Annotated in this window: 123 protein-coding genes, 1 pseudogene and 1 riboswitch; of the genes and pseudogenes, 86 read left to right on the top strand and 38 right to left on the bottom strand. The window is 43.0% G+C overall.

The genetic code is table 11. The features are described from left to right. The first annotated feature begins 179 nt into the window (after positions 1-179). From ACPW7N_RS00620 to ACPW7N_RS00590, 7 genes are all read left to right on the top strand, one after another. Entirely contained in the window at positions 180-1,184 is a 1,005-nt protein-coding gene (locus ACPW7N_RS00620) for a 2-oxoacid:acceptor oxidoreductase family protein (protein WP_425649049.1), read from the top strand. 18 nt (positions 1,185-1,202) lie between these two features. Further along, positions 1,203-3,509: a thiamine pyrophosphate-dependent enzyme gene (locus ACPW7N_RS00615; protein WP_425649048.1), complete on the top strand. Its 2,307-nt coding sequence runs from the start codon at positions 1,203-1,205 to the stop codon at positions 3,507-3,509. Between the two features lie 179 nt (positions 3,510-3,688). Further along, complete coding sequence (locus ACPW7N_RS00610; RefSeq protein WP_425649266.1) at positions 3,689-3,958, top strand: NAD/NADP transhydrogenase alpha subunit; 270 nt, start codon at positions 3,689-3,691, stop codon at positions 3,956-3,958. 75 nt (positions 3,959-4,033) lie between these two features. Next, complete coding sequence (locus ACPW7N_RS00605; RefSeq protein ID WP_425649047.1) at positions 4,034-5,803, top strand: M3 family oligoendopeptidase; 1,770 nt, start codon at positions 4,034-4,036, stop codon at positions 5,801-5,803. A gap of 70 nt (positions 5,804-5,873) precedes the next feature. Further along, entirely contained in the window at positions 5,874-6,659 is a 786-nt protein-coding gene (locus ACPW7N_RS00600) for a GNAT family N-acetyltransferase (RefSeq protein WP_425649046.1), read from the top strand. 42 nt (positions 6,660-6,701) lie between these two features. Next, positions 6,702-9,326: a winged helix-turn-helix domain-containing protein gene (locus ACPW7N_RS00595; RefSeq protein WP_425649045.1), complete on the top strand. Its 2,625-nt coding sequence runs from the start codon at positions 6,702-6,704 to the stop codon at positions 9,324-9,326. A gap of 119 nt (positions 9,327-9,445) precedes the next feature. Beyond that, entirely contained in the window at positions 9,446-9,796 is a 351-nt protein-coding gene (locus tag ACPW7N_RS00590) for a DUF805 domain-containing protein (protein ID WP_425649044.1), read from the top strand. A gap of 72 nt (positions 9,797-9,868) precedes the next feature. Here ACPW7N_RS00590 and ACPW7N_RS00585 read toward each other — a convergent pair whose 3' ends face one another. Both ACPW7N_RS00585 and ACPW7N_RS00580 read right to left on the bottom strand, forming a co-directional pair. After that, positions 9,869-10,273: a VOC family protein gene (locus ACPW7N_RS00585; RefSeq protein ID WP_425649043.1), complete on the bottom strand. Its 405-nt coding sequence runs from the start codon at positions 10,271-10,273 to the stop codon at positions 9,869-9,871. A gap of 166 nt (positions 10,274-10,439) precedes the next feature. Next, on the bottom strand, positions 10,440-10,787 hold the full coding sequence (locus tag ACPW7N_RS00580; protein ID WP_425649042.1) for a VOC family protein: 348 nt from the start codon (positions 10,785-10,787) through the stop codon (positions 10,440-10,442). 189 nt (positions 10,788-10,976) lie between these two features. On the opposite strand from ACPW7N_RS00580, the gene ACPW7N_RS00575 reads away from it, so the two are divergent. Beyond that, positions 10,977-11,246, top strand: coding sequence for a hypothetical protein (locus ACPW7N_RS00575; protein WP_425649041.1), 270 nt, complete (start codon positions 10,977-10,979; stop codon positions 11,244-11,246). A 10-nt stretch (positions 11,247-11,256) separates the two neighbouring features. On the opposite strand, the gene ACPW7N_RS00570 is transcribed toward ACPW7N_RS00575, so the two are convergent. Both ACPW7N_RS00570 and ACPW7N_RS00565 read right to left on the bottom strand, forming a co-directional pair. Beyond that, complete coding sequence (locus ACPW7N_RS00570; protein ID WP_425649040.1) at positions 11,257-11,766, bottom strand: PepSY domain-containing protein; 510 nt, start codon at positions 11,764-11,766, stop codon at positions 11,257-11,259. A 147-nt stretch (positions 11,767-11,913) separates the two neighbouring features. Next, the gene (locus ACPW7N_RS00565) at positions 11,914-13,338 is read right to left on the bottom strand and encodes an amino acid permease (protein ID WP_425649039.1); all 1,425 of its coding nucleotides are present in this window, start codon (positions 13,336-13,338) and stop codon (positions 11,914-11,916) included. Positions 13,339-13,449: 111 nt separating this feature from the next. Beyond that, a riboswitch (Lysine riboswitch) is annotated at positions 13,450-13,636 on the bottom strand. A gap of 169 nt (positions 13,637-13,805) precedes the next feature. Here ACPW7N_RS00565 and ACPW7N_RS00560 point away from each other — a divergent pair. Next, a complete protein-coding gene (locus tag ACPW7N_RS00560) occupies positions 13,806-14,000 on the top strand; it encodes a hypothetical protein (RefSeq protein ID WP_425649038.1) in 195 nt (64 codons plus the stop codon). Between the two features lie 20 nt (positions 14,001-14,020). On the opposite strand, the gene ACPW7N_RS00555 is transcribed toward ACPW7N_RS00560, so the two are convergent. Further along, positions 14,021-14,743, bottom strand: a complete 723-nt coding sequence (locus ACPW7N_RS00555; RefSeq protein WP_425649037.1) for an alpha/beta hydrolase — start codon at positions 14,741-14,743, stop codon at positions 14,021-14,023. A gap of 223 nt (positions 14,744-14,966) precedes the next feature. Here ACPW7N_RS00555 and pdhA point away from each other — a divergent pair, with 223 nt between their 5' ends. The 5 genes from pdhA to ACPW7N_RS00530 all read left to right on the top strand — a co-directional run bounded on the left by pdhA (position 14,967) and on the right by ACPW7N_RS00530 (position 20,392). After that, positions 14,967-16,049 (top strand): pyruvate dehydrogenase (acetyl-transferring) E1 component subunit alpha, encoded by a 1,083-nt coding sequence (gene pdhA / locus ACPW7N_RS00550; RefSeq protein ID WP_425649036.1) that lies wholly within the window; start codon positions 14,967-14,969, stop codon positions 16,047-16,049. Between the two features lie 3 nt (positions 16,050-16,052). Next, complete coding sequence (locus ACPW7N_RS00545; RefSeq protein WP_425649035.1) at positions 16,053-17,030, top strand: alpha-ketoacid dehydrogenase subunit beta; 978 nt, start codon at positions 16,053-16,055, stop codon at positions 17,028-17,030. Between the two features lie 188 nt (positions 17,031-17,218). Next, a complete protein-coding gene (locus tag ACPW7N_RS00540; RefSeq protein WP_425649034.1) occupies positions 17,219-18,661 on the top strand; it encodes a dihydrolipoamide acetyltransferase family protein in 1,443 nt (480 codons plus the stop codon). A gap of 4 nt (positions 18,662-18,665) precedes the next feature. Continuing rightward, positions 18,666-20,075 (top strand): dihydrolipoyl dehydrogenase, encoded by a 1,410-nt coding sequence (gene lpdA / locus ACPW7N_RS00535; protein ID WP_425649033.1) that lies wholly within the window; start codon positions 18,666-18,668, stop codon positions 20,073-20,075. Between the two features lie 161 nt (positions 20,076-20,236). Continuing rightward, positions 20,237-20,392 carry an aspartyl-phosphate phosphatase Spo0E family protein gene (locus tag ACPW7N_RS00530; protein WP_425649032.1) on the top strand — a complete coding sequence of 52 codons (156 nt, stop codon included), beginning with the start codon at positions 20,237-20,239 and terminating at the stop codon, positions 20,390-20,392. Between the two features lie 38 nt (positions 20,393-20,430). On the opposite strand, the gene ACPW7N_RS00525 is transcribed toward ACPW7N_RS00530, so the two are convergent. Beyond that, positions 20,431-21,186, bottom strand: a complete 756-nt coding sequence (locus ACPW7N_RS00525) for a DUF5937 family protein (protein ID WP_425649031.1) — start codon at positions 21,184-21,186, stop codon at positions 20,431-20,433. A 162-nt stretch (positions 21,187-21,348) separates the two neighbouring features. Here ACPW7N_RS00525 and ACPW7N_RS00520 point away from each other — a divergent pair, with 162 nt between their 5' ends. Beyond that, positions 21,349-22,080 (top strand): glycosyltransferase, encoded by a 732-nt coding sequence (locus ACPW7N_RS00520; protein WP_425649030.1) that lies wholly within the window; start codon positions 21,349-21,351, stop codon positions 22,078-22,080. Positions 22,081-22,100: 20 nt separating this feature from the next. On the opposite strand, the gene ACPW7N_RS00515 is transcribed toward ACPW7N_RS00520, so the two are convergent. Further along, positions 22,101-22,253 carry a small acid-soluble spore protein P gene (locus ACPW7N_RS00515; RefSeq protein WP_425649029.1) on the bottom strand — a complete coding sequence of 51 codons (153 nt, stop codon included), beginning with the start codon at positions 22,251-22,253 and terminating at the stop codon, positions 22,101-22,103. Between the two features lie 125 nt (positions 22,254-22,378). Here ACPW7N_RS00515 and ACPW7N_RS00510 point away from each other — a divergent pair, with 125 nt between their 5' ends. The 3 genes from ACPW7N_RS00510 to ACPW7N_RS00500 all read left to right on the top strand — a co-directional run bounded on the left by ACPW7N_RS00510 (position 22,379) and on the right by ACPW7N_RS00500 (position 25,696). Then, entirely contained in the window at positions 22,379-23,158 is a 780-nt protein-coding gene (locus ACPW7N_RS00510; protein ID WP_425649028.1) for a hypothetical protein, read from the top strand. Positions 23,159-23,173: 15 nt separating this feature from the next. Beyond that, on the top strand, positions 23,174-24,037 hold the full coding sequence (locus tag ACPW7N_RS00505) for a hypothetical protein (protein WP_425649027.1): 864 nt from the start codon (positions 23,174-23,176) through the stop codon (positions 24,035-24,037). An 87-nt stretch (positions 24,038-24,124) separates the two neighbouring features. After that, complete coding sequence (locus ACPW7N_RS00500) at positions 24,125-25,696, top strand: ABC-F family ATP-binding cassette domain-containing protein (RefSeq protein WP_425649026.1); 1,572 nt, start codon at positions 24,125-24,127, stop codon at positions 25,694-25,696. Between the two features lie 74 nt (positions 25,697-25,770). On the opposite strand, the gene ACPW7N_RS00495 is transcribed toward ACPW7N_RS00500, so the two are convergent. The 3 genes from ACPW7N_RS00495 to ACPW7N_RS00485 form a co-directional block, all read right to left on the bottom strand. Then, on the bottom strand, positions 25,771-26,346 hold the full coding sequence (locus ACPW7N_RS00495; RefSeq protein ID WP_425649025.1) for a hypothetical protein: 576 nt from the start codon (positions 26,344-26,346) through the stop codon (positions 25,771-25,773). A 65-nt stretch (positions 26,347-26,411) separates the two neighbouring features. Then, a complete protein-coding gene (locus ACPW7N_RS00490) occupies positions 26,412-26,672 on the bottom strand; it encodes a response regulator transcription factor (protein WP_425649024.1) in 261 nt (86 codons plus the stop codon). Beyond that, the gene (locus tag ACPW7N_RS00485) at positions 26,662-27,342 is read right to left on the bottom strand and encodes a hemerythrin domain-containing protein (RefSeq protein ID WP_425649023.1); all 681 of its coding nucleotides are present in this window, start codon (positions 27,340-27,342) and stop codon (positions 26,662-26,664) included. Before ACPW7N_RS00485 ends, ACPW7N_RS00490 begins: the two co-directional genes overlap by 11 nt. A 301-nt stretch (positions 27,343-27,643) precedes the next feature. Here ACPW7N_RS00485 and ACPW7N_RS00480 point away from each other — a divergent pair, with 301 nt between their 5' ends. From ACPW7N_RS00480 to ACPW7N_RS00420, 13 genes are all read left to right on the top strand, one after another. Further along, positions 27,644-28,210, top strand: a complete 567-nt coding sequence (locus ACPW7N_RS00480) for a TetR/AcrR family transcriptional regulator (protein ID WP_425649022.1) — start codon at positions 27,644-27,646, stop codon at positions 28,208-28,210. A gap of 201 nt (positions 28,211-28,411) precedes the next feature. Then, positions 28,412-29,386 (top strand): quinone oxidoreductase family protein, encoded by a 975-nt coding sequence (locus ACPW7N_RS00475; RefSeq protein WP_425649021.1) that lies wholly within the window; start codon positions 28,412-28,414, stop codon positions 29,384-29,386. A 79-nt stretch (positions 29,387-29,465) separates the two neighbouring features. After that, positions 29,466-31,109: an AMP-binding protein gene (locus ACPW7N_RS00470; protein ID WP_425649020.1), complete on the top strand. Its 1,644-nt coding sequence runs from the start codon at positions 29,466-29,468 to the stop codon at positions 31,107-31,109. A 31-nt stretch (positions 31,110-31,140) separates the two neighbouring features. Continuing rightward, positions 31,141-32,346, top strand: a complete 1,206-nt coding sequence (locus ACPW7N_RS00465; protein ID WP_425649019.1) for an acyl-CoA dehydrogenase family protein — start codon at positions 31,141-31,143, stop codon at positions 32,344-32,346. 27 nt (positions 32,347-32,373) lie between these two features. After that, complete coding sequence (locus tag ACPW7N_RS00460) at positions 32,374-33,243, top strand: 3-hydroxyacyl-CoA dehydrogenase family protein (protein ID WP_425649018.1); 870 nt, start codon at positions 32,374-32,376, stop codon at positions 33,241-33,243. Positions 33,244-33,294: 51 nt separating this feature from the next. Beyond that, positions 33,295-34,074 (top strand): enoyl-CoA hydratase/isomerase family protein, encoded by a 780-nt coding sequence (locus ACPW7N_RS00455; protein WP_425649017.1) that lies wholly within the window; start codon positions 33,295-33,297, stop codon positions 34,072-34,074. A 10-nt stretch (positions 34,075-34,084) separates the two neighbouring features. Continuing rightward, a complete protein-coding gene (locus ACPW7N_RS00450) occupies positions 34,085-35,149 on the top strand; it encodes a phosphotransferase family protein (protein ID WP_425649016.1) in 1,065 nt (354 codons plus the stop codon). A gap of 24 nt (positions 35,150-35,173) precedes the next feature. After that, the gene (locus ACPW7N_RS00445; protein ID WP_425649015.1) at positions 35,174-35,935 is read left to right on the top strand and encodes a 2-phosphosulfolactate phosphatase; all 762 of its coding nucleotides are present in this window, start codon (positions 35,174-35,176) and stop codon (positions 35,933-35,935) included. Further along, positions 35,922-36,677 carry an SDR family NAD(P)-dependent oxidoreductase gene (locus tag ACPW7N_RS00440; RefSeq protein WP_425649014.1) on the top strand — a complete coding sequence of 252 codons (756 nt, stop codon included), beginning with the start codon at positions 35,922-35,924 and terminating at the stop codon, positions 36,675-36,677. Before ACPW7N_RS00445 ends, ACPW7N_RS00440 begins: the two co-directional genes overlap by 14 nt. Positions 36,678-36,754: 77 nt before the next feature. Beyond that, complete coding sequence (locus ACPW7N_RS00435; protein ID WP_425649013.1) at positions 36,755-37,216, top strand: divergent PAP2 family protein; 462 nt, start codon at positions 36,755-36,757, stop codon at positions 37,214-37,216. A 65-nt stretch (positions 37,217-37,281) separates the two neighbouring features. Beyond that, complete coding sequence (locus ACPW7N_RS00430) at positions 37,282-37,458, top strand: hypothetical protein (protein ID WP_425649012.1); 177 nt, start codon at positions 37,282-37,284, stop codon at positions 37,456-37,458. A gap of 173 nt (positions 37,459-37,631) precedes the next feature. Beyond that, positions 37,632-38,036, top strand: a complete 405-nt coding sequence (locus ACPW7N_RS00425) for a VOC family protein (RefSeq protein ID WP_425649011.1) — start codon at positions 37,632-37,634, stop codon at positions 38,034-38,036. A 15-nt stretch (positions 38,037-38,051) separates the two neighbouring features. Beyond that, on the top strand, positions 38,052-38,399 hold the full coding sequence (locus ACPW7N_RS00420; RefSeq protein ID WP_425649010.1) for a hypothetical protein: 348 nt from the start codon (positions 38,052-38,054) through the stop codon (positions 38,397-38,399). Here the strand turns inward: ACPW7N_RS00420 and ACPW7N_RS00415 are convergent. Both ACPW7N_RS00415 and ACPW7N_RS00410 read right to left on the bottom strand, forming a co-directional pair. Then, positions 38,396-38,872 carry an alpha/beta hydrolase gene (locus ACPW7N_RS00415; RefSeq protein ID WP_425649265.1) on the bottom strand — a complete coding sequence of 159 codons (477 nt, stop codon included), beginning with the start codon at positions 38,870-38,872 and terminating at the stop codon, positions 38,396-38,398. The genes ACPW7N_RS00420 and ACPW7N_RS00415 overlap by 4 nt on opposite strands. A 2-nt stretch (positions 38,873-38,874) precedes the next feature. After that, positions 38,875-39,213 carry a hypothetical protein gene (locus ACPW7N_RS00410; protein ID WP_425649009.1) on the bottom strand — a complete coding sequence of 113 codons (339 nt, stop codon included), beginning with the start codon at positions 39,211-39,213 and terminating at the stop codon, positions 38,875-38,877. Between the two features lie 275 nt (positions 39,214-39,488). On the opposite strand from ACPW7N_RS00410, the gene ACPW7N_RS00405 reads away from it, so the two are divergent. From ACPW7N_RS00405 to ACPW7N_RS00390, 4 genes are all read left to right on the top strand, one after another. Further along, a complete protein-coding gene (locus ACPW7N_RS00405; protein WP_425649008.1) occupies positions 39,489-39,938 on the top strand; it encodes a hypothetical protein in 450 nt (149 codons plus the stop codon). 269 nt (positions 39,939-40,207) lie between these two features. Next, positions 40,208-41,113 (top strand): PhzF family isomerase, encoded by a 906-nt coding sequence (locus ACPW7N_RS00400; protein WP_425649007.1) that lies wholly within the window; start codon positions 40,208-40,210, stop codon positions 41,111-41,113. A 27-nt stretch (positions 41,114-41,140) separates the two neighbouring features. Further along, a complete protein-coding gene (locus ACPW7N_RS00395; RefSeq protein ID WP_425649006.1) occupies positions 41,141-41,530 on the top strand; it encodes a RidA family protein in 390 nt (129 codons plus the stop codon). Between the two features lie 51 nt (positions 41,531-41,581). Next, the gene (locus tag ACPW7N_RS00390; protein WP_425649005.1) at positions 41,582-42,061 is read left to right on the top strand and encodes a hypothetical protein; all 480 of its coding nucleotides are present in this window, start codon (positions 41,582-41,584) and stop codon (positions 42,059-42,061) included. A gap of 74 nt (positions 42,062-42,135) precedes the next feature. Here ACPW7N_RS00390 and ACPW7N_RS00385 read toward each other — a convergent pair whose 3' ends face one another. Beyond that, positions 42,136-43,179 carry a phosphodiester glycosidase family protein gene (locus tag ACPW7N_RS00385; RefSeq protein ID WP_425649004.1) on the bottom strand — a complete coding sequence of 348 codons (1,044 nt, stop codon included), beginning with the start codon at positions 43,177-43,179 and terminating at the stop codon, positions 42,136-42,138. Positions 43,180-43,389: 210 nt separating this feature from the next. Between ACPW7N_RS00385 and ACPW7N_RS00380 the strand changes: the two genes are divergently transcribed. The 3 genes from ACPW7N_RS00380 to ACPW7N_RS00370 all read left to right on the top strand — a co-directional run bounded on the left by ACPW7N_RS00380 (position 43,390) and on the right by ACPW7N_RS00370 (position 45,360). Next, positions 43,390-43,530: a hypothetical protein gene (locus tag ACPW7N_RS00380; protein ID WP_425649003.1), complete on the top strand. Its 141-nt coding sequence runs from the start codon at positions 43,390-43,392 to the stop codon at positions 43,528-43,530. Positions 43,531-43,698: 168 nt separating this feature from the next. Further along, positions 43,699-44,895, top strand: coding sequence for a DEAD/DEAH box helicase (locus ACPW7N_RS00375; RefSeq protein ID WP_425649002.1), 1,197 nt, complete (start codon positions 43,699-43,701; stop codon positions 44,893-44,895). 309 nt (positions 44,896-45,204) lie between these two features. Continuing rightward, positions 45,205-45,360 carry a hypothetical protein gene (locus ACPW7N_RS00370; protein WP_425649001.1) on the top strand — a complete coding sequence of 52 codons (156 nt, stop codon included), beginning with the start codon at positions 45,205-45,207 and terminating at the stop codon, positions 45,358-45,360. Positions 45,361-45,395: 35 nt separating this feature from the next. Here the strand turns inward: ACPW7N_RS00370 and ACPW7N_RS00365 are convergent, their stop codons facing one another. After that, positions 45,396-46,223, bottom strand: a complete 828-nt coding sequence (locus tag ACPW7N_RS00365) for a serine/threonine protein kinase (protein WP_425649000.1) — start codon at positions 46,221-46,223, stop codon at positions 45,396-45,398. A 138-nt stretch (positions 46,224-46,361) separates the two neighbouring features. Between ACPW7N_RS00365 and ACPW7N_RS00360 the strand changes: the two genes are divergently transcribed. From ACPW7N_RS00360 to ACPW7N_RS00345, 4 genes are read left to right on the top strand one after another with little or no spacing between them, the layout of a single operon-like run. Continuing rightward, entirely contained in the window at positions 46,362-47,465 is a 1,104-nt protein-coding gene (locus tag ACPW7N_RS00360) for a DUF3900 domain-containing protein (protein ID WP_425648999.1), read from the top strand. 33 nt (positions 47,466-47,498) lie between these two features. Beyond that, positions 47,499-48,335, top strand: a complete 837-nt coding sequence (locus tag ACPW7N_RS00355) for a DUF1444 family protein (protein WP_425648998.1) — start codon at positions 47,499-47,501, stop codon at positions 48,333-48,335. A 7-nt stretch (positions 48,336-48,342) separates the two neighbouring features. Next, a complete protein-coding gene (locus ACPW7N_RS00350) occupies positions 48,343-48,657 on the top strand; it encodes a hypothetical protein (RefSeq protein ID WP_425648997.1) in 315 nt (104 codons plus the stop codon). Positions 48,658-48,669: 12 nt separating this feature from the next. Next, entirely contained in the window at positions 48,670-49,260 is a 591-nt protein-coding gene (locus ACPW7N_RS00345) for an HD domain-containing protein (RefSeq protein ID WP_425648996.1), read from the top strand. Here ACPW7N_RS00345 and ACPW7N_RS00340 read toward each other — a convergent pair. The 4 genes from ACPW7N_RS00340 to ACPW7N_RS00325 form a co-directional block, all read right to left on the bottom strand. After that, complete coding sequence (locus tag ACPW7N_RS00340; protein ID WP_425648995.1) at positions 49,249-50,187, bottom strand: hypothetical protein; 939 nt, start codon at positions 50,185-50,187, stop codon at positions 49,249-49,251. The two genes, ACPW7N_RS00345 and ACPW7N_RS00340, sit on opposite strands and share 12 nt — an antisense overlap. A 62-nt stretch (positions 50,188-50,249) precedes the next feature. Then, positions 50,250-50,390: a hypothetical protein gene (locus tag ACPW7N_RS00335; protein WP_425648994.1), complete on the bottom strand. Its 141-nt coding sequence runs from the start codon at positions 50,388-50,390 to the stop codon at positions 50,250-50,252. Between the two features lie 111 nt (positions 50,391-50,501). Then, a complete protein-coding gene (locus ACPW7N_RS00330) occupies positions 50,502-50,951 on the bottom strand; it encodes a DUF441 domain-containing protein (protein WP_425648993.1) in 450 nt (149 codons plus the stop codon). A 44-nt stretch (positions 50,952-50,995) separates the two neighbouring features. Further along, a complete protein-coding gene (locus tag ACPW7N_RS00325) occupies positions 50,996-51,295 on the bottom strand; it encodes a DUF1811 family protein (protein WP_425648992.1) in 300 nt (99 codons plus the stop codon). 211 nt (positions 51,296-51,506) lie between these two features. Here ACPW7N_RS00325 and ACPW7N_RS00320 point away from each other — a divergent pair, with 211 nt between their 5' ends. The 3 genes from ACPW7N_RS00320 to ACPW7N_RS00310 all read left to right on the top strand — a co-directional run bounded on the left by ACPW7N_RS00320 (position 51,507) and on the right by ACPW7N_RS00310 (position 53,664). After that, on the top strand, positions 51,507-52,277 hold the full coding sequence (locus ACPW7N_RS00320) for an SDR family NAD(P)-dependent oxidoreductase (protein WP_425648991.1): 771 nt from the start codon (positions 51,507-51,509) through the stop codon (positions 52,275-52,277). Positions 52,278-52,373: 96 nt separating this feature from the next. Next, entirely contained in the window at positions 52,374-52,919 is a 546-nt protein-coding gene (locus tag ACPW7N_RS00315) for a hypothetical protein (RefSeq protein WP_425648990.1), read from the top strand. Between the two features lie 55 nt (positions 52,920-52,974). Continuing rightward, positions 52,975-53,664 (top strand): hypothetical protein, encoded by a 690-nt coding sequence (locus tag ACPW7N_RS00310; RefSeq protein ID WP_425648989.1) that lies wholly within the window; start codon positions 52,975-52,977, stop codon positions 53,662-53,664. 522 nt (positions 53,665-54,186) lie between these two features. Here ACPW7N_RS00310 and ACPW7N_RS00305 read toward each other — a convergent pair. The 3 genes from ACPW7N_RS00305 to ACPW7N_RS00295 all read right to left on the bottom strand — a co-directional run bounded on the left by ACPW7N_RS00305 (position 54,187) and on the right by ACPW7N_RS00295 (position 56,453). After that, a complete protein-coding gene (locus ACPW7N_RS00305; protein WP_425649264.1) occupies positions 54,187-54,261 on the bottom strand; it encodes an LPXTG cell wall anchor domain-containing protein in 75 nt (24 codons plus the stop codon). A gap of 488 nt (positions 54,262-54,749) precedes the next feature. Continuing rightward, on the bottom strand, positions 54,750-55,964 hold the full coding sequence (locus ACPW7N_RS00300) for a copper amine oxidase N-terminal domain-containing protein (RefSeq protein WP_425648987.1): 1,215 nt from the start codon (positions 55,962-55,964) through the stop codon (positions 54,750-54,752). A gap of 342 nt (positions 55,965-56,306) precedes the next feature. Continuing rightward, positions 56,307-56,453: a hypothetical protein gene (locus tag ACPW7N_RS00295; RefSeq protein WP_425648986.1), complete on the bottom strand. Its 147-nt coding sequence runs from the start codon at positions 56,451-56,453 to the stop codon at positions 56,307-56,309. Between the two features lie 600 nt (positions 56,454-57,053). Here ACPW7N_RS00295 and ACPW7N_RS00290 point away from each other — a divergent pair. From ACPW7N_RS00290 to ACPW7N_RS00280, 3 genes are all read left to right on the top strand, one after another. Further along, positions 57,054-57,731 (top strand): hypothetical protein, encoded by a 678-nt coding sequence (locus ACPW7N_RS00290; protein ID WP_425648985.1) that lies wholly within the window; start codon positions 57,054-57,056, stop codon positions 57,729-57,731. Positions 57,732-57,900: 169 nt separating this feature from the next. Then, a complete protein-coding gene (locus ACPW7N_RS00285) occupies positions 57,901-58,494 on the top strand; it encodes a YdeI/OmpD-associated family protein (protein WP_425648984.1) in 594 nt (197 codons plus the stop codon). 186 nt (positions 58,495-58,680) lie between these two features. Then, complete coding sequence (locus ACPW7N_RS00280; RefSeq protein ID WP_425648983.1) at positions 58,681-59,094, top strand: hypothetical protein; 414 nt, start codon at positions 58,681-58,683, stop codon at positions 59,092-59,094. Positions 59,095-59,119: 25 nt separating this feature from the next. On the opposite strand, the gene ACPW7N_RS00275 is transcribed toward ACPW7N_RS00280, so the two are convergent. Both ACPW7N_RS00275 and ACPW7N_RS00270 read right to left on the bottom strand, forming a co-directional pair. Beyond that, positions 59,120-59,785, bottom strand: coding sequence for a CPBP family intramembrane glutamic endopeptidase (locus ACPW7N_RS00275; RefSeq protein WP_425648982.1), 666 nt, complete (start codon positions 59,783-59,785; stop codon positions 59,120-59,122). A gap of 308 nt (positions 59,786-60,093) precedes the next feature. After that, on the bottom strand, positions 60,094-60,516 hold the full coding sequence (locus ACPW7N_RS00270) for a DUF1259 domain-containing protein (protein ID WP_425648981.1): 423 nt from the start codon (positions 60,514-60,516) through the stop codon (positions 60,094-60,096). A 376-nt stretch (positions 60,517-60,892) separates the two neighbouring features. On the opposite strand from ACPW7N_RS00270, the gene ACPW7N_RS00265 reads away from it, so the two are divergent. The 8 genes from ACPW7N_RS00265 to ACPW7N_RS00230 all read left to right on the top strand — a co-directional run bounded on the left by ACPW7N_RS00265 (position 60,893) and on the right by ACPW7N_RS00230 (position 65,948). Then, positions 60,893-62,386, top strand: a complete 1,494-nt coding sequence (locus ACPW7N_RS00265; protein WP_425648980.1) for an XAC2610-related protein — start codon at positions 60,893-60,895, stop codon at positions 62,384-62,386. A 132-nt stretch (positions 62,387-62,518) separates the two neighbouring features. Further along, positions 62,519-62,956 carry a hypothetical protein gene (locus ACPW7N_RS00260; RefSeq protein WP_425648979.1) on the top strand — a complete coding sequence of 146 codons (438 nt, stop codon included), beginning with the start codon at positions 62,519-62,521 and terminating at the stop codon, positions 62,954-62,956. A gap of 343 nt (positions 62,957-63,299) precedes the next feature. Continuing rightward, positions 63,300-63,680, top strand: a complete 381-nt coding sequence (locus tag ACPW7N_RS00255) for a hypothetical protein (RefSeq protein WP_425648978.1) — start codon at positions 63,300-63,302, stop codon at positions 63,678-63,680. Between the two features lie 66 nt (positions 63,681-63,746). Further along, entirely contained in the window at positions 63,747-64,355 is a 609-nt protein-coding gene (locus tag ACPW7N_RS00250; protein WP_425648977.1) for a HEAT repeat domain-containing protein, read from the top strand. Between the two features lie 82 nt (positions 64,356-64,437). Then, complete coding sequence (locus ACPW7N_RS00245) at positions 64,438-64,728, top strand: hypothetical protein (protein WP_425648976.1); 291 nt, start codon at positions 64,438-64,440, stop codon at positions 64,726-64,728. A 47-nt stretch (positions 64,729-64,775) separates the two neighbouring features. Next, positions 64,776-65,348, top strand: coding sequence for a histidine phosphatase family protein (locus ACPW7N_RS00240; protein ID WP_425649263.1), 573 nt, complete (start codon positions 64,776-64,778; stop codon positions 65,346-65,348). A 28-nt stretch (positions 65,349-65,376) separates the two neighbouring features. Beyond that, positions 65,377-65,688, top strand: coding sequence for a hypothetical protein (locus ACPW7N_RS00235; RefSeq protein ID WP_425648975.1), 312 nt, complete (start codon positions 65,377-65,379; stop codon positions 65,686-65,688). A 47-nt stretch (positions 65,689-65,735) separates the two neighbouring features. Further along, the gene (locus ACPW7N_RS00230) at positions 65,736-65,948 is read left to right on the top strand and encodes a hypothetical protein (protein WP_425648974.1); all 213 of its coding nucleotides are present in this window, start codon (positions 65,736-65,738) and stop codon (positions 65,946-65,948) included. Here ACPW7N_RS00230 and ACPW7N_RS00225 read toward each other — a convergent pair. Together ACPW7N_RS00225 and ACPW7N_RS00220 are read right to left on the bottom strand one after the other, a co-directional pair. Continuing rightward, positions 65,931-66,578: a pentapeptide repeat-containing protein gene (locus ACPW7N_RS00225; RefSeq protein WP_425648973.1), complete on the bottom strand. Its 648-nt coding sequence runs from the start codon at positions 66,576-66,578 to the stop codon at positions 65,931-65,933. The two genes, ACPW7N_RS00230 and ACPW7N_RS00225, sit on opposite strands and share 18 nt — an antisense overlap. Positions 66,579-67,300: 722 nt before the next feature. Continuing rightward, complete coding sequence (locus ACPW7N_RS00220; RefSeq protein WP_425648972.1) at positions 67,301-67,822, bottom strand: cell wall hydrolase; 522 nt, start codon at positions 67,820-67,822, stop codon at positions 67,301-67,303. A gap of 197 nt (positions 67,823-68,019) precedes the next feature. Between ACPW7N_RS00220 and ACPW7N_RS00215 the strand changes: the two genes are divergently transcribed. After that, the gene (locus ACPW7N_RS00215; protein WP_425648971.1) at positions 68,020-69,657 is read left to right on the top strand and encodes a peptide ABC transporter substrate-binding protein; all 1,638 of its coding nucleotides are present in this window, start codon (positions 68,020-68,022) and stop codon (positions 69,655-69,657) included. Between the two features lie 97 nt (positions 69,658-69,754). Here the strand turns inward: ACPW7N_RS00215 and ACPW7N_RS00210 are convergent, their stop codons facing one another. Then, positions 69,755-70,408 (bottom strand): peptidylprolyl isomerase, encoded by a 654-nt coding sequence (locus tag ACPW7N_RS00210; RefSeq protein WP_425648970.1) that lies wholly within the window; start codon positions 70,406-70,408, stop codon positions 69,755-69,757. A gap of 146 nt (positions 70,409-70,554) precedes the next feature. Between ACPW7N_RS00210 and ACPW7N_RS00205 the strand changes: the two genes are divergently transcribed. From ACPW7N_RS00205 to ACPW7N_RS00170, 8 genes are all read left to right on the top strand, one after another. Continuing rightward, a complete protein-coding gene (locus ACPW7N_RS00205) occupies positions 70,555-71,703 on the top strand; it encodes a trans-sulfuration enzyme family protein (RefSeq protein WP_425648969.1) in 1,149 nt (382 codons plus the stop codon). A 253-nt stretch (positions 71,704-71,956) separates the two neighbouring features. Further along, positions 71,957-72,538 (top strand): RNA polymerase sigma factor, encoded by a 582-nt coding sequence (locus tag ACPW7N_RS00200; protein WP_425649262.1) that lies wholly within the window; start codon positions 71,957-71,959, stop codon positions 72,536-72,538. After that, positions 72,525-73,589 carry a TolB family protein gene (locus ACPW7N_RS00195; RefSeq protein WP_425648968.1) on the top strand — a complete coding sequence of 355 codons (1,065 nt, stop codon included), beginning with the start codon at positions 72,525-72,527 and terminating at the stop codon, positions 73,587-73,589. The genes ACPW7N_RS00200 and ACPW7N_RS00195 overlap by 14 nt, the downstream gene beginning before the upstream one ends. A gap of 13 nt (positions 73,590-73,602) precedes the next feature. Continuing rightward, complete coding sequence (locus ACPW7N_RS00190; protein ID WP_425648967.1) at positions 73,603-75,864, top strand: hypothetical protein; 2,262 nt, start codon at positions 73,603-73,605, stop codon at positions 75,862-75,864. A gap of 1 nt (position 75,865) precedes the next feature. Continuing rightward, positions 75,866-76,792, top strand: a complete 927-nt coding sequence (locus tag ACPW7N_RS00185) for an ABC transporter ATP-binding protein (RefSeq protein WP_425648966.1) — start codon at positions 75,866-75,868, stop codon at positions 76,790-76,792. Next, positions 76,792-77,622: an ABC transporter permease gene (locus tag ACPW7N_RS00180; RefSeq protein WP_425648965.1), complete on the top strand. Its 831-nt coding sequence runs from the start codon at positions 76,792-76,794 to the stop codon at positions 77,620-77,622. The genes ACPW7N_RS00185 and ACPW7N_RS00180 overlap by 1 nt, the downstream gene beginning before the upstream one ends. 67 nt (positions 77,623-77,689) lie before the next feature. Beyond that, a complete protein-coding gene (locus ACPW7N_RS00175) occupies positions 77,690-77,869 on the top strand; it encodes a hypothetical protein (RefSeq protein WP_425648964.1) in 180 nt (59 codons plus the stop codon). A 139-nt stretch (positions 77,870-78,008) separates the two neighbouring features. Further along, complete coding sequence (locus ACPW7N_RS00170) at positions 78,009-78,338, top strand: DUF1292 domain-containing protein (RefSeq protein ID WP_425648963.1); 330 nt, start codon at positions 78,009-78,011, stop codon at positions 78,336-78,338. A 91-nt stretch (positions 78,339-78,429) separates the two neighbouring features. Here the strand turns inward: ACPW7N_RS00170 and ACPW7N_RS00165 are convergent, their stop codons facing one another. Continuing rightward, a complete protein-coding gene (locus tag ACPW7N_RS00165; protein WP_425648962.1) occupies positions 78,430-78,804 on the bottom strand; it encodes a YflT domain-containing protein in 375 nt (124 codons plus the stop codon). Between the two features lie 302 nt (positions 78,805-79,106). Here ACPW7N_RS00165 and ACPW7N_RS00160 point away from each other — a divergent pair, with 302 nt between their 5' ends. The 6 genes from ACPW7N_RS00160 (at position 79,107) to ACPW7N_RS00135 (ending at position 89,232) form a co-directional block, all read left to right on the top strand. Continuing rightward, positions 79,107-81,065, top strand: a complete 1,959-nt coding sequence (locus ACPW7N_RS00160) for a DNA gyrase/topoisomerase IV subunit B (protein ID WP_425648961.1) — start codon at positions 79,107-79,109, stop codon at positions 81,063-81,065. Between the two features lie 2 nt (positions 81,066-81,067). Then, complete coding sequence (parC, locus tag ACPW7N_RS00155) at positions 81,068-83,629, top strand: DNA topoisomerase IV subunit A (RefSeq protein WP_425648960.1); 2,562 nt, start codon at positions 81,068-81,070, stop codon at positions 83,627-83,629. Position 83,630: 1 nt separating this feature from the next. Further along, positions 83,631-83,957 (top strand): hypothetical protein, encoded by a 327-nt coding sequence (locus tag ACPW7N_RS00150; protein ID WP_425648958.1) that lies wholly within the window; start codon positions 83,631-83,633, stop codon positions 83,955-83,957. Positions 83,958-84,083: 126 nt separating this feature from the next. Then, on the top strand, positions 84,084-84,287 hold the full coding sequence (locus ACPW7N_RS00145; protein ID WP_425648957.1) for a hypothetical protein: 204 nt from the start codon (positions 84,084-84,086) through the stop codon (positions 84,285-84,287). A gap of 192 nt (positions 84,288-84,479) precedes the next feature. Then, complete coding sequence (locus tag ACPW7N_RS00140) at positions 84,480-86,753, top strand: S8 family serine peptidase (protein ID WP_425648956.1); 2,274 nt, start codon at positions 84,480-84,482, stop codon at positions 86,751-86,753. 205 nt (positions 86,754-86,958) lie between these two features. After that, positions 86,959-89,232 (top strand): S8 family serine peptidase, encoded by a 2,274-nt coding sequence (locus ACPW7N_RS00135; RefSeq protein WP_425648955.1) that lies wholly within the window; start codon positions 86,959-86,961, stop codon positions 89,230-89,232. 84 nt (positions 89,233-89,316) lie between these two features. Here ACPW7N_RS00135 and ACPW7N_RS00130 read toward each other — a convergent pair whose 3' ends face one another. Then, entirely contained in the window at positions 89,317-90,966 is a 1,650-nt protein-coding gene (locus ACPW7N_RS00130) for a PucR family transcriptional regulator (protein WP_425648954.1), read from the bottom strand. Between the two features lie 135 nt (positions 90,967-91,101). On the opposite strand from ACPW7N_RS00130, the gene ACPW7N_RS00125 reads away from it, so the two are divergent. The 4 genes from ACPW7N_RS00125 to ACPW7N_RS00110 all read left to right on the top strand — a co-directional run bounded on the left by ACPW7N_RS00125 (position 91,102) and on the right by ACPW7N_RS00110 (position 96,378). Continuing rightward, complete coding sequence (locus tag ACPW7N_RS00125; protein WP_425648953.1) at positions 91,102-92,604, top strand: CoA-acylating methylmalonate-semialdehyde dehydrogenase; 1,503 nt, start codon at positions 91,102-91,104, stop codon at positions 92,602-92,604. 44 nt (positions 92,605-92,648) lie between these two features. Continuing rightward, positions 92,649-93,989, top strand: a complete 1,341-nt coding sequence (locus ACPW7N_RS00120; RefSeq protein WP_425648952.1) for an aspartate aminotransferase family protein — start codon at positions 92,649-92,651, stop codon at positions 93,987-93,989. Positions 93,990-94,125: 136 nt separating this feature from the next. Further along, a complete protein-coding gene (locus ACPW7N_RS00115; protein ID WP_425649261.1) occupies positions 94,126-95,769 on the top strand; it encodes a long-chain-fatty-acid--CoA ligase in 1,644 nt (547 codons plus the stop codon). 138 nt (positions 95,770-95,907) lie between these two features. Beyond that, positions 95,908-96,378: an SRPBCC family protein gene (locus tag ACPW7N_RS00110; RefSeq protein ID WP_425648951.1), complete on the top strand. Its 471-nt coding sequence runs from the start codon at positions 95,908-95,910 to the stop codon at positions 96,376-96,378. 56 nt (positions 96,379-96,434) lie between these two features. Here ACPW7N_RS00110 and ACPW7N_RS00105 read toward each other — a convergent pair whose 3' ends face one another. After that, entirely contained in the window at positions 96,435-96,719 is a 285-nt protein-coding gene (locus ACPW7N_RS00105; protein WP_425648950.1) for a hypothetical protein, read from the bottom strand. Positions 96,720-96,813: 94 nt separating this feature from the next. Here ACPW7N_RS00105 and ACPW7N_RS00100 point away from each other — a divergent pair, with 94 nt between their 5' ends. The 4 genes from ACPW7N_RS00100 (at position 96,814) to ACPW7N_RS00085 (ending at position 99,336) form a co-directional block, all read left to right on the top strand. Continuing rightward, positions 96,814-97,365 (top strand): GNAT family N-acetyltransferase, encoded by a 552-nt coding sequence (locus ACPW7N_RS00100; RefSeq protein ID WP_425648949.1) that lies wholly within the window; start codon positions 96,814-96,816, stop codon positions 97,363-97,365. A 67-nt stretch (positions 97,366-97,432) separates the two neighbouring features. After that, positions 97,433-97,792, top strand: coding sequence for a Lin0512 family protein (locus ACPW7N_RS00095; protein ID WP_425648948.1), 360 nt, complete (start codon positions 97,433-97,435; stop codon positions 97,790-97,792). A 54-nt stretch (positions 97,793-97,846) separates the two neighbouring features. After that, positions 97,847-98,497: a futalosine hydrolase gene (locus ACPW7N_RS00090; protein WP_425648947.1), complete on the top strand. Its 651-nt coding sequence runs from the start codon at positions 97,847-97,849 to the stop codon at positions 98,495-98,497. After that, positions 98,494-99,336: a 1,4-dihydroxy-6-naphtoate synthase gene (locus tag ACPW7N_RS00085; protein ID WP_425648946.1), complete on the top strand. Its 843-nt coding sequence runs from the start codon at positions 98,494-98,496 to the stop codon at positions 99,334-99,336. Before ACPW7N_RS00090 ends, ACPW7N_RS00085 begins: the two co-directional genes overlap by 4 nt. A gap of 316 nt (positions 99,337-99,652) precedes the next feature. Here ACPW7N_RS00085 and ACPW7N_RS00080 read toward each other — a convergent pair whose 3' ends face one another. Together ACPW7N_RS00080 and ACPW7N_RS00075 are read right to left on the bottom strand one after the other, a co-directional pair. After that, entirely contained in the window at positions 99,653-100,051 is a 399-nt protein-coding gene (locus ACPW7N_RS00080) for a hypothetical protein (RefSeq protein WP_425648945.1), read from the bottom strand. Next, the gene (locus tag ACPW7N_RS00075; RefSeq protein WP_425648944.1) at positions 100,048-100,575 is read right to left on the bottom strand and encodes a hypothetical protein; all 528 of its coding nucleotides are present in this window, start codon (positions 100,573-100,575) and stop codon (positions 100,048-100,050) included. Before ACPW7N_RS00075 ends, ACPW7N_RS00080 begins: the two co-directional genes overlap by 4 nt. 190 nt (positions 100,576-100,765) lie before the next feature. Here ACPW7N_RS00075 and ACPW7N_RS00070 point away from each other — a divergent pair, with 190 nt between their 5' ends. From ACPW7N_RS00070 to ACPW7N_RS00045, 6 genes are all read left to right on the top strand, one after another. Next, complete coding sequence (locus ACPW7N_RS00070; protein ID WP_425648943.1) at positions 100,766-102,121, top strand: NAD(P)-dependent oxidoreductase; 1,356 nt, start codon at positions 100,766-100,768, stop codon at positions 102,119-102,121. Positions 102,122-102,159: 38 nt separating this feature from the next. Beyond that, a complete protein-coding gene (preA, locus tag ACPW7N_RS00065) occupies positions 102,160-103,449 on the top strand; it encodes an NAD-dependent dihydropyrimidine dehydrogenase subunit PreA (RefSeq protein ID WP_425648942.1) in 1,290 nt (429 codons plus the stop codon). A 70-nt stretch (positions 103,450-103,519) separates the two neighbouring features. Then, positions 103,520-104,905 (top strand): dihydropyrimidinase, encoded by a 1,386-nt coding sequence (gene hydA / locus ACPW7N_RS00060; RefSeq protein WP_425648941.1) that lies wholly within the window; start codon positions 103,520-103,522, stop codon positions 104,903-104,905. Positions 104,906-104,942: 37 nt separating this feature from the next. After that, positions 104,943-105,839: a nitrilase-related carbon-nitrogen hydrolase gene (locus ACPW7N_RS00055; protein ID WP_425648940.1), complete on the top strand. Its 897-nt coding sequence runs from the start codon at positions 104,943-104,945 to the stop codon at positions 105,837-105,839. 112 nt (positions 105,840-105,951) lie between these two features. Beyond that, a complete protein-coding gene (locus tag ACPW7N_RS00050; protein ID WP_425648939.1) occupies positions 105,952-106,473 on the top strand; it encodes a hypothetical protein in 522 nt (173 codons plus the stop codon). A 97-nt stretch (positions 106,474-106,570) separates the two neighbouring features. Continuing rightward, a complete protein-coding gene (locus ACPW7N_RS00045; protein ID WP_425648938.1) occupies positions 106,571-108,427 on the top strand; it encodes a sensor histidine kinase in 1,857 nt (618 codons plus the stop codon). Positions 108,428-108,493: 66 nt separating this feature from the next. Here the strand turns inward: ACPW7N_RS00045 and ACPW7N_RS00040 are convergent, their stop codons facing one another. Next, the gene (locus ACPW7N_RS00040; protein ID WP_425648937.1) at positions 108,494-108,835 is read right to left on the bottom strand and encodes a hypothetical protein; all 342 of its coding nucleotides are present in this window, start codon (positions 108,833-108,835) and stop codon (positions 108,494-108,496) included. A gap of 113 nt (positions 108,836-108,948) precedes the next feature. Beyond that, positions 108,949-109,431 carry a GNAT family N-acetyltransferase gene (locus ACPW7N_RS00035; RefSeq protein ID WP_425648936.1) on the bottom strand — a complete coding sequence of 161 codons (483 nt, stop codon included), beginning with the start codon at positions 109,429-109,431 and terminating at the stop codon, positions 108,949-108,951. Between the two features lie 501 nt (positions 109,432-109,932). On the opposite strand from ACPW7N_RS00035, the pseudogene ACPW7N_RS00030 reads away from it, so the two are divergent. Next, positions 109,933-110,120, top strand: a pseudogene (locus ACPW7N_RS00030) (EamA family transporter); the annotation flags it as partial. Positions 110,121-110,192: 72 nt separating this feature from the next. Here the strand turns inward: ACPW7N_RS00030 and ACPW7N_RS00025 are convergent. The 5 genes from ACPW7N_RS00025 to ACPW7N_RS00005 all read right to left on the bottom strand — a co-directional run bounded on the left by ACPW7N_RS00025 (position 110,193) and on the right by ACPW7N_RS00005 (position 114,497). Beyond that, positions 110,193-110,549 (bottom strand): ATPase, encoded by a 357-nt coding sequence (locus tag ACPW7N_RS00025; protein ID WP_425648935.1) that lies wholly within the window; start codon positions 110,547-110,549, stop codon positions 110,193-110,195. Between the two features lie 611 nt (positions 110,550-111,160). Continuing rightward, positions 111,161-111,679, bottom strand: a complete 519-nt coding sequence (locus ACPW7N_RS00020) for a DUF3231 family protein (RefSeq protein ID WP_425649260.1) — start codon at positions 111,677-111,679, stop codon at positions 111,161-111,163. Positions 111,680-112,045: 366 nt separating this feature from the next. Then, positions 112,046-112,399, bottom strand: a complete 354-nt coding sequence (locus tag ACPW7N_RS00015; RefSeq protein ID WP_425649259.1) for a GNAT family N-acetyltransferase — start codon at positions 112,397-112,399, stop codon at positions 112,046-112,048. Positions 112,400-113,016: 617 nt separating this feature from the next. Further along, positions 113,017-113,808, bottom strand: coding sequence for a DUF2935 domain-containing protein (locus ACPW7N_RS00010; RefSeq protein WP_425648934.1), 792 nt, complete (start codon positions 113,806-113,808; stop codon positions 113,017-113,019). Between the two features lie 362 nt (positions 113,809-114,170). Next, positions 114,171-114,497, bottom strand: coding sequence for a GlpM family protein (locus ACPW7N_RS00005; protein WP_425648933.1), 327 nt, complete (start codon positions 114,495-114,497; stop codon positions 114,171-114,173). Between the last annotated feature and the right edge of the window lie 20 nt (positions 114,498-114,517).

Here is a 114,517-nt window from a genome sequence, read left to right as displayed (position 1 = left end):
AGTACGGTAAGTCGAAAAAACTAATACAGAAAAAGCTTTTTATACCAATGGTGTGAAGTAAATCACTTCATCCTGTTATTTTTTCTGATAACCTTGTGTATGAGTGAAGGACGCAATGGAATGAAACAAGAAAAAATGTTCCAGAGCAAGAATTATTACAAGCTAGAGGAGAGGTTCACATGTCCAAATTACCGAAGAAGAACGAACTTGGCTTCTTTGAGATCCGTCTAGAGTCCATCGGTGGATTAGGGGCTAACTTGGCAGGAAAAATGCTTGCTGAAGCAGGTGTACTTGGTCTTGGATTGAACGGCTCCAACTTTTCATCATATGGTTCCGAGAAAAAAGGCTCGCCAGTAAAAGCGTTTGTACGCTTCTGTGATGAAGATACGGAGATTCGCGCACACAGTCCAATCGAAATTCCGCATGTAGTTGGTGTTTTCCACGAAGCACTTTATAAAACGGTTGATGTTGTAAGCGGTCTTGAGCCAGATGGTATCGTGTTGGTTAATACAACTCGCGATTCTGACGCAGTTCGTAAAGACCTCAAACTTGACTATGGCACGTTAGCAACCATTGACGCAATGGGAATTGCTGTAGAAGAAAAAACAAAAGTAAACACTGCGATGCTCGGAGCATTGTTCCGTATCTGTCAATTCCTTGATGCAGATCAAATGCGTGCGATCATCCGTAAAACTTTCGAGAAAAAATATCCACACATGGTTGAACCAAACATTCGCACCTTCGACCGTGGTTACAATGAAGTACAATTCAACACCATCGAAGCCTCTGCTGATGCACAAGCAAAAGAATTCGTTCGTCCACAACCTGCATTCGGTTATATGACGCAACCAATCGGTGGGATGATCCTTAACCCTGGTAACAGCATTTTGAAAGACTTGAGCGGTTCTCGCCAAGGTTTCGTACCAGATTTCAATGCTGAAAAATGTATCCACTGCGCAGCCTGTGATACCGTCTGTCCGGATTACTGCTTCGTTTGGGAAGAGAAAGAAGACAAGCGTGGCCGCCTGCAAATGATGCTTCAAGGTATCGATTATCAATATTGCAAAGGTTGCCAAAAGTGCGTAGTTGCATGTCCGACACAAGCTCTTACGACATTGCGTGAAGAGATTGGCTATGCAGAAGAGAAACGTGTAAAACAAAACTTCGTATTGGCATCCAACTGAGACAGGAGGTAAGTTAACATGGCGATTAATTACGAAAAAGAAGCAGAAAAGAAAGTGAACACCGATCGTCCGGAACAAAAACTTACTTTTGAATCCGGTAACGAAATGGCAGCTATGGCTGCAGCACAAATTAACTATCATATCATGGGTTACTTCCCAATTACACCTTCTACCGAGGTTGCTCAATACCTCGATCAAATGAAAACTCGTGGCGAGCACGACGTAGTTCTTATTCCTGCTGACGGTGAGCACGGTTCTGCTGGTATCTGTTACGGTGCGGCTGCTGCTGGCGCTCGTGTAGTGAATGCTACAAGTGCAAACGGATTCTTGTACATGATCGAGCAGTTGCCAGTACAATCCGGTACTCGATTCCCGATGGTTTTGAACCTGGTAACTCGTGCAATCTCTGGTCCACTTGATATCCGTGGTGATCACTCTGACTTGTACTATGGTTTGAACCTTGGCTGGCCGATCTTGATGGCTCGTACGCCACAAGCCGTTTATGACATGAACATCATGGCGTTGAAATTGGCTGAGCATGCTGACGTTCGTCTGCCAGTTATGGTTGCTTATGACGGATTCTTCACATCTCACCAAAAACGCCGTGTAGAATACTTCGCAGATCGCAATGTGGTACAAGAGTTCGTAGGTCCAAAACCAACAAACTACCCACATCCGCTTGATCCGAAAAACCCAGTAACTATCGGGCCATACATGAATGACCCAGACTTGATCAACAACAACTTCCAACAATCCGAAGCAATGTACCGTGCAGGCGAAGTATTCCAACAAATCGCTGCAGCGTACAAAGAAATCTCCGGTCGTGAATATCCAGTATTGGATCTTTACAAAATGGAAGATGCTGAAGTGGCGCTCTTCTTACTCAACTCCGCAGCTGAAACTGCGAAAGACGTAGTAGACAAACTTCGTGCACAAGGAATCAAAGCTGGTGTTATCAGCCCGAACGTAATCCGTCCATTCCCTGTAAAAGAAATCCAAGCAGCACTCAAAAACGTAAAAGCTCTTCTCGTTGGTGAGCGCGCAGATTCTTACGGCGGAAACGGTGCGAACATGACGCATGAAGTGAAATCTGCACTTCAAAGCGACAGAGATAACAAAACAATCGTACTTTCCCGTATTTTCGGTGTAGGTGGTAAAGACTTCTTCGCTGATGATGCAGAAGAGTTCTTCCGTCTTACTACTGAAGCTGTAGAAAAAGGCTATGCGGAAAAAGAATTCGACTACTATGGTCATACACCTGGTAATGCTGACATCGAGATGAAACGTGTTCTTGAACCGCTTCACACTGACGCATTCAAAACAGGCTTGATCACTGTAACTCCAGATGAAGAAACTGGCAAGCTGAACGTGAAGATCCCACCACTTCGTCAATTGACGAAAAAACCGAAGCGTATTGCTTCCGGTCACGGGGCATGTCCTGGTTGCGGTATCTTCCCGGGATTGGAACTGTTCTTCAAAGGTATCGAGGGCGATGTAGTAACACTCTTCCACACTGGCTGTGCGATGGTTACGACTACAGGCTATCCATATAGCTCTCACAAACAATCCTACATCCACAACTTGTTCCAAAACGGTGCGCCTACGTTGTCCGGTGTAGTAGAAGCATTCTTTGAAATGAAACGTCGTGGCGAAATTGAAGTAGCTGACGACTTCACATTCGTAATGATCACGGGTGATGGTGGTATGGACATCGGTATGGGTCCTTCGATCGGTACCGCTCTTCGCAACCACAAAATGATCATCCTTGAGTACGATAATGAAGGTTACATGAACACAGGTAGCCAAATGTCTTACTCTACACCACTTGGACACATGACATCTACTTCTGGTGTAGGTAAAGCACAACAAGGTAAGAAGTTCCACCATAAAGACACTCCACAAATTATGGCGGCAACCAACATTCCTTACGTGTTCACAGGTACTGAAGCGTATCCGCAAGACCTCTTGAAAAAAGCGGCGAAAGCACAATGGTACGCGCAAAACGAAGGTATGGTTTACGGTAAAATCCTGATCACCTGCCCACTCAACTGGAAAACTCCAGACGAGCAAGGGGAAGTCATCGTAGGTGCAGCAGTAAACAGTAACTTCTTCCCGCTCTACGAGGTAGAGAACGGTGTTACTACCATCACGTACGATCCAGAAGAAAAAGGCAAAAAGGTTCCAGTTAGCGAATGGCTCAAAATGCTCGGTAAATCCAAGCACATGCTCAAGCCTGAAAATGCGGAAATGCTCGAAGCATTCCAAGGTGAAGTTGATCGTCGATGGAACAAACTCAAAGCAAAACACGAGAACCCATACTTGTAAAAAATGGATTGAGGGAAGATACTTTCTTCCCTCTTTCTCTGTTTTTGTTGAACATCGTCTATAAAAGTTTTTTGTTGTTAGGGGAATATTTTGCTTGTTTAGGGAATGATAGTTCCTATACAATGACTAAAGAAATTACTATTAAAATATTTTTTATGTAGGAGACAAACAACATGACAATGAACTGCATTACCGTATATACCGACAACTATGAATCATTTTCAGATATCTACGAAGAAGTGCTGGCGACGCAGTTTGGCGAGGATGAGGAAAAAGAAATTGATGGGATTACTGTGAGCAACTCAGGTGAAGTGCCGGAAGATTACATTGATAAAATGAAGAGCAAACCTGGAGTAGCCGTAATGAAAAACCGTCGCAAAGGGATTACCATCATTCAGCGAAAAGAATGTTTCGAAGTGTTGATTCCTGCACCTGTTGCTGTTTCATAAGCAAATAAATGGTCATGACCGTTTATTTGCGACGTACATAAATAGAAGATGTGCCATATGTAGAGGAGGAATCACATGGACCAGAGATGGAGCTTACAAGAGCTGTATTCTTCATTTGAATCTGCTGAATTCAAGAGGGATATGGAAGCGGTGGATAAAGCGATTCTTGATCTGAAAGAGTGGGGAGCAGCAAACCTGCAGAATCCAGAAAACGCTGTGGAAAAAATGGAGACGTTCCTACGAAAGCTAATCGACTTTTCACAATACTTTACTAGATTGATCAGCTTTAGCGAACTGACTCTCAGTGTGGAAGCTACGAATGAAAAGGCGCTCTCCATGGTTGAGCAATTGGAAAATAAGTATACGGAATTAACCGAGCCGACTGTTTTATTCCAAAAATGGCTTGGCTCTTTGGCAAACCTTGATGATCTGATTTCTCAGTCATCCTTCCTTAAAGAACATCGTTACTACATAACAGAGAATGCAAAGAAAACAAAATACCTGTTGAGTGAACAAGAAGAGATTCTCATCGCAAAAATGAAAAATACAGGTTCATCCGCATGGAGCAAGCTGCAAGAAATGCTGAGTGCTACTCTGTTGGTGGACATTACGCTTAATGGCGAAGAGAAGCAATTGCCGCTCTCAGTCGTACGTAACCTGGCTGATGATGCTGACCCTGAAGTTCGCAAAACAGCCTATGAAGCCGAGTTGAAAGCTTACAAGAAGATTGAACAATCTTCTGCTGCCGCTTTGAACGGGATCAAAGGCGAAGTTATCACACTTGCAAAAAGAAGAGGGTATTCTTCACCGTTAGAAAAAACGCTTTTCGATTCTCGGATGGACGAAGCGACACTGGAAGCCATGCTTACGGCAATGAAAGAGAGCCTGCCTGCTTTCCATAAGTTTTATCGCAAAAAAGCAGAGCTTCTGGGACATTCAAACGGTCTTCCTTTCTACGATTTGTTTGCACCAATGGGCGAAGTAACCATGCGATATACCTATGAAGAAGCCCGTCGTTTCATCGTGGAGCAGTTCCGCACATTTAGCGACAAGTTAGCTGATTATGCAGACTATGCGTTCGAACATAAATGGATTGATGCCGAACCACGGGAAGGCAAACGCGGTGGAGCTTTCTGTCACAACCTGCATGTGATCAAGGAAAGCCGAATCATGTCTAACTTCACAGGCAGCTTTGGTGATGTATCGACGTTGGCACATGAATTGGGTCACGGTTATCACGGAGCTTGCTTGAATGAAGAGTCATTCCTGAACTCAGATTATCCAATGCCGATCGCTGAGACGGCATCCATCTTCTGCGAGACAATCATCACTAATGCGGCGTTAAAGAATGCAAATAGTGAAGAAGCATTTGCGATACTGGAAAATGAATTGACTGGTTCTGGTCAGGTCATCGTAGATATTTACAGCCGTTTCCTGTTTGAAAGCGAAGTATTCCGTCGCAGGGAAGAGAGCTCTATTTCTGTTAACGAGTTGAAAGAAATCATGCTGCAAAGCCAAAAGGCTGCTTATGGTGACGGTTTGGACCACAATGTGCTGCATCCGTATATGTGGACTTGTAAACCGCACTACTACTATGCCGATTACAACTTCTACAACTTCCCGTACGCATTCGGATTACTGTTTGCCAAAGGGTTGTATGCTGAGTACCTGAAACAAGGTGACTCATTCGTGGAAGCGTACGATCGTCTTCTCTCCATCACAGGAAAGAACGACATTGCTGAAGTAGCCGCTACCATGGGTGTGGATGTGCGTTCTGTTGATTTCTGGCGTGGGTCGCTACAATTGATTGCGGCAGACATCGAGAAATTTATCGCATTAAAATAAGGTATAGAAGCAGAAGGACCGGGAGACCGGGAATTCTGCTTTTTTTATACCAGGTTGGAGGTTGAGTACATTGGATATGTTGTTAAAAATAATAGAGTTGGATTTTGCTTATTTGGATACGTTCTCCAAGCGTGTTGATACAGAGTGGGGTAGCTTGTTTTGCAACGAAAAGAACCCGTTGTATTACGATGCAAATCATGCCCATGTTCACCGATTGATTCAAGACCCTGTACAGGTGGTAGATGAGGTCATCACGTTTTATCAATCGAGAGGAATTTTCCCAAGATTCTATATTTACGATATTGATCAGCATCAAGCATTGCTTGCTGAATTAAGGGCACGCCAATTTGGAATCGAAGAGCTGGTTGCACCGGTACAACTGTGGCAGGGCAAAGTGATTTCGTTAGAAAGAAACCCAGCAGTCACGATTGAAAAGGTAACGGAGGCAAACTTCGACGAAGCAGTGGCCATTGAGTGCAGTATCAAGGAGCTGGGCGGAAAAATCCGTGAACAGGCGCTTCGTGAGGAATTCAACCACTCTGGCTACACTCACTTCCTTTTGCGTTACGAGGGTGTTGCCTGTTCTACCGCTTGTATCTTTCAACATGGCTCCCAAGCACGCATGGAGAGTGTAGCGACACTGGAAAGCTATCGAGGAAAGGGTCTGATCGGAGAACTGATTGCTCATGTACAAGAAGAGGCAATTAAGAAAGGGTATGAGAATTTATGGGTTTTTCCGATCAATGAAAGAGTGGAGAAAGTTTATCAGAAATACGGTTTTGAAACAGTTGATAGTGTTCGAGTTGCTCATGCTTTCTTGGGTGGAAAAAGTATTGCTGAAGTCAGAGAGGGATAGTTATAGTAAGTAGTAATTGACTGATAAAAACGGAGGCTTTCTATGGTTCAGGTCGATACAATTTTGAAGACCAAATTGTTTATCCCCCGGTTGCCACATATGATGATTTCCAGAGATCGTTTATTACAGAAAATGAATCAATTTTGTACAACTCGGTTACTCATCGTTTCGGCACCCTCTGGCTTTGGGAAAACAACTTTGTTAAGTGACTGGATTCAACAATTGGGGCATCCGGCAGCATGGGTATCCTTGGACAAGGAAGAGGACGATCTTGCAAGGTTTTGGGCTTATGTTATTTCCGCCTTCCAAAAAAACCACCAAAGCTTGGGTAACCAGGTTCTTGCCTTATTGCAATCAACCATTCAGCCATCTTCTCAGGATATTGTCACTCTACTTATAAACGAGCTACTTGCGATTGAAACAGATGTTGTTCTTGTTCTTGATGATTTTCATGTGATAAAAAATGAGTCCATTCATGAGTCGTTATCCTATCTTGTGGAACGGATACCCGAACATGTTCATATTTGCATCAGTAGTAGAGAAAAAGTGCCGCTTGCAATAGGAAACCTGCGAATGAAGGGATTCATTTGTGAAATTGAATCTGCTGAAATGAAATTTACCAAGGATGAGATTGCTGCCTACTGGGAAAAACAGCAAGGAGAAGCCTTGTCTGAGAACGATTTGACTGTTTTGGAAGATCGTACGGAGGGGTGGATAGCGGCTCTGCAACTTGCAGTGATGCTTTGTAAAAATGAATCCTCACTTTCGCCTGTTTTATCGAAATTTTCCGGAAAAAATCGATATGTAACGGAATACTTGCTAGAAGAGGTATTTAGTCATTTGCCGCGTAATGTTCAGGTGTTTCTCATGATGACTTCGCTGTTGGAGCGGTTTAACAGAGAGTTGTGCAGTCAGTTCTGTGAAGTAGTAACACTGGAAGAAACATTTCAAGTTAATCAACAGGCAAGCCTGCTGCTTGTCCCTCTGGATGAGGAAGGGTATTGGTATAGGTACCATCGACTATTCGCAGATTTTTTGCGTGCTCAATTACAAAGACAATTACCTGAACAGATTGCGGTCGTTCATCGGAAAGCAAGCGAGTGGTTTGTATCCCATCAGCTCATTGGGGAAGCCATTGATCATTCACTGGCTGCAGGCGATCAGGAGAGAGTGGGACATTTAATTGGGGTGTACGGCAAGGAATTCTTGAAAAGCGGGGAAACGACGAGACTGGCTGGTTGGCTGAGGCAGCTTCCAACATCCGTAACAGATGATCCGGTTCTATTAATTATTTCCTGCTGGGTGAATATGCTAATAGGGAATTCGGATGCTGCTCTACTTGCAATGAACCGGCTACAGGCTGTCATACAAGAAAAATCAAACCATTTATCAGATGAATTACGAGATCGTTTTAGTGAAGAAGCAGCCGTTATCAAGATGTTTAGTCCCGTGTTTCAAGGGAATTACCTGCTTGCTTATCAAATGTTGGCTGAGTTACACGATAGAGACGACTGGAAAGAAGTTCATCGTAATTATAAGGGCCGACTTGTACTTGATTTTGGTATTGAATTGAACCGAGGGTATGCTTCTGTTACCGTATTCGGCAAAGTCAAACAAGCAGAAAGCTATCACAGTCTCTTTGCTGCCTTTGTTGAAAAGAATCCCTTTATGAAGGAGTTCCACTTTATCGCAAACCACTACTCGGTTCTTGGTGGGATCCGATACGAACAGAATGAATTGGAGCAAGCGATGCATTTTGTCGACAGGGCAATCGATGTGTGTTTGCAAAAGGTAAATTGGGGGGCGTATATACCTGCTGTATTAACGAAAGCACGCATATTATGGACGAAGGGACAGTATGAAGAATCAATGGACGTCGTGAATGAGGCGATTTCCATGACGAAACGTTCAGACAATAATCAGCAACACTGGTTACATATCCTCGAAGCGTTCTCGGTAAGGTACTATCTGCTTCACAGCAACATGGAGGCAGTAAACGAATGGGTGAAAACCAATCATCTCTCCATAGAAAGACAAATTAGCAAATATCAAGAGTACGAAAATATAACATACATTCGTGTTTTAATCGCCCAGCTAAAGTATACGGAAGCGCTCCAATTTTCTCAGTCTCTGGAAAAAGCGGTTCAACGAGAAAATCGACTGGGAAGCCTGCTTGAAACCTACCTTTTGCAAGCTGTAATGCTATATCGTCTCGGAGAAGCGGAAAAGGCAATCAAGACACTGCATAAGGCACTTGTGATCGCAGATGAGGATGGATACTTCAGGACACTTCTGGACGATGGAGATATGCTTTCAGATGTTTTCGAGCATTATCTCGGAGTGAGAAAGAACCGTTACCTAGGTGACCTGAATACGGGTGTGCTCCTGCTTTTTGTTGAGAAAATATATAGCTGTATTCTTGAAGAAGATACCACCAGCAGAAACAAAATGACAGATCCAGCAAAAAAACTTGCTCTTCTTACAAATAGGGAAAGGGAAGTGGTAAGTTTGTTGGCTGTGGGGTATACAAACAAACAAATCGCCGAAGAATTATGTATTTCGAGTGGAACAGTTAAAATCCATCTGAACCGAGTTTTTGAAAAAATGGATGCTACAAACCGGATCCAAGCGATTCAAAAAGCCAAACTGCTCGGTATTATTCACTAACTGCGAGGAAAAAATAACAAAACTTGTCGAATTAAGGGATTTATGGTTATAATCTGAATATGGTTTTTTTGTTTTATTTTCCGTTTATATCCATTTTATTATTTAAAGGAGTGTAGGTTATGGAATGGTATCTGAAAGTTTTACAGAATTATGTCGGTTTTTCTGGACGTGCAAGAAGAAAAGAGTATTGGATGTTTGCTCTCTTTAGCTTCCTTGTTTCCATTGTTCTAACGATTTTGGAGAATCTCGTCGGTCTTACTTCCGTTCTGAGTGGTATTTATTCATTGGCTGTATTATTGCCATCGTTGGCTGTAGGCGTACGGAGATTGCATGATATTGGCAGAAGCGGTTGGTGGCTCCTCATTGGGCTAATCCCATTAATTGGTGCCATTGTTTTAATCGTATTCTTTTGCCAAGACAGTCAAGAGGATAATCAATACGGCGCAAACCCGAAATATTCTTCTTACTAAGCAAAAAAACCGTAAGCCTCTCCTGATAAACAGGGGAGGCATTTTTATGCACTCCCCCACTGAGTCACCCGATTATTCTGGTATATTCATATAAACGAATTCCCATAGATGACCATCGATGTCTTGAAAACTCCATGTGTACATAAAACCATGATCAATTGGGTCGTTGTAAGCCGTTCCACCAGCAGCAAGTGCCCTGTTAACTATCTCATCTACTTGCTCACGGCTTTCCGCTGAGAGTGCCATGATGACTTCCGTACTTTTGGATGAATCAGCAATTTCCTTTTTGATAAACGTCTGGAAAAACTCTTCCACCAACAACATGACAAAAGTGTGATCATTGATAATCATGCAAGTTGCTTTTTCGTCGGTAAATTGGGGGTTGAATTCGAATCCTAATTTTGTAAAGAACTCAATAGTCTTGTGCAAATCTTTGACAGGCAAGTTGACAAACGTTTTGTCAGCGGTAAGTGCCAATCGTATCACCCCTAGAATGGTAGTATGTGTGCAGTAAAACTGCCTCATTCTATTTCTTGTCCAAGGAATTGATTTCCTTCTTTTCCCAACAGTTTCGCAAGTAAGACAAGTTTCATTGATACAATAAAAAAAGAAGAAAGCAAACTGTTTGCTTTCTTCTTACTCATTAACTGCGTGAGATTGGTTGAAGGTATTCAAAAACGTTGCCATCAGGGTGACGGGCTATCATCATATTGCCAGATGGTACAGTGGCAGGACCTACTAGTACTTCTCCGCCAGATTGAGTAACAAAGTTTTTTGCTTCTTCAAGGGAGTCTACTACAATTGAAGCAGTGACACGAATGCTGTTTGTGTCTGCCCCAGCAATCATCACGATCTGATCGAAGCGGGCTATTTCCATTGTTTTTACTTGCATGATTCCTTTTGGTTCAGCTTTCAGCAGCTCTTTGTAAAAATCAAGATTCGAATTCACATCGGATACGTAGACCCGTGGAACAACGGCTAACACTTTCATGAAATCACCTTTTTACATGTAGTAGTGTTGTGGTGCATTCACTTAGGTGTAACTTTCATCACAACAGTTTCATGATAGTCTAATTTGCTTGGCAAAACCATAGCAAACCTGTGACAAGTAGGCGAAAATGCTGTAATTATGCTACATTTATAAGAAAGAAAAACTATCTATAAAGTGGGAGACGGATAAATGGGACGTTTTGAAACATTGATCGCCTATATGGATCGATTGATTGACTTGAAAAAACTGAATGTAGATGTCGATCGTGATATAAAAGATTGTAATGAAGCAATCAAACAGGAGATTGGGATCATGATGGGAAGAAAAGAGGGCCATTCTTCATCGACAGGCTCCCCTTTTGGCAATAAACAAGATGAAACTGGCTTTAATCCATTTATTAAACGGAAACAACAGGATGCCTTTGCAGGGAAGAAGTTTAATCCGTTTTTTGAAGAATAGGGCTAGTTCCTTATGAATCGGAAGCTACATTCAGTTTCCGTTTTTTTCTTTTGGGCAAGAAGTACACCCAACCGGTTACTGTTAAAATTACAACCAGGATTGAAATAACTTCTAATAAAGTTACATAGTTGATATCTTCCCATTCACCAACGTGCAGTCCGTAAAATAAGTCTAGAATCGGGTCTTGTTTTAGTGCTGTTATCTGTCCGTTTTTATCAACCGTAATACGCAAGATGGGGTCCCGTTTGACATAAACTTTAAAGTTTTCTCCTGACTTTGTAATGGAGCGAATTTCTTCCCATTTATATTCTCCTGTTTTGATAAGTGCATCACCAACATAAGAGATCGTGTAGTCTGAGGAGGTAGCTGGAAGAGCGATGGATGTGGTTTTCAAATCATTGGCTTTTTCTTGATACCAAGGTACGTTGAAAAGCAAAAATCCTGTAATCACCCACATCATTAAAAACAGGCTGACAATCAAGCCGATATAGCGGTGTAAATTTCTGTTTAGTTTATTCATTACTGCACCTCTTTGCTGTTCTATCATTATCTTGAAAACAGATTCTACTATAACGTGATAGGCTCACAAATGATATAGCCCGTGAGAGCCATATAAAAAATGCCACCGAAAGATAACCTTCGATGGCATTTGTTTATATGGCTTCCATTATTCAATGACAACATTAGCTGGTTGTTCGATCTTCTTTGTCGACCCGCTCATCAGTGGATACAGAATAAATCCGAGTAAGAACAGTCCGATTCCCAAACCAAATGTTTTGAGGTCTGCCGTTCCGCTCTTGATTACCCATGCAGAGTAGGCAACAGCAAGGAAAGCGATGATACCATCCTTTACACGGGAGCCTGGCTCTTGATTGTAGGTTTGTCCCGTAATGACCAGCTTCAATTGATAGATAGCTGATACGAGGTAAGGAATGAGATAGGCAAGTGTCGCTACCACTGTCACGAATGCGAATGCTTCGGCAATTGTACCAGAAATCGTAGAGAAGACAAATAGCTGAGAAAATACATTGGTTACAATAAGGGAAGCGGAAGGGCTTCCGTGCTTATTTGATTTCATAAACAAACGTGGAAAAATCCCGGATTGTGCCGCTTGATACGGAATCTCTGCACTTAAAAGAATCCAGCCTACAGAGGTTCCCAATAGAGATGCCACTGCAAGTAACGCCATCAACGTACCGCCAGAGCTTCCGATTACAGCAGTTAATGCATCAACGAGCGGTTTGTCAGAGGCTTTCAGTGCTTCTTGTGGCAAAACGCCCATAGTAAGCAACGTAATTCCAATATAGATGGCCAAAGCGATCCCAAGGCCTGTGACGGTTGCCCGTTTTACATCACGTTGTGAACGAGCACGCCCGGAGAAAATAACCGCCGATTCGATCCCGACGAACGCCCAGAGAGTAGCGAGCGCAGCCAAGTTGATTTGACTGCCCAGTCCATGGACAACTCCATCTTCATCGGTTACAGGCAGATAGAATTCGCTCAGGTTGGCTGCATTAAACGCGTAAAGCGATGCAACGATGAATAATCCAAAGCCGAGTACCTTTGTCGCAGTAGCGAAGAAGTTTAATTTACCTGCACCATTTAAACCACGGAGTAAAATCGCATTAATTCCCCAAAGCAGGGCACTGCATACAAGGAACGAAGTTAGTTTTCCCATTTCAACAGCAAAAGAGCCAATGGTGAAAAGCACACGCTCATCTTTCATAATAGGAAAGAACGTAGAGAGATACCCTGCGAAAGTCGTGATAATCGCTACGTTACCGGAAGCGTTGGCAATCCAACACCCCCAAGCCATACTGAAACCTGCCATATTGCCTGCTCGGCGTGATGTGAACAAGGCACGTGCATAGCTTTGTGGTCCGGCTGTCAGCTCAGGGCGACGTACAGACAAGTTACCAAATACAAGTGCAATCATGAGAACACCTAAGCCGGTTAGCAACCAGGCAAGCGTAACACCCAGTGGACTTGCAGTATTGGCAAGTGAGCTTGGCAGCATGAAAATACCTGAGCCCACCATATTTCCAACAACGAATGCAGTCAGGAGCCAGAAACCCCATTTTTTTGTAGCCATAATACTTCCTCCTGATAAAGTGATAAAGAGAAAAAGGAAATAAAAAAGTGCCGGGAATCGAGAATCGAGTCCACAGCACTTTTGCTATGCAAACCCGCATCCGTTCTCAACGTAAAAGATAGTACTCCACAAGGACGTATTCCTTGTGACAGTCCCACGTCTGTTCGACGTGGTCCCAGCAGGCTGTGTGAAATGGGCAACAGCAAGCTTCGGCGACTTTCCCTTTCAACAGATCTTCATCGGCTCCATCCAAGCCTCCGATCAGCTACTAATAATTGTCGCAACCTCTACCTCATCGTGAGAACACAGATGAGGATTTTTTTATATATAAACTTTTTATACCGTTGCTCAGTATAGCAAGTCCATGAAACAATCGTCAAATGGAATTTTTGTTACACAGAGTAATTCTTTGAATGGATTGGGATACTATGCTTACCAATCATTATGCAAAGAGAGGTATTTACTCCATGATTTCAGCGAAACAAAGGGAATTGTTAAACAAACAAATGAAGCTGGAAGAAAGCAAGATTGTCAACATTGTGTTAAAGGATGACACACAAGTTGCAGGCGAAATTGATCAAACGACCAGTCAGGGTATCCATTTGACTGATGGCAGGAAGTATAGCTATGAAGATATACAAGAAATTAATGGTTTATTATAAAACTTCTTTACCTTCTCTTGTCAGGCAAAAAAATAGCGAATGGCATCAGGTAACTGATTTTGCCACAATCCCCATACGTGTCGTCCCGGTTGTTCGGAATAGTGCAAGTGCGCCTGTTTTTCTTCTAGAAGAAGCTTGGCCCGACGATTCCAATCGACGAAATCGAAGGTACCGATATTGGTTTCGACTTCGGTTTCTTCCGTCCCAACAACCATCCATAACTTGAGCCAGGAAAGGTTATCTGTCTCTTGGATGCGATCCAGTGTCGGTTGAAAGAAAGCGCCAGAAAGGGAAATCATTCGCTGGAATACCTCGGGATGATCCAAAGCAAGATGTAAGGATACAGTCCCGCCAAGAGAATCTCCTGCGATGACTCGGGATGAGATATCTTTGCGTACTGGGTAGCGGTCCTCTATGTAGGGTAGCAATTCTTCGACAAAAAAGCGCTTGTACATATCATTGCGTGAACCGGTAGGGGAGTATTCGCTGGTTCTTTTACTTCGCTCAACGGAGACTCCCACGATGATCATGGGTTCGATGTCATCCTCGAGAATCAGTTGATTGGCAATCGTGGCAATTCGGCCCATCGTGAAAAATTCGTTGCCATCCTGACAATAAATCACTGGATAAGAGAGAAGCTCATTATACCCGGGAGGCAAATATACCTTGCAGGAGCGGGTAATTCCCAATCGTTCACTATTGACTTCTTCTTTGACAATGGTGCGGTTTACATAGCTTGTCATTCATTATTCCTCCTATGTTTAACACTATAAACAATATAAAAAATAAAAAAAGAGTAAAAAAGTTATTGAAATTTATTGATACAGATTTTATCATGAATAGTAACAGGAACGAAATAAGCTTGAATAAAGCTGATTTAATACAGATACACAGATGGTTTGTGCAACTATAACAGTTCGTTTCTAGGTACACAATTCTTGTTAATCCTACGAAGAGGTGATTTCATTGAGTATTTCTACTGCTGAGAAGCTTCGTGATTCTGCTCCACTCCAAATACTTGCACCAGACGGCACTGTAGTCAATCCAGGAATGATGCCGAAAATTACTGATGAAGAACTGAAAGAATTGATGCGTAAAATGGTTTTCACCCGTGTGTGGGACCAACGTGCGATTAGCTTGAACCGTCAAGGACGTCTCGGTTTCTACGCTCCCGTAGCAGGTCAGGAAGCAGCGATGATCGGTTCCCAGTCTGCTCTTGCCAAAGAAGACTTTATTCTTCCTAGCTATCGTGACATTCCACAAATCGTTTGGCATGGATTGCCACTTTATCAAGCTTTTCTCTACTCCCGTGGACATATTCATGGCGGACAAATTCCGGATGATGTGAACGTATTAATGCCGCAAATCATCATCGCAGCGCAATGTACACAAGCGACAGGTGTTGCGATGGGTTACAAGCTTCGTGGCGAAAAGAAAGTAGCAATCAACTACTTCGGTGATGGTGCTACATCTCAAGGTGATTTCTACGAAGGCATGAACTACGCTGGGGTATACAAACTCCCTGTAATCTTCTTCTCTCAAAATAACGGATATGCGATCTCTGTTCCTTTTGAAAAGCAAACTGCTGCACAAAACATCGCCATTAAAGCAGTAGCTGCTGGTATCGAAGGTGTACGTGTAGACGGTATGGATGTTCTCGCTGTTTACAAAGCAGTCCAAGATGCAAAAGAACGGGGTACTTCTGGCGAAGGTGCTACATTGATCGAAGCACTTACTTACCGTTATGGTCCACATACCATGGCAGGTGACGACCCAACTCGTTATCGTACAACTGAAGAACAAGGCGAATGGGAGCAAAAAGATCCACTCATTCGCTTCCGTAAATACGTGACAGGCAAAGGCCTCTGGTCTGAAAAAGACGAAGAAGCTGTTATCGAAGAAGCAAAACAAGCGGTTGCTGATGCGATCAAAAAAGCGGATGAATATCCGAAGATGAAAGTGACCGATTTAATTGAAGTGATGTATGAAACACTGCCTCCAGAGCTTCAGAAGCAGATGGCAGAATATCAGGCGAAGGAGACGAAGTAAACTATGGCACAAATGACGATGGTTCAAGCCATTACAGACGCGATGCGCGTCGAATTGGCTCGTGATGAGAATGTTCTGGTCTTCGGGGAAGACGTTGGAAATAATGGCGGTGTATTCCGTGCAACAGACGGATTGCAAAAAGAGTTCGGCGAAAACCGTGTATTTGACACACCACTTGCAGAATCAGGAATTGGTGGTTTGGCAGTAGGTTTGGGCATCAATGGTTTTCGACCAGTAGCTGAAATTCAATTCTTTGGTTTCGTATTTGAGACAATCGATGCGATTGCTTCACAGGCTGCACGTATGCGTTTCCGTTCTGGTGGTAAATACACTAGTCCAATCACATTCCGTTCACCATTTGGTGGTGGGGTAAAAACTCCTGAGTTACACGCAGATTCACTCGAAGGATTGTTCTTGCAAACGCCTGGTGTCAAAGTCGTTATCCCTTCCAACCCGTATGATGCGAAAGGATTGTTGATCTCGGCGATTCGTGACAATGATCCGGTTATCTTCCTGGAACATATGAAATTGTACCGTTCCTTCCGTGGCGAAGTGCCAGAAGGCGACTACACTGTTCCAATCGGAAAAGCAAACGTAGTCAAAGAAGGCAGTGACGTGACACTGGTTACATACGGTGCCATGGTTCACACAAGCCTCAAAGCAGCAGAAGAGATGGAAAAACGCGGCGTAAAAGTAGAAGTGATCGACTTGCGCACCATTAATCCACTTGATATGGACACAATCCTTGAATCAGTGAAGAAAACCAACCGTGCGATCGTGGTTCAAGAAGCACAGCGTCAAGCAGGTGTTGCGGCAGAAATTATGGCTCAAATCAATGAGCATGCCATCCTTCATCTGGAAGCACCTGTATTACGTGTAACGGCTCCAGATACCGTATACCCGTTTGCGCAAGCAGAAGACATCTGGCTCCCGGATGTAAAACGCATCACCGAGACAATTGATAAAGTAATCAACTTCTAAGAACCGCCGGATACATGGTTTGATAATGTTTATAAGTTGGGGCCCCGCCCGACGAAGCTCAGGACGTGCAAGTGTCGACGATGCAACACGGATGTTGCGTTTAGTCGACCGCCAGCGATAGCTAGAGTCGGGTGGGTTCTTACCCGGTGGATTTATAGGACCGGAACAGTTCATAAGGAGGGACTCCTGTGAGTCGATTTGAATTTAAGCTCCCGGATATCGGTGAAGGTATACACGAAGGCGAAATCGTAAAATGGCATGTAAAGCCAGGCGATTCCGTTGAAGAAGATCAAGTGATTTTAGAAGTGCAAAATGATAAAGCAGTTGTAGAAATTCCATCTCCAGTGAAAGGTAAAATCCTTGAACTGGCAGTAACAGAAGGAACAGTTGCTGTAGTAGGAGACACGTTGGTTGTTTTCGATGCAGAAGGAGAAATCCCGAATCTGCCTACACATGGTCATGATGCCCCAGCAGCGGCACCAGCGCCAACTCCGGCTCCTGTGCCAGCTGCACAAGCAGAGGGGATTGATCCAGGCTGTGATATTGGTGCCCAAATCAATCAAAATGCTTCCCAACCACTCGATACGCCAGCAGCAGCCACAGCGGTAGCTGCACCACCTGCACAAGCAGCAGCGCCAATTGATCGCAAACACGTTTTGGCTACTCCATCTGTACGCAAATACGCTCGTGAGAAAGGCATTAATCTGGCGACTGTTCCTGGATCTGGTACATTAGGCCGAATCACACGTGCAGATGTAGACCGCGTGGCAGCAGGTGGAGCAACAGTTGCAGCACCAGTTGCAGCACCAGCAGCCCAAGCTGTATCGGCGGCACAGCCAGCAGCGCAAGCAGCGGCTACACCACAAGCAGCGCCAGTTACTGCGCCAGCAGCAGGGGCACCAACTGTTCACTACACACCACAAACAGGTGAGCTGGAAGAACGTGTTCCGTTGAAAGGAATTCGCAAAGCGATTGCCAAAGCAATGGTGAAATCGGCTTACACAGCACCTCATGTTACGATTTTTGATGAGGTAGATGTGACAGAGCTGGTTGCCCTACGCAAGCAAGGAAAACCACTTGCTGAACAAAAAGGTATCAAACTTACTTATTTGCCATTCGTTGTGAAAGCAGTCGTGGCTGGTCTCAAGAAATATCCAGAATTGAATGCTTCCATCGATGATGAAAAACAAGAAATTATTTATAAAAAGTATTACAACATCGGTATTGCTACTTCCACCGATGAAGGCTTGATGGTCCCTGTGGTGAAGTCGGCAGATCGCAAATCGATGTTTGATATCGCTGCGGAAATTACCGAGTTGGCTACGAAAGCTCGTGATCGCAAAGCATCGGCTGATGAATTGAAAGGCTCAACATTCAGCATTACAAACATCGGATCTGCAGGCGGAATGTTCTTCACGCCAGTAATTAACCATCCTGAGGTTGCCATCCTCGGTGTTGGCCGAATCAGTGAAAAACCAGTTGTGAAAAACGGCGAAATTGTTGTAGCACCTGTTCTGTCCCTTTCCTTGAGCTTTGACCATCGATTGATTGACGGTGAACCGGCTCAACGTTTCGTCAACTACCTCAAGCAGTTGCTGGAAAATCCTACACTGCTCATGATGGAGGGATAATCAAATGGTTGTTGGTGAGTTTACTACAGAAGTAGATGTATTAGTGATTGGTGCAGGCCCAGGTGGTTATGTTGCAGCGATTCGTGCAGCACAAATGGGTAAAACGGTTACTGTCATTGAAAGAGGTGCCGTTGGTGGTGTCTGCCTCAATGTCGGATGCATTCCATCCAAGGCGCTTATCCATGCTTCACATACGTATGCACATTCCCAATCAGCATCTTCTATGGGGATTTCCGTGGAAAATGTGAAAGTTGACTTCCAGAAGACACAGGAATGGAAAGCGGGCATCGTAAAACAGTTGACTGGCGGAGTGAGCCAACTGTTCAAGGGCAACAAGATTCAAACGATCGAAGGGGAAGCATTGTTTGTTAGCGAGAATGAAGTACGTGTTTTCCACGGTTATGATGTGAATCGCTACAAGTTTAATCATTGCATTATTGCAACAGGTTCCCGTCCGATTGAGCTTCCTGCCTTTCCATTTGGCAAGCGAGTATTGTCTTCTACTGAAGCACTCAACCTGACTGAGATTCCAAAGAGCATGGTCGTTATTGGTGGCGGATATATCGGAATTGAGCTTGGCTCCGTATACGCTCGTTTCGGTACCAAGGTGACGGTTTTGGAAGGATCTGACCAGATCTTGCCTGGATTTGAAGCAGAAATGACTCGTCTCGTTGAGCGCAAATTGAAGAAAAACGATGTTGAGATTCACACAAAAGCATTGGCTCAAGGGATGGAAGAAAAAGCAGACGGAGTCGTTGTAACAGCAGAAGTAAAAGGAGAAGTTAAATCCTTTGAAGCTGAATACGTGTTGGTAACCGTCGGACGTCGTCCAAACACAGATGAACTCGGACTTCGAGATATCGGCATGGAGCTGACTGACCGTGGTTATGTCATTGTTGATAAACAAGGCCGCACCAATATCCCGAATGTGTATGCGATCGGTGATATTGTAGCAGGACCAGCTCTCGCACATAAAGCTTCCTATGAAGGGAAAGTAGCTGCGGAAGTGATCGCAGGGCATCCGGCAGAGGTGGATTACAAAGCGATCCCTGCAGTCGTATTCTCCGATCCTGAGATTGCAAGTGTAGGAATCAGCGAACGGGAAGCGAAAGAACAAGGTTTGAATTATGTTGCTGGCAGGTTCCCTTTTGCTGCAAACGGTCGGGCACTGTCTGTAAATGAAGGAGAAGGCTTTGTCAAACTGATTGCTGAGAAAGATACAGGAATCGTACTCGGCGCTCAAATTGTAGGGCCAGACGCTTCCAATATTATTGCAGAAATTGCCTTGGCGATTGAAATGGGTGCGACGCTTGAAGATATCGAGCTCACCATTCATGCTCATCCAACGTTGGCAGAAGTGACGATGGAAGCAGCGGAGCTCGCTCTTGGCAGACCAATTCATGTCATGAAATAACAAGAGAAGGGAGATAACTCCCTTCTCTTACTTTTCATTATCGAATATTTCCGATACAGATTCATTTATTTTTTTATAAGGAAAATTTTGTAATTCCTGTAATCGTTTGATAGCAACTTGACTACAATAGAAGAAACCAACATCTAGGAGGTTCGTCAACTATGAGCCAAAGTACGATCGAGGAAGTTCGTTCACAACTAGAGGAAATGGTTTTGCTGAAAGGCTATAATTTTCTTGATCCATCCATTCTTGAGATGAGTCAGTTATTAGATAAACTTATTGTAGAACATATGGTTAATGGACCGAAACGACTGTAACTAGTCGTTTTTTTATTTTTGGCAACGCTTTGGTCTTGTCATGGTAACGATGCGATGGGATAGGTCATATATAATCTGTCATGGATTACTTCAAAATAAGTCTCTGAGACAAACCAGCTAGGTGAGAGGAAGACAGTTGTGATCGTGTTGTCTTTTGGCAAGAAAGAATAAGGAAAATAGGAAGGATCAAAAGAAACAGACCTTAGTTTCGGATCATATTGATGAAGGGGAAACATCTGCAAAATGATCGAGATCAGATCCTGATCGGAATGGCATGCCATTGCTTTCTTTTCAATATCCTTCACTAATTTTGGGGCAATCTGTTCCCATTTTGACTCAAAGACGAATTGAAGATAGGTACACAGGAAAAGTGTAAATCGTGCTTTAACGGCTTTTGGCTTCTCTTGAATGTCTTTTTCAACTTGAGACAGCGGGGCATTGGTTCGAATGTTTTCGATCGCAAATACGTTTTGCAGGGCTTGTACGAACTTTTCATTGGATAAGTCAACGAGAAAATCATATTGCTCATCTACACCATTGGCCTGATGGGAAGAACGCGGCGCAAAAAAAGTTGGAATGGCTTTTTGGAAAATGGGAGATAAATACTTCCACTCTTCCAGTAAATCCTCGGAAGCAAAATAATTGAGCGTATCGGAAATCCAGCCTTGATGGACAGCTAAAGCATTGGGATGAGCTAAAGCGTGTAAACTGGCAGCCATTTCGAATAATGGAGAAACATTGTACTTAAGAGACTTTTGTACTTCTTCATGAATGGATAATTGTAATTTTATCATAGAATTCCCCTCTCTTTCCTGCTTCTTCCATAATAAGCAAGAAAATGGGACAAATTCAATTTCAAATATTCAAGATTAGGTGAATTCATTACTACATTTTTTCGCGAACCGTAATAATTTATAGGGTGTTTGTGTCTTATCATCAGCGAGGAGTGATTCCAGATGCCCAAGGACAAGAACAAGAAAATTATCATAAGTATATCCTTTAACACCAAGAAACTGCCTCATTATGAACAGAGTCTTACCTCTGAGTGGATTCATAACCGAATCGAAATCTTTCAAAAATACACAAGAAACAGCCTCGAGAATCAATCCAATCAAGATTTTATTACGTTAATCGAGTATGAGGACAAAACGGAGAAAGACATAAAAAAAGTGTTAAGCAAATATAAAAAACTCCCATCTAATATTACATTTATTCCGAAAAGTGGCTTTGAGCAAAAAATGAAAGAACAACTTGCAGGGTTTAAATATTTGTATCTCGTAAGGCTGGATTCTGATGATTTATATCGCAAAGACTATATTGAACAACTTCATAACCATCAAATCAGAAAACGGGTGCAAGCCATTATTAACCAGAACGGATACATGTACGATACAAGAAAAAATCGCATTGTACCAATGAATGCAACTTCACCAGCATTTTATACGTTAATTTATAAGGTGAAGGATTACTTGAATGGAACTCGTTATCGATTAAAAGGTGGACATCCGGCAGTGATTCGTTTGCGGCATGATAAACTGAATAAAAAAAACTATGTCCATATTATTCACAAAGGGAATACAATGAGTAAATTTCGCTCAAAAGCAGGGAAACGCATTGACAAACAACGCATGATCAAGAATCCTTCTCGTGTGAAGCGAATATTGAGCCAATATATGACAAGTGCATGAAAAAAGGCCAAGGTATATCCTTAGCCTTCTCTTGTTTGTATTTGGCGAGAGTGGTTGCGCTGTTTTACTTTTTTTGTGCCTTCCTGTGGGCGACCTGTTTGATTTTGTGGACGAAATTCGTTATTGTAAGTTTCATGTGGATTTCCATTTGTGAAGTCATCGTTTTTTCGCATGTCCCCATCTCCTTTCTGCTTGATAGTATTTGATTGTTGCCGATGATTTCATGCAATGGGGTATGCAGTTTTTTCGAGAGGCGGACAGACAAGCCCGAGTTAACTAACAAGAGGAGTGATTCATTATGAATAAAATATCCAAATGGTTAAGTATTGGAATGGTAACGGCTTTGCTGTTGCAAGGCTGTTCCCAGGCGAGCAGCCCTGATACGGGTAAACCATCTACCACCCAACCGGGCCAACAGACGGGACAGCCTGCAGCACCAAATCAGCCAAATGCGAGTCAACAGCCTGCTCCGCCACCAGCAAAAGGTGGACAAGCCGAGCAACCGGTGGCAAACAAGGAGAAACCTGTACGCCTGAATTTAACAAGAGAACTTACGGTCAATCCAGCTATGAAAATTGGAACATCGACCTATGATGAGCTGGCCAAGAAGTTTGGCAAGCCGGTACAGGAAAAGACGGTAAATACACCTTTCCGCACAGAACTGACCAAAAAGGATTCAAAGTTACCGCAAATCCAGAACATTACTGCGCTTTTTCACGTGAATCCGATTACCGGTGAGAAAATGGAAAAATCGTTTCCATACAATTTCACCAACGATAAGAAGAAAGTCTTGGTCACATCACAAATTTTGCCGCGTCGAAGTGATTTGATCGAAAAAATCAAGACGAAGAGTATTACTCTCGATGATTTTAAACGTGTATACGGCAAACCGACCCGCGAGTCTGAAACAAGTCTGGAGTACTATGACTTTGACAATAACATCGTTTTACTCATCGCAAATAAAAAAGGTTCTTTAACTTATCAGGTAACAAAGTACGATCTTTTATATGGCAGCAATACAACGGATTTGAAGGCTCACGAAGAAACCATTCAACGTCTGGCGAAAGAAAATAAATAAGGGTAGGGGATACCCATGCCATTGCTCGTAGCGCCTGTTTTTAATTCGATTACGACTGCACCCGTTTCCATTGCAATCGACGATACCTTTCACTTGGTGTCGGGAAATGAACAAATTTATCAGCTCAGCCACCGCTATCTGCGGAATACCATGAACGAGAACCGTTTGCACTTCGAAGAACGAGTGTCACCTACCAGCTTGTTTTTGATGGCAGATTATCCGCATCTGAAAGTTACCGAAGAGCGGAAAGTCATTGAAGAAGTCGAGAACAAATTGAATCTGGCAAGCACGCAAGGCGTTTGTTCGATTCCGTACATCATTACGGTTGAAGGCAAAACGTATGGGATTTCCTATCTGAAACGGTCGATTGAGGGAGATAAGCTCGTCTATGAAGGCAGTACAAAAGAGACATTCGAATCATTGATTGGGAAGACGGCAGAAAATACGTTGCCTCGGTTGGCATACAGGAGATATCTGCTTTCATTAGAGAAAGAAAGCTATGAGGATCAGCTACTGGATTTGTGGATTGCGTTGGAGTCGATTTTTGTTCCCGATGGCAAAAAGGGAGAGATCACTTACAAGGTTCGTTATCGCATGGCCTATTATTTTGCTCAGAGCTTTGACGAGCGAAAAGTGATTTCTGACTTTATCAAAACCTCCTATAACCATCGATCGGAAATTGTCCACAGTGGGAAAACACTTGGTTCTGAACTAAAGGATGAAGTGAATACACTGCGCCGGATGGCGAGAGCGGCTCTCCTGAATATCTTTACACATCCTGTTCCAATCCAGGAATTGAAAAAACGACTGGACGAATGTGTACTGGCAGGCGAAAGTTACTTATCAAGATATCCGCAACCCTTCTTTGAGTCGGTTTAAACATGCGATATGGGTAAAATTCCGACTTGCTTTTATTCGAGCATATCCTCTACAATTAAGAGTATTGCATAAGCGAGGAGGAACGTCATGAGTGTTTTAATCGTAGAAAATTTGTCGCACGGCTTTTCTGACCGTACTTTGTTCAAAGATGTTTCCTTCCGCCTTCAGCCTGGCGAACGTGTAGGACTAGTTGGAGCGAACGGAACCGGAAAATCGACCATGATGGGAATTTTGACCCGTCAGCTAGCACCCGATTCAGGAAAAATCGAGTGGATGCCAAAAATCGAGTACGGCTATCTCGATCAACATACAAAGTTGGAAGCTGGTAAAACAATCCGCGACGTCTTGAAGGATGCCTTCCTTCCTTTGCTAGAGTTGGAAGCGGAAAATATGGCGATCGCTGAAAAAATGGCAGATGCCACTCCGGAAGAGCTGGAAGAGCTTCTGGAACGCATGGGTGAAATTCAGGATCGTCTGGACAACAGTGGATTTTATCTGATCGATGCCAAAGTGGAAGAGATCGGTAATGCGCTGGGGCTTGCAGCGATCGGGATGGAACGAGATGTGGCGAGTCTGTCAGGTGGACAGCGTACAAAGGTTCTGTTGGCAAAATTGCTGCTTCAGAAGCCGACTGTACTGCTCTTAGACGAGCCGACGAACTATCTGGACGAGGAACACATCGTCTGGCTTACGAACTATCTCAAAGATTACCCGTACGCATTCATGTTGATCTCACATGATACGGCATTTATGAATGAGGTTGTCAATGTCATTTACCACCTCGAATTCACTAAACTGAATCGCTATACAGGAGATTATGAATCTTTCCTTTCTCAGGCAGATATGAAGCGTTCGCAACACATAAATGCGTATGAGAAGCAAAAAGAAGAAATTGCAAAGACAGAGGACTTCATTGCTCGAAATAAAGCTCGATACTCCACTTCAGGACGTGCAAAGAGCCGTCAGAAGCAGTTGGATCGCATGGAGCGTATCGACAAACCGGAAACAGCTCCAAAACCGACCTTTATTTTCAAAGAGGCACGTGTCAGCGGCAGATTCGTTTTTGAAGCTGTAGACATGGAGATTGGTTATACGCATCCGCTGATGCCGAAGCTGTCTATGGTTCTAGAGCGTGGTGATAAGGTTGCCATTGTAGGGATGAACGGGGTTGGTAAATCCACTCTGCTCAAAACGATTCTTGGATCAATCAAGCCGTTAAGCGGTAAAGTCGATCGGGATAACTTCCTGTATCCGTCTTACTTCGAACAGGAAGTGAAGCCGAAACCAGTTACGGCCTTAGATGAAATGTGGAATGAGTTCCCGTCCATGAACAACCACGAAGTACGTGCTGCACTGGCACGATGTGGCCTGACGAACGAACATATCAACCGCAATATGAACGCTCTCTCTGGTGGAGAGCAAGCCAAGGTTCGACTATGCAAATTGTTGCAACGCGAAAGCAACTTCTTGCTGTTTGACGAGCCGACAAACCACTTGGATGTAGTAGCCAAGGAAGAGTTGAAACGTTCATTAAAAGAATACAAAGGCACGATTCTTCTCGTTTGCCACGAACCTGAGTTTTATGAAGACTGGGTAACCAAAGTGTGGAATGTGGAAGAGTGGGCAACGAATCAGAACAAAGCTGCAATTAAAGCATAAACACAAACAAAAAGCGCTGACTTTTCAGCGCTTTTTTATTTTATCAATCCATTCAAGTTTTGATGGACGGCTTGTTAGGACTTCTTCTTCATTTTTACGATAACATACGTGACACCAGCAAGAACAAGGATGCCTGTTGCCCAAAGGTAAGGAGAAATGAACATCTGCTTTTCTGCTGTTGGCTGCTGTCCATCCTGTACAGGCGTAACACCTGCTCCAAGAGAAGTAAGGTCATCGGATGCAGCAGTTAACGCTTGTGTTCTTGTGCAGATATTGGTTTCGAGAACGTTGGCATCACCCTTGTAGGAATACACAAGATATTCCTTGCCAGCTTCAAACGCAAAGCCACAACTTGCTGAGTCTAAAGCGGTCTTGATCGTGATTTGCTTGGTAGTAACACCTTTCCAACTCGTGGACACATCAAATGTAACCTGGACGGGATCGGTTGATGAGATCAGTCCTTGCCCATTTGGTTTCGGCTTGACAACTTCTGTAACTCTCCCTGCAAATACGGCGTCAGCCGAAGCCAGGGCTTCCTTTACGGGGCCTTGTTGTACACAGGAACAGGCATAGCTTGATGTTGGTAGAGCGAAAAACAAACTACTCAAGGTAAAGAGAAACAATATCACTGTCTGGATTGTTTTTTTCATTGAATCTACACCCCTACACTCCGTATTTACCTTGTTTGACGAAGTGAGGTTTATCTGCGTTCCAGTCACTCGAGGAGGCTTTTTACCAATTGTACTTTGTTTCGAACGCCGAGCTTTGCATAAATATTGCTCAAGTGTTTTTTTATTGTTATTTCTGCTAAAAACAGGCGGGTGGATATTTCCTGGTTGGTTAGCCCCTGTAACACCCATAGAGAGACTTCCTGTTCCCTAGGTGTTAACTGCGACAGTAAAGAAACATTCTGATCGACATGACGATGCAGCTTTGTGCGTACACCTTTTGGTGAATGCGTGATGTCAACAGGCAAGATCGGATACCTCCTTGTGAAGAACTTCCCATTCTACGGGGGATAGAAGCTCTTGCACAGTACGACAGACCCCTTCGAAAACTTCCTGCGGGGCATGCTGCTTCACACTCGATAACATCATCAACCGTTCGTGCTTGTTCATCGCAGGAATCATATACTGTTGAAAGGTCTGTTGAATATGCGGTGGAACTCCACTACGAACCTTGTTGCCCACAACGATAAGTGCCTCATCGTCCAAATAGCTCCATAGACAAGGCATTGCAAAACATTCCTCGTGATAGAGATGGAGGAAATAGTCACCAGTAAAACGGTTTAAATCATCCAAAAAAGTTAGCCAACGCAGATTGGATTCATGTGTCCATGTTTTCTCTGTTTCTATTTCTGCAATCGCATTTTCCATTTTCCCCAGAAGATCTTCTGATTGCCTATGTTGATTTTCCAACTCCTTGGCGAGATCAGGATTGAATTTATCAATCAATGGTTGAATGAAGATATCCTCATCTGTTGCGTGCTGGTGTAGCATCAACACGATTTTTTTCCATTCCTTCAAAAAGGTGTCTCTTTCCAACTGACAACTACTATCAAGGCGACCCGCCTGATATACAAGAGATTGCAACGCATGTCGAAGCCCTTTATGAGGGAGTGTAAACAGATTGAATCTTGTTTTCATTTTCATCCATCCTCTTTATCTTTTAACCGTTTATCAAATGGCTACGTTAGTCGGTTAATCAAATTATAGGTAATGGAAATCTTTTCTGATATCGGTAGAAATACGTATTCTTCGCGTATGAGGGCAAAAGTATTACTGATTACAGGATTTTTTCAGATAATATATTGAATATTTAGAAACAAGGATATACTATAGAATATAAACATACCTACCGGTCAGTATGTTAGCTTTTCCTAGAGTGAGATTTACCTGAATGATATAATTTTCATTACAACGAATACAGATTGTGGGGAATAGCTGCATGAAAGAAAAAATTACCGAAGAGAGCATCCGGCTTTTCGAAAAAAAGGGATTCAGTGAGACATCAATTCAAGAGATTGTCGATGCGTTGGGTGTAACCAAAGGCACATTTTACTATTATTTTTCCAATAAAGAAGAGCTGTTGATGGATATTCATCTGAACTATATTGACGGCCTGTTGGAACAGCAGGAAAAAATTTTGAATGATCAAACGAAGAATTGCAGGAAAAAGCTGTTTGACATAGTGTATCTGCTCATTCATACGATTGAGAGTCAAGGTCCAAGTGCCAGAGTCTTTTTTCGAGAGATGAGGCATCTTGGCAAAGAAAACCTCGAGCGGATCCTTCCGAAACGTGACAACATTCGTTTCAATATCGAGAAACTGCTTCAGGAAGGGGTTCAGAGTGGTGAATTTCGCCCTGATTTAATGGTTGAGATCGTGACCTTTGGAATTCTCGGAATCACGAACTGGAGCTACCAATGGTTTAATCCTAAGGGCAAGGTACCTGACAAAGAAGTTGCAGAAATATTTGTAGACATGATCTTATCTGGAATTGAAGTTGAATAGGCATATAGAAATAGTAAGATCCCCATTGGGGGATTTACTTTGCTCGCAACATACCAACTGGTCAGTATGCAAATAAGGGGGAATTGCTCATAGCGGACTGGAGGTACGATGCTGAACAATACACATGCTGAATAGTAGAAGAGCTAGCTCCAAGCCAATGAAGTGTACGGAAAGAATAAGAGGAAGAAGGGAGCAGTTGTGATGAGAGTGATTCGGTTTTGTGAATACGGTGGCCCGGAGGTTCTTCAAACGATCGAATTGCCTACACCAAAGCCGACAGGACATGAAGTATTAATCGAGGTGAAAGCAATCGGTGTGAACTTTGCAGACACGGCACGGCGAGAAGGGAAGTATGTCGTCAAGACACCCCTACCGTTCGTACCGGGGGCAGAAATCGCTGGCATCGTGGTAGCAGTGGGCGATCAGGTTTCGACTGTGCAGGTAGGGAGTCGTGTAGTTACGTTGATTGAGTCTGGAGGGTATGCAGAGTACGCCCTTGCTGATTCACGTGGATTATTTCCTGTTCCGGAGGGAGTCAAGTTTGAACAGGCTGTTGCTTTGCCACTGCAAGGACTTAGTGCTTATCACATTTTAAAAACGATGGGTAATCTTCAGCCAGGGGAGCGTGTGCTAGTTCATGCAGCAGCAGGGGGAGTTGGTCTGCTTGCTGTACAGTTAGCCAAGCAATTTGGTGCTGGTCAAGTCATTGCTACAGCTAGTTCGGAGGAAAAGCTGCAACTTGCCAAGGAAGAGGGTGCCGATACTTTGATCAACTATACCGAACAAGGGTGGGAGAAAAGGGTATTGGAAGCAACAGAAGGTCAGGGAGTCGATGTTGCCCTGGAGATGGCAGGCGGCGAGGTGTTCAACAAGACATTGGCTTGCATGGCGGTATTCGGCAGACTGGTGATTTATGGTATGGCAAGTGGTCAACCCAGCACGCTACTTCCTTCCAGCCTGATGCGAAAAAATCAAGCAGTTATCGGCTTTTTCCTTCCTCAAATTATGCGAAAGCCAGCATTGTTGGAATCCAGCATGATTGAGCTGCTGCAGTATGTGAACCGTGGTCAGCTCAAGTTACGTATCGGTGGGGTGTATCCGCTGGAAGAAGCGTCAAAGGTCCATGAACTGCTCCAGTCTCGCAAAACAACTGGCAAACTGATTCTGGTTCCCTAATCGCACCAAAAACAGATAAAGACATGATAGTAACAATGGCTGACAGAGTGAGAGAGAACCCAAATAAGGGGGATATTCGATGAGCAAGCTGTGGTACAATGTTTGGCCTTCAGGATTACCGAAGACTCTTGTCTATGGGGAGAAGACACTTCCTGAAGTAGTAGAAGAATGGGCACAAAAACAGCCTGAACGGTGTGCCATTCAGTTTTATGGAAAATCAACGAGCTATGGAAAGTTAAATCAACAAATTACTTCATTTGCGAGCGGACTTGTGGAGTTAGGAGTGAAAGCAGGAGATCGTGTCGGTATTTTCCTCCCCAATTGTCCAGCATTTGTCGTCGCGTATTATGCCATCTTAAAAATGGGAGCAATCGTCGTCCCAATCAATCCAATGAATAAATCGATGGAGCTTGCCTATCAATTGCAAGACTCCACGCCGAAAGTACTCGTATTACTGGATGTGATGTACCCCCTATATGGTGCGATCAAAGATCATGTTATCAGCATTCCACATGTCATCAGTGTAAGTCTCCAAGATGAACTTCCGACCGAATCCACTCTTCCAATCCATCCAACAATGACAACGCCCAAGCAGACCCCAGCAGATACGCTCGACTACACAGTATTTGTTACGCAACCACATCAACCGCTTCCCGATAGCAAGGCAACCCTCGATCAAATTGCTGTATTGCAATACACATCAGGGACAACAGGAAACCCAAAAGGCGCTATGCTGACGCAGTTTAATATGCTGGCGAATGCGGTAGGTGGTGCTCAGTGGTTCCTGTCTGATGAGGGGGATAACATTCACTTATGCAATCTACCGCTTTTTCATATCACCGGCATGGTCAACAGCATGAATGTTCCTCTATACAGTGGTGGAACGATCGTTATGATGACCCGTTTTGATATGGAGGTCATGATTCAAGCAATTGAGTGGTATCAGTGTGAATACTGGGTAGGTACGGCGACCATGAACATCGCCGTGGTCAACTATCCAGGAATTGAGAACCGAAAGCTTACATCACTAAAAAGTGTCTTTTCAGGTGGAGCACCTATCCCGCTTGAAATTTTGCAAAAATTCAAAGAACTGACATGTTGTGAGCTTCTGGAGGGCTACGGATTAAGCGAAACAACTGCCCAAGCGACAACCAATCCGAGGGGTGGCGGCAAAATTGGGTCTGTCGGTATTCCCCTGTTTGATACTGATGTTCGCATCCTGTCCATAGAAGATCCGACGAAAGAGCTTGTACCCGGAGAGATTGGGGAAGTGGCAATCAAAGGTCCGATGGTGATGGCTGGATATTGGAACAGATCAGAGGATACCAAGCATTCGTTTATGGACGGGTATTTGCTAACAGGCGATTTGGGCTATTTCGATCAGGATGGGTACCTCTTCATTTCTGGTCGCAAGAAGGAGCTAATCAAAGCATCTGGCTTTAGCGTGTTCCCAACAGAGGTTGAAGGGTATCTTTATACACATCCGGCAGTAAAAGAAGCGTGTGTCGTAGGTGTGCCCGATCCATACCGTGGAGAGGAAATCAAAGCATATATCGTGCGAAAAGAAGGTAGTGAAGTGACCAAGCAAGAGATCGTTGCCTGGGCGAAGGAACACATGGCTGATTACAAATATCCACGTATCATCGAGTTTCGAGATGAATTGCCGAAGACAGGATCAGGTAAAATTCTTCGCCGAGTGTTGGCAGAAGAAGCGAAAGCATAGAAATCGCAAGGATAAAGGTGGGGGAATCGCAATGAATTTTGACTACAGCGACAAGGTGAAGGAGTTACGAAACAGAGTATTCGATTTTATGAATGAAGTGGTGTATCCCAATGAATCAGTATATGAGAAACAGTTGCAGGAAGGCGAAAGTCGCTGGCACATTCCTCCTGTCATGGAGGAGATGAAGGCAAAGGCCAAGGAAGCTGGCTTGTGGAATCTGTTTTTGCCGGAAAGTGATTTAGGGGCAGGCCTCACCAATCTGGAATATGCTCCCCTGTGTGAAATCATGGGTCGTTCCATGATTGCGCCTGAAGTATTCAATTGTGCTGCACCGGATACGGGCAATATGGAAGTGCTGGTCCGCTACGGAAGTGAGGAACAGAAAAAAGAATGGCTCCATCCACTTCTCGAAGGGCAGATTCGCTCTTGCTTTTCGATGACAGAGCCGGGAGTAGCCTCATCGGATGCGACGAATATGGAAACCCGAATTGAACGTGATGGAGACGAATACGTCATTATCGGGCGAAAATGGTGGTCTTCTGGTGCAGGTGACCCTCGTTGCAAGATCGCCATCGTCATGGGCAAAACGGATGAAAATGCACCCAAATATGAACAACACTCGATGATTTTGGTTCCGTTGGACTCACCGGGTGTGACGATCTTGCGGCAGTTGCCTGTGTTCGGCTATGACCATGCGCCACACGGACACGGTGAAATTGTATATGATCATGTGCGAGTTCCTGCTTCCAATATGTTGTGGGGTGAAGGAAAAGGCTTCGCTATTGCTCAGGGTAGGTTGGGGCCAGGTCGCATCCATCATTGCATGAGGCTGATTGGTGCTGCCGAGCGGGCACTTGAAATCATGTGCAAACGTGTGAAAGAACGGGTAGCCTTTGGAAAACCACTTGCCATGCAAGGGGTTGTTCAGGAGTGGATCGCCAATTCACGGATTGAAATTGAGCAGGCACGTCTTTTGGTGCTTAAGGCAGCCTATATGATGGACACGGTCGGTAACAAGATAGCCAAAAAAGAGATCGCCATGATCAAGGTAGTTGCTCCGACCATTGCGCTCAATGTCATTGATCGAGCCATCCAGGCGCTAGGGGCAGCAGGAGTGAGTGAAGACTATCCGCTTGCCGCACACTGGGCGAATGCCAGAACATTGCGCTTTGCCGATGGCCCAGATGAGGTTCATCGTACCGCCGTTGCCAAGCTGGAGTTAAAAGGGTCGAACTAATACAACCAAACACAGGGGGAGAATTTTATGAATATTGACAGTATCCATAATATTTGTGTCGTTGGCAGCGGCTCCATGGGCCATCAGATAGCCATGTTGTCTGCTTTGGCAGGGTTCAATACCAGAATCCAGGATATTTCAGAGGTATCACTAGCCAAAGCAAAAACAACACTGGAAGAGATCATGGCGAAATGGGTTGCCAAAGGGAAGCTTACAGAAGATGCCAAGCAAACGGCTTTTGATCGTCTCATTTTTACAACTAGTCTGGAGGAAGCAGCGGGCGATGCTGATTTTGTTATTGAAGCAGTCGTAGAAAAACTGGAGGTCAAACGGGAAGTGTTCGCACAACTGGACAAGATCACACCGGCTCATACCATTTTGGCAACTAACAGTTCAACCATCGTCAGTTCACTGATCGCACCTTCTACCAATCGAGCTGAAAAGGTTTGCAACATGCATTTCTTTTTCCCGCCACTGGTGATGGATTGTGTGGAGGTGGCCATGAGTGAACAGACATCTGAAAAGACAGCACAAATCACGATGGATGTATGTGCCAAAATGAATCGCACGGCTGTGTTGTTGCGCAAAGAAATCTATGGATTCGTTGTTAATCGCTTGCTCTTGGCGATGACCAGAGAAGCAGTACATCTATATGAGCAAGGCATTGCCGACTATAGGGATATTGACCTCGTGTGCAGGAAGGCGCTGAGTCACCCGATCGGGCCGTTTGAACTCATGGATTTGTCGGGAATCGATGTCGGTTATTACGTGCAGATGCAACGCTTTGCCGAAACAGGTGATCCGGCAGATAGGCCAGCAGCGTGCATTGAAGCAAAAGTGAAGGCAGGAACACTTGGACGAAAAACTGGCAAGGGTTGGTATGAGTACCCCAAATAAGCAGATTCGCCGATAAAGAAATCTCAAGCATACGAAAGGGATGAAGGGGAAATGGGAGCTTATATACAGGTAGAGAAATCAGAGGGAATCGCAACGGTTACAATCAACAATCCGCCACTCAATGTTTTGAGCAGTTATGTTTTACGAGAGTTAGATGAGGCTTTTGCGGAACTTGCCCAGGATCAGGAGGTTACGGTTGTCCTTTTCACAGGAGCAGGGAACAAAGCATTCATTGCTGGAGCAGATATTAAGGAATTTCCACAACTGATCCATAACGACAACCGAAAAGAGTATGTGATGAATCTCCATCAAGTCTTCCGCCGTATCGAGCAGTTTCCCAAGCCAACGATTGCTTTATTGAACGGAATGACACTGGGAGGCGGTTGTGAGGTGGCCCTTACCTTTGACATGAGGGTTGCAGAGGAACATGTCAGGATCGGGTTGCCAGAAGTAAATCTCGGGATATTCCCTGGGGGCGGCGGAACACAGCGATTGCCTAGATTAATCGGCACTTCCAAAGCAAAAGAGATGATGTTCACGGGGGAACCAGTCTCGGCTGAAACCGCAGAGCGAATCGGTCTTGTCAATCAAGTGGTGGCAAGTGGAGAAGGGCTTTTTGCAGCACGAGAACTGGCTAAAAAAATCGCCAAATACTCTCTTCAATCACTTAGCAGGATCAAGCAGGCAGTGAGCTTAGGAATGGAACGGGGACTGGATGAAGCAATTGATTTGGAAGCGGATCTTTTTTGTGAGGTATTCAGTACGGAGGACAACAAGGAAGGCATCCAGGCTTTCATCGAGAAACGAGCACCACACTTTACGAATCGGTAGGTGAACGGGTATGACACAACAACAGGTACGCAAAGGGGAAGAACTGCCTATCGAAAAGCTGGAAAGGTATTTGTGTGACAGGGTGGAAGCTTTACAAGAACATGAGGATTCCCCTTTAGAAATAAAACAGTTTCGCGAAGGAGCTTCGAATTTGACCTATGCTTTGAAGAAAGGGGCATGGGAGGCTGTTTTACGTCGTCCGCCACTTGGGCCAGTTGCTCCAAAAGCTCATGATATGGCCAGAGAATTCAAGCTTTTGAAAGAGTTGAATGCGCTATTTCCACTCGCCCCACAACCGTTTTTTTACTGTGAAGATGACACTGTTTTGGGAGCTCCGTTTTTCGTGATGGAGAGAAAGCACGGCGTCGTCCTGGATACAGAATTTCCTGAGCCTTATCAACCGACTCCACAGCTTTGCAAGCAAATTTCCGAGACGATGGTAGATCGCCTCGTCGAGCTCCATGCAGTTGATTACGAACTGACAGGGCTTGGAGAGATGGGCCATCCAGATGGCTTCATGGAGCGTCAGGTAAAAGGCTGGGTAGGTCGATATGAGCGTGCCAAAACAGAAGAAATGGAGCAAGTGGCCGAACTGCAGCAATGGATGATCAATCAGATTCCGGTATCACAGAAGCCAACAATTATTCATTATGACTACAAGCTGAATAACGTGATGTTTGACAAGGACGACCTGACCAAGATGATCGGTGTATTTGATTGGGAAATGACCACCATTGGCGATCCATTGGCTGATCTCGGCGTTGTACTCAGTTATTGGACGCAAGATAACGACCCGCCCATTCTCCGTTATGGTCTGGGAAAACCATCTGTCACCATCCTGCCCGGGTTCATGACTCGCCAAGAGTTTATCGAAGCGTATGCAAAGAAAAGCGGGAGAGATGTCTCGCACATCCATTTTTATCAAACGTTTGCTTACTTCAAACTCGCTGTTATTTGCCAACAAATCTATTTCCGTTGGAAGATGGGGCAGACCCAAGACCAACGTTTTGCCCAGTTTGGAGAGTATACACGCAGTTTGATCCAGGTGGCTGGAGAAGCAGCGAAAATCAAATAGAAGGTAGCAATTGAGGTGTTACAGATGGGCAAAATTCATCTTCTCCTAACGAAAGAAGAAATGGATGAAGAGAAAATGACGGGGAAAATTGCAGTCGTCTTCGATGTGCTGCTCGCCACATCAACCATCACTCTTGGGCTCTCATTTGGTGTCAGGGAAGTCATTCCGGTTCAAACGGAAGATGAGGCCAAAACCGAGTCATTGGGAAGAGAACTGAACAGTTTTCTGCTTGTTGGCGAAAAGGAAGGAATCGCACTGGACGGTTTTCACGATCCGCTCTCTTTCCACAGACAGGAGGAACTGAAAGGCAAAACAGTAATTCTCTCCACGACGAACGGAACGGTAGCGATACGAAAAGCATCTACAGCAAACAAAGTATATATTGCTTCTTTGCTAAACGGAGCGGCAGTAGCTGAAAAATTAGCGACAGATCATCAAGCCGATACGATTGTACTTGTTTGTTCAGGCTCATCGGGCTCGTTTAGCCTGGAGGATTTTTATGGTGCTGGTTATTTGTTGTCTACACTTGTTGAGGAAACCAACAATCATTGGATACTGACTGATTCGGCACAGGCTGCTCTTTTGTTTTATCAAGGTAATACGCTGGATAGTGAAGAGGTTCTGCGAATGTCCAGGGTAGGCCAGATGATTTGTGAAATGGGTTTTGGTGATGAAGTGGCTTTTGTCTCCCAGCGAGGGATCGTTTCCCTTGTGCCCACTCTGCGAGGGATGAGCATCGGGAGAGAGGAAGATGAGATAGGGGGGTGGCAGAATGAACTTGTTTGATTTAACGGGGCGTGTTGCCATTGTAACAGGTGGCAGCAAAGGGCTTGGTGCCGGGATGGCGATGACCTTGGCCAAACAGGGAGCTGATGTGGCTATTGTCAGCAGGAATGTAACGGAAGGAGAAGCGGTCGCTGCATCGATCCGTTCATTGGGCCGAAAATCAATTGCTCTTGCAGCAGATGTAAAAAAAATCGAATCTATTCAGTTGATGGTTCAACAAGTCAAACATGCATTCGGCCGAATCGATATTCTTGTGAACAATGCAGGTGTTGGTGCGACGAAATACGCATTAGAGGTGAGCGAGGAAGAGTGGGATCATGTGATTGATACCAACCTTAAAGGGGTGTTCTTTTGTGCTCAGGCAGTAGCCAAAGTGATGAAAGAGCAGCAATACGGGAAAATCATCAACATTGCCTCTGTTGCCGGAGCGGTTGGGGCAGTGGGGATGAGTCCATATTGTGCGAGCAAGGCTGGCGTCGTCAATCTGACCCGTACACTCGCCAAGGAATGGGCACGGTACAACATCAACGTCAATGCTATCGGTCCAGGGTATATCAAAACGGCAATTAATGAAGATGTCCTATCCAACGAAGCTTTCGTGGGAAAAGTGCTTTCCATGCTTGCCATCAAGCGGTTAGGAGAGTTGAACGACTTGTCGGGAGCGTTACTGCTGCTGGCCTCCGATACTGCAAGCTATATCACCGGGCAGACCTACTTTATCGATGGAGGAGCATTGGCGTAATCGATTGTTAATGATTGCAGGGTTTTGCACACCTTGATCAAGGGCAGGATAATGCTTGAGAGCAAGGGGGGAATTTCATGAATCGTGCACTGCAAACATCGCTTTTTTCAGTTTTATCTGCGCAAGTATTAAAAATCCCCATGGAATATAGGCAAACAGGAAAGTGGAACCTAAAAACTATGTTTACCCCAGGTGGCATGCCAAGCTCACATTCGGCGGCTGTATCATCGTTAGCTTCGTACATTGGTCTGAAAAAAGGGTTCCATTCCATTGAATTTTCTTTATCTGCTCTGTTGGGACTTATCGTTATGTACGATGCTTCCGGGGTACGAAGACACGCAGGTGAAACAGCTATCGTCGTGAATGACCTGGAGGAATCGATTGAAAAATTGGCAGAAAGCCATCCTGAATTGACGAATTACAGGAAAAGAGAAAAGGAATTGAAGGAGAAGCTGGGGCATTTGCCTTCTGAAGTGATCGCAGGTGCTGTGTATGGAATTGCTGTTGGAGCGCTGAGTTACTTCTTAGGGAAAAAGTAAATCTGGAAACTTTTTTCGCCCTCCTTCGTAGTAGTACCCAATATGGTAGATGGGGGGAGGGCTTTATGAAGTTTTTCCTATGGACATTACTTGCACTCATTGTTGCAATTGTCATCAGCTTTTCTTTTGGATTTGAAAGCATTGGATGGGGACTAGGGTTTGTTTTGGTCTCCATTGTCGGAATCTGGGGAGTAACTTATAATCCAACGACACAGGATTATATTTTTGGAAAAAGAAAATAAAGTGTTCAAAATAGTTCAATCTGAACTGCACCTCAATTATTAGATATACCTAACAATTGGAGGTGCTTTTCTTATGTGAAAGATCCTTTTTGCATACCCGGCAGGAGCTAGTCTATTATTGGAAAGTGAAGGAATCCATAAAAACAGCAGATTAATGGAAAAGGATGAGAGATATGATTCGAAAAGCAGAGCATGTTGCGATTATTGTAACAGATATGGACAAATCGATTGAGTTTTACAGCAATTTGTTTGGCTACCAGGTTCGGACACGCGGGCAAAGCAAGGTGAGGGAGATGGCTTTTCTGTACCGGGATAATCAGCCTGACTTTGAAATTGAGCTAATCCGTGATCTGGTAGACCAGGGAGAGTATTTTCCCAAAGGCATCGTCAATCACCTTGCTTTTACCGTTGATAACATGGAGGAAGCCATTCCCTTTTACCGTGAAAAAGGAATCCAGTTTTTGACGGAAACAGCCAACCCTTCGATTGATGGCGGCAAAACGATCTTCTTTTATGGGCCTAATCAGGAATTGCTTCAATTGGTTGAGCGAAATTATTCTGCTATGTCACAAAAATAGAAGGTATTTCGTTTCATGTGTATCAAGGGGCTTGGCAAGCGTATACGTATACAATGGATCGATAAAAACGACTATCATTTACGAAAAGTATTGCTATTCAAGGCTTCTATCAATGTTGAAGTTTCACTCATCAATTCCAGTAACCAATTGTTGCCGGCGATTCCAGAGAGGCTTGGACTTCCTACCTCAGACGACGGTCGATTTAAGGTGGGGTCAGACTATCGAGTGAAAAACTGCTGGAATATTTTTGCACTTGGAGATTCGGCCGAAATTATTGATCCTGTAACGGGAGAAATTGCCGGAATGACCTGCAAGGAAGCCATTCCTCAAGCTGCAAAAGTAGGGGATTTACGTTATTCTTAATCCACAGAAGTTACAGCATCTTTCATAAAGACGAGTGTATCTTTAATGATTTGGCGTGATGTCTCATCGTCATCGAGAATATCAAACGCGTGCTGGCCATTCGGATGGTTTATAAACGTAATGGCATGTCCCAGTAGTTTTGCTTCTTGCACGAAGCGATCAATCGATTCATTAAATACAGGACGATCCATGTCAGCCCGCACAACGAGCATCGGAGGAAGAGGTGAAGAGATGTTTTTCAGATGATTAGTAGCCGAAAATTGTTCAATCAAGTCAGCCTTTTCTCCGAAATGCTCCCGAAGCCCGTGAAGATCCATCAGTGCGTAATAAGAGACAATGCATTTCAACCAGTCTGGTGTAGAGCGGAGGACAGCGGTAAGGCTGGATGGCCCGCCTGCTGAACAGACCCATACACCGATTTGCTTCGGATGGATATGTAATTCTTCGGAGTGTTCTTGAACGTATGTAAACAGGTTTAGATGTCGTCTGTCGGGCTTTGGAAATCCGTGAATCCTTCCGAAGAACGATGCGTAAAGGTTATTCCGATCATGCCACTGGCAGCAACCAATTGCCCCCAGGACGTGTATTGTCCGCTATCCTTAATCGTGCGCAATCGTTCCCATGGCGCATCACCATGGATAAAGATGATCGCTGGAAGGGGAGTTTTGCTATCATAGCCTGCAGGGTAATACACATCCAAGGTCAGCTTCTCACCAATTACTTCCCGATAAACGATGTTTTGGACAACAGATGCGTTTTCCATTCCGGGGATACGGTAAACGACGGGTTTCTTGAGATTTTCATCAATATTCATATCCGAGGCTCCTTTCACATGGTTAAAGACTACTGGGAAAGTAGTCTTTTTTTGTACAAAAAACTTCGCTACTTCATTATACTTGGATGTAAATGGAAAACAATAATTGGGCTGAAGGAAGTGCTAAGATACAGTGTATCGGATGTCGCTTGGCCAGTTGCGTGAACATGAAGCTCATCTCAGATTGGGAGAAACAAAGGAGAAAAAATTATAAGCTATTTTCAATCAATAGAGAACGATGCAGGGATAGATGAATGCAATAGGAGGTAAGTCAAATGGTTCAGTTAAAAAAACTGTTACTTTGTTTACTGCCGATGCTCATTCTGGGTGCATGTTCCGCTACTAATCAGTGGTCTTACGAATTGAAAGGAGACAGCCCAAACTGGCGGGCTATTGTTCAAGTGGTGCCTGATAATCAAACAGGAGCCGTATTTGTGGGAAAGCTTCAGCCTCTAACTGACCGCAGAATCAGCTACATTGAATACGAAGCAAAAGTAACACGTACAAGTGAGCCATCAGGAAATATCAAAAATCCTTCTTTTCCAAATGGGGAGCATGTTCTTTTTCAAGACGTCCCTAACAACAGTATGTATCAAGAAGATTTTAAAAATGGTGTTAGTGCTGAAGAAATTAAGAATTTCTTTGGGGAGTACCCTGTCTTTCATATTACATGGACAGATGAACAAGGAGAGCATTCGGAAACAATTCAGTTAAGACTTGAGTAAATCACCACTGATTACTTCATCAAGTGGGACTTGAAAAACGGTCTTAGTACTATTTTTGCTTATCTCGAATAAAAAGCATGATAGTTAGAGTGATGAAGCAGACCCCGCCAATCATGGAAATAACAAAATCAATATTATTGAATCCATTCAGTTGCAACACCACATGAGGAATTATTATACAAAGAAGTTGCCGAGCTGGTAAGAGTAGCCCCATCGTCGTGGGTAGCACGAAACAGAATTCTTGAAGATGCAAAAGGGAGAGCAAGAAAATGACTAGAAAATACCGATTGTATCAAATTGATTCATTTACCAAAGAAAAGTTTACGGGTAATCCTGCTGGTGTCATTACGAATGCGGATGGATTGACGGAAAACGAAATGAAGAAGATCGCTAGGGAGCTTAACAATTCGGAGACGGCTTTTATCTTTTCCTCCAGTGACCCTGCATATGATGTTCATGTGCGCTTCTTTACTCCAACCGTTGAGGTACCAATCTGCGGACATGCTACGATCGCTGCGCATTATGCAAGGGCAATTGAACAACAGCTTGATTCAACTCGAGTCATTCATAAAACAGGGGCGGGCATATTACCAGTTGAGATTAGTAAGGAAGCGAACGATTATCGAATCATTATGAAGCAAGGCGAAATTGTGTTCGGCACGATTATAGAAGGTGAGGACAGGGAGAATCTCCTGGATGCTTTACATATTACAGAAGATGAGGTTATGGCAGATTGCCCGATTCAAATCGTATCTACGGGACACTCCAAAGTAATGATTGGGCTGAAAAACAGTACGGTAGTAAATCAGCTCCAACCCAATTATGAAGCGCTTGCCGTGTTGAGCCAACGCATAAAGTGCAACGGCTATTATACGTTCACGCTGGATTCTGCAGAAAATGATATCTTGGTAAAAGGAAGGATGTTTGCACCGGCAATTGGAATAAACGAGGATCCGGTAACCGGTAATGCGAATGGCCCCCTCGGTGCTTATCTTGTCCATCATAAGCTTGTAGCCTACCATGGACCTACATTCCGGTTTAAGGTGAAACAAGGAGAAGCAATCGAACGAGCGGGAACCATTGAGGTTACTGTTCAAATAGAAAATGATGAACCAGTTGAAGTAAGTGTTTCAGGAAATGCGGTCATTGTATTTCAGTCTGAATTGATTTTATAAGAGAAGAATAGGAGAAGTGAGACAAAGATGATATATGTGTCTACTGATAATGCATTGAACCCATCCGGACATTATTCACAAGCAGTTATTCATGATGGTTTGATCTATATCTCTAATCAATTACCCATTGATCCGGAGACAGGTGAAAAGAGAATTGGAACCGTCGAAGAGGAAACAGAACGAATATTAATGAACATCGAAATGATTCTTCACAAAGCTGGCAGTAATAAAGACCACGTGATTAGAACAACGGTATACATAACAGATTTAGCCGATTGGGACAAAGTGAATTTGGTCTATAGTCGTTTTTTCGGGGCACATAAACCTGCGAGATCAGTCGTTGTTGTTAAGGAACTGCATTTTGGATTCCAAGTCGGCATTGAGGCTACTGCTGGAAGTAATAAGGAACAGAAATAAATTTTTATTATTAATGTTTGAGTAGGCTGAAAACGTAATGGAGAATGAAGTATGAGTAAGATTGTCATTTGCAATTCTGTCGGTAATTATACAAAAGCGTTAACTCGCGGAAAGGAGTATGAAGTTTTAGAAGTAGATGAGGAAAAACAGCAGATAAAAATAATTGGTGATAACAAAAGAACAAGGTGGTATAAAGATTACTGTTTTGTACCCTATGGAAACAGTGTTCCTATAATGGTTGATTGGAAGTTCGATGATGTCATTCGTGATTCAAGTGAAAAATCACTACAGCATCCTGAAATTACTGTTTCATTTAGCAATGGACAAAAAAGATGGTGTACGATTTGTACAAAGGCAGGATTAATTGATTATATACAACGCAATATGGATTTGCCCGTCCTTCTGATTGAAAGTCAAATCATTGTGAAGAATTTTTCCAATGAAGTGGTGCATGATGCGCTGGTGGAATTAGATCAACAAAATCAATTAATCCAAGCAACCAGATTTCTTAACGAACAAGAATACGCTTAAAATAACGAAAGCCGATTATTCTGCACTTGAGAATAATCGGCTTTCAGCACTATAAACATCCTTATCCATTTCAATTAATAAACCATCCATGCATTCGGAATCCATCTTCCACGTGGGTCATCAACACAGGACTTGGTGAGAATCTTGTCCTCGTGAACCATCATGGCGGAAGTACCGCCGTCCAATGCCATTGCATTCACTGCACCGTACTCTTCGAATAAATCGGCCATGTCTTTCATGCTGGCTCCGAGCGAGTGTCCCGGTTGACGACCATCGATTACAATCATGAGGATAGTTCCGTCTGCCGTTTGTCCAATAGCAGCGCGGGGGGCTATTCCCCAACTGGTGGCTTCTTTGCCAGCAAACAAGTTCTTTCCATTAACAATTAATTGCGGTCGGAAGGATACGGCATCTCGAATGCCCATATCAACAAGTTGCTTCGCCGTGTAATTTCCGGTAATCAGCTTCCCGTTATAATCAATTCCCACCGCAGTATCCCCATTACGAGGGTTGTAATCTTGCAGAATTTTTCCATCAACGATCACAAGACCTGCCGCCTGACTAGCATAGCCCATGTAATTTGGGTCATAAAATCCAGAGGCATTAATCCCGCCAATCGCATTCGTTCTCTCGGAGAATTCATCGATCCACTCACCACGAGGCTTACCACGGTTTTTCTTTACTGCCGTTGGTACGAGATGAACTCGATGGGGATCGTTCACCTTCATCACGTGTCCCTTATAGTAGTGGTACGTGCTGAACTTTTTCTCTACCGGAATGACTTCAACAGGTGGGAGATTGTTCAATGGCTTCACTTCTTGCGGTTTGGGTTGTTGCACCACGGTTGATACGGGCTGGGAGTTAATCACTTCCGGTTTGGCAATTTCTGCTTTCAATTTATTCAAAGCCTCTTCACCAACGAATGTGTATTTGGCCCAGTGTGAATGCTGCGTTACCAATAAAGAACCAGCCAGCCAAAGTCTCGCATCGTAAGAGAATACGAAGGCTGCAATCATTACGACTGAAAAAATCCCTGACAGCAAGATGCTCTTTTTCAACATAGATCCACGCTTTTTTTTGCGTTTGGATCTGCCAACTCGAGTTGCCCTAGTTCCCATGATCGTTTCTCTTGCTCCTTTATTTCTATCTAATCGTGAAAAATTCTCAATACATCAAATAGGAAATCATATTACCTGTATTAAGACGATTCAGCAAGCAAAAAGTTTCATCTTTTCTTTTCCAAGAACAGTACTTTTGAGCTATCCATGAAGGGCAGGAGCATTTTGAGTCAGCTTCAAGGGAACAATACTCGCAGGAGGTGATGAGTCATGCGTCAATTTGACAAAGAGTTTCAGGATCAGGTAGAAGAATACATGGAAAATCCCACTGGAAGCCATAATCAGATATCTGAGAAAGACCGTCACGATAAGATGGAAAAGAGAGAAACCCGTTTGGACTCCAATCAGTAATGTTTGCCTTTGCCCTCCTAATTTTGGGGCAATTCATTCAGGTGAGATCCAATACGGATTTCGCCTTTTCTTATTTTCTGACCTGATTGATTGGGGCATTCTTGTCATGGTGTCAAATGAATGGTAAGCTAACGTTTATGAACTTTTACGTCAAGTAGGTGGAATCTGATGCCAACAACGTTTGCATCTTTTGGGATAAAAGAAACACTCCTGCAGGTACTGCAGAAAGCGAAATTTACAGAACCTTCCTCTATTCAGGAGCAGGTAATTCCCGTCATTCTGGACGGAAAAAATGTCCTTGCTGAGTCTCCGACAGGGACTGGTAAAACATTGGCTTATCTTTTGCCGTTGTGTCAGAAGCTGGAGCCTGAAAAAAAAGAGCTGCAAGTCCTGGTTCTTGCCCCAACACATGAACTGGTTATGCAGATACAACGGGAAGCAGAGAAGCTGTTAGAGCCAATGGGACTGCATTCTGTTGCTGTGATCGGTGGCGTAGACCCGAAAAGACAACTGGAAAAGCTTAAGACACATCCTGTCCTCATTGTGGCAACTCCGGGGCGAATCAAGGAGCTGCTGGATCAACGCAAATTAAAAGTACACACAGTGAAAACACTGGTCGTCGATGAAGCGGACCGTCTCGTCGATCAAGGATTTGCCGGAGTAGTGGCTGATGTAAATAAACGACTGATGAGAGACACGCAACGCTTGTTTTTCTCGGCAACTTTGCCGAAGCAAGTACTTTCCTACTTGCGGGACATGGTGCAAGAGCCGGTCATGTTCCATGTGGAAAAAGAAGAAAGTGAACGAGTGCTTCACATGTACATTGTGAGTGAACTTCGTAAAAAAATTGACACCCTTCGTCGTTTGATCCGGTTGGTGAATGCCAAACGTACTATTGTTTTTATTAATCATTTGGATCGGGTGGAAGAAATTCAAGAGCGACTGGCGTATCATCAGATTGATTGCCGCTTTATCCATCGAGATACTGGGAAAGAAGAGCGCTCCAAGACCATCCAGGACTTCCGTGACGGAAAGTTTCCGGTTCTTGTGGCGACAGACATAGCTGCGCGGGGAATTGATATTCCAGAGGTAGAGGCGATTATCCATCTTGACCCTGCCGTTGATGCAGATGCTTATATACACCGCAGTGGCCGGACTGGACGCATGGGGGCTGCAGGCCTTGTTTTCTCTATCATTGCACCAAATCAACGATTCATTCTGGAAAAATTTCAGAAGCAAACCAATATCCCGATTGTGGAGAGGATCATGTCGTACGGGGCACTGGTTGATCCCGAAGAAAAGCGAAGAACTCCACAGAATACGGGCAAAAGTGCCAAACCGGCTAAGAAGAAGCAACGCAAGTAATACATAAGAATCCCCTTAATAGAACAGCTTAGGATCATATAGAGGAAGTTCAAAAAGTCCGGGAAACATAGCGTTCGAATTTCTGCGTTGCCTTGCCCCTCCGCTGCTCACGTAGACTCACCTACGTTATAGCTGCGCTCCACAGGACGTGGGAGTGTCGACGTTACCAACAGGACGTTGGTGCATTTAGTCGACCTCGGGTCTTCGGCGCCTTGAACTTCGAGGCTCTGTTTGTGCCCTCTCATCGGGGCATCGAAACATCCTCTCTTTTTGAACTGGCTCTTACTGATCTGTTAAGGAGGAAGTTCCATGAATCGAGATCGATTGGATGAAGAAGCCCTGCTGGTGAACGGACGAGTAGGGGGAGAAGTATTGACGAAACAGGAACGAAATACACTGAGAAGAGAAGCGGCCGAGCTGAAAACCAAAATGGAAGAAGCAAAGCACCAAGAGATTAAAGAGTAACATTTCGATAAACAAAAAGCAGGCGAAACGATTCGTTACTGCTTTTTGTTCTTTTCGAGCAGCAAGTCAATCGCAGCAATCAAGTCATGCGTGCTTTCAAAAGAGGTGTCCAGTTGCAACAGACGTTTCAGCAGGTTGTGCAATGGTTCATCCAGTTGCAGCTCATCTTGCCAGCTTTTTTCCTCTGTGGACTCCTGATCATAAGACGAGTACAGTAAAAACAGCAGCAAGTGGCCCATGGCGTAAAGATCGCTTCTAGGGTGGACTTCACGCTTCAGTTGTTTTTCAACAGGATAACCATCCAGATCGGGCGACTCATAAGTAGGCTTGTCTCCCATAAAGCGAGCAAGACCAAAATCGATTAAATAAGGCTCTTTTTCAAATAAAATGATATTGGGAATCCGTACATCCCGGTGAATTAAACCTTGCTCGTGCAAAGACTGTACGACACATGCAATTTTGCGCAACAAACGCAGCGATTCCTCATGAGAAAAGACGACGTGCTGCTCAAACAACAGGTCCTCTAAAGCATGACCATGAACATAAGACATAACCAGAAAACAGCGATTTTTATCTGAAAAAATTTCAATAAACTTAGGTACATATGGTAGATGACTGACTTTTGCAAGTACATCTGCCTCATATTGTTGCATCGCCACACCTTTTGGTTTGCCCATCCGGCTTTTTTTAACCTGTTTGGCGACCATGATTTCATTCGTTTCCTTATTTTTCACAAGGTAAGCAATACCATAACTGCCTGAACCAATCACGGACTCAATTTGATATTTGCCTATCGTTGTACGTGGTTTGAGAGGGCGGTCCCTCCATTGTTGGATGAATTCAAGAATACGTTCGAACAGCACAGTCGAAAAACCCCCGTCACTGATTATGTGGATACAGTAACATCATTAATGGGTGATTACAATGTTCAAACTATGTTCTTTTTTGGTATAATCATGAGCGGAAATGCAGGCAGACAGTAAGGGAGTTTTGGGGAGAGTATGAATTTTATCGTAGATTGGCTGAGCTTTTACTTGGTGGAACAGCCAGAATCAGATACGAGCAACAAACGGGTAACCATGTCCAAGCTATTGTCTCATGATGACTATCAGTCGAGTGAACTAAAGGATTTTTTAGATGGCGAGTTCACGAAAATTGCCAAACGAAAAGTTGAAGCTACTCCGAAAAGTGACGGCAGTCCGACGAAAATAGGGCAATTTATTATCGAGCAAGGCCATCCAATCGACTCCAATCCTACATACGGTATCTTTCAAAGGCTGTTACATGCAGTAGGGCAGGAGGCAATCCAGACAGCTACGTCCGAGTTGCTGCATATGTATTTGCGTACTTCACAGGTTCGAGGTGGCGTTCTTTTGCTTGTAAAAGCTCGGTTGGATAAATACGATGATCATTTTCTGTTTATCCTGAAGTGTGACTTTGAGCAAAAAACAGCCGTAATTACAGACGAAAAAAGCCTCATCTCGAACGTCAACATGGCGATTAATGCAAAAAATATGAAGTCCATCATGTTTCCTCATCTGTTGGAGCCTGGTATGACTGACAATTTTCATGTGAAAATTCATCAGTTTTCCCATGCACGATATTTTGAGGAGTTCCTTAAGTATATTGAATATCCCGAAACCGTGCATGACGTGATGTCCCGAGAGGTTCTTTCACTTGCGAGACAACATATTGAACAAATCTACCCGGAGCCATCAGAAGAAAGAGAACGGGAAGAGGAAGAAATTGAGCGGATTGCCGCCAGTCCGAAGCGAGAGTTGTCAGAGAAATGGGAACACGAAACGGTCATGGAGGCAGCACAGTGGTTTGCGGAGCAGCAACCAGACATTGAGTTAAAATTAAAGCTGGATCACATTCAAATTCGAGCATTACTAGCCGACTACGGGGATAAGGTGCACATTGCAAAGGCAAATGGACGTTATCTCATCCTGTTGGAAGGAGATATGATCCAATTTGAAAAGGGATGTTCACCTGTGGAGTTTCTCAAACCAAAAGAGCTTCATGAGGTTCTGCATGATCTGGAAAGGCGTTCAACATCTGAAAGACAGTTTGTCCCACAGCAGGAGGATGCTCCGCCTTGGTAAATAACGCAAATATTCAAATGAAAGGAGTTTGTCATGTCAGGAAGTGAATTGTGTCGCATCCGAGCATCGTTACAGCGAAGAGTTGTTGAATTATTGGAAACACAACTTCCCGAAGGTTGGGAAGTGAAAGCACACCAACAGCATATTCTGTTGATGGGGCTCGAGGGAGACAAGTCCATTGAAAAGGAAATCTCTTTGGAAAAGCTGTATGAGCGGGTAGAAAGGTATCCCGATCAGAGAAGAGAAGCACTGTATTCATTTGTGACACATGTTGTTGCCGGGATCAAGGGATTGATTGAAACTCGTGATCTTACGAATCAAGAGATGAATGTTTATCCTGTATTGCGCCACGTATCTTTTGTAACCAACCATCCAGGCGGTCAGAAATTGGTGTACCGAGAGCATACTTCCGAATCGATCATTGCCTATGCTCTGGATCGCAAAGAGGGGTACCTTCTGATCAATCATTCCATGCTGGAGGACGCAGGATGGTCAGTGGATCAATTACACACGTACTCGCTACAGAATTTGCGAAAATTGCCGCTATCGGTTCGCACGCAGGAAGTCGCCGGCAATCCGGTTCATTTTATCAATCCCCAAGACGGTTATGCGGCAAGTCGGGTTCTCCTGACTGAACTTCTCGATCAATATGACCAGGAGAAAAAAGGCGAAGCTCTCGGTGTTGCCATTCCACATATGGATGTTCTGATTATCGTAGACATACAGGATGAAATAGGAATGCAGTTACTCTCTAGATTAACCTATGACTTTGCGAGTAAAGGAGACATACCCATCTCGCCATTCCCGTTTTTGTATCATAACCAAACCTTGGAATCCTATATCGTAGTAAAACATTCAAAGGGAAAGTAGGCTGAATATGAACCACCGCAAACCAACGGATCGGAAGGCTTTTGAACAAAAAGCTGCAGGCTCCAGAAACACAGGAACGAGACCAGCGGGACCAAAAGCAACTGGACCCCAATCAACTAGCCCCAAATCAAATGGGCCAAAACAGGATGCGGTAAACCTTCTCACCAAACAGGAAAAAGAGCTGCTGGAAGATTGTCTGGATGAGCTGTATGAAGATTATGTGACCTACCGTGATTCTTTGAAAAAAGATGAAGAGATGAATATTACGTATAAAATGTTTATGAGCATCGTTAAAAAGCTTGGACTGCGTCAGCCCAAGTAGGAGGCGTACAAGATGACAGAGAATCGTATCTTGCAACAGATACAGTTTTTGACTGAAGTTGACAAGCTGAAGAGCGTATACAGACAATCTTTTTTGATTAACAAGTCTCGAAACGAAAACGATGCCGAGCACTCGTGGCACTTAGCTATGATGGCGATGATTTTGCGTGAGCATGCCAATGAGGAAGTGGACGTGACACATGTAATGAAGCTCGTCCTCATCCACGACATCATTGAAATCGATGCAGGTGACACGTTTGCGTATGATGAGAAGGGGTACCAGGACAAAGAGGAACGTGAAAAAGCAGCCGCTGACAGAATATTCTCGATTCTGCCAGAAGATCAGACGAGAGAAATTCGCCAGCTATGGGATGAGTTCGAGGAACGTGCAACACCCGAAGCAAAATTTGCTCATTCCATTGACCGCCTTTCCCCACTAATACAAAATTACTATACCGAGGGTGCAACGTGGCGCAAACATCAGGTGACCAGAGATATGGTTATTAAGCGCTGCGGAGTCATTGCAGACGGTTCAAAAGCATTGTGGGAGTTTGTCGAGGACTTGATCCGACATTCCGTGGAAAAAGGATATTTACTGCCGTAACACCAATTGAATATAACGACCAGCTTCATGCAAGACCCAATAATTTTGTCTGGGACCGTTTATATAAAGGTTGTCTGCGGCTTGTGTCATACGTTTCACCCGATCCCTGTCATTCATGACATGCGCACATAGACCCATGATCATCCACGGGTAGGAGTCTTTGATTTCGAATAATTCAAAGTGCGGGAAGCCACCTATTATTTTGTTGTACAGGGAAATCGCTTGTGAACTGGAAGACTCGATAATCTCATAAACAAGGGGAAAGGCCTGACTTGTTGCATCGGGATACCATTTTGTCCAGGTCGGATAAGTTGATCCATAGATTGCAAAAGAGTTCGTTTTTTCTTTATAGGTACGATTGATTCCTTGTTTACAAGCGAGGGCGCATTGTTCAGCAAGATGGGCATTTTTCCGATCATTCATCAGGTGGAATAATTGACTAGCATCAATCAATCCTTGATATACTTCACAATTGTCCATCAGGTATTTCACTTTATAGGAGTGCTTAGCCCAGGTCAGCCCATCTGGGCACTGGAGTTTGCAAAGCGATTGTAAAATTGATGCAAGCTGGTCACGAATGGCCATAAACCAGTGCAGATCTTCCGATTGTTTGATGTACTCATACAAAAGAGAAAAGAACGTCGCATGATAGCTGTCCTCGCTGTCTGCAGTTCCCGTGTCAATTTCGTGTGGATAGCGGTAGCGATAGTCATTTACATACCCGTTCGGAGAAACATGTTTGAGATACCACAGCAGGTGCTGCTTGACTGGCTCACAATCTCCTATTTCTGTTAAAGCAAGCAGTCCAAGGTTCGTAAAATAGGGATTAATCACTTCACTGTCAGGCGACAGGCGGAAGGTCCCGCTGGGTAACTGACACTTATGTATAAAAACTTGTTGATTTTTAATTCGCCGATCTCTGAACAAATCGTTTCACCCCACAATAAAGACCCTTGAGAGCAAGGGTCTTTTGCATGTATGAGAATCATTTATCCGATCATTTCGAGAACCATTAATGTAGTGAGTAAACGTTTTTGCGCTTCTTCTGGTGTCTTGCCTGTTTTGACTATGCGCTCGGACTGGTATTCGATTTCAGCAAAAAAAATACCGTTTTTTTCATAGATGTGCATGTTCTCAACTCCTCACTCCATACACCATTTCCTCATTGTATGCAAAAGTGGGAAAAAAGATGTCTGGAACCTGTCACCAATTGTCAAGAAGGGTGATGAAGTTGAGTACGTCTATTTGGGCAAAAACTGCAAAACAAAGGCAAGCATTCCGGCTGCAATCAGTGGACCGACTGGCACACCACGGAAAAAAGTGACGCCAACAATGGTTCCAACGAGCAGCCCATTGACAATCAAAGGGTTTCTCGTCATTAATTGAACGCCATGCCCACCCAGAAAAGCAACGAATATGCCAATCCCAATGGCCAGAATCGAATGCCAATCAGAAAATGTTTTCAGAATGGCTTCGGGAGTGATTTTACCACTGGCAACAGGTGCAAGCACGCCAATCGTCAGGAGGATAATCCCGAATTTGAGACCATGCTGCTCAAGTATCGGGAACATTCGCTCCACGTGCAAAAGCCGGAGTAGCAGAAGAAAAGCAACGGCGATACTGATTTCGTTATTATTGCCGACGATTCCTAAGCAAAGTAAGATGAGTAAAACGATATTGGTACTGTCCATTCGAGAGAGTAGCTCCTTTAATCCTGTTGAAATCATGCTGGGATTTACTCCAACATACCTACCGGAAAGCCAAGTGACTCCTGAGATCCCTCAAAGTGACCCCAAGCAAAAACACCATTGAAATACTCAATCGTAAATGGCAAATCGTGTCCATGTACCTTGTATGGTTTTCCAATAAAAAAGTCTTTTGTCCCTACAAAATACGATTTTGCCATGAAAAATTTCTGCTCCAGGATACCGAAGCCTACGAGATCACCTTTAATTTTTTTCTCTTCGGCCTCTTTTAATAGTGTTTCCATTTCCATTTGTAATTCTGCCAATGTCATCTGACTGAATAATCGCATTGAGACAACCTCCTTATCCTCGATATTGATTGTAACAAGAAAAAGGAGGTTATGCGATTGGAAGCGAATTTTTTTAAGAGTTTGGGGCCCCGCCCGACGATGCTCAGGACGTGCGAGTGTCGACGATGCAACACGGATGTTGCGTTTAGTCGACCGCCAGCGATAGCTTGTGTCGGGTGGGTATTGCACGATTGGAGAGGTGGAGGATAACATGTCGTCGAAGCGGTTTGATTTGACAGGAAAGACAGCGATTGTGACAGGAGCAGGCAGAGGGATCGGCAGAACTTTGGCGGTTGGACTTTGCGAAGCAGGGGCACAAGTGGCACTTGTTTCAAGAACCCGTACCCAGTTGGATGAGCTAGTGGATGAAATTCATGAAATGGGTGGCAAAGCAATTGCGATTGAAGCAGACATCACACAGGCAGGAAGTCATGAGGATATTGTGGCCCAAACCATTGATCAGCTTGGTGGACTGCATATTCTCGTCAATAATGCCGGAATGAACATACGTACCAAGGCGCTTGATGTATCCGAAGAAGATTGGAATCGAGTGGTCGATCTTGATTTGAAAGCTACCTTCTTTATGGCGCAAGCTGCAGGGAAAGTCATGTGTGAGCAGCAATATGGAAGAATTATCAACATCACATCTGTCGCAGGCCTGGTGGCACTTCGCACTGGTGTTGCCTATGGTGCTAGCAAGGCTGGGGTTATTCATATGTCCAAAGTCTTGACACTGGAGTGGAACAAGTTCGGAGTTACCGTTAATACGATTGCTCCCTGGTATTTCCGCACCCCGTTGACCGAGAAGCTTCTGGATGATCCACAATTTGTCCAAGAAATATTAAGTCGTACGCCAATGGGACGGATTGGTGATCTGGAAGATTTGGTGGGTCCGACAATCTTTTTGGCTTCCGATGCCGCTGCTTATATTTCTGGGCAGACCATTGCCGTTGACGGCGGGATGTCTACTTTTGGATTTTAACAATATTTCTAGCTGTATGAACCCGAGTGTTGTGAAACCTCGGGTTTTTTGGATCGTCATATGGGATGACGAGAGTAAGAGTGAGGCGATCAAACTGTGAAGATAGGGAAATGCATATCTGTTTTATTGGTTTGTTTTACTTTAGCTGGATGCCAGTTAAGCAGTGAAACAAATCAACAGGTGAATCAAAAATCACCCAGCAATGTTCCTGTGAAGCAAAAGGAAAATTACATGGTTGTCAAAAAACAGGCGTTTGTATACCCCACAACCAACGAGGGAAAAGAATTGTTTCCATTAGAAGTGGGAAAGGTTGTCAAAGTGGAAGAAGCGCAAGAAGAGTGGTACCAAATTGAGTTTTTCCCTTATGCAGAGCCGATTGAAGGGGAGAAATGGGTAAAAAAAGAGGCGTTGGCTGAATATGATCCTCAACTGGTTAAAGAGGGGTATTTGAAACAAGATGCACTGATCTATGATGAACAAGGTATCGTCAAGGAAAAAGGTCAGCGTAACATCATTTTTATCGTGGGAGAAAAGGGAGATTTGTACGAGATTAATGCTCCCGGCGGAATCTGGGGGTTTATTCGCAAGTCGGATTTTGAGCCCAATCCGTTCCGTAAATTTGATGATGGTGAGGTGAAGTAGGTTGTTTCAGCAGTTGGAGTGGTTTCCTGTATCTTCTTTTGTGGATAACAGGAGCATGGAAAGCGAGATACTTCATGGACAACAGACAGGGAATAAAACCGAAATACTATTAGAGGTTATAAATGACACGAAAAATTACATCGTTCGGGTTGTGAAGAATTCTGTGAATGAGCCTAAAGGACAATACAATGTATTTCTATTAGAAAGAGAAAAATTTGTACCGTTCCAAATAGTGGATGATAGAGATTATTTCTATGCGTTATATTGCAAAAGTACATCAGATCGTGAACTACTGCTAGAGTATGTAACCGAGTGTATTAACCTAGTGAATTTATTGACAACCAACTACATCGAATGGAAAAAAACCTACCGAGATGAAAAACAGATCAAACTGCCATTTATCTGGTGTCTTGTTGGGAATATCGTGGATTATCGGCTGTTCGGCGAGAAAAAAGAATGGCGTAAAGGAACCAAAATGTTCTCAGCCGGAACAAAAGTATACTGTTTTCCTGTTTTATGGGGAGACGGGTATGAAAGCATTAAAGTGATTGGCAGACCAAGAGGAGCAACCAAATTAGTAACAACTATTATGGTATCCAAGCATATCACCAATTGGAGAATGCAAAAGGTTTACAGTTCGTACATCATTAAAACTATGTTGGCGAAAAATGGTTGGAAGATTAGTGATGAGTCTCGGGAAAATATTATGGAGATGCTTACTTGGGTACCAAACCGAACGGAATGAAAAAAAGTGATAACATAGCTTTACATTTTAATCGGATAAGCTAAGCACAAATTGAAAGCTAGTAACTGCCTTTCGGATATTCCAGTTCGATTCTATAAAAACACCGTAGAAATACTGCATTTAAAACTATACATGCGATTATCTTCTTCTAGATACCACTTTGCTGAGTGTACATCGATGTCAGAGTAAAAATGTCAGAAAGAGATTCATATCCAGTTGACACCGCCATTTTAATCTAACAATAACAAATTTTGATTTTAAAAAAGTTATTTTGAAATGTAATGTCTGTATTTACTGATAGAGATAAGAAAGGTACAAAGCATGCAGAAAACCAGGATCATTGCTTGGAAGTCAATTGATTTATAAAAGATATAGGTGTTGGTAACTTTCCAGATTCCAAATAGGACCCAAAATACTGTGAAGAAAATACTGGATAACCAAAAAGCTTTCAACATTAGCACCTACTTTGACTATTTTTATTAACACAACGGTAAGTCAGGATAGAATGGCTGCAGATTGTTGTTAATGTTTACGTCTTTTAGATTGATAAAAAGTAGCAGCTAATAAAAATAGAATAAATCCGATAAAGACAAGCATAGTCCATCCAGTCTTATCAGTCCATCCTGTCTTATCAGGCCAGTCAAAAAAATAAATCCCAGAAAAAATTATGAGGAATATAATAATTTCTTTGAAAATTTTCCTCAATCTAATCTACTCCTTTTAATTTTTAAAGTTTAACAAAAAGGAGGCCACTTTTTACTGATTTTTACGGAGTGGTATTAGAAAAATTTCAAAGGTTTTCTCATTAACAAAACACACGATTTGATAAATGGAGGGGATAAAGAATACAAGCGTAATTCGTTAGAACAAATCGTGGGAAAGAAGCTTTGCATTGAAAACAACGAAGATTTGGAGCTTATGTAACAAAACAATAAGTATCTAAAACGGGAGGGGTAGAATATGCTTGGAGAAATTTGAAGATGTAGACGAGTTATTTGAGCATTACACCGAAATGCGCAAAAAAAAAGACTACCAAATATTATTGGCAGCCGCTTTTGGACACATGGATTGTGAAAGATAGTTAGTTACTTTGGTATAACAACGATCATTTCTTTTCCCCAATTTTGTTTGTACTTTACTATGCAATTAAACGCTTCGGATACGATGCGAAGTGGGACAATAAAAGTAGTGTTGTTATAAAGTTTTGCTTTCCCTGAAGATGTGATCACTCGTTCATTCAGGGAATAACGATTACTATCAACAGAAACTCGCAAAGTAGAATTGCCCTTCGTAACCGTGATACTTTGTGTCGGTTCATCCCAGGAGATACTGGCACCAAGTGCATCTGATAGGGCGCGTATAGGTACATATGTTGTTCCATTTTCGATCCAAGCATGCGTTTCAACTCTTTGATTATTAACCATTAATAGCAAGTTGGAATCCTGAATCGGCGCAACACTATCATATTCAAGAGGCAAAATGACCTTGAGCTTATTTGATTCTGGAATCGGGATACTTGGACCAGCATTGGGGATTTCAAATGATGCTCGAACAAACTGCCCGGGAGCAAGCACTAACTTCTGATTAATATTGGGGTGTTTTTTGTCGGAAAAGTCTAGCATTTGTTCTTCAAGAGGCCAAACAATTGAACCATAGTCGCCTGTCCATTCAAAATTAGGGTGTTTTTTGACGGAAGGGTCTAGCATTTGTTCTTTAAAAGGCAAATATACATTACCACTTCTGTCTACCCATTTAAAATTAGTAGCCGTTGCTTCTCCGACATTTACAAGTAAGGTATCCAAATGAAGAATTGAGCCTTGGTAATTGGCAGCAATAACATCTACAACAATAAATGCCTTGGGCTCGTCCTTTTTACCTATTTTGAACGTGTAAGTAGGTTTAATATATGCGCCCTGTAAATCTGCATTACTGGATACACCTGGTACAAGTTCAAATTGGAAACCCTGACCCTCTGAAAAATTTTCGGCATGTGAATCCACTGGTTTAAAAAAGTTATGTTCACCATGTTCATATACTATCGGTGAAGCACTTATTTTCTTTCCCTTTTTATTATAGAGATCAATGGTTGCGTGAAAATCATGAACTTCATATCTAGTAGTGTTTTTTACATATATCATGGCAGAGGCGTATCCAGATAAATCGTCGTATCTCAATTCAGTCATTACTATTTTTATTGGATCTTTTGTATCGTTCGGCCCTAAAGCAAACCCATAAGATGAGAAAAACAAAACAATCAAAATCATCATGAGGAATATTGATGTTAACCGTATTGTTTTCATAATTATAGACACTCCTGTCTGAATTTGGGCTGTAAAAGTTTAGCTAAATATTATAAATACAACAATAAACGTCAATAGTCCTTTTAATCAAATAGTACTTAATTACTACTAACTTAGGCAATGCGTACTCTGGATAGTAAAAAATACAAAACAAGTGAAGCTGCCAGTTGAGCCTGACGACCAAAAGAGGTGGGTGATCAGAGATAAAGAAGTCGTGGAGTTCTGATTATACAAAACATTACTTGTGATAAGTGGGAGAAGGAAGAGAAGAATTGATACCTGATGTATAAAAAGGAAGGTAATAGAAAATGCCCCGAAAAATCGGGACATAGAAGTTCAATCTTATGTCGGCTTTACTACAGGCAGGCGTGGCTCTAAAATTTTAACTCCTGACATCGATTGAATATCATCAACAGGATCTTCTGCAGCAAAGCTTACACCCGGCAGGATAAAAGTGAGAACTAGAACTGAGAATAAAATCTTTTTCATGTTAATCACCTCCATTTATTTAGTACAAAGAGAAAATAACATTTATTCCCATGATACTCTGTAGTGCATATTACAAAATAAAATCATTTTTTTGTAGTCAAGGGGAAAGTGCATGAAAAGCAAAGGGGATCACCGCTTAACAAAAGAGAAATTATGTAAAACGTGGGATAAAGCTTATTAAGCTATCGGGAATCAAGAGATCAATATAATAATGCTAGAAAGACGATGACCTTACCTATTTTATAAGGTAAAGTAAGTAAAATGGAGGAACGATGAGTAAAAAAGATTTCCTAATTGAACTAGATGAAATTATAAAAGATAGGATGTTCATCGGGAAAAGTATTGAAGACTTGAAAGAAGATTTTTAACTTAATTTCAGATATTCATTCAAAGTTGCCATTTCAAGGTCAGATTGAAACTATAATAAACCTTGATCCAATTATTGAACAATTTCTCTCTTATCCTTATCATGATGGACTTCCGTTTGATGAAGTACCAGAGGTGGAAACCTCACAAGCGAATCCAGCTAAAGTATTTTTACACCGAATTGAAAAAAAGTATGAATGCATATAGTAATTTCGTTAATTTAGAGGGGGTTTTATGGTAATCACTTGGTTGCAAGGAGGTCCTTTTCTAGAAGTTAGTTTCTTATTTCAGCTCAAAGAAAATAAAAAGGCTACTGTGACAGAAATAATAAATAAGTTATCCGAATCGCCGTATAAGATAAAAATTGTAGATGACAACATCGAAGAAGTAATTTCCTCATTTGTAAAAGGCTATCCATATGATGAAGAGGACCCAAATACAATATATATTCACTCAGTAGAACTTAGGTTATTTATTGAAATATCTAGGGAAAGAAAGGTGTCTTTAATTATTGAACAAATTTCTTCAGATTCAATTATAGTTGATTTTCACTTTTACGGAGATAAAGATGATGCTCCAGAATGGAATCAAATAGGTGTAAAAGAAGAAGAGTATACGTATTTTAGGAATTTTTTAATTAGTTTGTTTAGTATTTATGATTTCCTCATTGGAGGAATATCATGGGAGGAAGATATAAGGTTTTTATTTGATTGCAATGAAATTGCTCCTAACGAATGTTATCGTAATGAAAATCTTTCACCTGAATATTTCTTGAAACATCCTTCTTGTTTTACAGAAGTTATCTGGAACGAAAAAGTTAAAAAAATTGGTGATATTCCGTACCCTAATATAAAAATTAAAAATAATGGAATACTTATAACTTTTAAAGAATTATGTTCATTATTTCACTAACGGAGATCAAGAGCTTAAAAACTAAAACACGAGGCTGCCACAGAGCTGATCGGCGGCATTACTGCGTTAATGGGTAGAATAGAGAAAAGTAACAGAAAGACTTGGAGAAATTAAGAATGACCATTCTTTGCTGTCTTCTGATCGACTAATAGATGAGGAGTGCTCCTTTTTGACAAATAGTAGATTGAATCCCAAGGTTGATGAATTTCTAAGTAAAGCTAAAAAGTGGCAGGAAGAGTATGAGAAGTTGAGGAATATCGTTCTTGACTGTGAGCTGACCGAAGAATTTAAGTGGATGCATCCTTGTTACACGTTTCAGAATAAAAACATAGTTTTAATACATGGATTTAAAGAATACTGTGCGCTTCTGTTTCACAAAGGTGCCTTGTTACACGATGCCCATGGTATTCTAATCCAACAAACGGAGAATGTTCAGGCGGCGCGCCAGATTCGGTTCACCAATGTTCAACAAATAGTTGAAATGGAAACCATCTTGAAAGCCTATATTCATGAAGCCATTGAAGTTGAAAAAGCCGGTTTGGAAGTGAATTTTAAAAAGAATACAGACTTCATAATTCCTGAAGAACTTCAAAATAAATTCGATGAAATCCTTGCCTTGAAAACTGCTTTTGAAGCATTGACGCCGGGACGGCAAAGAGCATACATTCTTTATTTTTCTCAAGCTAAACAATCCAAAACTCGAGAGGCAAGGATTGAAAAATACATGCAAAAAATTCTCGATGGAAAGGGATTAGATGATTAGTGTTTTCGTTGAGTTAACGTTTGTTGAGGAGCAGGTGCTAAATCTGCTCCTTTCTTCGTTGCTGAACTATTGGTCAGTAATTCGTAACATTACCATCAATATACCGTCTAATAGTGCATGGGAAAGACCAACAAATCAGGATATTTTTAACTATAGTAAGTAGATATTGAAAAGGAGGTGGTTGGAGTGAAGAAAAAAAGGTTCCTTATCCTGTTACTTTTTGTAATTGGAGTGGGTTACTTTGGAATAAATTTTTATCAATTAACTCTTACAGATCAAATTTATGTTGGTCAAATGGGAATGATTAATCCTGATCTAGTTGTAGGTAGGGATGATCGATTCCCTAATAGTAGTACCCCAACTCTCGATGCCCAATTGTTATTTTCAGTTTGGAATCGTATAGGAAGTGCAAATGGTGGCACGCAAAGATTAGTAGTGAAGGATCTCAACGGCAACATCGCATTAGATCTTGATGTAACTCATCGCGGATATTCTACTGTTGTGAATTTGCATCCCATCCAACAAAAGATGGGAAAATATCGACTTACTTGGTACGTTAGCGGTAAAGCTATCGCAGAGAAAGAAATCATAATAGAGTGAGTAAAACTGGTTTTTAGGGGATTTATTATTGTACGTACAGTATGTATATAATTACGATGCCAAGATCAGCTAACATATGACTTAAAACGGGAGCAAACAGCGAATGTGAACGATCGCGAATCCATCCCCATAGTACTCCAGCAGTGTAAATAGAAAGCGCAGCAACAACGCAGAACGGCCAATTGAATATCGGAATAATGACTACAAGATGATAGGCTGTGAACCACAGAGAGGTTAACAGTAAGCTTCGTATTGAGCCCGGGGCTTGTCCGTTTCTACTTTGTAGGTAGCCTCGCCAGTAAATCTCTTCTAGAATTGGATTAAGTAACACCAGTACGACCAACAGAAGCCCAGATTGGTTACCGGAAAAATGCCACTTCTCTAGCAGGCTTCTTAAGTGTTTGACATCGAAGAGCATGTCGTGCAAAAAATAAGCACCAATCAACAGTGCCAAGGTGAAAGAAATGCCCAATCCGAACCCAATCAACGCTTGTCGGGCAGTCACGGTCAGTCCCCAAATACCGACTGCTTGGCTCAGGCTTTGTTTTTGGACCACAAGATGATCGATTAAAGGTACAACCGCCAACCAGCTAAAAAAGAGAGCAAATGTAAGTGTTACGCTATGCGCAACATGAAGGCCGATAGCAACTAATACCGTTGGGGCAAGCCCAATTACTACATAACGGTTCAAGATGATTCACCTCAGTAGTTTAATTTCCAAGATGCATACATCATACTCGTGATTTACCTTGTTCGATAGTACTAATATAATGTAGTACCTTCGGGATTCGACCAACTACATTGCTAAGATAACGGGGGTTGAAAGCTTAATTAACAACAACATTATTCTCAAACAAGATGTAAGATTAGTGTTGCAAAAATGATTTTTGGTTTGTTTCTCAGATCTTCTTTAATTTCAACATCTTAGGATGATATACACAACGGTAATTATGTTAATGAAAAAAGGCAGTCTATTTTATGACTGCCATGGAGAACGTGTTATTTACAATGTGGACGAACTTTCTTTTTGGTTAAAACAGACTGTGCATCCCTTACCGCTCTAGCAAATACCAAAGGTTTCTCATTCTTTTCATAATGGATATACCAAATGTTTGGTTTAGTGAATAACCAGTGATTATGCAGAGCTGTAACCTTTATACCGTGCTTGCGAAGACGGGAGATGAAAGGATTTATCTCTCGGGTAAGGATAACTGTTTCTCCGAGACAAAGTGCGCGGCAATCTTTCCCAATACTCTCAAATGAGTGTAGTTGCGGGATAGTGAGAGGTGATCTTGAGCGTTTTCCTAAAATTGTTGGCTTAATGTTAGTACGTAAGGCCTGTGCAGTACAAACACCGTTAACAATTGTTGGTGTTGCACGAAGAATTGCTGAAAAGGCTCGGCAAAGTGAATTTATCGACATTAACAACATCCCCCCCTTAATCAGATACCTTTAGGGTATGTTGAGCTTATTTTCGTAGTATAGGCGATCAACTCAGAGTAAACGACTATTTTCAAACGAATATTTTGAAGTTCATGATGTGGAATTCCACTTACTATCTGAAAAAGAGTTAGATAGTAAGAGTCTAACGAAAAAAATTTCAACTTTAAGAAGTGTTTTAGATATTTTTCAGTATGTCAGAGAAAATCTGAATGAAAGCACCTCAGAATCAACCACTAAGGACGAAGCGAAATCATAATCCGAAAGAAATAGGATAATGTGGAAAATGGGAAATAGGTTGAGAAAAACAATAATCACTGTCGTGTTGTTAAGTTCTCTTATGGTAGGTTGCAGTCACATGGCCCAACCAGTCGAACCTAAAGAAAAATCAACTGCTGCACCGAAAGAACGGTCTTCTTCTGTATCTCCATCTCCAACTGCAAGTGAAGAAGTAGACCCGATTGTTTTTAAGGAACGGGAAGTGGATGACCATACATATGAGGATATCAGTAAACTAATACGAGACTATCAACATAACTTAATAAAAGCTATTGATACCAATACGTTTTCTTATGTTGAACCATATCTGTTACCGGGGAGTAGTCTTTACAACTCTCAAAAGGAATTAGTAGAGAATCTTTACTCAAGGAAGGTCAAAGAGAGTTTCGTATCTACGGAGATATTCGGATATTACATCGATAAAAATCGTTTTAAAGTGGAAGTCTCAGAAACCATTGAAGTGTTTTACCCAAAGCGAGGTCCGAGTATTAATGAGTACCCTTGGTATTATACTGTTGAGAAAGCTAACGGGAAATATTATTTAAGCACTTTGGAAGAATGGACTTCATATAAGCAGGATATGGACAAGCGTGGCGGCAGTGTAAAAGTGGATGGGTATTATGCGGAAGAGTTGCTTACTAATTATCACGAGGAATTGGAAAATGCTATTAACACGTTGGATATTACAGAGATCAAGCAGCTAGCGGCAAATGATCTGGTACTTGGGAAACTAAAGGATTTGATTATTGAATTCAGGAGAAAAGGATCCGAATTTACTTTGAATGTCTCTTCTCTTTATGAGGATATGAAAACATTTACATTTGTCCAAGAATTAAATTACCAGTATAAAGATAAGAATGGTAACAAACAAAGCGGCACTAAAGTACTTTACCTTCAACTGGATGAAATACGTGGATCTTATCAAGGTTATGCTGTCATAAGGTATCTGAAAGATGCGAAAAATGATTGGAATAATGCAGAACCTCTTTCCGTAGTGAGCTATCATCTCCAGAAGGTTCATTCTAACATGCCTGAGTACTTATTTATGGTGTATGGTAGTGCAGATAGCCCAGAGAGATGGAGTAATTTCAGCGCTAATAAAATTGAGATCTATAACGCAGGAAAAAACGGCCGCTTACTTCAAGAATGTACATTTGAAAAGACTAGTACGGGGAACGGCAATAGCTTGGGAGTCGAGTTTGAGGATATGAATTTTGATGGATACCTAGATTTCCGGATCCAAGCAGAAACTCCAGCAGGGCCAAATATACCTTACTTGTACTGGTTATGGGATCAGCAAACTTCAAAATATGTTTCCAACACCACCCTGGAACAAATAACCTCCCCAGAGTTCGATTCGTATAATAAGACTATCCATTCTTTTGTCAAAGAAGATCCTACGTTCTACTCGGATAATTTATATCAATACAGAGATGATACTCCGATTCTAATCAAAAGGATTGAAAGAGCGGCAGATATAGAGAAAAAGTTGTGGAACATTACAATAAAAGAACTTAGAAACAACCAGATGAAGGTGACAGGACGTTATAAAGACACATTAGTAATTGAATGATTGTTTTGGACTAGATTTTACGGGATCTTAAACAAATTCACTCCAAGGGGCTGCCATAAATAATTAATGTGTTAAAGGTAAGCGGTTTTTCATTTTTTAAGAATGATATTATAAAAAGAAATGGAGCAAATAATGGGTGCAAATGGTAAGAAAGACGAAAAAGCTATTCCCAATTCACATAGTCCTGTAAGACATTTGATAAATGAAGCACATAATTTAGAACATCGATTTATTGAGAATTACGAACAAGCAATAAGAATCAAAAATTCAGTTGTGATTTTGGAAGGAGATTGGGGAGGACAAATTTATCTGGTTTGCCCTATGGACTTAATTAAATGTGATAAGGAAAGTTTAGAGAACTTATTAGATGATTTGGATAAGATTGCTTGGGAATGTAACGACGGCGAGGGTAAGGGAATTTATTATGAGATAAGAGAGATCGGAGAATCAGTTGCTGGTGGAATGGGTGGGGGAGTAGTGTCCAATACACCATGGGTTCATGATGAATTTGAAGCCATATATGAAGATATACAAAAAGTGATTGGTGGAAAGAGAAAGAGGTTAAAATGAAAGCTTCATTATGATGTAGAAGAAGGGTAAGATTACTTTTATATTGATGTGCATGGGTACTGAAATGGACGTTCTAAGGCTCCATATAAACACAAGGTAAAGAGAGTAGTGGTTGGTATGGTCTCTACGAAAAGGGGCAATACCCTGTAGTGATTAGTTTAATTTATTAAAATACTAAAAATTGAATCAGGAGAACTGAAATGAAAAAAGTGTATGTTCTATCAGGACCTGCAGGAGTCGGTAAGTCGACAACATCACATGAGCTTGTAAAAACACTCTCAAACAGTGCACGCATATCAGGGGATGAAATTAATCATATGCACATCAATGGGCGAGAGAAACCGTGGGAAAGCAAAACAGAACTCTCCCTTATTTGGAAGAACATCTTCTGCCTGACGAAAACTTCCTTGAAAACCGAATCGATGTTGTAATTGACTATGTAGCATTCCCAAGTGACGTAGCTCAGCTTAAAGATAACCTTGCTGATTCCGAAGTGAATATTGTTTATGTGGTATTATGGACCGAAAAAGAAACCTTATTGCGAAGAGACCAAATGAGAGTTCCAGAACAACGCATGGGGGAACGCAGCTTGAAGTTAATAGACGAGTTTTTGCAGTCAGGACTCAGTGAAAGATATAAGCTGGATACGAGTATGTACGGTCCTGAAGCACTGTCATTTATCATAAAATCTATTATGACCAATCATCAATATAGGGGGGAGTAAACTAACAGGAATCTAACGAAGATCAAGAGCTCAATAAGCCAAAACACGAGACTAAGGAGGTGGATCATGGACGATTGGTATAAGATTATTCATGATCCAAGTAAAAATATATTCCAGAAACTAGACGAACAAGTAGATACTTTTTGGCAATGGTCTAAGACGATTAAGCATGAATTTGAATGGGAAGTTTCGTTTCCAAATTGGGAACTAATATATACAATATTTGATAAATTAATTGAAACTACATCTTGTCGTTCTTGGGACCACCGAACAGTTAATAATTTGCTTTTTATTATTGGAAGAGATAATGAAAGTGAATTACTCATTCGTAAGATCACCGATTTTCCCGAAAGGTTGTATTTTTTAGGCAAAGAAGGTATTGCTTACCCAGATTCTGATACTAAATGGCAACTGGCCAATTATCTAACGAAGTGCTTATCAACCCATGCAGATGTTGAGGAGATTATCCTTAAGTATTATCAAGACCAAAATGAGTATGTAAAAAGAAGAGCACTGTTAGCACTTGGAATTATAAATTCAAAGTATGCAGAACAATGTGCAATTGAATCCTGGAATACAGGAATGAAATATCAAAGGCTGGCTGCTTTAGAAGTTCTTAAGCAGCTAAAATCGCCATATTTCTCTGAGCTTCAAAACAGATCAATAGAAAAATAGAATTACTCTCGGAATGCTTTCTTAACCTAACGGAAACGTTGCGGTGGTTGTACTTGAGTCGAGATCTATGAGGTGATATAGAATGGAAAATAAAAAGTACCCTGATAATTACTTTGAGCATTATATTGTCTGCTTTTCAACTGGTCGTCATACTTCAGATGAAGCTGGCTTTGAAAAATTAGCAAGGTTATATATTGATATAGAAGGAGTGGAAACCTTTTCTGAATTAATTAAAGAAATTAAATGTATTTATGATAATAACGATTGGTCTTACTTTGAAAGTATAATAAAACAATTTGAGATTGAAGATTTAGATATTGATAAGATTAAAGAAATGGCAGCAGTAGCTTTGAGAATTTTTAAAGAGATCTAAAAACTTCTTCCACTAAAAAAATTGAGAAGCATTTCATGGAGGCAATGATGACAACTTTCATTTACATGGTAAGACATGGCGAATCGCCGAAGACGGAAGGAACGGAAAGAACAAGAGGGTTAACCGAAAAAGGAAAATCAGATGCCACTCGTATTACTGAATTATTAAAGGGAGAAGGAATCGAGGTTTTTGTTTCAAGTCCATATGAACGAGCAATCTTAACGATTCAAGAGTTAGCTCGATGTTCGGGAAAAGATGTTTTAGTATATGAAGATCTAAAAGAAAGAATTTTTTCTAATGAAGACAAGAGAATGCCTGATGACGAATTAATGCCGTTGATAAAGAAGTCGTTTTCTGAACCGTCCTATGCTTTAGAAGATGCGGAGTCGAATTCAGATTGTCAGAAGCGTGCAATTAAGGTTTTACAAGAATTATTAAAGATCTATCAAGGACGAAAAATAGCGATAGGCACTCATGGAGCAGTAATGACATTAATGATGGGATATTTTAATGACCAGTACGATTTTAATTTTTTACTGCAAACGACAAAACCAGATGTATACCGCATGGAATTCAATGAACAGAAGTTAGTAGCGGTTCAAAAAATGTGGCATGTATAGTAAAGGTTCACCCGAAGGAGAGGTGTTTATGAAAGTAATTACAAGAATTTTTGTCTTCTTGATAGCTTTCTTACCAACCATTCTTACTCTGTTTTTGTTATTAGAATTTTTCCCACACACTGGATTGGGTAGAATCTTTTCTTTGCCAATTACAATAACAATTAACTGTGCGATCATTCTTGCTTTTATAAATTGGAGGAAAAAATCTGGAGACTTTGTCTACCGCATAAATTGGGGTTGGATGTCGATATTGACAATAATGGTTGCATTAATTCTGTACCCTCAAGACTCTGGCACTCATGTCATTATGAAAATCTTGAAGTCACTGTTTGGTTTATAATATCCTGATGTATAATATGAATACCTTTATTATAGGAGATGATAAAAATGGCAAGTAAAGCAAAACGAATGCGCAATAAGATGGTACGGGAAGGGAAAATGGATCCGGGGCTGAAGCGAGGATCATGGAATGGCGTTAATCCAGTGGAACGAAAACCAGAACGACCAGCGATTGAAATGCGAAGAAAAGAAGAGAAGCATCGGGGACGTCTAATTTGTGAAAACAAATCAGACGTCTCTTTTTTATTGTTTAACAGTTAGTCCTAATAAAGATGCGAATGAAATCGCTTGTTCAGGAGAAACGACACAGCCTCTTAAATTATTTGCACTCACATTGATTCGATCAAAAGTACATGTACTTAAATCGATTCCATTCAACACAGTCTGTGTAAAGTCAATATCATTTATATCACAATGAACAAACTGGACTTTCTCAAAACTACAATCATAATAGTTGGCACTCTGCAAAATAGAGTGGTCAAATACTACCTTCTTTAGTTTTGCCTCGATAAACTCACTCAGATTTAAAAGGCAATGATCAAAAGTAACATTTTTAAGATTCGCATTCGATAGATCAAGGCCTAATAACTTACAGTTTTTAAAAGTAACCCGATGAATAATGCCTTCAGTAAAGCTGGTATTGGACAAGTCACAGTTCTCAAAAATAACATCCGCCATATCAATCTTTTTAAATGAGGAATGGGTGAGTTTCACTTCTCTAAAAGAGACTCTAGATAAAGTCAGTTTTTCAATGGATCCATCATCAATAACCATATCAGCAATCATACTGTCCATGATGTATGGTTCTTCTTCGGAAAAGTATTCTTGAAAATTTACTTCCTTCAATTCTGAGGGAATTTTGGGATATTCCATTTTAAAAGCTTTCGACATAACGTAGTGCCACCCTTTCCAATGTAACTATTTAAGGCGCCTTGTCATGTAGTATAGAAAAACAATGAAGCAAATATAAGACTTTTCATTACAGAAGAACTCTGCTACACGGATGAAGGGGTCATTAAAAAAGCCTCAACCAACAAGGGCTGAGGTTTTAGTGATGGGGATTCGGATTCCTTATTACTTCTTTCGATTGCCAACCGAACCCCACATAATTACAGACAAAAACAATACGGCGAAAATAAATAAAATGACATACACAGTTGAAATACTCACAACGACGACCATCCTTTTTGTCCCTGATGGTTTAATCATAATGGATTCGTACTCTTTTGGGCAACAAAAGAACGCCAAAACCCCTTCATGCCGAAAATGGCGAAGAAGTTTCTTTCTTTGTATAAGTTTTTACATTTCTTTATTAATAAATAAAAAAAGAACATCTCACTGGGTATCAATGAGATGTCAAGTTTGGGGGTTTGAGAAAAAAGCCGTATCGTTCAAGTTAAGCAATCGCTCTCACCCGATTGTTTAACTGCATAAAACTTCGCACGCGGTAGGCATGACCAAGTCCTTGGACATGAGCATGCTTACCGCGTAGGCATGCTTTAATGAAAACGGTCTACAGCAACTTCTCAAATACGATGAAACGTCGCTTACAGGTTTGATAATATCAAACAAAAATAAAGAAGGGATTAAGCAAAAATAAAATAAGGTGAATTTTACTTAGAAAAAATATGGTTTCCAATGTGAGTTGCTTTTTGGCGGCTCCAAATCCAACTGGAAGTGGCCGTTTCTGGATTAAAGAAGTAAAGCGAACCCATTGAAGGGTCTTTTCCTCGAATGGCTTCCTTCACAGCTTTTCGTGCCGTATCATCTGTTTTTGCAGGAAGCTTGCCGTCTTGTACCACAGAAAAAGCATTTTTCTCAAAGATAACACCATTTAGGTCGTCGGAAAATTTTCCACTATCCAAACGATTCAATACAACTGCGGCAATAGCAACTTGACCTTCAAATGGTTCACCACGACCTTCTGCATAGACCAATTGAGCTAACATTTCCATTTCTTTATCAGATAAAGTTGATTCAACAACTTTTTTGTTGTTTTGAAATTCAAGAACCCCATGAGGAATACGACTTGGGGCAATTGCTTCCGTCGGTGATGCTACAACGCCTAAAATACTAATCGTCATAGTGCCTAATAAAAACAAAAAGCGCAATAGCGCCATCTTTTTTGTAAACATAAAATCACTCCTTTTCGCTGTCGATCGCTTGCGGCTTCGTGGAGGCGAATTGGTCATGTGCAAGTATACGCACGTATTGGAGTAACCTCAATAGGAGATTGTTGGAAAATCTTTTTAAAAAGGCAAGTACTGGATGATTAGATAATGGTATAGTAGATCATGTTGAAAAGATTTTCCAAGTTTGGAGGATAGGAATCATGAAATTCGTTGCACTAGTTACTGCATTACTTACGACTGCTTCAATTAATACGGGAGCAGCGTATCAGAACACAACCGGCCTGGGAGATGGCACAACACCAAGTGTGGAAAGCAATCATGAATTACCGGAATTTATCAAAGGAAATGCAATCACAACAAGCATTCCTGCCATGATTTCCTTTGACCCGGCATTGGGAGAAGATAGCAGTTCATTTGCCATTATTCGTGCGACATTTGATGGCCTGACACGGACAGGTGCAGATGGACAAACACATCTATCGATGGCAGAAAAAATTGATGTATCTGCCGATCTCAAAACGTATACTTTCACCATCCGGGATGCGAAATGGAGTAATGGTGAGACTGTCACTGCGCACGATTTTGAATTTGCCTGGAAGCGTGAGCTTGATCCTAAAACTGCAGCCAATTATGCGTATCAGATGTACTATATCAAAAATGCAGAAAAGGTAAATAAAGGCGAAGGATCGCTCGATGAGGTCGGAATCAAAGCGTTAGATGCCAAAACACTTCAGGTTACGCTTGAAAATCCGACACCGTACTTCCTGGAGCTGACAGCTTTTCCTACTTATTATCCGGTAAACAAAAAAGTCGTTTCCGCAAATCCAGGATGGGCAAATGATGCAAAAACACACGTAAGCAATGGTCCATTCACGATCAAAAGCATGGAAGATCAATCACACCTTGTTTTGGCAAAAAATCAACAGTACTGGGACAAGCAATCCGTGAAGTTGGATGGAATCAATTTTTTGTATATCGAAGATGAGTATGATATGGTATCCATGTTTAATACGGGTGAGCTGGATTGGGCGGGAGATCCTCTTGGGAATCTTCCAGAAGATTTGTATGGTGCCTACAAAAAAGAGGGATTGTTACATACGAAGTCGATCGCAGGTGTCTATTGGTTAAAGCTGAATACGGAGAAACCGCCTTTCAACAATGCGAAAATTCGCAAGGCTTTTGCTTATGCAGTGAATCGGGCGGAAGTGATCGGGCAAGTAAAACCGTCCAATCTCCCAGCCACTGGAGTCGTTCCTTTAAGCATGCCATTGCAGCAAGAAGGGTATTTCAAGGACAACGACACAGTAAAAGCGAAACAACTTTTGCAAGAAGGGTTGAATGAGTTGGGGTTGAAGCAGCTTCCACCGATTACTTACTCATTTAATACATCAGAAGGACATAAGCGAATTGCGGAAACCATTCAGCATCAGTGGAAAAATTCCCTAGGTGTCGATGTAAAGCTGGAAAACAAGGAATGGATGTCATATATAGAAGACTTGCATCAAGGCAACTATCAGATCGGACGAATGGGCTGGTTGGGTGACTTCAATGACCCGATAAACTTCCTCGAATTGTTTAAGGACAAAAAAGGCGGAAGCAATGATACGAATTGGGAAAACATCAAATATAAAGAACTGCTCGATCAATCCCAACTGGAACGAGATCCAGCCAAACGCAATGAACTGTTAAAGCAAGCGGAACAAATTATTATGGAAGAGATGCCTGTGATTCCGATCTACTATTACACTAGTTCCTGGGTACAGAATGAAAAGGTTAAGGGTGTTGTCCTGGATGGATTAGGTTTAATCGATTATAAGTGGGCGAGCAAGGATAAATAGGTAGAAAACTGAAAATCGGTTTCAACAACAAAAAGAGGGAAGCTCTCCAAAAAATGACGAGCAATCCCTCTTTTTTCTGATCCCACTTTTAGCTCGATTATTTCTCTTCAATCGTAATTGTTTTAATCGATACCTCTTCTGTCGGTTTGCTTGGTTCACCTGAGTGAGGATCGTTCGTCACAGGGGTTGCGGCAATTTTCTCCACTACGTCCATGCCCTCAATTACTTTACCGAAAATGGTGTAGTTCGGCATGCTGTTGAGGTTTTTCACGTCTTCACCTGTACCGATAAAAAATTGGCTGCCATTGGTATTCGGTCCCGCATTGGCCATGGCAACGACTCCTGGTTCATACAGATGCCCGTTGTTCAATTCATCCTCGAACTTGTAACCAGGACCACCTCCACCTGTCCCGGTAGGGTCACCTGTTTGAATCATAAAGGTCTTGATGATACGGTGAAACACAATATTTTCATAGTATTTTTCATTGGAGAGAAACACGAAGTTATTCACTGTTTTCGGTGCATCCTTAGTGAACAGTTCAATCGTGAAATCTCCCTTGGTAGTTGAGACTACAGCACGATATTGCTTGGTTGGATCGATTTTCATCTCCGGTGCTTTTTCGTACTGTTTTTGTGAAACTTGTCCCTGGGGTGCCTTGTCTGCGGGTGGAGTCGTGCTTTGTGTACCACAGCCTACGAGGGCTAGTACTGTAACTAAAGAGATACCAATTTCGCTAATGAGTTTCAACATTACTGGTCCACCTTTCTTTTCATTATCTGCTCTTATGATCACGAAACGGATTATAGCATAAGATTCCCATTGTTTTCTATTGGAGATGCTGTCGATTGGTGAGTTCATGCTATAATGGGAAAAAATTGGCCGAGGGGGAGAACCAAATGACGGAACGCTTCGAAACGAGAACGGTACATATCGGGCATGCACAAGAAAACATCGGGACAGCGAAAACTACTCCGATCTTTCAGACGTCCGTGTTTGCTTTTCCAGGACTAGAAGAAGTGGAAGAGTATTATGCGGGAGAGCGGGATTACCTGTATACCCGAAACGGCAATCCTAATCAGACGGAATTGGCAGATGCAGTTGCGCTTTTGGAAGGAGCAGAGAGCGGAGTCAGTGCTGCATCTGGCATGGGTGCGATTATGGCTGGTTTGCTGGCTGTTCTTCAACCAGGAGATCACATTCTCGCTTCACACGAAATTTATGGAGGAACCTACGCCCTTCTCTCCAAAGAGCTTTCACGGTTTCACATTGAGCTGGAATTAGTTAATTTGCAAAAGATTTCTTCACTTTCTGAAGCCGTTCGACCCAATACCAAAATGTTTTTCTTTGAGACGATCACGAATCCACTGTTAACGGTGGCTGATATGCCATACTGGATCAACCAAGCAAAGCAGCACGGACTCGTAACGATGATTGACAATACATTTGCGACTCCCTATCTGGTGCAACCAACCGCATTTGGTGCAGACCTGGTCGTACACAGCGCAACCAAGTATATCGGCGGACACAGTGACGTAACTTCCGGTGTGCTGGTGGGTAGCAACAAACTGATTCAACGAGCCAAAGAGATTGTAGTGAGCTATGGAGCGTCATTAAGTCCGTTTGAAGCATGGTTAACTTGTCGTGGGCTTAAAACTCTCGCTATTCGCATGGAAAAACAATGCGATAATGCGAAGCAGGTAGCTGGCTATCTGAAGCAGCACCCAGCAGTTGGGGAGGTGTATTATCCCAACCCAGAGGCTACAACGTTTTTTCATCGCAACAAACAGGGCGCTATGATTTCATTTCGTCTGGCAGATGAAAGCAAGATTTATCAGTTCTATCGATCGTTATCTTGGATCAAATTGGCTCCTTCTCTTGCTGGAGTGGAAACGAGCGTCTCACATCCGGTTACCACTTCTCATCGGGCGTTGAGTGAAGTGCAGCGACAGGAATCTGGAATTACGATGGGATTGGTTCGACTCTCTGTTGGAATTGAAAGCTGGGAAGACATTATCGCCGATTTGCAAAAAGGTCTTCTCGGATAATAGGTAAAAAATTAAAAATTCAACTCGCATTTGGTAAAAGAACTTGCTAGATTGAAATTCTAGTAAAATTTATTTTGCCAGTGCGAGTTTTATTTTGTGGATCGTGTGACATTTTCCAGAAACGGATCGTCAAATGGGATAGAAAGAGGGGCCCCCACCCATCGAAAAAAGACCGCTCGCGAGCAAAATTGGTCGGAATCAAGCTCATTATGACTGATTCCAGGTGGGGTAAATTGTGGTTGGAGGAAGAGGGATGGGAATGCCAATGAAGCAGGAGGAAAATCATTTTTCTCCAACGCCTGATAACCCGTCAAGCTATTATGAAGCGCGAGATTTTTCCGAGCTCTATGATGAATATTTTGATCGGGTTAACAGATATTTACGCTGTCGTGTCTATAATTCCTGGGACGCCGATGATTTGACAACAACTGTATTTTTGAAGGCATTGGAGAAATTTGATCAATACAGTAGAACAAGTCCGTTTGCTTCCTGGATCTTTCGGATTGCGCACAATGCGTTTATTGATTTTTTGCGAAAAAACCGGGAGACACCCGTTGAACATGAAGAATTACTGGAAGGAAAAATTGACAACACCTGGCAGCCTGAGCAACAAGCATTGACAAATGAAGAAATTCGATTGTTAAAAGAAAGGCTGGATCAATTGACTACTGATCAAAGGGATGTCTTAACCCTGCGTTATTTTGGCGATCTGAAAATTCAACAGGTCGCTGAGGTACTGGGGCGAACAGAATCAAGCATCAAGATGATTTCACATCGTGGCTTACAACAACTACAGAAACTTTACAAGGAGGGAAATGGGAATGAGAGACGATGACCAATTAACAACTCCAGAATTGGAAGACACCACCGTTGCCCAATTGTTGTCTCATCTGAAATTAATTCGCCAGTCCGTTCCCATCAATCAGCAACTGAAAATCGAGCTGAAGCAACGCTTGCTGGAACAGATGAAACAAATGGGTCAGAACAATACGCCCTCGTCAAGTCCCAGGAAACAGTCATGGTTGCGTCGGTTTCTTCCATTAGGCGCAGGTATAGCGGCTGTATTAATTGCACTTCCATTTTTTATGAGTGATTCCGTTTCATTACATAAACCACAGAAGTTAACAATTGAAAATGCCCGTGAAATGGAACAAGTGGCTTTATCGCCAAAGGGAGAACAAGTAGGGGTGGTATCGGGCAATGCGATGTTATACACCTACGATCTTGAAGAGAAAACGCGGAAAAGGGCAATCACTTTACCCCAGACAAAGGGAAAGTACTTGGCTCCTGCGTGGTCACCCAATGACAACCAGATTGCATTGGTAGAAGAGAACGGAGAAATAGCAAGACTGTGGTTGGTTGATTTCGATCAAAAGGGCAGTCAGTATGCCAGTCGACTGTTGTGGGAAGAAAAAGACGTTCAATTTTCAGGTTTAGACTGGAACCCCGTTCGTACGCAAATTTCCTTTACCCGGAAGAAAGACGGCAAGGAAGAAGCTTGGATCGCCAATACCAATACATTTGCAGCAGAGAAACTGATAGACGGTCGCAATGTAAGCTGGTCACCTGATGGAAAACTGGTTTCATACGAAAAAGATGGCGAGATCCAAATAATGAATATGCTTACGAACCAACGACACTTTATCGTTCAGGGAACATATCCATCATGGGTATCCGACAATCAATTCACGTATATTTCCAACCAAGGAGAACTGGTAGAAGCAGTAGTCGATCCCGAAACGCTTGTTGCCAGATCTGAACAAAACATACCTGTAGATGGGATGACGATTCAACAGGCAAAATGGGCGAACGACGGCAAACACTTGGTGCTTGTCTCATCAGAAAAACAGCAGAATACCTTGTATATCGCTGAACGTAATGAATAAAGGAGAGAAGACCATGTGGAGAAGGATACTGATCTTGGTGGTTGCGTTGATCTATTGTTCGATCCTGCCAACGTCAGCTACAGAAGATATTGATATGGAAGTAACCTTGCCATTGGGCGGGTTGATGAAGCAAGGCGAGTGGACAAGGGTTGAAGTGAAAATAACGAACCAGGGTCAGGATTTTAGTGGAACAGTCCAACTGGAGCAAAAAGACTTTTCGCCGAGGGATCATGCCAATCAATTCAAGCAGTTCGTACAGGTGGGCAAAGGAGAAACAAAGAAAGTCAATTTTGAGATGCCCACGGATTTCTTGATGAACGGTGATGTTTTTGCTCACCTGCAACAGGGTGAAAAAGTCATTCAAACTGAGGCAGTAGTGAATAACAATCAGTTTATGGACCGAATCGGTGCGGTAGTCGATACCAATCCCAATGCATTCCACTTTTTGTCGATCCGTAACGAAGTGAATGGAAGCTGGCAAGAATATAATATCAAAGCAGTTAGACCCAATTTGATGCCAGAGGATGCCTGGATCCTGCATAATCTTGATTTATTGGCGCTTGGTAATGCCGATCAATCTGCATTGAATGAACATCAATTCAAGGCGATCAAGGAATGGGTAAACCAAGGCGGAATTCTCCTGCTTTCAACAGGGGCAGGTAAAGATAAGATCCTCAAACAATTTGAAGACGTCATGCCGATCTCTGCAGGACGTAGTGGAAGCAAGTCTCAACTAGATGAACTTCGCAATTTGTCAGGGCAAGAACGACTTCCGATTACTTCGCTTGATGTCTATAACACTGACCTTCCCTTGTTTGTTTCAAAACAGATCGGAAGCGGGCGAATCTTGTTTGTCAATTATGATGTGAATGCTGAACCACTTGCCTCTTGGCAGTACAATCGCCAAATGTGGCAGCATGTTTTGAATACACATAAGTTAATCAAGCCCGCTGAATCAATCGGAATTACCAATCCAATGGATTATTCGCTACGTAGCTTAAGCAGATTCATTCCAGGGGTCTCCACTCCGGCAGTCGAATGGTTGGCCGTGATTTGGATCGTTTATATTCTGGTAGTTGCACCACTCCTGTATTTCTTATTGAAAAGAAAAGACCGCAGAGAATGGGCATGGGGAGTCATTCCTTTGCTGGCTATTGTCTTGTCAGCCGGCGTATATACGATCGGTCGTTTGCAGATCACCAAATCGGATGCGAGTTACAACGTTACATCGGTTACGATACTGGATGACCATACAGCAAAACTTGCCACAGCCGCAACCTTCCTGACTGTCTCAGGTGGTTCTTATCAGGTGAAGAGTGAGAATGGAGTTCACACGATTCCACTAGGTGCCTTGAGAGGTCAAGATCGATTTGACAATATAACACTTCAACATGATGAACAAAACGGGAATCTGTTTACCTATACACAAGTGCCTTATCTGACGGGAAAACAAGCAGTAGCTACAAGCTATCGAAGTGATATTGGCTCATTTGATAACAAGCTGTTCGTGGAACAAAATCAAGTAAAGGGTTCGATTACGAATAATACCGCTTTCGATATGCAAAACGTATACCTTGATCTGGGAATGCAACGATTTGATCTTGGATCGTTCAAAAAGGGCGAAACCAAGCAGGTAAAGGAAACGTTGAAGGAAATCTACCTTGAAGATGAACTGCGAGATAAGCAGGACGTCTTGGCAGGTCCACAACTGCACGAGGAAATTGCCCAATTGAAAACATCCATCACAAAGAATGGGGTAATGAGTGTTGTTACTAGGGTCGTTGGCGTATCTGAACAATCGTTGCCTGTCATCAGTATGGTGGGTAAGGAGCATAATCAGTTCTTCTACAATGTTTTTAATCAACAATTGAAACTGGCGAAATCCTCTAATGGCCGAGTTCATTATCCATTTGGAACGTTGCAGGTGGAGGCGATCCGTGAAGAGGGGATGACTAGCCGAATGGGTGCTTTCCAATGGGAGGTTGGCAAAGGCAGTGTGACTTTCCGTTTGTACGCTTCACCAATGGATTTGGCAGTTACGAAGATTGAGATTCCGCTTGACTACGCACCTTATCGTCCGTTTGACAAAGAAATTCGCAATGTAAAAACCAATTCGTGGGAGAAGGTCAATCGAGAAAAACGAATCATTCTGGACAAGAACGTAAGCGATTATATCAATAAAGATGGATTTGTTGAGATTCGATTGTCAAATACCACAAACCAGCGCCTCTCTATGCCGATGCCATTTTTCGCTGTAGAAGGAGAGGAGAGATAAGATGATCCAAACAGAAAACTTGACCAAAACCTATGGCAAGCTGCTTGCTCTGTCTGATTTGTCCCTGAAAATCGAAAAAGGAAAGGTTTTTGGATTTATCGGACCGAATGGAGCGGGCAAATCTACCACCATGATGATTTTATCCACCTTGTTGGCGCCTTCTTCGGGGAAAGCATTTGTGGCGGGTTACGACGTGATGAAAGACCCAAAAGCAGTCCGCCAATCACTGGGATATATGCCTGACTTTTTTGGGGTGTACGATAATTTAAAAGCAACGGAGTATTTGAATTTCTATGCTGGCGCATACAACATCCCGCAATCGAAGCGTACATCACTAATCGCCGATTTGCTGGAATTGGTGAATTTGTCCAACAAAGCCGATGCGTATGTCGATTCCTTGTCCCGGGGGATGAAGCAACGTCTGGGTCTTGCCCGCTGCCTTGTTCACAGCCCTGAGGTGCTTATCCTCGATGAACCAGCTTCTGGACTTGATCCACGAGCACGTATTGAGATGCGTGAAATTTTGAAACAACTTCGAGCTATGGGCAAAACCATTTTGATCAGTTCGCATATCTTGCCTGAGCTGGCAGAGTTGTGTGATGAAATTGGTGTTATTGAAAAAGGAAAGCTGATTGCTTGTGGATCGGTTGATGAAGTAAGCGTCGGTACACGTGGAATTTCAGTCATGATCCTCAAAACGCTGAACAACGAAGAACTCGCCCAACAGTTAATGGCTGCTTCTCCCTTTGTCCGCAGATTGGACCATAAACAGAACCATTTCCGATTCCACTTTACCGGAACGGATATGGATAAAACTGCGCTGTTGCAGCAATTAATTACAGCGGGTGTAGCTGTGGTTCATTTTGGTGAATCCAAAGAGAATCTGGAAGACGTATTCCTGGCAATTACGGAAGGAGTGGGGAATTGATGGGCTCCTTTTTCAGCAACCCCTTGTTAGTAAAAGAATTACGTGAGCGATTCCGCAACAAGAAGACAGTCTGGCTACTCGCCCTTTACTTGTTTGTCATGGGTGCGATCCTTTTGGGCTTTATGTATGTATCGCAGATGAACCAGATTCTTTATCCCGGAGAAAATAGGGAAGTGTTCATCCTGATTGCGGTCATCCAATATATGATGATCTGTTTTATCGCGCCAGCATTGTCGGCGGGGGCGATTAGCGGGGAGAGAGAGCGGCAGACGCTAAATATTCTGCTTACTACACAGCTATCTCCACGCAGGATTGTTTTAAGCAAATTACTCACTTCCCTTGCGTTTATCTTTTTGCTGGTGGTCGCCTCCTTACCACTGTACAGCTTTGTGTTTTTGTATGGAGGAATATCTCCGACGCAACTGCTTACCTTGATTGGATTTTTCGCCGTTAACATCGTTTTCTTTGGTTCTCTTGGGTTATTTTGCTCTACCTGGATCAAACGAACGGGTGTCAGTACCATTACTGCCTATGGATTAGCGTTTTTCGTTGTTGTTGGTACAGGATTGCTTTACGTTTTCATTGGGCTTTTGCTTCACGAGCTCTACCCGTTGGTTTATCAGAACGATCAGGCATGGGCGATTCCAGCGATGCAGGTCCTCGGTGCATTAAATCCTGTATTGGTTATGTTTGATACGCTTGGTGAAGCAATTGGGCCATTGAACAGCTTTTTTATGCCGCAATGGGCATTTTTCATGATCGTGTACAGCGTATTGAGCGTAATCATTGTCGCGTGGAGTGCGTATCTTCTCCGACCTCAACGTCGTTAGGGTTGTACCAGGAATTGGACTATGTGTACAATAAAGTGGTCAACATTCTGGAGGAGGGTTTTCATTTATGGACGATCAGAACAAACAGGAAGTGCAAATTGTAGATTTCGAGGAATTGCTTGTGTATATTGAAGAGCGTCTGGCGAGAGCCCAAATGAAAGTCGGAAGAGATGAGATTATCACCATCCTTCAGGCAGAAGAGGCGTTCCTCATGGAAAAAGGCATCATTGAGGAAATTACAGAATAAAATTCACGGGTGCGTCACATTCTACACAGGATGTGACGCTTTCCTATCGGCTTGCTGGATAAAGAAGTTGTTTCTTCGAAGTAGCATCTGTATACTGTAATGGAAGTGTAAACCATAAAAAGGTAAGGACGTGAAATAAATGTCGAACGAACTAGAGAACAAAGATTTAGAAGTAGGCGACGTGATTAGCTTAGATGATGAGAACGGTGAGTCCATCGGTGATTTTGAAGTTATCGCCATCTATGATGTTGACGGTAAAGAATATGTTGCCTTGACACGTCCACTTGATGAAGAAGAGCTTGAAGAGGGCGGAGAAGAACTCGAAATCTTCGTTTTGGGTCTTGAAGGTGGAGAATTGGTTCCTTTGGAAGAAGAGGAAGAAACCAAGGCTTTTGCAAAATTAGATGAAATTCTTGAAGATATCGAATTAATTCCACATGATCATGATCACGATCATGATGAAAAATAAAAGACAAGCGCAATGTGCTTGTCTTTTTTCATTTGATAAAAAGTTTGGGGCCCCGCCAGATGCCAGCAATAGCTTGTGTCTGGTGGGTTTTTTAACTCATCGGGATGATGTTGTCCTTGAGGTCCCGAACCAGTAATATGATCGTTTTATCGGTTTCCTGCAATTCTCGAACTAGGGCGGAAGCCTCATCTTTAGTTAGTCCTAAATGCTCTAATTTACTGCGCAGTTCTTCACCGCCATTGTCAAAAAAATGTGCCTTTGAATCAATATCACCTACAGCACTCTCGAAATGAGTACTGTACTTATAGAAGTTGTTCCGCTGATTGGAATGGTTTTTATCAGGGTTCCACTTGAGTACATAGATGTCGTCTTTGGCATACCCGGATGAATTGAGAGCTTGTATATCGGACACGAGTTCCTGATCGTATTTATGAAATTTCACAAACGGTTTCGTTGCACTAATCATCCTTCGTCCTCCCTTTCGCAATCGGAATGAATGTCATGTTTTAGTGTTACCTGAATCCCATTTCATTACCCTGCAATCCAGTGAATTCTTTCTCGTCTTGAAAACGTTGTCCAAACAACATAAAATGAAAGAAGGTTTATTGGAGATTGATGGGAACGTGTGATCACAGCCATCTTGCCTACGCAGGATGGCAATTTTTATGCGAAGGCGTATTGTTTTTTCTTTTGTGTAAATGTTATGGTATAAAATAGCGATTACTTGTTCGTATCGGGGTCTTATTTATTTGTTGAGGGGAGAAGCGAATGACTGAAACAAATACAGCACTGTCATATACAGAAGATGATATTCAAGTCCTGGAAGGATTAATTGCGGTTCGCAAACGCCCGGGTATGTACATTGGCTCTACGGGTTCCAGAGGATTACATCATCTCTTATGGGAAATTGTCGATAACGCCAAGGATGAAACCTTGGCTGGATTCAACGATAAAATTGTTGTGACGCTCTTTGAAGACGGGAGCGTGAGAATAGAGGACTTCGGTCGAGGCATTCCAACAGGGATGCACAAGACGGGGCGACCTGTGCCAGAAGTGATTTTTACGACGCTGCATGCTGGTGGAAAGTTTGGCGGTGGCGGATACAAGAAAAGCGGTGGACTGCATGGCGTTGGTTCCAGTGTAGTTGTTGCCTTATCCAAGTGGTTAGAGGTTGAAATCCACCGTGACGGCAAGATTCACAAACAACGTTTTGAGTATGTCGTCGATGAGCAAGGAATCGAGCATGTGGGTAAACCAGTGACGTCTCTTGAAATCATCGGGGAGACCAAACGAAAAGGGACAACCGTTACCTTTCTACCGGATGAAGAAGTGTTTACAACCAATCGCTTTGATTACGAGTTGATTCGTGATCGTTTCCGGGAAACCGCCTTCTTGTTAAAAGGCTTGCGAATGGTGTTAATCGATAAGCGGGCAGCACAGACTCGTCGAGACGAGTTTTACTTCGAAGATGGGTTGAAATCGTATATCGATTACCTGAACGAGGGCAAACACACGCTCCATCCTGTCGTTTACTTCGAAGGTGAAAAGGACAACGTATATGTAGAATTGGCTTTCCAATACAATGACGGGTACAGTGAGACACTGGTCTCCTATGTAAACTCGGTGCCAACCAATGATGGGGGGACTCATGTAACCGGATTCCGCAACGGTACTACTCGTATATTTAATGAGTATGCCCGTCGCAAGGGGTATTTGAAGGAAAAGGATGCCAATCTTTCCGGGAATGATCTCAGGGAAGGATTTTTGGGTGTGCTTTCTCTACAAATGTCAGATGTCCAATTTGAATCCCAAACAAAAGACAAGTTGGGTAATGAAGAAGCACGTACCATTGTCGAACAAATTGTCTCCGAGAAGCTCGGTTTCTACCTGGAGGAAAATCCAGAGATCGGGAAGCTGATCGTCGAAAAAGCAATCCGTTCTGCAGAGATCAGAGAAGAGCTCCGCAAACAACGGGAAGCATTACGTGGCGACAAAAAGGGCAAAAACAATAAAAAGCGCAAATCAATTTCGGAGAAGTTCACTCCACCGCAATATAAGGACTCGAAGCGCAATGAATTGTTCCTCGTGGAGGGTGACTCTGCAGGCGGTTCGGCCAAGCAAGCTCGTAACTCAGAGTTTCAGGCGATTTTCGGTCTGCGAGGCAAGCCGTTAAATACGGAGAAAGCCAAGCTTTCCGAGATTCTGGCTAATGAGGAGTTCCGCACGATTCTCGAAGTGATTGAGACCGATATAGGCGAAGATTTCTCCTTGGAAAACTGTGCTTTCGATAAAATCATTATCATGTCCGATGCCGACGTCGATGGATCGCATATTCAGGCATTGCTGCTCACCTTCTTCTTCCGCTACATGCAACCGTTAATTGCAGCAGGGAAATTGTACATTGCTCAACCACCTTTGTATCAGGCATTAAAAGAAGGGAAGAAACCGGAAGCGATCTACTGCTGGGATGACTATGAGCTGGAGCGTGCACTGAAGAAGCTTGGCCGTGGTGTTACGATCCAGCGCTATAAAGGATTAGGTGAAATGAATCCTGACCAGCTCTGGGATACGACGATGAACCCTGAAACACGCAAATTGATTCAGGTATCATTAGAAGATTTGGCTCATAGTGAGAAGCTCGTAACGGTTCTCATGGGTGATAAAGTTCCACCTCGCCGTGAATGGATTGAAAGCCATGTCACCTTCGAAGTGGGAGAGGATGAATAAGGATGTTATCCAATCGAATCATTGAACAAAGCTTTACCGAGATCATGGGAAAACGATTCGGTGACTATGCCAACCTGGTTATTCTTTCCCGAGCGATTCCTGATGCTCGTGATGGATTGAAGCCGGTACAGCGCCGAATTTTGTATGCAATGTATCAGGAAGGCAACACCAATGACAAACCATATCGTAAATCTGCAAAAACAGTCGGTTACGTAATGGGTACGTACCATCCACATGGAGACGCTGCGATTTACGAAACGATGGTGCGTATGGCTCAATGGTGGAAAATGCGTCAGGTATTGATTCAAGGTCACGGGAACTTTGGTAGTCTGGATGCCGATCCGCCAGCAGCGATGCGTTATACCGAATCACGTCTGTCAGCGCTTGCCAATGAGATGCTTCGTGATATTGAAAAAGATACAGTCACGTTCATCCCGAACTATGACAACTCCACTGAACAGCCTGCCGTGCTTCCGGCAAGATTCCCTAATCTACTCGTAAACGGAGCGTCCGGGATTGCGGTAGGTTTTGCGACAGACATCCCGACACATAACCTGAGTGAAGTTATCGACGCAACCATTGCGCAAATGAATCATCCCGAAATTACACTGGATGAGCTGTTGCAGCATGTCAAAGGGCCAGATTTCCCAACAGGTGGAATCGTGCAGGGCACTTCAGGCATCCGCAAGGCGTTCGAGACAGGACGAGGGCAGTTTATTATCCGTGGACGTACAGAGGTAGAGGAACCAAAAGGAAGCAAAGTGAAAAAAATCGTTATTTCCGAAATTCCTTACGATGTGGTTAAATCTCGTCTTGTTGCCCAGATTGACGAACTGGTCATGGAACGCAAGATTGAAGGGGCCCTCACTGTTCGTGATGAGACAGGACGCAAGGAAGCCGAACAGAAAAAGGTTCGCATTGTCATCGACATCAAAAAAGAAGCCGATGCTGCGCCTATTATTCAATATCTGTATAAGAACACGGATTTACAGATTTACTACAACTACAATATGAATGCCATCCATGAAGGCACAATCAAGCAGATGGGCCTCAAAGATTTGTTGGCTGCCTATATTACGCATCAAAAAGAAGTAGTCACCAGACGCTCTCAATTTGATCTGAACAAAAAGCAAAACCGAGAGCACATCGTCGAAGGTTTGATTCGTGCCAAGTCGATCTTACGAGAAATCGTAGACACAATTATGGCTTCTGAAGATCGTGCCGACGCCAAGCGCAACATCATGGAGAAATACGGTTTTACAGACATCCAGGCCGATGCAATCCTGAATATCCAGCTTGCTTCACTGACTCGAATCGACATTGTAAAGCTGGAAAAAGAGTTGGCTGCATTAGCAAAGGAAATCAAGGAACTGCAATCAATTCTTGGCAGTGAGAAAAAACTGATCCAAGTCATCCAAAAGGAATTGACTGAGATCAAAGAGAAGTACGCAGAACCTCGCCGTTCCGAAATTCAAGGGGAAATCGAGGATATCAAGATCGACATTGCGATGCAAATCAATGCGGAAGATTGCATTGTGACGCTAACCAATGGCGGATATATTAAGCGGACGAGTCCTCGTTCCTTTAAATCAATGGGAGGAACGATTGAAACGTGCGGAGTAAAAGAGCGGGACAAAGTGAAGTCTTTCATCGAAACCAACACGTCCCATACGGCTCTGTTCTTCACACAGGACGGTAAATACTTTGCTATGCTGGTAAATGACATTCCTGATGCGAAGTGGAAGGATATTGGAACCGCACTGGTTAACGTCATCCCACTGGAAAAGCAACAGCGAATCGTAGGCTTTGCGATCGTCGAGAACTTTAAGCAGCCGCTATTTGTTTATCATTTGACGTCTTCCGGTTTGATTAAAAAGACAGTTCTCTCCGAATACGAGACGAACCGCTCAGGAGCAATCCTTGCTGCCAAGCGCAAGACAGACGACGATGAGTTCGTAACGTGCTTCCTCGCAGGTGATCAGGGAACGATTACGGTTGCGACGCAGGAAGGAATGGGCATTCGCTTTGCACTTCAGGAAGTCTCTGCAACAGGTCGAGCTTCTTCTGGTGTAAAAGCGATTCAGTTGTCAAAAACCGATCATGTCATCGCAGGAGTTGTCGGGTTGGCTGAAGATGAACGAGTCATTTCGATCTTTACGAAAGAGGGAATTATCAAGCGAACCAACCTGAAAGACATCCCTGTTCAAGGACGTGCAGGGAAAGGTGTGCAGATGATTCGCAAGCGAAAAACAACACCGCATGTCATCATCGCTTCCTACCTGGAAGAGTCAAACCGTATCAAGCTGTATGTCCAAAACGAGTCTAGTGAACTTCACCTAGTAGACGTTGACAAGGTCTCGGTAAATGAGCAGGGTGGGATTGGTCGAGTAGTAATAGAAGGCAAAGTTGTTGACATTCTGTTTGAGGCAGCATTGCCAACGGATGAGGCACAGAAACAAACAGCAGAAAAGCCGGAGGGAGCTTTACCTGTTTCCCCTTTGGATGAAGCACCAGTTGAGCAGGTCAGTCTGTTTGACGACGGAATTGATAAGAAGGAGTCCTAAGATGTCAAAGCCATTTGAGCCATTTGCGACGGATCTGAACTTTTTACAGCTCTCACTTTTGCTTGATACTGTCAGTTATTTTGAGGAAGCGCCGAAATTGATTTCGTTACCAAGTGAGAGTGGAGCGGTTGCAGTTCCTCTCTTGTCTGATACTTTGCGTGTTATGTTGGGACATGGAAATGAAGAGAGTCCAACAGACAAACGCCCCTATTCCTTCCGCTTCGAATGGACGGATGAGGCACAAAAGAAAGGAACCGTTATCGTAACGTTGCCTTCCTCAGAAGAATTGAAACAAGAAACGGACCTATCATTATTTTCTGCGATTTAGTTATTTCCTAGGCAAGCGCAAATTTCGCTATTTTTGGCGTGTGATACATCATCGTTTGTCGAAGAGTTTAGTTTCTCGCGGGTTAAATTTTTCAATTGGGAAAAACTATACTCGGAGGTGAACGTGATGGAACGTAATTTTCATGTTCGTGGGCGTGAGCTCAATTTTGCCACAACCTACGATGGAGATGCGCAGTACAACGTCCAGGTTCGAAGTGGTGATAAACTCATTACGATGTTAAAGGTAGCAGGAGAGCAAGAAACGGATGCTCTTGAATCTGCCGTTGCCCAATTTCAGGCAGAAGTTGATTTAGGGCACATCAAATTATAAGACAGCACTCAAACGAAAAACTGTTAGGATATCCTAACAGTTTTTTTATTTTGTTTTATGAAAATCGATTCGACTTTTTTCATACCATGTAGAGCTGTCACTTGCAAAAATAAAGAAAAACAAAATGTAGTTTTGATTACAGAAAATGGCATTTGTTTTCGGATATTCTTGCAATACAAGGAAATCAAAGGGGTGCTATCATTGAAAAAAGTTGCAAAATCGGCAATGCTGACAATCTTCTCATTGTCACTAGTATTCAGCAGTTTACCAGCTTTGGCAAAAGAGCATAGTAATTCAAATGGTAAAAGGGAAGTAAATATTGAAGCAAAAGAGGGATTATCCTTACGTTCATCATCATTAGTAAAAAAACTTTCTCACTTGGAGTCTTCCTCGAAACTGGTGATCGTTCAATTAGAGGGGCCCATTCAGGAGGAGTGGAAAGAACAATTGGAGGAAGCAGGAGCAGAGTTGGGTGACTACATCCCGGATTATGCTTTTATTGCAAAAGTCGCAGATAAAAAAGACCGAAAACAGATCACTGATTTGCCATTTGTCAAACGGATCTCTCCATTCCATGCGGCCTATAAAATAGCCCCAGAACTGGCAAACGATTTGGACAGCAAGAAACAGCAAAAAATCACCGTGGTTGGGTTCAATAAACAAGACGATGTTGCCAAAACCGTCAAGAAAATTTCTTCCAAAATTGACGATGTTGAGCGATCAGCTTCCAAGCATATCGCCACGCTCTCCGCTTCAGGGAAAGAAATAGAGAAGCTGTTGGAATCAGATGATGTGATCGCTGTAGTACCTGTATATGAAAATAAGCTTTTCAACGATGTGGCAGCAAAAATCATTCATTCTGACAAACTAGAGGGTATCGGGTATACAGGTAAAAATCAAATCGTTGGTGTTGCCGATTCCGGTCTTGATACGGGCGATACAAGTAATATTCATCAAGATTTTACAGGCAGAATTAAAAAATTATATGGAATCGGTCGCCCTGGAGATCCAAGCGATCCACATGGTCACGGTACTCATGTGGCGGGTTCTATTTTAGGATCAGGCAAAGCCTCAGGTGGTGATTACAAAGGAATGGCTCCTGATGCCAAGTTAGTTTTCCACTCATTTTTGACAGAAGACGGTAAACTAAATACCGACCTTGAAACGATATTAAATGATGCTTATAAAGATGGAGCCCGAATCCACTCCGATTCATGGGGAGCACCCGTTGAGGGAGAATATACTGAGAGTGCTGCATATACCGATGAATTCTTATGGGAACATAAAGATATGACCGTTCTGTTCGCTGCTGGTAATGAAGGAGATAACGGGTATAAAACGATTGGCAGTCCGGGTACAGCCAAGAATGTCATTACAGTAGGTGCCTCTGAAAACTATCGGCCGAATTATTGGAACGCTGATAATATCGATGAAATTGCTTCTTTCAGCAGTCGTGGGCCCACTGTAGATGGAAGGATCAAACCTGATATTGTAGCGCCGGGCACTTATATTTTGTCCACCCGCTCGTCCTTGGCGCCAGACGGAAATTTTTGGGAACTTTTTAATGACGATTACGCATTCATGGGCGGAACCAGTATGGCCACGCCAGTCCTTGCGGGTGGTGTGGCACAGGTAAGACAATTTTTGCAGGAAAAAGGAGTATCCAACCCGAGTGGAGCCTTACTGAAATCCATGCTGTTAACTGCTGCTGATCTAACGACAGGCTACATGGAAGAACAAGGCTTTGGTCGAGCAAACCTGCAAGCAACGATTGAAACTACTTTTGTAGATGAGACAAAAGGCTTACAAACAGGGAATACGGCAACATATACAGTGGATGTAACGGATACCTCGAAGCCGTTTGCTGCGACCGTTGCCTGGACGGATTATCCTGCCTCGCTGGTTGCAGAGCGCACGTTAGTCAATGATATCAATATGATAGTCACTTCTCCAAGCGGTAAAGTATATCACGGTAATGATTATGATGAAGACACGAGTGATGAATTTGACAACCTGAACAACGTAGAACAGGTTTATCCTGAAAGTGAAAAAGGCAAGTGGACAGTCCAAATAATTGGAAAAAACATTGTGCATGGACCTCAACCATACGCACTCTCAACAAATGGAAAGCTTGAAAATACGGGAACAACCCCAGATATGACCGAGATAACCAAAACGGGAACAGTAACGACAACGACGGGTGCAGGCAAAAAACGTTACCAAGAATATTCCATTTCCGTCAAGAAAAAAGGGAAGATCACCGCAACCCTTGATTGGGAAGGCGATGCTGACCTGAATCTCTTCCTTAAAAACAGTAAGGGGAAAGAAGTAGCAAAATCAGCTACCAAGGATAATCCGGAAACCATTGAATTCGATGCGACGACGACAGGGACATACAAGGTTCGTGTCTATGCACAAAAAGGTACTGGCAAATTTACTTTGAAGGTAAGCTATCCGAAAAAATAATTTGAAATAACAGGAACGTTACCAAAATTCTATAAACCATATGAAGCGCCCCCTTTCAATAATCATTGGAAAAAAACCTTGTGTTTTCCGATGAATACAATAGGGGGCGCATTTTTCTTTGCATAAAAAGGGGTACCTTCTCTCTTTACTTCTGGAAAAGGCGGTATATAATGGAATAGTCTTATTTTACTAGGTGTTCGAAGGGGTGCTACACTTGAAAAAAGTCGTAAAATCGGCAATGCTTACAATCTTTTCACTCTCACTTGTATTCAGCAGCTTGCCAGTTTTGGCAAAAGAGCAAACAATCTCACGTGATGACAGTGATCTGAAAATTGAGTCAAAAGAGGGCTTATCCTTACGTTCTGCAACTTTGGTAAAAAAGCTCTCTCAGTTAGAAACTTCCTCAAAACTGGTAATTATCCAATTGGATGGCCCGATACAAGAAGAGTGGAAGGAACAATTAGAGGATGCGGGAGCAGAGTTAGGTGATTATATCCCTGATTATGCGTTCGTGGCGAAAGTCGCTGACAAAAAAGACAGGAAGCAAATTGCCGAGCTTTCATTCGTAAAGCGTGTTTCCCCTTTCCAGGCAGCTTATAAGCTGGCACCCGAACTGGCAAAAGATTTGGACAGCAAGAAACAGCAGAAGGTTGTTGTCGTGGGATTCGATAAAAAGGAAGATGTCGCTCGAAATGCGAAGAAACTATCTTCCAAAATTGACGATGTCAAAAGCACCCCATCCAAACATATTGCAACCCTTTCTGCTTCCGGAAATGAAATTGAGAAGCTGTTAGCGTCAGATGATGTGATTGCCATATTACCTGTCTACGAAAAGAAATTACGAAATGATGTGGCAGCGCAAATTATCAAATCTGATAAATTGACGAGTACAGGATATACCGGCAAAAACCAAATCGTTGGTGTTGCTGATTCTGGGCTTGATACAGGAGATCCGAACGATATCCACCCCGATTTTGTGGGCAGAATCAAGGAGATTATTGCTGTGGGTCGCGCCGATTCCGGAGATGCGAGTGATCAAGGCGGACATGGAACACATGTTGCAGGCTCCATTGTTGGTACCGGAGCTGCCTCAGCAAATGGTGAGATTAAAGGATTGGCACCAGAGGCGAAACTGGTTTTCCACTCCATGGACGATGAAGAACAGAACCTGATGGGTGATCTGAATGAAATGTGGAGTGAAGCTTACGAGCTAGGGGCACGTATTCATTCAGACTCATGGGGTGTAGACGACTTCGGGCAATACGGTGATCTTTCTTATCAAGCAGATGCGTTCTTGTGGGAAAATAAAGATATGGTTGCTTTAATTGCTGCGGGCAACTCCGGTGAAGAAGGAGATTACACCGTAGGCAGTCCTGCTACAGCCAAGAATGTAATCGCAGTGGGCGCTTCGGAAAGTTACCGACCGGAGTTTACGATTTCAGATGACCCTAATGAGGTTGCCATATTCAGCAGCCGAGGGCCAACCGAAGATGGCCGACTCAAGCCGGATATCGTAGCCCCTGGAACCATGATTTTATCAACCCGTTCTGCTTTTGCACCGGACGATAGTTTCTGGGGACTCTTCGATGACTACTACGCCTTTATGGGTGGTACGAGCATGGCAACACCAGTCCTTGCCGGGGGAACTGCACAGGTAAGACAGTTCTTGCAAGAAAAGGGTGTAAAAAACCCGAGTGGTGCTTTGCTTAAATCCATGCTCTTGACCGGAGCAGATGATTTGAAATTACCGTTAAAAGACCAAGGCTACGGCCGTGCAAACTTGCTGGCCTCTATCCAAACAACTTTTGTAGATGAGACAAAAGGGTTACAAACGGGAGGCAATGCCAGTTACTCAGTGGAAGTCACCGATACTTCGAAGCCATTTTCTGCAACGATTGCCTGGACGGACTATCCGGCATCGATGATTGCACAACGGACACTGGTCAACGACTTGAATCTCGTCGTCACATCTCCAAGCGGCAAAGTGTACAACGGAAACGATTTTGATGAAAAGCCTGGCGATGAAGTGGACAACTTGAATAACGTGGAACAGGTCTATGCAAAAAGTGAAAAAGGCAAATGGACGGTAAAAGTAACTGGTAAGAATGTAGTGTACGGCCCGCAGCCATACGCGCTCTCAAGCAATGGCAAGATTGCAGGAGCAGGTACCACACCGGAGCTGACGGAGATCACGAAGACTGGCACAGTAAAAAGTACAAGCCAAAAGCCTTACGTTGAATACTCCATCTCTGTGAAGAAAAAAGGCAAGGTTACTGCTACCCTCGAATGGGAGGGCGATGCTGACCTGAATCTCTTCCTTAAGAACAGTAAGGGTAAGGACGTAGCAAAATCAGCTACCAAAGATAAGCCAGAAACATTTGAATTTGATGCAACGACGACAGGAACGTACAAAGTTAGAGTCCATGCAGAAAAGGGTACAGGCAAATTCACGTTAAAAGTGAGTTATCCCGGAAAATAAGAAAGAATCTCTTGAATGATTAGGAAAAGCTTGGCAATCAACTGCCAAGCTTTTTTTGTTTTACAAATATTTACAGGCTCCCCATTATCGTGCCGATCCCCCGTGTTGCTGAAGCAGCCAATCATGGGCAACCAGAGCTACTTCCAGACACAGCCGATGTTCAGGCTGGAGGTAGGTATCTCCGATGCATTCACTAATTTTGCCCAGCCGATGGTATAACGTCTGACGATGAATAAACAGCTCATCGGCAGCTTCCTGCTTGGAACCGTGATGCGCCAACAACACTCGCAAGGTATGCAGCAATTGGCTGTTATAGTTCTTGTCGTGTGTAAGCAGGGGACCCAAATAATCGTCGATAAACGATTCAAGTACGAAGCCATCCTGAATGGTTAAAAGAAGTCGATGAATCCCTAAGTCATCGTAAAAAGGGCTCATAAACGTATGCTGGTTCTCCAGTATGTTCTCAGCTTCACGGAAATAGCGTTTTGCTTCTACATAACGAGACGAAGGACGGCTAACACCAAAAGATATTTCTACATCCTGACCCAGAGTTCGCTTTGTACTGTTTTCCAGCTCCTTCAGGATTTTTTCCACCTGTTTGCGGAGCGCAGGGGCTGGTTTTGCTTCAATTAAAAAGAGAAAGAGTCGGTTGCCCTTGCTTCGCATCAACACGCGAAATCCGTTGCCGGCCATGATCGAACGGAATATCCCAAACAAATCATAAAAAGGAATTCCTCGCTCATCTTCGTACGACAAGCTGGATGCCTGCAAATTCATAATGACGGCGACAAAGCGAGGTGTTCCTTGTTTACTTTTGATCCCCAGCATGGAACGAATATAATCTTCATCGGTATAGCGTTCCTGTAACAAATCGTCAATCAGCCGGCTTTGTTCATCAAATGCCCGTTCTTCGGCGAACATCCTCCGTAGAAAAATTTGCGCCATGGCTGTTGCCGTATAGTCGGCTGTCAGTTGCAACAGATCATTGGATTCCTTCTCATATAAAACAATTCCTAGGAAACCCAGTACATGGCCCATCGCTGTAATCGGTTGATACAAGATTTGCTTTTTTTCTGCAATCGGTGCGATCCCGCTTTGTTCCTCTGAGATGGCGCCACTTTGTCGAAGCGATGAAAAAAGCTCAATCAGTTCGTTTTGAACGGTTTGCGGCATGGAAGGGACAAAGAGTGAAGGGCCGTCCAAGCTCATGAAAAATACCTGTGTCTGCACTTCACTCTGCAAATGCTGCAACAATTTCGGAATTCCTTGGCCTTGCAAGGTTACTTTTTGTATGTCTCGAGAGTATGATTCCAGTTTGCGCAATGCGAACATATGCTGATTAATCAATGCTTCATGTAATTCGAGTGTCAGATCGACGAATCGGACAGGTTGGTGAAAAACGATCAATGGGAACCCCAAGTGATCGGCAAGCTCGATCATATCACCGGGCATCATCGGGAAGTGGTTGCCGAGTTCGATACAAAGCCCGACCGCTTTACGTGAGATCAGGTCCTGCAGGTAGGTAAGACGTTTTTGTGTATCCTCACCAAATCCAACCCCAGTTGATAATATCAGCTCTCCACCATTCAAAAAATTCACGAAATCAGGCCGCTCCAAGATGTGCACCCACCGAATGGGGCGATTGATCCCACGTGAACCAGCCACGAGTTGTGCGTGTTGGAACAACGGTCTCTTCAATATATCGACAACGGTTAGGTCGTAGTCTGTCTGCATATACATTCGTCCTTTTTATTTGACATTATGTACAAATCTTCAAATAGAGGAATCGACATTCCGTCTAATGAATGATGGCAAAATCTTCTGATAAAATAAGGGAAAGTCCAGTTGAAAAGGAGTTGATTTCATTTTATGACTACGATAGGAAACAGGCTTAAGAATTACATAGGAGGAAAGTGGGTAGCCTCGCAAACAGACATTTATGATGAGATACCGAATCCGGCAACAGGAGAAATCTTGTCCCATGTTCCCCTTTCAACAAAAGATGATGTAGCTCTCGCTGTCCAATCTGCTCAGGAAGCCTTCACCTCATGGAGTGCGACACCTGTGGTAGATCGGGCACGCATCCTGTTTAAATTCCAACAACTGCTGATAGAAAATCAAGATGAACTAGCGAAGATGATCACTTTGGAAAACGGTAAAAATACCGCTGAAGCACAGGCAGAAGTTCTGCGATCCATCGAAATGGTGGAATTTGCTTGTGGAATGCCAACCTTGCTCATGGGCGATTCGCTTCCTAATATTGCAAAAGGCATTGATTGCCACACCGTTCGCCTTCCACTGGGAGTAGTTGCAGGTATCGTTCCATTTAACTTTCCATTAATGGTTCCAATGTGGATGTTCCCGATCGCCATCGCAGCCGGAAATACGTTTGTACTGAAACCTTCAGAGCGAACACCTTTATCGACCGTACGAGTTGTTGAACTGCTGAAACAAGCAGGACTCCCAGATGGGGTAATCAACGTCGTCAACGGTGCACATGATGTGGTCAATGGCTTATTGGAACATCCTGATGTGAAGGCGATTTCTTTTGTTGGATCACAACCGGTTGCAGAATATATCTACAAGACCGCATCTGCTAATGGCAAACGAGTTCAGGCATTGGCAGGAGCCAAAAATCATCACCTCATCATGGCCGACACTGACCTGAAGCGAGCAGCAAAAACCGTCATCAGTTCTGCCTTTGGTTGTGCAGGTGAACGCTGTATGGCAGCGTCTGTTGCTGTTGTCGTAGAAGATGCGGCAGACGAATTCGTCGCTCACCTTGTAGAAGAATCCAATGCACTTCGCATGGGCAATGGTTTGGAACCAGGCATTGATCTTGGCCCAGTTATTCGCTCGTCCCATCTGGAAAAAGTCCACTCCTATATCGAACGGGGTGTGGAAGAAGGGGCAGCACTTGTCCGAGATGGTCGTGAAGATGCAAAAGAGTGTGATGCTGGATTTTTCCTCGGTGCAACAATACTCGATCATACCAAACCGGAAATGATCGTGGTGAGAGACGAAATTTTTGCTCCTGTATTAAGCGTAGTACGTGTCCGGGACTTTGAGGAAGGACTGGAGACGATCAGCAAATCCCGCTACGGCAATGGAGCTTGTATCTATACCAACAGTGGACGATTGGGACGTGAATTCTCTATGCGAGTCGAAGCAGGCATGGTTGGCGTCAACGTAGGTGTTCCAGCACCAATGGGCTTCTTCGCATTTAGCGGCTGGAAACAATCCTTCTATGGTGATTTGCATGCGAACGGCAAAGATGGTGTAGAGTTCTTCACAAAGAAAAAGACAATCACTTCTCGTTGGTTCGATGACGGTGATTTCAGTATTGGTTCTCAAAAAGTTTTTGTTAAATAAATAGTAGCATTTTTCGGATAAGTCGTAAAAGCGGAGGAGATAAGATGGAAAAAGAACAGCTTCTCGAAAAAGACAGAGCCCATATGTGGCACCACATGTCACCCTACAATCCAAATCCAATGATTGTGACTGGTGGGGAGGGCTCTTGGGTTACGGATATCGATGGCAACCGTTACCTGGATGGCATGTCAGGGTTGTGGTGTGTGAATGTGGGCTATGGTCGTCAAGAATTAGCGGAGGCTGCCTATGAACAACTGAAGGCAATGGCCTATTTCCCGCTTACTCAAAGTCACGTGCCTGCAATTGAACTATCCGAAAAAGTGAGTGAGTGGCTGGGAGGAGACTACCGGGTTTTCTTCTCCAACAGCGGTTCGGAAGCAAACGAGGTAGCATTCAAGGTAGCACGACAATACCATCATCAGAACGGTGAACCCGGACGATACAAGTTTATCTCGAGACATCGTGCGTACCACGGCAACACGATGGGTGCCCTTGCTGCGACTGGTCAATCCATTCGCAAAACGAAATACGAGCCATTGGCACCAGGCTTTCTGCATGTGTCGCCGCCTTATTGCTACCGATGTCCATTCGGCAAGTCCTATGGAAGCTGTAATCTGGAATGTGCCCAGGTGTATGATGAAGTGATTAACTGGGAAGGGCCGCAAAGCGTTGCTGCCGTCATCATGGAGCCAACCATTACCGGTGGAGGGGTAATTGTTCCGCCACCTGAATACATGCCAAAAGTGCGGGAAATCTGTGATAAATATGGAGTTCTAATGATCGTGGATGAAGTCATCTGTGGATTTGGACGTTCGGGTCGCAAGTTTGGTCATCAGAACTTCGGTGTAAAGCCCGATATTGTGACCATGGCAAAAGGAATTACCAGTGCGTATCTCCCGCTGTCCGCTACAGCGGTACGGGCAGAGATTGCCGACCTCTTTAATGAAAAAGGGACCGACATCCATTTCCGCCATGTGAATACATTCGGTGGCAGCCCGGCATCCTGTGCGCTTGCCTTGAAAAACATGTCGATCCTCGAGGAAGAAGGCTTAATTGAGCGAGCAGAACAACTGGGAACGGAATTACGCCAGAAGCTGTCGGCGATTGAAGATTATCCCCATGTTGGAGATATCAGAAGTTTCGGCTTCCTTGCGGGAATTGAGCTGGTTGAGAATCGCCAAACAAAGGAACCCGCATCTCCTGACAAGCTTTTGAAAGTTATTGTTGAGAGCAAAAAGCGGGGACTGATCATCGGGCGAAACGGGGATACTGTCCCTGGATACAATAATATATTGACCCTTTCTCCACCGTTCTCTACAACGAGTGAAGATATTGACTTCATTATTCGAGTGCTGCAAGAAGCACTGGCAACATTACACGAATAACATTTCCAACCCCTATTCCGAATGGTCAGGAATAGGGGATTTTTTTCATTTGGCTGAGAAAGGGATTTACATAAATATTTAGAATTATATAACAATACAATAATATCCAGAAGATATGTTAGGGGGAGCAGTGAAAATGACGTTAAAAGGCAGACCTTGGATCAAGTACTTTGAAGGCTTTGTCAATGAAAATGTACCGATTCCACCGATCTCTTTGCCTCAAGTATTGCAAAATGCAGCCATTCACTTTGGAGATGACACGTCTATCACATTCTATCAGAAGAAGTGGTCCTTCAAGCAGGTGTATGGCATTAGCGAACATTTTGCTGGCAGTTTGTATCAGGCCGGGTTCCGTCAAGGAGATCGTCTTGCCATCATGCTCCCTAATACTCCCCATTATATCTTTTCGTTCTTCGGGGGACTGCGGCTAGGCGGTATTATAACTCAGGTTAATCCGATGTACGTCGAGCGTGAACTGGAGTATATTCTGCAAGACTCTGGTGCTGAGTATATGGTCGTTTACGATGCATTCTACCAACGAGTCAAAAATATCCAGCATCTGACACCACTCAAAAAAATTATTGTGGTAAGTCTGGGGCCATCCAATGTTCGGATTGAAGAAGGCGACGAGCTTTTTGATTCATTTATGAAAGCGCATTCATCCCCTGCACCAGAGGTTCATATTGAACCAGAAGAGGATACGGCTGTGTTGCAATACACGGGTGGAACCACAGGCTTATCCAAGGGTGTCATGCTGACTCATACGAATATCGTTGCCAACATGGAACAAATCTTCGAGTTTATGCTAAAAAACATGAACGATCGCCCAGCCAATATGAAAGTATTAAATATTGCGCCGATGTTTCATATTTTGGGCTTATCCTGCATCACACTGTTAAGCTACAGGGCAGGCTGCAATCAAATCATCCTGCCTCGCTTTGATATTCCCGAGGTGCTAGAGACCATTAAGCGGGAGCAACCATTCCAGTTTTCCGGGGTGCCGACCATGTTCATTGCACTGAACAGCGTTCCCAATTTGGAAGAGCACGGGCTTGATTCCATCCGTTATTACAATTCTGGTGGAGCCGCAATGCCATTGGAACAACTCTACATGCTTGAAAATCGAACAGGTCGCAACCTCAATGAGGGATACGGCTTGTCGGAAGCGGCGCCGGTTACACACTTTAACCCGATTCATTTGGAACGTAAAGCGGGGAGTATCGGGCTTCCTTTACCACGTACGGATGCAAAAGTGGTCAGCCTGGCCGATGGGGAAGAAGTTCCTTACGGTGAAGTAGGAGAGTTGATTATCAAAGGCCCACAAGTCATGAAGGGGTATTGGAACAAGCCGGAAGATACGGCTGCCGTCATCAAAGATGGCTGGCTGTATACGGGGGATTTGGCGAAGATGACAGAAGACGGCTACTTCTATATTGTCGATCGCAAAAAGGATATGATCATCGCAAGCGGATTCAATGTTTACCCACGGGAAGTAGAAGAAGTGATCTATCAGCATCCGGCTGTTCAGGAGGTTGTTGTCATCGGTATTCCTGACGAATATCGTGGAGAAACAGTAAAAGCCTACATTGCTCCTCGGGCAGGTTCACAAGTGACTGAGGATGAGATTATCAGCTATTGCAAACAGCAATTGGCTGCTTACAAGGTACCGCGCTTTGTTGAATTCAGACAGCAATTGCCAAAGTCAGCGGTTGGAAAGCTTTTGAAACGAACCTTCCGTGATGAAGAACTAAAGAAGCTGAATCAGCAAGTAACTGAATAATGGCAAAAGGGGGCATCTTACCGTGAGATGCTCCTTTTTTCACTACTTGAGCTGTACGAGCAATTTGCTAACGTCCCATAATATCTGAGACAATGTTACAGGATAAGAATCGCAAGACAACGAAAGGAGCTTTAAACGATGATCACTCTGCATCAACAACCAGTCGTAAAGGCTGAAATGCTGATTAGAAAACCGGCTGAAGAAGTGTTTACAGCTTTTATTGACCCAGCCATTACAACAAAATTTTGGTTCACCAAAAGCAGCGGACGATTAGAGGCAGGAAGGCATGTCCGGTGGGATTGGGAGATGTACGGAGTCTGGGATAATGTGTTTGTAAAAGACATCGAGCAAAACAAACGAATCCTGGTTGAATCGTCCGACGGCACCCAGGTCGAGTGGATTTTTACACCACGAACAGATAACGAAACCTTTGTCACGATTACGAACTCAGGTTTTTCTGGTAGTGGAGATGAAATCGTAAATCAAGCCATTGACTCGATGGGTGGGTACACGATGGTGCTCTGTGGGCTAAAGGCGTACCTTGAGCATGGGATTGTCTTACGTCTTGTGGCGGATAAAGCACCCGACGCCCACATCACATCGAAATAGCTACGATTAATCCAGCCCTTCTATTTTCACTGTATCAACGAGGACTGCTGTTCCCGTTATACATACTTCCAATTGGTTATTTTTTTTGTAACATCAACAAAAACTTGCCCATCTCGATCAATTTCTTGCCCCTGTTCTACAGTTCCCGAGAAGGGTGATGAGAAATGTCTTCCATGCATTTGAGCATTCGGATCATAGGTCTCCAAGCAAAATGGGTGCACAGATGCTTTGGGCATAGAGCCTAGTACAGATGGGAACAACGCATTGTCTGGTTTCTTCCTTTGGAAGCTGTCCAGCTTCTTCGCAGGAATCAGGAAATACGTTGACCTTTTGCACCCCAAAACACTCCTTTTACTGAAAAATGCAATTTCCCATTATAGTAGCAGATTAATTCATGTATGATGGGAGAAAATCTCATTTTTTGTGGAGGTTAACGTGAACACTTTTCCTGTACTCGAAACCAACCGATTCATCTTGAGGCAATTGCGAGAGGAAGATTCCTATAACCTGTTCTCTTACTTTTCCAAAGATGAAGTTACGAAATATTACGATTTGGAAAGCTTTTCGGAGGTTAGTCAAGCAACGGATTTGATTCATACCTGGAATAGTCGTTTCCAACAACAGCAAGGCATTCGTTGGGGTATCACGTGGAAAGAAGAAGACCGGGTCATCGGAACCTGTGGATTCCATAATTGGGCAAAGGAGCATTATAAAGCTGAAATCGGCTACGAATTGCACCCCGAGTTTTGGCAAAAGGGCATCATGACAGAAGTGATAACCTATATTTTATCCTACGGTTTTCAAGAACTAGGTTTGAATCGAATCGAAGCATTTATCGATCCCGCTAATATCAGTTCCAAAAAACTGCTAGAAAAGGTCGGACTTCGTGAAGAAGGATTATTGAGAGAGTGTTTTTACGAGAAAAATCGGTTTGTTGATGCGCTTCTATTTGCAATCGTAAAGAGAGATTACAACGAATCTCAATAGATTTTGATATAATGGTTTATGGCAAAGCTTACATAAAGAGTTCCACAATGATAGGAGTGAGTTGGAAATGGAAAAAATCATGTTTATTGAAATTGGCATGGGAATTGACTTGCATGGACAAAACGTGACAAAAGCAGCAGTAAGAGCAGTTCAGAACGCCATCCATCACAATTCCATGCCTGGATTACGCTCTGTTCTGCCTAATAACGATATTAACCAAATGAAAGTAAATGTGAGACTGGCAGTACCAACTGATAAGGAAAAGCTGGATTTAGCTGTTGTGCGAGCGGAGTTGCCTTATGGAGAGGTTTCTTTTGAAGTCATCGATGGCGGAATGCTTACATCAAGCGGAGTTGTTCTGGCAGATAAAGAGGATGTTAATGATCTTGCCTACGTGGTAATTGCTTCGGTTGAAGTTGGCTACTAGTGTGAAATAGAGATAGCATACAGCTTGGAATGGTAGAGTAGAGGAGATTTTTACGTGAAAAAAACGAAAGCACTAGTTATGACGTCAGTCTCTGTCGAACAGGAAGCTGTGTTACGTGGTCTACGTGGCTCAGATCGGTTCGACGTAAAATTGGCAGGTGTCGGTCCGGCAGCAGCTGCTGCAAGTACAGCGACCGCACTGGCAAAAGGCGATTATCATCTGGTTGTAAACATGGGAATTGGCGGCGGCTTTGTCGGTCAGGCAGAAGTGGGGTCACTTGTCGTGGCAAGTGAGATTATTGCTGCTGATTTGGGTGCCCAGACATCTGAGGGATTTTGCAGTCTGGACGAGCTTGGTTTTGGAACGACGAGATTTTCAGTAGACGCCAATCTGGTGTCACGGATTTCTGAAGCACTGGTATCGGCTGGCTTATCAGTGAAGACAGGGCCAGTCCTGACAGTATCCACGGTGACAGGAACGGCTGAGACGGCTGCTGAATTGGTAGCAAGAATCCCCGGTGCTTCGATTGAATCGATGGAAGGGTACGGAGTTGCTACCGCTGCCCATTTTCATAACGTGCCTGTTTTGGAAATTCGTGCGGTTTCGAATCCAGTCGGACCAAGAGACAGGGCGGCATGGCGCATACCAGAAGCGTTACAACAATTAGAATTGGCAAGCCGAGTACTATTGGAGGTCCTATCATGAGAATTGCTTTTTCACCTTGTCCCAACGATACCTTCGTATTTCATGCATGGGTTCACGGGTTGGTTCCCGCTGCACCTGAACTGGATGTCACTTATGCTGATATCGATATAACGAACAGCCTTGCAACCAGACCAGATGGCCCGGATGTACTGAAGATTTCATATGCTGCCCTCCCGTGGGTGCTGTCAGAGTATGCACTATTGCCTTGTGGGGGTGCTTTGGGCAGAGGGTGTGGCCCATTGGTATTATCGAATGCGTCTTTGAGTGGAATTCAAGACCCGACCGCACTGTCTGGCAAGCGGGTTGCTGTGCCTAGTGAACGGTCTACCGCTTATTTGCTGTTCCGGTTATGGGCTGCCCAAAACGTACCAGGGGGAGTCGGAGAAGTGGTCATCATGCCATTTCACGAAATCATGCCTGCCGTAAGAGATGGCAAGATCGATGCGGGATTGGTTATCCATGAAGCACGCTTCACATATCCTTCCTATGGGCTCAGTCTTTTGGCTGACATGGGCAGTTGGTGGGAGCAAGACACAAAACTTCCCATCCCGTTGGGTGCCATCATTGTCCGTCGTTCCTTGGATCGGGAAGCCATTGCCCGCTGGATCCGCTCTTCCGTCGAACATGCTTGGGCAAATCCTCAGGAATCACAAGAATACGTACTAAGCCATGCACAGGAAATGTCACCAGAAGTTGCAAAAGCACATATTGACTTGTATGTGAACAAGTTTACGGCTGACTTGGGAGAAGATGGATACTCTGCGGTTACCGCACTTCTCAGTCGGGCGATGAAGGAAGGATTAGTTCCGGAATTTGATTTGGCGCTTTTACGTAAATAGAACATCATGTGCATTATTTCTTCCAAAGACTCCTGCGAAGTTGCCGTTTTTCGGTGACCGTATGAGTCTTTGCTTTTTACAAGTCGTTTGAAAATGAAAGGAATCTTACAAATTATGCTTGAATTCGGCACAGTCTCTATTGAATGGAAAACAATAATTATTCAATTGTTACTTTTGATAATCCCATTCTTAATTATTCTGCTATCTTTAATAGGGCTGGTAAAAACAATCAGAGCAAAACATCATAGCCATTCAGACAAACTCTTAGAGCTCGAGCGGCGAATTGAACAACTGGAGAAAAAGTTGGAGTAGAACGTTAGCTTTCATCCTGCTCCTCCCGATAGGCCCGAATCCCCCTGATAAACATCTCGAGAATCACATCATGCTGCGTCTTGCTTTGGACATGTTTGCGAATTTCCTCCAACTCTGCTACAAGCTCGGAGTCGAGGTGGAGGTTAATCGTTTTGCCTCTGGTGCGGGGATGGATCTCGTAGTGAGATTCCGTTTTGTTGACGAGACCATTGATGATTGCTTCGGTTGGCAACAAGCTTTTATCGGGAATAAAAAGACAGGCTGATTCTAGCACAAGCTGGGAAGCATCTTCTGAAAAAAAGACCGATAAAGGTTGTTGCTGTTGTTTATGATATTTGCGTATTTGACGGGCAATCTTTTGATTGTCAGGCGTATTGGGAAAAAGTATGGATACCGTTGTCATGCGTCCTCCTCAACAAGCTCAAGATCGACTTCCCGAACAGCATGGATCAGTTCCCCCGTGCTCTCTTCTTGGATCGTGTACTCGAACTGATCCTTGTGTAAGTGGACAGAAATAATGACGGCTGGTATCTTCTTCCCATCATTTAACCTTGTGTATTTGACCTGATCGATTATCTCGAAACGGGGAAAGATGTAATTATTTGATGCAAGGAACGCATAAACTGCTGACCTCGGGAAAAGAAATCGCTTGTTCCCTTGTTTTTTCACCAGTAAGGGGAAGTATTCCCGCTCATCGATTTTCTCCCCTAGTAACCCCTCATCAGCCCACCGTTTGATAGCTGTCATATTCTTGGTTATCCCCTGATAGCTTGCAACAAGCTCAATAATTTCTCGTGAAGACATATACGTTTTTCGCAGCTCAAGCTGTTTGAGGTAATTCTTATATTGTTCTTCGAGCTGTGCAAGTTCCTGTGTATCCTGCATGATTTGTCTGCGCAACTGGCTGATTCGTTCCACCCACTTCATCCGCAACAAATCCTTTCCGACCGCTTATACTACCAAAGTATGTGAAGATGAAATCAAACATGAAGGATTTCTCCAAATGATTTCAGCAAAAACTACATGAAATTTGAAATCAAAAATCATAAAACACGGATGCCCTTCATTTGTTAATAGAAACAGGTGTTATTCCTGCCTATTGTGAGGGGGTACAGCCATGACCTTGAATCAAGGTGCGTTTATACCAGGAGAAGAGTTACGCAAGAATTTTAGTGAAGTGGTACCAGCACTGAGGCCGAAAGATGCAGTGGATGAAGCGAATCGCTGCTTGTACTGTTACGATGCACCCTGTATTAAAGCATGTCCGACAGGAATTAATATTCCGTCTTTTATTCAGAAAATTGCGACAGGCAACCTGCTAGGCTCTGCTCGAACGATTATGGAAGCCAATCCAGTGGGTGCAAGCTGTGCTCGGGTATGTCCAACTGAAGAATTGTGTGAGGGCGCCTGTGTCCTAAATCATGCTTCAAAACCCATCATGATCGGTCTTTTGCAGCGGCATGCAACGGACTGGGCGATTCGCGCGAAAGCGAATCTGTTTCATGCATCAGAACCGAATGGTCGAAAAGTAGCAATCGTAGGTGGCGGACCTGCTGGGCTATCCGCAGCGAGGGAACTTGCCCGATTGGGTTATCAGGTGGAGGTCTTCGAGGCGAAGGAAAAAGCAGGAGGACTGGGTACGTATGGGATTGTCTCTTTCCGTCTTCCGCAGGAAATCGCTCTGTGGGAAGTAGAGCAGGTAGAATCCCTAGGCGTGACATTCCATTACAACACAAAGATCGGTGTAGATATTCAACCAAACGAGCTGTTGGAGCAGTATGACTCTGTTCTGTTGGCGGTTGGCATGGGCGCCGTTCCACAACTGGGAATCGAGGGTGAGGAATTCGATGGTGTGTTGGATGCGATCAATTTGGTAGAAGACACAAAAACGAAAACGCTTACAAATCAGATGATCGGCAAAAAGGTAGCGGTGATCGGAGCAGGTAATACAGCGATCGATGCAGCCACCTGTTCGAGGCGACTGGGAGCAGATCTCGTACAAATTTTGTACCGCCGTACACAGAAAGAGATGACAGCTTATGAGTTTGAGTACGAATTTGCAAAACAGGACGGGGTGGAATTTCGTTGGTTGGTAGCGCCTGTACGAATACTTGGCAAGGACGGTAAAGTGACGGGACTCGAACTGATTCGCATGGAGTTGGGAGAGCCGGATGCCAAAGGACGGAGAAGGCCCGTTCCTATCCCGGGAAGCGAATACCAAATTGAAGTGGACTACGTTGTGAAGGCGATTGGGCAAAAACGTCGTCTGGGGCTGATAGATGCCTTCGAACTCCAGCATACGAACGGAGTAGTCACAGTTGATGACCACTTCCAAACAACAAGAGACGGTGTGTACGCAGCAGGAGATTTTGTTTTTGGTGGAGGCAAAACAGACGCAATGGTCGTTGATGCAGCACAGCAGGGCAAGAAGGCAGCCTATGCTATTCACGAACGCTTCGCAACGAAATTATAAAGATTTTACCCGACCAACGGAATAGAGGAGGACTGAACATGGCTGATCTTCGTATCAATTTGGCAGGTATTGAGTCACCCAATCCTTTTTGGCTGGCTTCCGCACCACCGACGAATTCCGGTTATCAGGTACAGAGAGCATTTGATGCAGGATGGGGAGGTGCGGTGTGGAAGACGCTTGGCGATCCCATTATCAACGTAACATCACGTTTCGCTGCATTTCATCGGGGAAATCAGCGTGTACTTGGGTTTAACAATATTGAGCTAATAACGGATCGACCACTCGAAGAAAATCTCAAGGAAATCTACGAGACCAAGAAAATGTTTCCCAAGCACACGTTAATTGCATCACTCATGGTAGAACCCAAGCAGGAAAAGTGGCATGAGATCGTCAAACAGGTGGAAGCTGTCGGGGTAGACGGACTTGAATTGAATTTTGGCTGTCCGCACGGGATGGCAGAACGGGGCATGGGTTCTGCTGTCGGTCAACAACCCGATTTAGTCAGACAGCAGACGGAATGGGTTAAAGAAGTAGCCCAGACGCCTGTCATCGTCAAGCTTACTCCCAATATCACTGACATCCGTTTCACAGCCCGAGCAGCAAGGGCAGGGGGTGCCGATGCAGTTAGTATGATTAATACCATCAACAGTTTAATGGGTGTCGATCTGGAAAGATGGCTGCCGATCCCCCATGTAGATGGAAAGGGTGCCCATGGTGGCTATTGTGGTCCGGCAGTCAAGCCTATTGCGTTAAACATGGTGGCAGAATGTGCGAGAGACCCATTAGTGGGTATCCCGATCTCTGGTATTGGGGGCATCTCCACCTGGCAGGATGCTGTTGAATTCATGCTAATGGGTGCGTCAGGAGTACAAGTTTGCACTGCTGCGATGCACCATGGCTTCCGCATTGTAGAAGATATGATCGACGGCTTGAATAACTACCTGGATCAGCGGGGAATTGCTTCAGCCATGGATTTGGTTGGCAAGGCCGTGAACACCTACTCCGACTGGGGCAATCTCAATTTGAATTACAAGATTGTCGCACGCATTCATGAAGAAACCTGTATTAACTGCAATAAATGCCATATCGCCTGTGAAGATACGTCGCACCAATGTATTGATATCGTAAAGGATGACATTACTGGTCGTGAACGTTTGGTCGTTCGTGAAGAAGATTGTGTTGGCTGTAATCTCTGTTCTATCGTCTGTCCTGTAGAGGGGACAATCGAAATGATTGAGATTCCGTCAAACGAACTGCCGCTTAGTTGGAACCAGCGTCAAGCCGCTCTTGCAGCAGGGGGAGGAAGCAATAACTCGGAGTCATGTTAATCGCAGAACACGAATAAATTGAGAATAGAAAGCTTGTACTTGTACTAACGACAAAAGCGGGTGATGGAAAATGTACAAAGTAATACGTGGTGGTACAGTTGTTACGGCCTCAGACACGTTTTTTGCTGATGTTGCCATTCACAATGAAACGATTGTGGCGATTGGTCAAGACTTGGAGTTTGAAGGTGCGGAAATCATTGATGCAACCGGCTGTTATGTATTTCCTGGGGGAATTGATCCGCATACCCATCTAGACATGCCGTTCGGCGGAACCGTTACCGCAGATGATTTCGAATCAGGGACCAAAGCGGCAGCTTTTGGGGGAACCACTTCAATCATTGATTTTTGCTTGACATCCAAGGGTCAATCTCTGCAGCAAGCGATTGCTATCTGGCATGAAAAGGCGAATGGAAAAGCGGTCATTGACTACGGTTTCCACCTGATGGTTGCCGAAGCGAATGAACAAGTGCTGCATGATTTGGAAGAAGTAGTACGAGAAGAAGGAATTACCTCATTGAAGGTTTTCATGGCTTATAAAAATGTGTTTCAGGCAGATGACGAAACACTGTTCAAAACATTAATCCGTGCCAAGGAATTGGGAGCACTCGTACAGGTACATGCCGAAAACGGAGATGTCATCGATTACCTGACAAAAAATGCCTTGGCACAGGGTAATACAGACCCGATTTACCATGCACTCACGAGACCGCCCGAAGCAGAAGGGGAAGCGACAGGACGTGCAGCCGCACTCGCTGCTCTGGCCGATTCACAACTGTATGTCGTACACGTCTCCTGTGCAGATGCGGTAGCCCGCATTGCGGAAGCTCGAGAAAAAGGCTGGAATGTGTACGGGGAAACCTGCCCGCAATACTTGGCTTTGGACGTAAGCTATCTGGAAAAACCATATTTTGAAGGAGCAAAATACGTCTGGTCACCGCCGCTGCGTGAAAAATGGAATCAGGAAGTGCTTTGGAACGCACTGAAAAGCGGCATTCTTCAAACCATTGGTTCCGATCAATGCTCATTTAACTTCGAAGGTCAAAAAGATCTGGGCAAAGGAGATTTCACGAAGATTCCCAATGGCGGACCGATTATTGAAGATCGCTTCAGCATTGTCTATTCCGAAGGTGTTCATAAAGGCAGAATCAGCTTAAATCAATTCGTTGATATCATCTCCACGAAAGTGGCTAAACTGTTTGGCCTCTATCCGAAAAAAGGAACAATTGCGGTAGGAACGGACGCCGACATTGTCATTTTCAACCCTAATGGTACAAGAACGATCTCGCAGGCAACACATCATATGAACGTAGACTACAATCCATTTGAGGGAATTGAAGTTCATGGACGAGTAAGAGATGTATTTTCCCGTGGCTCCTATGTCATCAAGGATGAGCAATTCGTAGGTCAGACTGGTGCTGGCCAGTATGTCAAACGGGCGAAATTTGCCAGACCATAATTACATGAACGATTGAATATGAAAGGAAGTATGCCACGTGCCGAATAAAGTGAAGATTGGTTTGATTCAGGCAAAGCACGATGTCCATGGTGATGAACCCGTCTCGGTGCATAAGGAAAAAGCAATTGAAAAACACATACAACTCGTTCGAGAAGCTGCAGCCAAAGGCGCACAGATTATCTGCTTGCAGGAAATCTTCTATGGCCCTTATTTTTGTACGGAGCAGAAAACCAAGTGGTACGAATCAGCTGAAGAAGTACCGAATGGACCAACTACACGATTATTCCAGGACTTGGCCCGTGAGCTTGGTACGGTCATCGTCCTCCCTGTGTATGAACTGGCAGGAATCGGTATTTACTACAATACTGCAGCAGTAATTGACGCAGACGGAACCTATCTGGGCAAATACCGCAAACAGCACATTCCGCATGTAGCAGCAGGTGATCCAGAGAAGGGGTGCGGGTTCTGGGAAAAATACTACTTTAAACCAGGCAATCTCGGTTACCCCGTATTTGATACCGCTTTTGCAAAGGTCGGAGTCTATATTTGTTATGATCGTCATTTCCCAGAAGGAGCCCGCTTACTTGGTCTGAACGGTGCAGAAATTATTTTTAACCCATCGGCAACAGTTGCTGGCCTGTCTGAATATCTGTGGAAGTTGGAACAACCTGCCCATGCAGTGGCAAACGGTTACTATGTCGGAGCGATCAATCGTGTGGGCTATGAAGCACCCTGGAATATGGGAGAATTCTATGGACAATCTTACCTTGTCGATCCCCGTGGTCAATTCGTAGCTGTAGCGTCAAGAGATCAGGATGAAGTCATCGTCGCTGAAATGGACAAAAACTTGATCCATGAGGTACGTGACCAATGGCAATTCTACCGTGATCGCCGTCCAGAAACCTATGACAATATGGTGCGTTTGCTTCCATAAGTAAAGCAGGAGAAGAAAAGAAAACAGGTAGCAGGTATCAATCACCCGCTGCCTTGTTTTCTTTTTACAATAGATCGAATTAGTCACAAAATAGGGGAAGAAGGGATTCATCATGATCGTTACGGCATACAGGGGAATTGAATATCAGGAAGCTGTGGAGGTAGTCGAGCGCCAGCAATACAAGAGAGACGAGCGTCGCAGCTTTGTTGGCGGACTTGGGGCCAAGGCTGTTTTTGGGTCAGGTGTGTATCTGGTGAGCAATCCGCAAGTGGCTGCAGACTATGCATTTTGTCATGCGGAGATGTCTTGGGGGCAAGCAGCAATTCTCGAACAACAGCTTCGCTTATCACGCCCTCGAATCCTTCATCACGCTTTTGGTGAAAACGAACTTCGGGACGAAGCGATTCACTGGAAATACTCACGGGAAGAAATGGTGACCGTCGCATCGATTCTTCGCCCAAAGGATTGGTTGCGGTGGTCTGGTGAACAAATCAGAGAATACTTGCTGGAGCGGGGATTTGATGGAATTGTCTACCATATCCAGCAAGATTTAACCTACTATGTCAGTTATGAGCCGGCTAAGCAACTGCAGGATATACGGCTTGTCAGTTCGTTTTGTGTGCCTTCTGAATAAATGACTTACTAACACTTCCTAATTTAGAAATGATATACTAACGGGAATAGGGGTAATTTTCTGAAAGATTACTGTAAGGATCAGGAGCGTATAAGTCATGTTACGTGCACTCTTTTTACCAGCTATCAAACTATTTAATCGCTTTAAATACATACAATTGATTACCTTGCTGGGAAGTATCTTGACCATTCCTGCTATGGTTGCATTTTCATTTTATCTTGCTCACGTTCAAAACGAAATTGTTGAAGCAAAGAAAGGGATCATCGGGATTGGTTATAATCAGTTGTTACAAGAATACCTGGAAGATTTGCAGCAATATCGGGCCATGTCGGTTACTTATCTGAGCGGAGATCGATCATTTGGACACAAATTACAGGAAAAGAAAGCCGATATTATCCAGGATATCATGCAAATTGATCACTACGATCAACGGTTTGGCAATCAATTGCAAACAACGGCCAAGTGGCAAGAAATAAAATACAGATGGTATGATCTTCAGTCAATCGATAAGAGTGAGGATCCTTATCAAAATTACCTATCGCTCACCGACTATTACCATGATGTCCTTGAGTATATGACGTTTCTTGGAGATGCATCAGGGCTTTCACTAGACTCTGAATATGTCAGTTTTTATCTGGTAAACGGAATAATTAAAACGGTGCCTGAACTGTCCGAAACATTGGGGCAAATTAGAGCGATCGGATTAATTACCAATAAAGACTCGAATCATCAACTTAGTTATCAACTCATCTCCATGCAATCCCTCTTGCGATCAAAACTGAATGACTTGGAACATGAAGTAAAAATCATTGATCGTAACCTTACCAGTAAACATCTGAGCATTATTACAAAACATCAACTGTTGCAAGAGAAAAGTAAAAACATAATCGATAAAATTGATCAGCATATCAACTTCCTCAGTCGCTGGGAGTATTACCAGCTTCTAACGGATACTATTGAAGTCTGTTTTTCGCTGTATGACAGTGAAACTACCATGCTTCAGGAGATTTACTCTGATCGGGTTGAAAAGTTGATGGATCAATGGTATTTCCTAATTGGTATTTCTGTTTTTATCCTCGTGTTTACTATGTACGGGTTTATTGCTTTTTACCTGTCGGTGACTGAGACAGTACGCAATATAAAAAGCAAATCACTTGCCATTGTGAGCGGAAATCTGCCAATGACAACATCTCTTTCAATGAAAGAAGACTTGCTTGATATTGGGAATACATTTAACCAGATCACTCGTAATATGCATCAACAAAAAATTAGCGTCATGGGCCAGATGGCCGCAGGAATGGCTCATGAGATTCGTAATCCGCTTACATCGATCCACGGTTTCACCCAGTTTATGAAAAAAGGGATCGAAGAAGGGAGCATGGAGCCGGAGACTTTCCTGCAATATCTCAATATTTGTCAGGAAGAAATCAAGGCGATTGAGAATTTGGTAGCGAATTTCTTGATTTTGGCTCGGAAAAATGAAGAGGCAACTATTGAAATCCGGCCCGTTCATTTGCAGACGGTACTTAATCGGGTCCATGAATTGTCCAAGCATTTTGTGATTGAAAAAGACGTCTTCCTCACATTCCGTTACGACGACGAAAACTCTTGGGTCAATGGGGTAGGTACACATATCGAACAAATCGCCTTGAATCTCGTAAAAAATGCCATTGATGCTGTTCCAGCAGGTGGAAAGGTTTCGCTGCGTACGAGTATCGATCAACGGTTGGATCAGGCGATCATCTCGATTCAGGACAACGGCTCGGGTATTCCTGCAGAGCGAATGAAACATTTATTCGAACCCTTTTATACTACAAAAGAAAAAGGAACCGGAATTGGCTTATCCGTTTGCAAAAAGCTTCTCGACGAAATGGATGGCAATATAACGATTTATTCCGAGGAAGGATTTGGCACAACGGTTACGTTCCGACTTTTGCTCACATCACCAGAGTAAAAAAACGCAGGATGCCTCTTGAGAGGTATCTTGCGTTTTTTGTAATGAATGAAACATCCAGCCGCCTTAGTATGTTTCTCCCTCATCACCGATCACTTTTGCTGAAAGAATAGTAGCAATTTCCTTCATTTTATTTACAACATTCTCGTCATCACCAGCACCTGAAACACTGATGCGACCTCTGCTATATCGAAATGGAACTTCAATTCCTTCTTCTTCATAATTCCAAAGGGCAAAACCACCATGAATAGATATCTTACTTCCAGATGGTGGAGTAACACTAATTTCATTGCCTGCATGAAATTGTGGGTCTGTAATGATATATTGATTCCACTCTTGTTCTGTAATGGGATCCTTTTCACTTTCAAACCAAAACGAAGCTCGTGTTATATGTAGATCGTAGCTCAAAATACCCCTCCTAAAGAATAACTGATTTGTTATATAACTATTCTAACATATTGCAATTAGGGGTATTTTAGGTGAATTTAACAAAAATCAGTAATTAGTGTTAATGGAAGAGCCTACAATGGTGGCTGAGTGTGCTTATATCGGGGAGCACTTTTACAGTCTTTCGAAAGACGTGTCATGATTTCACCCCATGGAGCTTTGCCGATAACTGTAAATCCTAATTTTTCATAAAGGCTGGCAGCAGATCGATTGTCTGGGTGATAGGCTACCATAATATCTGTGGTATCAGGTTTTGATTTTATTCTTTCGATAACCTGTCTCATAGTCTCTGCCCCGTAACCGTTTCCTTGGTTATTTGCAGCAATCATAAGTCTATATATCCAGTATTGTGAATCATCAGGATCTTTACCGTACATCACAAATCCAACCATTATTTGATCCTTGTAAACGGCAAGTGTTTCGAAATTCGGTAAAAATTTTGACTGTGCTAGGGAATATAGATTTGAGGCGATAAATTGTTTTTGATCTTCACGGGGCTCTAACTCAATACATTCTTCCCAGTTTTCAGAAGTTACTTCCTTTAGGGTAAGGGTCACAACAGTGTCTCCTTTACTATTTTTAGGAGAATTATACCACGAAGTCTACTACCGAGAACGAACTTGAGCCTAACTGAATGCTCAGTAATAGGGCACCAAACAATTGTGATCACAAAAACCGTGAGATCCACCGAAATGACGGCAACGTTGGTAACACTCTTCATCCAATCGTACTCTTGGTTGTATATACGGGAGACATAACGTTTCACAATCTTCATTAGGAGGACTTACACGTCTACACTCAATCAAACATTCGTCAAAGTTATTAGGAGGTTGACGAAATTCAACCAAGTGACCATTTACTTTCTTGAATCGCTTAGACTTAGATTTTTTCTTTTTCAAGTGAAATCACCTCCGTATTACGATCTATGATAGTGTATTAACAGCATTTCTCTTTGACTGAGCAAGTGTTCTCATGTACCGAAAATGGACGTAAAAACAAGAGGTGAATCAAAATGTATTTTTCTCCATTATTTGAAAACGATGTACCAGTAGCACTTTTACGCCCTTAGTGTAGTAACGACTTATTCCATACTGATAGCCCTAATTGTGTTGACCCCTTTTGTACTGCCGCGATTACACGCAATTAACATCTCTCAACTGACGAAGAGAACATAGGTGTAACGTTTTGGATTGGTTCCATCTTAATTCTCATTGGCGTTTTATTGGTTATGAAAGAGAAAAAATAGAATTCAAAAACCCCTTCATTTAGAGGATGAAGGGGTTTTAGTTATAAAAAGCTTGCTCTACTAATCTCTAACCTAGATACGTTTGAGTTCTTTATGCAAGACGCGATGGCTTGGATTAAGCTCGTCCGCTAAAGTAATACCGAACACGCTAACCAAGACTTTATCCAGATCAGAATCACCGTTACTTACTCTAATTTGAACTTCAAATTGAGGAAGTGAACTAACAGAGACTTCTACAAATTCAGAAGAGTTTGATGGAACCGTGACTGTTTCTGAAAAGGTGCGAGTTTTTGTGCCGTTAAGTCTAAAAACTCTAACCCTTGCTGTGATCGTGCTGCTGCTATTGTTTAATATTTTTACTCTAACCCTCTGAGAATTGTTAGTGACGAAATTCTCAAGCGGACCGGTGGAAAAATCTCTTGTGGCCAATTGTTATTCCTCCTTTCAAACGGTTCCTACAGTAGATGACAGATAGAACGTTTTTGAAAGGGACAAAATAATTGGTTCAGTTACATCATTTTATATAATTTTTCAATGTGGGGACGACGCTTACCGCAATGGTAATTGAAAAAACTCCCTACTAAGTAGGGAGCGAGTATTCAAATACTCACTTTTTTTAGCAACTACTATCAGTCCAATGAATATCATGCCGATGTTTCATCATCTCAGCATAATGCACAAACTTATTTTCGTGATAAAAGTGCTTTTTGTAATAGTAGATATGTTTCTGTGGATCTTTGTGTTCGTAAAAACTTGCTAGCATTTGATACTCTGAGGCTTTCTTAAAGTGATATTCCATTTTATCCTTATACACTCGGTACACCTCCTAGAGATCATTCTCCGCATCATATGCAAGCATTAGTCATCACGAAATGGACAATTGTCTGGATGGAGACAAAGTAGTTACAAAACAAACGATAATTGTAAAACAAGGGGTGAAATCAGTAGCGAGATACAACTTATTTGGTGTCACAGTGGATCAAAGACGGATCAGATAAAAAATGAAAAAACACCACCGTAGGCAGTGTTTTTGGAAAAATTTAGACATGTGCGGGTTCAGGGGTCAATAAATGAAGTGGTGGTGGTACTAACCAACCTTTTTCTTTATTAATGCGTAACAACCTTGCTCCAAGTTGAACTTTTGTCATATGGAATTGACTAAACATCATACTTATGTCCTCGCGAACACATTGACCAATAACTTGGCTACAAGCCACTAGTCCAACTGAAATGTCTCTGGATACTCCAGCAGCAATTTCAGGATCATTAAATCTTGCACCAACTGGGATGCTTTCTAAGGATGCAGTAGGACGTTCTGGAGGGGAGGGAGGCAACCCAACACCGTTTACTTTCAGTAAGCTTTCAACTTGCTCAATTTCTTGTTTCATAGAGCCAGTCAGATCTTCCAAAAATCTTCGTAGGTCATGATCGCCAGTATGATTAATAAATGTTTGAAATCCAACTAACAATCCTTTGGTTGATGAAAGGTAACTCCAAGTACTAAAGACTTCTCCGTAATGCATTGGTTCGTTCTGAGGATTACCACTTAGTATTCCCATAAATGTCCTCCCACTTTTTATTAGAGTTCTAAAATCCATTTGGGTTCTCCTAACTCACTTTTAATGAATTAACCCAAGAATTAGGTTTTACCGGGAGTTTGAAATTTATTATGGGATTCCTTAAACGGTAGTTCCGGACGCTCCAAATGCAAAATCAGAAAAAATTGTTCTGACAAAAAAGAAAAGCATCTCAAAAGTCGAGATACTTTTTTAGGCTCTGGGATGAAAGCCAGTAAATATTATGGCTTCTTACCAGACAAATCATCCATCAAAAAGTAGTCCATTTGGTGGAAGTGGGATACTGGGAGTGAACCAGTAAGGATATTTTGTGCTTTTAATACTTGGATATTCAATACACACGATTAGTTAAATAGAAATGCAATCTATCTCTTTATCAAGTATGTATTGTGATTTCTTATGTGTAAAACCAATCCGGGTGTAGAAATGAACGGCATCTGATCTCGTTTGGTTCGTCCGTACTCTAATTTTTGTGAACCCTGAATTTGCAGCCCATTGTTCGCAAGTTTTAACTAACTGTTTCCCAATGCCTTCTCCTCGATTTGCACTATCGATGACAAGACCACAAATCTCCACAAATGGGGAGGATTCGATTAATAAACGTACATTGGCATGTATCCAACCTACCAATTTTTGATTGGATTCAGCGACGTAAACAACATGATCTGTGCGGCTAGAGATCAATTGAAATCTTTCAACAATTTGAGAGGGTTCTACTGGATAGCCCAGTTGACTTGAAAGTCTGGAAATTTCAATGGAATCGCTAATTAACGCTTTTCTGATAAGAATGAGAATTCACCGCCTTGACCGAAATAATCAAATAAGATGATAACATAGAGGTAGAAATAACAATGGACATCTAACAAATATGTTGTATGTATGGCACAATTCTTTTTCGCAGAGAGAGCTTTTTACTCAGTTAGATTTTTTACACTCTGCTCATGTTCTCGAAGCTGAGCGTCCATGGAACAAGGGATGCGATCTAGTGGAAAATTCATTTTCACATCAACTAGTTTTAATAAACGCTCATTTCCGCAATAAGGGCAACAATGAATAGAAAATTTACCCTTTACCCATGCAGACAGACCATGAATAACTTTCGTTTTTGTATGCAAATCACAATTTGAACAATACATTCTCATATGAATCAGTCCAATTGTTATAAGATTTATTATCAGGATATTACTAAGAAATGGAATTGATTGCAACAGTAATTGTTGTGGCACTTCTCATCACCGTAAATATTTTACAACATTTATAAATCATTTACCCATCACAGAAAAAAATCCCCACTTTAGGGGGACGTCAAGAAATCATTGTTATATTGTAGGTGACAGTACAGCTTCAAATGAATCCAAAATTTCTAGGAAACGAGAGGCTTCTCTAAAGACGTGATCTGCCAGGAGTGGGGGGATAATGCTCTTTATTCGACACGCTTCAATCAGATCACGTGCAGTTTTCTTGAAGTCGCGTAATTGTCGCACCGAGATACGATTTTGATCGACAAACTGATCGAGAAGAGGTTGAGTTTGAGATTGGGGACTCATTGAGTCGAGATCGATTGCCTGGAATAAAAGTTGATCAAAATCATGGCTAAATTCTCTTGCTTGCTCTGTGAGTTTTCTCTCCGATGGATCTAGTAGATGGTTAATAAACTTTGCGTGGTCGGCCATTATTCTCAGAAAGAAGACGTTCTCATTTATAACAGCATCCGGCAATGAATCGAGGGTTCCTGTGTTTAATTGTTCAAGTCGTTTCATGAAATAGGCTGCCTCTCTGCTCACATGATCGACCAACAACGGAAAGTTGTTACCGCCAATTTGGCAATGGATGATTAGACCCAGTACTTTCCGTTTAAACGCCCAAATGTGGCAAACGGCTTTGTAAACAATGTTGTTAAATTCGAAAATTACTTGTGGATCTACATCAGGTGAAAAAGAGAGTGCTTGATTTTCAATATCTTCAAAAATGCTGTAAAACTGATTAGCTTCATTGATTAGTGTTTTATCCTCACAATTAAACCCTAGTCTTAAGAAAAGAGAATGTTCCTTCATGATGCGTGACCAAAAGCGAATCTCGTCTAATGACCTATTAACAAACGGGTCTGCCATATAGAGAACCTCCAGTATGCAATGTATTAGCCTCTGTAGTCATGAACATGATGTATATCTATGTGTTTACCCATATTGTTGAAATGGGCTTTTGCCCATAAATTACGAAAGGAATAAGCCCATTTCTAATTATTTGCAAGAAGGACGTCACTTGAAAGTGAAAGCGGCTGTATAAAATTAAGGGAAATTTCGAGAAGAGTCGAGGTGGATTGAGGGAGTAGGCGGATGAACAAATCATGGTGCGAGGCACAATATCGAGTCATGTAATTATCGGCCAGATACTTTGCCTTAGACAATCCTGCTTCTAGTAAGAAAGAACAAAAACCCCACCTCTACGGCGTAAGCCAAGGTGGAGGGAGTGTTCATGAAAAAAAGTACTTACAACCGATCATATATAGAACATAAATGATAAATGCGGCTACTACAGCATAAGAAGGCTTGTACCATTTTGTCAGTATAAAAATACAGCTAATTAAAATCACTGCCCCAAAAGCGCCAAAAATAGCATTTTTCTGTGTGATTCGAAAGTCTGCAATACTCATATTTTGCATTTGCAAGTTAATATTGATCAACGTCATGATGGGCAGTAAAGTCACAACACCAGACAAAAATAAGTATTTCGATTTGCTTAGAAGCGAGGCGCATACCAAAATTGTTCCACCTATAATAAACTGTAAAATATAACCCACTATAATCCCACCTTACCTGA

The sequence above is a fragment of the Brevibacillus nigriterrae genome (assembly GCF_049846925.1).
Lineage (GTDB): Bacteria > Bacillota > Bacilli > Brevibacillales > Brevibacillaceae > Brevibacillus_H.
This window is presented reverse-complemented; position numbering and strand designations above follow the sequence as displayed.

Coding starts and splice junctions, on each gene's coding strand:
- ACPW7N_RS00560 (WP_425649038.1), top strand. CDS start 13,806: ATGATTTCAGCGAAACAAAGGGAATTGTTAAACAAACAAATGAAGCTG.
- ACPW7N_RS00395 (WP_425649006.1), top strand. CDS start 41,141: ATGATATATGTGTCTACTGATAATGCATTGAACCCATCCGGACATTAT.
- ACPW7N_RS00195 (WP_425648968.1), top strand. CDS start 72,525: ATGAGAGACGATGACCAATTAACAACTCCAGAATTGGAAGACACCACC.
- ACPW7N_RS00545 (WP_425649035.1), top strand. CDS start 16,053: ATGGCACAAATGACGATGGTTCAAGCCATTACAGACGCGATGCGCGTC.
- ACPW7N_RS00320 (WP_425648991.1), top strand. CDS start 51,507: ATGTCGTCGAAGCGGTTTGATTTGACAGGAAAGACAGCGATTGTGACA.
- ACPW7N_RS00325 (WP_425648992.1), bottom strand. CDS start 51,295: ATGCGATTATTCAGTCAGATGACATTGGCAGAATTACAAATGGAAATG.
- ACPW7N_RS00020 (WP_425649260.1), bottom strand. CDS start 111,679: ATGGGAATACTAAGTGGTAATCCTCAGAACGAACCAATGCATTACGGA.
- ACPW7N_RS00295 (WP_425648986.1), bottom strand. CDS start 56,453: ATGAAAAAGATTTTATTCTCAGTTCTAGTTCTCACTTTTATCCTGCCG.
- ACPW7N_RS00240 (WP_425649263.1), top strand. CDS start 64,776: ATGACAACTTTCATTTACATGGTAAGACATGGCGAATCGCCGAAGACG.
- ACPW7N_RS00465 (WP_425649019.1), top strand. CDS start 31,141: ATGAATTTTGACTACAGCGACAAGGTGAAGGAGTTACGAAACAGAGTA.
- ACPW7N_RS00555 (WP_425649037.1), bottom strand. CDS start 14,743: ATGACAAGCTATGTAAACCGCACCATTGTCAAAGAAGAAGTCAATAGT.
- ACPW7N_RS00375 (WP_425649002.1), top strand. CDS start 43,699: ATGCCAACAACGTTTGCATCTTTTGGGATAAAAGAAACACTCCTGCAG.
- ACPW7N_RS00620 (WP_425649049.1), top strand. CDS start 180: ATGTCCAAATTACCGAAGAAGAACGAACTTGGCTTCTTTGAGATCCGT.
- ACPW7N_RS00525 (WP_425649031.1), bottom strand. CDS start 21,186: ATGATAAAATTACAATTATCCATTCATGAAGAAGTACAAAAGTCTCTT.
- parC (WP_425648960.1), top strand. CDS start 81,068: ATGTTATCCAATCGAATCATTGAACAAAGCTTTACCGAGATCATGGGA.
- ACPW7N_RS00380 (WP_425649003.1), top strand. CDS start 43,390: ATGCGTCAATTTGACAAAGAGTTTCAGGATCAGGTAGAAGAATACATG.
- ACPW7N_RS00390 (WP_425649005.1), top strand. CDS start 41,582: ATGAGTAAGATTGTCATTTGCAATTCTGTCGGTAATTATACAAAAGCG.
- ACPW7N_RS00130 (WP_425648954.1), bottom strand. CDS start 90,966: ATGCAGACAGACTACGACCTAACCGTTGTCGATATATTGAAGAGACCG.
- ACPW7N_RS00150 (WP_425648958.1), top strand. CDS start 83,631: ATGTCAAAGCCATTTGAGCCATTTGCGACGGATCTGAACTTTTTACAG.
- ACPW7N_RS00245 (WP_425648976.1), top strand. CDS start 64,438: ATGGAAAATAAAAAGTACCCTGATAATTACTTTGAGCATTATATTGTC.
- ACPW7N_RS00010 (WP_425648934.1), bottom strand. CDS start 113,808: ATGGCAGACCCGTTTGTTAATAGGTCATTAGACGAGATTCGCTTTTGG.
- preA (WP_425648942.1), top strand. CDS start 102,160: ATGGCTGATCTTCGTATCAATTTGGCAGGTATTGAGTCACCCAATCCT.
- ACPW7N_RS00230 (WP_425648974.1), top strand. CDS start 65,736: ATGGCAAGTAAAGCAAAACGAATGCGCAATAAGATGGTACGGGAAGGG.
- ACPW7N_RS00110 (WP_425648951.1), top strand. CDS start 95,908: ATGATCACTCTGCATCAACAACCAGTCGTAAAGGCTGAAATGCTGATT.
- ACPW7N_RS00170 (WP_425648963.1), top strand. CDS start 78,009: ATGTCGAACGAACTAGAGAACAAAGATTTAGAAGTAGGCGACGTGATT.
- ACPW7N_RS00300 (WP_425648987.1), bottom strand. CDS start 55,964: ATGAAAACAATACGGTTAACATCAATATTCCTCATGATGATTTTGATT.
- ACPW7N_RS00360 (WP_425648999.1), top strand. CDS start 46,362: ATGAATTTTATCGTAGATTGGCTGAGCTTTTACTTGGTGGAACAGCCA.
- ACPW7N_RS00190 (WP_425648967.1), top strand. CDS start 73,603: ATGTGGAGAAGGATACTGATCTTGGTGGTTGCGTTGATCTATTGTTCG.
- ACPW7N_RS00580 (WP_425649042.1), bottom strand. CDS start 10,787: ATGAAAGTGTTAGCCGTTGTTCCACGGGTCTACGTATCCGATGTGAAT.
- hydA (WP_425648941.1), top strand. CDS start 103,520: ATGTACAAAGTAATACGTGGTGGTACAGTTGTTACGGCCTCAGACACG.
- ACPW7N_RS00330 (WP_425648993.1), bottom strand. CDS start 50,951: ATGGACAGTACCAATATCGTTTTACTCATCTTACTTTGCTTAGGAATC.
- ACPW7N_RS00215 (WP_425648971.1), top strand. CDS start 68,020: ATGAAATTCGTTGCACTAGTTACTGCATTACTTACGACTGCTTCAATT.
- ACPW7N_RS00205 (WP_425648969.1), top strand. CDS start 70,555: ATGACGGAACGCTTCGAAACGAGAACGGTACATATCGGGCATGCACAA.
- ACPW7N_RS00310 (WP_425648989.1), top strand. CDS start 52,975: ATGGAAAGCGAGATACTTCATGGACAACAGACAGGGAATAAAACCGAA.
- ACPW7N_RS00145 (WP_425648957.1), top strand. CDS start 84,084: ATGGAACGTAATTTTCATGTTCGTGGGCGTGAGCTCAATTTTGCCACA.
- ACPW7N_RS00400 (WP_425649007.1), top strand. CDS start 40,208: ATGACTAGAAAATACCGATTGTATCAAATTGATTCATTTACCAAAGAA.
- ACPW7N_RS00505 (WP_425649027.1), top strand. CDS start 23,174: ATGCCATTGCTCGTAGCGCCTGTTTTTAATTCGATTACGACTGCACCC.
- ACPW7N_RS00610 (WP_425649266.1), top strand. CDS start 3,689: ATGAACTGCATTACCGTATATACCGACAACTATGAATCATTTTCAGAT.
- ACPW7N_RS00470 (WP_425649020.1), top strand. CDS start 29,466: ATGAGCAAGCTGTGGTACAATGTTTGGCCTTCAGGATTACCGAAGACT.
- ACPW7N_RS00460 (WP_425649018.1), top strand. CDS start 32,374: ATGAATATTGACAGTATCCATAATATTTGTGTCGTTGGCAGCGGCTCC.
- ACPW7N_RS00290 (WP_425648985.1), top strand. CDS start 57,054: ATGGTAATCACTTGGTTGCAAGGAGGTCCTTTTCTAGAAGTTAGTTTC.
- ACPW7N_RS00220 (WP_425648972.1), bottom strand. CDS start 67,822: ATGTTTACAAAAAAGATGGCGCTATTGCGCTTTTTGTTTTTATTAGGC.
- ACPW7N_RS00260 (WP_425648979.1), top strand. CDS start 62,519: ATGGGTGCAAATGGTAAGAAAGACGAAAAAGCTATTCCCAATTCACAT.
- ACPW7N_RS00070 (WP_425648943.1), top strand. CDS start 100,766: ATGACCTTGAATCAAGGTGCGTTTATACCAGGAGAAGAGTTACGCAAG.
- ACPW7N_RS00410 (WP_425649009.1), bottom strand. CDS start 39,213: ATGAATATTGATGAAAATCTCAAGAAACCCGTCGTTTACCGTATCCCC.
- ACPW7N_RS00200 (WP_425649262.1), top strand. CDS start 71,957: ATGGGAATGCCAATGAAGCAGGAGGAAAATCATTTTTCTCCAACGCCT.
- ACPW7N_RS00500 (WP_425649026.1), top strand. CDS start 24,125: ATGAGTGTTTTAATCGTAGAAAATTTGTCGCACGGCTTTTCTGACCGT.
- ACPW7N_RS00440 (WP_425649014.1), top strand. CDS start 35,922: ATGAACTTGTTTGATTTAACGGGGCGTGTTGCCATTGTAACAGGTGGC.
- ACPW7N_RS00165 (WP_425648962.1), bottom strand. CDS start 78,804: ATGATTAGTGCAACGAAACCGTTTGTGAAATTTCATAAATACGATCAG.
- ACPW7N_RS00080 (WP_425648945.1), bottom strand. CDS start 100,051: ATGACAACGGTATCCATACTTTTTCCCAATACGCCTGACAATCAAAAG.
- ACPW7N_RS00605 (WP_425649047.1), top strand. CDS start 4,034: ATGGACCAGAGATGGAGCTTACAAGAGCTGTATTCTTCATTTGAATCT.
- ACPW7N_RS00520 (WP_425649030.1), top strand. CDS start 21,349: ATGCCCAAGGACAAGAACAAGAAAATTATCATAAGTATATCCTTTAAC.
- ACPW7N_RS00125 (WP_425648953.1), top strand. CDS start 91,102: ATGACTACGATAGGAAACAGGCTTAAGAATTACATAGGAGGAAAGTGG.
- ACPW7N_RS00075 (WP_425648944.1), bottom strand. CDS start 100,575: ATGAAGTGGGTGGAACGAATCAGCCAGTTGCGCAGACAAATCATGCAG.
- ACPW7N_RS00445 (WP_425649015.1), top strand. CDS start 35,174: ATGGGCAAAATTCATCTTCTCCTAACGAAAGAAGAAATGGATGAAGAG.
- ACPW7N_RS00345 (WP_425648996.1), top strand. CDS start 48,670: ATGACAGAGAATCGTATCTTGCAACAGATACAGTTTTTGACTGAAGTT.
- ACPW7N_RS00515 (WP_425649029.1), bottom strand. CDS start 22,253: ATGCGAAAAAACGATGACTTCACAAATGGAAATCCACATGAAACTTAC.
- ACPW7N_RS00570 (WP_425649040.1), bottom strand. CDS start 11,766: ATGAATAAACTAAACAGAAATTTACACCGCTATATCGGCTTGATTGTC.
- ACPW7N_RS00495 (WP_425649025.1), bottom strand. CDS start 26,346: ATGAAAAAAACAATCCAGACAGTGATATTGTTTCTCTTTACCTTGAGT.
- ACPW7N_RS00225 (WP_425648973.1), bottom strand. CDS start 66,578: ATGTCGAAAGCTTTTAAAATGGAATATCCCAAAATTCCCTCAGAATTG.
- ACPW7N_RS00085 (WP_425648946.1), top strand. CDS start 98,494: ATGAGAATTGCTTTTTCACCTTGTCCCAACGATACCTTCGTATTTCAT.
- ACPW7N_RS00450 (WP_425649016.1), top strand. CDS start 34,085: ATGACACAACAACAGGTACGCAAAGGGGAAGAACTGCCTATCGAAAAG.
- ACPW7N_RS00160 (WP_425648961.1), top strand. CDS start 79,107: ATGACTGAAACAAATACAGCACTGTCATATACAGAAGATGATATTCAA.
- ACPW7N_RS00210 (WP_425648970.1), bottom strand. CDS start 70,408: ATGTTGAAACTCATTAGCGAAATTGGTATCTCTTTAGTTACAGTACTA.
- ACPW7N_RS00420 (WP_425649010.1), top strand. CDS start 38,052: ATGTGTATCAAGGGGCTTGGCAAGCGTATACGTATACAATGGATCGAT.
- ACPW7N_RS00425 (WP_425649011.1), top strand. CDS start 37,632: ATGATTCGAAAAGCAGAGCATGTTGCGATTATTGTAACAGATATGGAC.
- ACPW7N_RS00115 (WP_425649261.1), top strand. CDS start 94,126: ATGACGTTAAAAGGCAGACCTTGGATCAAGTACTTTGAAGGCTTTGTC.
- ACPW7N_RS00270 (WP_425648981.1), bottom strand. CDS start 60,516: ATGTCGATAAATTCACTTTGCCGAGCCTTTTCAGCAATTCTTCGTGCA.
- ACPW7N_RS00335 (WP_425648994.1), bottom strand. CDS start 50,390: ATGCACATCTATGAAAAAAACGGTATTTTTTTTGCTGAAATCGAATAC.
- ACPW7N_RS00250 (WP_425648977.1), top strand. CDS start 63,747: ATGGACGATTGGTATAAGATTATTCATGATCCAAGTAAAAATATATTC.
- ACPW7N_RS00235 (WP_425648975.1), top strand. CDS start 65,377: ATGAAAGTAATTACAAGAATTTTTGTCTTCTTGATAGCTTTCTTACCA.
- ACPW7N_RS00475 (WP_425649021.1), top strand. CDS start 28,412: ATGAGAGTGATTCGGTTTTGTGAATACGGTGGCCCGGAGGTTCTTCAA.
- ACPW7N_RS00120 (WP_425648952.1), top strand. CDS start 92,649: ATGGAAAAAGAACAGCTTCTCGAAAAAGACAGAGCCCATATGTGGCAC.
- ACPW7N_RS00355 (WP_425648998.1), top strand. CDS start 47,499: ATGTCAGGAAGTGAATTGTGTCGCATCCGAGCATCGTTACAGCGAAGA.
- ACPW7N_RS00350 (WP_425648997.1), top strand. CDS start 48,343: ATGAACCACCGCAAACCAACGGATCGGAAGGCTTTTGAACAAAAAGCT.
- ACPW7N_RS00385 (WP_425649004.1), bottom strand. CDS start 43,179: ATGGGAACTAGGGCAACTCGAGTTGGCAGATCCAAACGCAAAAAAAAG.
- ACPW7N_RS00370 (WP_425649001.1), top strand. CDS start 45,205: ATGAATCGAGATCGATTGGATGAAGAAGCCCTGCTGGTGAACGGACGA.
- ACPW7N_RS00180 (WP_425648965.1), top strand. CDS start 76,792: ATGGGCTCCTTTTTCAGCAACCCCTTGTTAGTAAAAGAATTACGTGAG.
- ACPW7N_RS00510 (WP_425649028.1), top strand. CDS start 22,379: ATGAATAAAATATCCAAATGGTTAAGTATTGGAATGGTAACGGCTTTG.
- ACPW7N_RS00430 (WP_425649012.1), top strand. CDS start 37,282: ATGAAGTTTTTCCTATGGACATTACTTGCACTCATTGTTGCAATTGTC.
- ACPW7N_RS00095 (WP_425648948.1), top strand. CDS start 97,433: ATGGAAAAAATCATGTTTATTGAAATTGGCATGGGAATTGACTTGCAT.
- ACPW7N_RS00435 (WP_425649013.1), top strand. CDS start 36,755: ATGAATCGTGCACTGCAAACATCGCTTTTTTCAGTTTTATCTGCGCAA.
- ACPW7N_RS00455 (WP_425649017.1), top strand. CDS start 33,295: ATGGGAGCTTATATACAGGTAGAGAAATCAGAGGGAATCGCAACGGTT.
- ACPW7N_RS00480 (WP_425649022.1), top strand. CDS start 27,644: ATGAAAGAAAAAATTACCGAAGAGAGCATCCGGCTTTTCGAAAAAAAG.
- ACPW7N_RS00050 (WP_425648939.1), top strand. CDS start 105,952: ATGATCGTTACGGCATACAGGGGAATTGAATATCAGGAAGCTGTGGAG.
- ACPW7N_RS00530 (WP_425649032.1), top strand. CDS start 20,237: ATGAGCCAAAGTACGATCGAGGAAGTTCGTTCACAACTAGAGGAAATG.
- ACPW7N_RS00615 (WP_425649048.1), top strand. CDS start 1,203: ATGGCGATTAATTACGAAAAAGAAGCAGAAAAGAAAGTGAACACCGAT.
- ACPW7N_RS00575 (WP_425649041.1), top strand. CDS start 10,977: ATGGGACGTTTTGAAACATTGATCGCCTATATGGATCGATTGATTGAC.
- ACPW7N_RS00590 (WP_425649044.1), top strand. CDS start 9,446: ATGGAATGGTATCTGAAAGTTTTACAGAATTATGTCGGTTTTTCTGGA.
- ACPW7N_RS00595 (WP_425649045.1), top strand. CDS start 6,702: ATGGTTCAGGTCGATACAATTTTGAAGACCAAATTGTTTATCCCCCGG.
- ACPW7N_RS00045 (WP_425648938.1), top strand. CDS start 106,571: ATGTTACGTGCACTCTTTTTACCAGCTATCAAACTATTTAATCGCTTT.
- ACPW7N_RS00485 (WP_425649023.1), bottom strand. CDS start 27,342: ATGAAAACAAGATTCAATCTGTTTACACTCCCTCATAAAGGGCTTCGA.
- ACPW7N_RS00265 (WP_425648980.1), top strand. CDS start 60,893: ATGGCCCAACCAGTCGAACCTAAAGAAAAATCAACTGCTGCACCGAAA.
- ACPW7N_RS00175 (WP_425648964.1), top strand. CDS start 77,690: ATGGACGATCAGAACAAACAGGAAGTGCAAATTGTAGATTTCGAGGAA.
- ACPW7N_RS00185 (WP_425648966.1), top strand. CDS start 75,866: ATGATCCAAACAGAAAACTTGACCAAAACCTATGGCAAGCTGCTTGCT.
- ACPW7N_RS00565 (WP_425649039.1), bottom strand. CDS start 13,338: ATGGCTACAAAAAAATGGGGTTTCTGGCTCCTGACTGCATTCGTTGTT.
- ACPW7N_RS00405 (WP_425649008.1), top strand. CDS start 39,489: ATGGTTCAGTTAAAAAAACTGTTACTTTGTTTACTGCCGATGCTCATT.
- lpdA (WP_425649033.1), top strand. CDS start 18,666: ATGGTTGTTGGTGAGTTTACTACAGAAGTAGATGTATTAGTGATTGGT.